The sequence below is a fragment of the Crocinitomix catalasitica ATCC 23190 genome, from assembly GCF_000621625.1.
GTDB classification, from domain to species: domain Bacteria; phylum Bacteroidota; class Bacteroidia; order Flavobacteriales_D; family Crocinitomicaceae; genus Crocinitomix; species Crocinitomix catalasitica.
The window spans coordinates 1-115,343 of sequence record NZ_JHXV01000005.1 but is presented as its reverse complement, the minus strand read 5'-3'; the positions used below and the strand labels follow the sequence as shown (position 1 = coordinate 115,343).

Sequence of the window (115,343 nt, the reverse complement as noted above, 5' to 3'; positions counted from 1 at the left end):
ATATGAAATGGAACCTGATTTTTCTATATCTTTTTTTTACGATTAATGGAACCGCCCAATCTATTGAAAGAACGATCTATTTCCATATTGATAAAACAACAATAAAGGAAAAGGTTAATAACGATTCAATAGCACTTAAAAAAGTTTGGGATAATGCAATTATTTCTTTCCAATTGAACGGTTATGTAGGCATTGTTCCGCACGACACCGTAAAAAAAGCGAAGGTCACACATTATTATTTCGACTATCTAAAGCATTTTAAAAAGACCACCCTACTGTCTGTTGATGACATTAAAGCTAAACCGATTGCATCTTCGAATTATATTAATACCCTAAGTAATATCAATAAAAAACTGAATTATTTAGAGAATAATGGCTATCCCTTTGCTAGTTTAAAAATTATTAAGCAAGTCGAAACGAATCATGAATTGATTCTTCATTATAAAATTGATTCAGCAGAACTCATTATTATTGATAAAATAATTCTAAAGAGTCTCGATAAATTTAACCCCAATACTATTCTCAATCTAATCAATTTGAAAGAGGGTGATTTATACAACGAATCTAAAATTCGATCATTGTCAAAAATTATTGAGAATTCTGGTCTTTACACATTTATCAAATCTCCTGAAGTTATTTTCAAATTAAATAAAGCCGAATTGTATATCTATTTTCAGAAAAAAAAATCGAGTAACGCCGATGGATATATCGGATTTCAACAAGACAATGAAACCCAAAAATTCGTTTTAAACGGCTATGTAAATCTAAGTTTAATCAATGCTTTGAACAGGGCCGAAATTATAAATCTAAATTGGAAGAACAATCCACAGCAAACACAAGAACTGAAAACAATATTCGAATTCCCATTTCTATTTAATACCCCATTCGGTATTGGGAGCTCTATAAACCTTCAAAAACAGGATACAACCTTTATAAAATCGGATTTATTGTTCGAATTAATTTATAGAAATCCAGTTTTTAAAGTCAGTCTATTTAATCAAATTGAAAATTCATCTACTACGGGTAGTGAACCGATAGCAGGATTCAAGAATTACAACAAAAACACTATTGGTGTAAAAGCAAACTACCGCCCCATATTCAATGACCTATTAAAATTTTATCATCCTGAAATCAGTTTAATGGCTGGTGTTTTCACGTACAAATTAGATTCAATTGAAGATACCAAACAACGAATTGCAAATAATAAATATTCAGTAGGCTATTCACATACTATCGACTTTCTTAAATATTTTCATTTAAACAATGAGCTGATTTATCAAACACTTACCTCGACCCAAGGAATTTCTCAGAATGAAATGATTTATTTTGGTGGATTGCAAAGCATTAGAGGGTTTTACGAACTTGAATTATTCGGAAAAAACATTTGGACATTGAGAAATGAAGTCGAATTCAAACCAATTGATGTTTTATCCATAAAAGCATTATACGACTATAGTGTTTTTAATAATAACCAACAGAATTACACGCATAGTTTTGGTGTTGGTTTAGGTATTATCAATAACTCAAGTCAACTAGACATCATCTTTGCAAATGGAATACTCAATACAAATCCATTCCAGCTGTCAAATTCTAAAATTCATATAGGATTTATTTCTAATTTCTAAAGGGGTATGATTTCAAACGCTCCACAACTACTATTATAAGTTGAATAGCCATTATAATTAAGCTCAGCCTAGAAAACCAACCTCATACTCAATAATAGCGTTACTTAACGTGATAGGCTACTTGCGTCAATCGTTTTTTAGTAACTTTACGTAAAACTACAATAATGCGCTCAATTCTCATTTTCATTCTAATACTTTGCACAAGCTTTGCCAATGCCCAAAATAAAGCCTTTGTTAACGGTGAATTATTAGTACAAAGTTCAAGTACCAATAATTTTGATAGAGGTTTCATCAATTTTGCAGCTGAAAATAATTTAATCATAGAGCAACTCAAATTAATCGGCCCAGCATTCAATATTTATCAAGTTGTATTTAGAGACAAAGATATAGACCTCAATTGGGCGACACAAACGCTATATAGCTATCCTGGCATTACAATTATTCAAAAGAATCATTTTGTAAGCGACAGAGAAACAATTCCTGACGATCCACAAATAGGTTTACAATGGCATTTAAAAAACACTGGAGTTGATGGAGGTGTCGTAGATGCTGATATTGACGCTGTAGAAACTTGGGACATCACTACAGGTGGAGTAACAACGCATGGTGACACAATTGTTGTTTGTATTATTGAGTCAGGTGGAATTGACTATACACATGAAGATTTAGCCGGTAATATGTGGAAAAATTATGCAGAAATTCCAGATGACGGCATTGATAATGATAACAATGGCTATATCGATGATTATTTAGGTTGGGATGTTGGTACAGAAACCGATCAAATAGGTTTTGCAACACATGGTACCAAGGTTGCTGGATTGATTGGAGCAAAAGGAAATAATGGAATTGGTATTTCTGGTGTGAATTGGGATGTTAAAATGATGGTGATTAAAGGTCAAGACACAAGAAGTGAAGCCTCTATTATTGCAGCGTTTTCTTACCCATTAAGCATGCGTAAAAAATATAACGAAACTTTTGGTGCTGAAGGAGCTTTTGTAGTTGTCACAAACGGATCGTGGGGAATAGATGGTGGTAACCCCGAATCTCACCCACTTTGGTGTGCTGTATATGACAGTCTTGGTAGCGCTGGAATTTTAAATGTAGGCGCCACAACAAACGATGATGTGAATGTTGATATTGTCGGAGACATGCCAACAGGATGTTCAAGTGATTTTTTAATAGGTGTAACACGGACGGATAAATCTGACATTAGGGATGCTGGTTATGGTCCGACTTTAGTAGATCTTGCAGCTCCAGGGTTTAGTGTTCGGACAACAAACAACTTTGGAGAAACGCTTTACGGGAACTATACCGGCACATCGTTTGCATCACCCGTTGTTACGGGAGCTATAGCACTTGCCTACTCTGTTCCTTGTTCTGACTTTATCAAGCTCGTCAAACATAATCCTGAAGCTGCTGCACTAGCCATGCGCGGTTATATTTTAGATAATGTAGACCCAATTATTACTTTAGCTGATGATGTAGTTACTGGTGGAAGACTTAATATTAAAAACACTATTGATGACATGCTTATGGGTTGCGACACAGATGCATGTATCAGTCCTTATAATATTAGAAATGAAGATTTAACAGACACTTCAACAATCATTATTTGGGATGGTTTTTCGAACGATTACACTGTTACGATTAACGGTGGCGCATATATTGATTTCGAGATTGAAATTGATGATGAACAGACGCTAATTTTAGATGACTTATCTCCTTGTACGGAATATTCAATTTCTATTATTTCAATTTGCGCTTTTGACGACATAAGTTCTGCGAGCTTCACTTACGACTTCATTACAGATGGATGCTGTAACAATCCTGCTCTCTTTGTTGTTGATAAGACACAAAATTCAGTCCAAATTGGATGGGATGCAATTCTTTATGCTGATCAATATAATTTACGTTATTCGAAAGAAGGCTTAGATGATTGGACAGAAGTTATGGATGTAGATTCTGCTGTTATCATTAATGATTTAGACAGTTGTAGAACATACGATTTTCAAATCTACACATTGTGCAGTGACAGCACTAGAGGTTATAGTGAAAGTTTTAAAGTCTTAACCTTAGGTTGTGGAGCTTGTACGGAAGCGACTTATTGTGGTATCAATGATATCTCTAGCAGATTCGAATGGATAGATGAAATACGTATTAACGGCGCTACACGGACTACTGGAAATAATTTAGGCTGGTATACATCTGATATATTGTTGACTAACCTACTTCACGGAAACACATATACTTTCTATCTTGCGCCAGGTTATCTTGAGATTAATTACACTGAGGACATTTCGGTGTGGATAGATTTTAATTTAAATGGTAATTTTGAAGACGATGAAAAAGTATTGAATGTCATCAATATTACTGCGCCTTTTAGTAGACCAATTACTATTCCTTCAGATGCGCCGATAGGTGTAACCAAAATGCGCGTAGTTATGAATGGCGAACGAGAACCTGTTGCATGTCCTGAAATTGCTGTTATGGGCGAATACGAAGACTATTGTGTCTATATTAGTGATGTGCTTGCTGTAACATCGGATGAAACGATTTTCAAAGTATTCCCCAACCCTGTGAAGAATCAATTAAATATTGAAACCAATTTGAATGTGTTTAGTATAAAGATTTTTGGTTCTGATGGTAAGCTAATTTTAGAAGACAATAGCAATCAAAAAAAGATCAATACTTCAGCTTTAAGTAATGGACTTTACTTCGTTGAAATTGAGAGCAATTCAAATATTAAAAGGTTAAAATTCATTAAACATTAATGGACAATCCATTTTCTCAAAATAAACTTGAGCCAGAAGATTTTTATAAATCTCCAGAAGGCTATATCGTTTTCACTGAAACCTATCATTTAAAAAGAGGTCATTGCTGTAAAAGCGGTTGTAAACATTGTCCATATGGATTTGATCGCAGAACTGGCAGGATTAAAAAATAATTGAACTTACTCCCCCATTTCGATTCAATTTCCACTAACTTTGAATACATAAACATCAAATAATATGCTATTTCAAATTCATCAAGACAATCCCGATCTAAAAAAAATCAAGGAAGCTGCTAAGATTTTAGAAAATGGTGGCATCATTATCTATCCTACTGATACTGTTTATGCATTAGGCTGTAGTTTACATCAGAAACGAGCTATTGAAAAGCTTGCAAAAATTAAGAATCTTAAACTTAAAAAGGCAAATTTTTCAATCATTTTCCACGACTTAAGCCATCTGTCAGAATATACAAAAAGAATAGATCGAGCAACTTACAAAATTCTTAATAAAAACTTACCCGGACCATTTACGTTTATACTTGAAGCTTCATCACAGATACCTAAACTATTCGACACTAACAAGAAGACAGTGGGTATTAGAATTCCAGAAAATAAAATTGTCATGGAACTAGTTCAAGCTCTTGGACACCCATTGGTGACAACGTCATTGCATGATGATGACCAAATCTTGGAATACACTACGGATCCCCAGGTTATTGAAGGTAATTGGTTGGACAAAGTTGATGCAATAATTGATGGAGGTTATGGAAACAATGTCCCTTCAACGGTTGTTGATTTATCAGAAGGTTATATTGATATTATCCGACAAGGAATTGGGGAATTAAGAGATTAATTGACTTTATTCAACAATTATTGCTCATAACTATTTAGTGTTAACCTCCCCTACTTCGAAATTGAATAGTAATTTAGTTTAAAAATTACAGTTTGGCTTTAAATTATATTTGGATAGGATTTTTTCTCATCGCCCTGATAGTAGCAATAATCAAGTCCCTTAATGGGAATTTTGATGTTTTTTCGGCGATTGTTAACAGCACATTCGATATGGCAGATACTGCCTTCGAGATTTCAATTGGATTAACGGGGGTGCTTTGTTTGTGGCTGGGAATAATGAAGATTGGCGAACGTGGCGGCGCCGTGAATATTCTCGCTAAACTAGTAGGGCCTTTTTTCAACAAACTATTTCCTGACGTGCCTGAAGATCATCCTGCAAGAGGTGCAATGCTCATGAATTTCTCAGCCAACATGCTTGGCTTAGATAATGCTGCCACTCCTATGGGATTGAAAGCGATGAATGATTTACAATCAATCAACAAAGAAAAAGATACTGCTTCAAACGCAATGATCATGTTTCTAGTTTTGAACACATCTGGTTTGACCTTGATTCCTGTCGCAGTAATGAATTATCGGAATCAACTTGGAGCAGAAGACCCTGCAGATGTATTTATTCCAATTCTAATTGCTACATTTTGTGCCTCTCTTATTGGATTGATTACTGTTTCTATTTATCAAAAGATTAATTTATTTGACAAAGTAATCCTTGCATATTTAGGAGGATTAACCTTATTTGTGATTGGCATTATTTGGTATTTTCAAAGTTTAACACCTGCTCAATTACAAAGTCAGTCAGCCTTTATCAGTAACCTCATTTTATTTGGATTGATTTGTACTTTCATTCTGCTCGCAGTCGTTAAAAAAGTAAATGTTTACGAAGCGTTTATAGATGGGGCTAAAGATGGTTTTGGTATCGCAATTAAGATAATCCCTTACTTGGTTGCTATATTAGTTTCAATAGGTGTCTTTCGTGCTTCAGGAGCAATGGATTACCTTATAGACGGCTTAAAATGGGTATTTGCACTATTCTTTTCAGATGTTCGTTTCGTAGATGGCTTACCTACTGCATTAATGAAACCCCTAAGCGGAACAGGTGCAAGAGGCATGATGCTAGAATCCTATACAAATTTTGGTGTGGACAGCTTTGTTGCAAAATTAACTTCGACATTACAAGGTGCGACGGATACTACATTCTACATTATTGCTGTATATTTCGGTTCGGTTGGCATCAGAAAAACAAGATATGCGGTAAAAGTTGGTTTATTAGCTGACTTTGCAGGGATTATAGCAGCAATTATAATAGCAACATTGTTTTTTGGGCATATTGATAAAACAGAACCTGTATCCACCTATGCTATCAGTCAATATTTCGGAACAGAATTAACAACTAACCCCAAAAATATTGAACAATTTTTAGCCGATGATATTGTTCTTTATGATCAAGCTCTTGATACAGTAAGTATTAATCAAAATGAAACAATAAATTATTTAATTAATCGTAACTTTATAGGGAATAGTGATGAGTTAATCTCGCTAAAAGAGGTTGTAAATGAAGACAATCCTGTTTATTTAATAAAATTCAAAAATCAAAATAATGAATTCAAGAAAACATTAAAATTGGTTTATAAAAAGGATAAAATTCAATCTATTCAATATCTAGGAAATTTTTAATATGTTCTCATTCTTTAAAAAAAATAAAAACAAGGTAATTGATAAGCCTGCCGCAGCTGTTAAATTAAAGTCTTTAAATTACCCACCTAAGATTTTAGTTGGCTGGGGTGAAGCTATATCAGGAAATACAGCTTTAAGGGACTGGTTTTTACAAAGTGATCAATACAAAGAATTAGGAATGAGTGTTCATGCTTTATTGCTTAAAGATGATGCAAGAGACTGGTTAATGGCAAATGGATATGCTCATTTAATGGCTATGATAAATGGTGTTGAAGGAAATATGGATGCTATTAGGTGGTTAGAAAAATCGAACTTTATTGTTTTAAAGCATGTTGCACTAGCTGGTGATGGTGATGAAAAAGCATTTGCTTGGTTACAAAGGAATGGTCATATCGAATTCGCTATGATTTCCCAAAAAATTATGACTTTAAAAGATCAAATAGAAGATAGTCATAACGACGTTCATACATTCGGTCGAGATTAGATTATTTATCTACGAACTAAAACATATTCGTAAAAAATAGTATCATCTCTCGTAAATTCGAGTGTTAACTCTTCTCCGATTTGCGAAAATTTCATAATTGTATCCAAAATCAATAAATCATCATAGAAAAACTCATTCAAATAGGCATCATTTATAAAAAGAATACTGTCGACATCTTTAATAAAATATCGTCCGTAACAATTTAAAGGCGCAGAACTGCTCACATCTGGAACAAGCGTAAAAGTATTGTTATCTTCGGATATAGCTAAATTTGCGACTCCTTGATATACAGTATCCTTTCCGTTATCTAATCTATAATAAACACCTCTAAAAATCCCGCTATCTAGTTCTAGATTCGTATTCTTATTACAACTGATAATTAAGCCTGATATTAGAATTAAATGGATGATTTTTTTCATTATAATATAATGTAATTTGTATTAAACTAAACGTAAAAATAATCGAATTGTTACACATATTTAGCTATTCTCTTCAATTATTCTAATCAGCAGACGAATAAAATAATCAATGGCTAAAATCTGAAGATAAAATTATTATCTTGTACCTTTAATAAACTAAAGAATAATTATGGCAAACAAAGTCCTTTCTGATATAGAAATTGCACAAGCTGCAACACTTCAACACATTAATAAAATTGCTAGTAAACTTCAAATTGATGAAGATGATATTGAATTATATGGTAGAAACAAGGCGAAACTTCCTATTCGATTGATTGATGAAGAAAAAATTAAGCGTAGTAATTTAATTTTAGTAACAGCACTAACTCCTACTCCGGCAGGTGAAGGGAAAACAACAACATCAATTGGTTTAACGGAAGGATTGAATAAAATCGGTAAAAAAACAACTGTTGTTTTGCGCGAACCTTCATTAGGGCCAGTATTTGGCATGAAAGGCGGTGCAGCTGGAGGAGGATATTCTCAAGTCGTTCCAATGGAAGATATTAACTTACATTTTACAGGTGACTTTTCTGCAATAGAAAAAGCGAACAACTTATTATCAGCCCTAATAGATAACAATATTCAAAGCAAGACTAAAAGTATAGGTATTGATCCTAGAACTATTGAATGGAAACGTGTAATGGATATGAATGACAGATCTCTTAGAGATATAGTTATTGGATTAGGAGGAACAGCTAATGGAATTCCAAGACAAGATGGCTTTAATATCACACCAGCTTCGGAAGTAATGGCTATTTTATGTATGGCTGAAAATTTTGAAGATTTAAAGAAAAGACTCGGTAATATTTATATCGGTTTAAATATGAACAAAGAACCTGTTTATGCTAAAGATCTGAAAGCTCAAGATGCCATGGCTATTCTATTGAAAGATGCTATTAATCCAAATTTAGTCCAAACTTTAGAAGGAAATCCAGCAATTATTCACGGTGGACCTTTCGCGAACATTGCACAAGGTACAAATACAATCCTAGCAACTAAAATGGGGCTAACATTAAGCGACTATGTTGTAACTGAAGCTGGGTTTGGAGCAGATTTAGGAGCAGAAAAATTTCTTGATATTAAATGTGTAAGTGGCGGTTTAAAACCTAAAGGTTTAGTACTTGTTGCAACTATTCGTGCGTTGCGTCATCATGGAGGCGCGTTAAAAGAAGAATATAATACTGCAAGTGTAAGTCGTGTTGAAAAAGGTTTTGAAAATTTAGCTAAACACATTGAAAACATGCAGAAATTCGGTTTAAATCCGGTTGTTGCAATCAATGCTTTCCCTACCGATACGGAGGAGGAGATTGAATTGATAAAAAAAATGTGTACAGCTAAAAATGTTAAAGCTGTTGTTGCAAAAGGATGGGCTGAAGGCGGTAATGGCATGACGGAATTAGCGCAAGCTGTAGTTGATGAAATTGATGCGAACACAAATAATTTTGTTCCATTATATGATTGGAATAAATCAATTAAAGAAAAAATTGAAATTATTGCAAAAGAAATTTACGGCGCTGACGGTGTTGATTATTCTAAAGAAGCTTTAACCGGATTGAATAAAATAGAAAAGTTAGGTTTAAATCATTTGCCTGTTTGTATGGCGAAGACTCAAAAATCTTTTTCTGATGACGATACTTTATTAGGTCGTCCAACAGGATTTAGAGTAACAGTTCGTGAATTCGAATTTGCTGCAGGTGCTGGTTTTATTATTCCTATATTAGGAAAAATGATGCGGATGCCTGGTTTACCAGCTACACCCGCTTCTGAGGGGATGACCATTGATAATGAAGGTCGTATTTCAGGTTTGTCATAATGACCGGGACACACACATATAATGCTATTAAAATTGAAAACGGGTCTGACACAAAAGTGTCGGACCCGTTGACCGTTGAACAGGCTTTAGAAATTAGCATTAATAATGAACCATTCACTGTGGTAATGCAAACCCCTGGAAATGAAGTTCAATTAGCTAGAGGTTTATTATTTGCTGAGGATGTCATTGCAAAGGATGTTGATTTAATCTTTGAAACAAGAGAAAATTCAGATAATGAAATAGATAAAGTAAATATTAATATATCACCTAAAGATTTAGGCGATGGTTACCAAAGTTCACGTAGTCTAATCTCAATGTCGTCATGCGGAATATGCGGCAAACGTTCTCTTGAAGACTTACAAATTGCAAATGGCTCCATTCAAAAGAATAACTTAACCTTTACTACTGAAGAATTGTTTACAATGCAATCAAAAATGGTTGAACTCCAAGAAAATTTCAAATTAACGGGAGGATGTCATGGTGTTGCAGGCTTTGATAAACATGGAAATTTATTAGCTATTAAAGAAGATATAGGTAGACACAACGCCTTCGACAAAGTTGTTGGACAATGCATAAATGATAAAAATATCTCTGACCTTAAAGTGATCATGTTCTCTGGAAGAATCTCATATGAAATAATCGCTAAGGCGTTTCGAGCTAAAACGCCTATATTAATGGCCGTATCAGCTCCCTCATCACTAGCTGTAGATTTCGCGAAAGAGTTCGGTATCACATTATTAGCTTTTGCACGTAAGAACAAAGTGACATGTTATGCAAACTGTGAACGCATAAAATTAAATTAGATCGTTCATTAACTTACACTCTAAGGAAAAAGGAAATTATAATCGAATTTAGGTTGGTTATCGAACTTTAAACACTTTCAATCGAGATTTTTAGCTAATTAAGTGAATTTAATATACATTTGGAAAAAATAAAACTAAAATATGAAAAGAATAATTCTTGGTGCGAGTATCGCTTTTACAATGTTCGCATGTGGATCAGCTGAAGAAACTGAGACACCAGTAGTAGAAACAGTTGATACTGAATCAGTTCAAGCTATCGAATCGGCAACAGATAAAGTTGAAGAAGGCTTAACAAATTTAGAAAATGATTTGAATGAAATGTCTGGTGATATTGATTCTCTTTTAAACGGTATTTAATTTTATAAAATTTAAAACATGAAAAAAGTAATATTAGGATTATTTGCACTAGGATTAATTAGCACAGCAACAGCTCAACTCACGACAAAGGTAGACCAAAATGGTACTGAGACTAAATCGAAGTTGATGAAAGAATCTAATACTGTTAATACTACAGTAACTAAAGGTGCTGAAGCAAAAAAGTCTGAACTAACTAAAGAGTCGAATAGAGTTGAAACGACTATTAAAAAAGAAGCTAAAACTGTAACTGCAACTATCGATAAAAAGGTAGATAATGCAAAGAAAGAAGTTAAAGCTAAAGCAGGAGCTGTTGAAGAAGAAGTTGTTGAAATTATTGAAGGACCTAAAAAAGCTATTTACGAGCAAAAAGTAAGAGGTGAAATGGGCGCTGAAAGAGCTGCTCAATCTGCTGCTGACGCAAAAACTACTGCAAGTAATGCAGCAAACAGAATTGCTAATTTAGAGACTGGTATCGCTGATAACCAAGCTAAAATTGATGCTGCAAGAGAAAAAGTTGCAAGTGCATTGGCTTCAAAAAAGATTACAAAAGCTGCTGCTGATGAAAAAACAGCTGCAATTGATCAAGCACAATCAAAAGTAGATGCTGCAAAAGCAAAATTAGAAGAGCAAAAAGGAAACTTAAGTTCTTTAAATGGGCTTTTGACTAAATAATTTTTAAAGATAATTAAGAAAAGGGTTGCCCAATGGCAGCCCTTTTTTTTTGTTCTAAATCAAGACTGTTTTTCTTTTAATAACTAACTTCAAAGTCTCATATTAAAAACAAAAAACATGGCGATTAGAATAGCAATAAATGGATTTGGTAGAATTGGTAGATACTTTCTAAGAATGGCTGCTGAAAACCCTGAAATTGAGGTTGTCGCTATTAACGATTTAAGTGATGCTGCTACCCTCGCCCACCTTTTTAAATACGATTCCGTTCATGGCAGGTTCAATGGCACTATCAAAAATGACTCAAATCATTTATATATAAATGATTCAAAAATTAGTATGATCAGTGAAAAGGATCCTGAAAGTTTACCTTGGGCAACATTAAAAATTGACGTAGTAATCGAGTCTACAGGTTTCTTTAGAATTTTTGAGGATGCTAATAAACACATTATAGCTGGAGCTAAAAAAGTAATCATTAGTGCACCACCAAATTCGAATGACATTAAATCTGTAGTTATGGGCGTTAATGAAAGTATTCTTGATGGTTCAGAAAAAATTATTTCTAATGCCTCTTGTACTACCAACTCAGCAGCGCCGTTAGTCAAAGTCATGAAAACATTAGGACAGATTGAAAGTTGCTATATTACAACTGTCCATTCTTACACTTCTGATCAGCGATTGCACGATGCACCACATAAGGACTTAAGAAGAGCTAGAGCAGCAGCAGAATCTATAGTTCCAACGACTACTGGAGCTGCAAAAGCTATTACAAAAATTTTTCCTGAATTAGATGGACATATGGGTGGGTGCGGAATTCGCGTTCCTGTTCCTGATGGTTCTTTAACCGACATGACTTTTATCATGGATCATGAGATTTCAGTCCAAGAAATTAATGAGGCCTTTAAAAAAGCTTCTACAAGCGATTTACAAGGGGTTTTAGACTACACTGAAGATCCTATTGTATCAGTTGATATCATTGGTTGTCCATTCTCTGCTACTTTTGATGCGCAGTTGACCAGTGTGGTTGGTAGAATGATTAAAGTTGTATCGTGGTATGACAATGAAGCTGGGTATTCAAATCGTTTGATAGACTTAGTCAAATTCATTCATGCCTAGCCGCATTTCTAAGGCGGATAAATAATTCACGTCCTTTTCTTGGAGGGATTGAATTATATGCTGTTTCAAGTTTCTCTATTTCAAAGATATCTTTGAAATGATTCGTATACTCTTCTGTACTGCCTCCAAATGGTGGACCATCTTTTAAGGGGAAGTCAAATAACAATCCAACTAACTTGCCGTCGACCTTTAGTAAATCTTTCATTTTATAGACATAACGACTTCGGAGCTCAGGATTTATTGCACAAAAAAATGTTTGCTCAATTATAAGATCAAAATCTTGCATCGTTAAATCAAAAAAATCTCCATTGATAATATGGTCAGAGGGAAAGTTGGGACATCTTTTTTTAAATGACTCCACTGCTATATCACTTATATCAATTACAAAAACATTTGAGAATCCAAGATTTAATAAATATTCGGCTTCATATGCATTTCCTGCCCCAGGGATTAATACTTTCACTGACTTATCAGCTAGCTGATCAAAATAGGATTTAAGCGGTTCTGAAATTTCACCAATATCCCACCCTATTTCATTTTTTAGCCAACGATCAGTCCAATATTTCACTTCAGATGCCATAAGGTAATTGTATTTTTATTTTTAAAACTATGAATAAATACTTAATTTGTAAACCTTAATTGATATAATTCGTATCATATAAATACATTAAGATTTGAAAACTAGACTACTATAATTAAATTAGATTTTAACAATAGATATTTTTATATTTGGTCTATTATTCAGTGCGCATTGTTACATAACAAATGAGGACGTATATACTAGAGGAAATTTTTAAACAAGACCGTTTTGTCATGCTTTACATGTCAGAATTTAATGATGACTTGACCGAAATTATTCTAGGAATTCAAAGCATTCGTTCGGATGAGAATAATAATATCAGAAAACGAATTTCATATTTAGCCACTGAGTCTTTTCAAAATGTCATTCGACACTCTTCTGAAATTAGTAAAAGTGAAGCGGAATCAAATCCCAGCTTTTTCCTGACAAGAAGTATTCAGAGCAATCATTTTATCGTTACTGCTAACCCTATTAAATTAGATGTAAAAAATAGGCTGAGTAGCAAGCTCGAATTAATACATAGCTTAAACAGAGAAGAACTTAGAGAGTATTATTTAAGTGTATTAAGTAACCAAGAGATTAGTCTAAAAGGAGGCGCAGGACTCGGATTAATCGAAATGTCCCGTAAATCAAAGAATCCAATTCAATATCATTTTGAAAAAATTAATGATTGGTATAGTTTCTTTTTACAATTAAAAATTGATAATCCTGTCGTTGAACAAGTGATTGATCTTTCTTTAACTGATGCAAGGAACTTGTATAAAATCTGTAAGAAAAAACAAATCTTATTCCTCTTAAAAGGAGACTTTTCATTATCAGCAATTGATGAAACTTTTAATTTAATCCGATCAAATATCGAAGAAGGGAATGGTATTTTACATTTTGATATTTACCAGTTTAACTTGATTGCTGATATGCTACATGTTTTAAATCATACGAGTAGTATTGTAAATGGAATTAAAGCTGGAATGCTTGTCATCGCAATTGAGAATGAAAGGTATGCTTTTAGTTCTTCTAATTATATTACGGAAGAAAAATACGATTGCATTGATAAGATATTCAAAAAGGCGAGTAGCATGAATATGCAAGAATTAAAAACATTCTACAAGGAATTACCAGATGACAAACGTAAAATATTCAGTATTGATCTATTGAACTTCTTTACTTTAGAAGAAGAATTAATCAGTTACACTGTTCACAAAGTAGCAAAAACAGATTTGTTATTCTTTACAATAAAAATTCTTTTTTAGTCTTTAATAAAAAGTGCCACCGCTTCAATATGACTTGTATGCGGGAATTGATCCACCAACGACAGTTTTTTAATTTTATACCCAAACGTTTCAAGTTCTTTAGCATCTCTAGCTTGAGTTGCTGGATTACAAGAGATATAAACGATTTGTTTAGCTCCTAACTTCATAATCTTAATTAACGTTTTTGGAGCAATACCAGCTCTAGGTGGATCAAGCATTATGGTATGAATAGTACCTTCATAATTAGGATACTCTATTAAAAACTTACCTACATCAGCTGCATAAAACTGAATATTACCTATCCCATTTCGGTCAGCGTTTCTCTTCGCATCAGCTATTGCTTCAGCAACTATATCTACTCCAATAATTTTGACGTTTTCTATTTGATTCGCTATGATTTGACCAATTGTTCCAGTACCACAGAATAAATCCATTACAACCTCACCACTTAAATCAAAATTTAGCTGAGCGTATTCAATTGCCTTTAGATAAAGTTTTTCTGCACTTTGAGGATTGGTTTGAAAGAAACTTTCCATACTGATTTCAAAATTCAATCCCAATAAACGTTCTAAGACAATTGGCTCACCATAAAGCAATCCATTCGATCCATTCTCTATTTTAGCTCTATCGGCTACATCATCATTAATCGTGTGCTGTAAACCAGCTAAACGATCTCCCAATAGGTCAACCATGAATTTTGTGAACTCCACCGTATCGAAATTCTCTATTCCTTGAGATGATGTCACCAAATTAATAAGCAATTTATTTAAATGGAATGATTTTCTTACAACTAAATGTCTGAAAAAACCAGTTTTTTGGGGAGGATGCCAAGCAGCTAATTTTGTTGCTTCTAAAAACAATCTAATTTCTTTTAACTGGGTTTCAAATTCTTCGTCAAATAACCCGTCAGGTCCATCTAAGTTTTCAACTTTCCACCAGGTACCTCTGGTTTTAAATCCTAATGCAAAAGCATCATCTAATTCTTCCCCTGTAACTAAATCTTTTCGAATAGATGAAAATGAATATTCCATCTTGTTTCTATAATTAAAGGTTTCTGGCGAACCTATATATGTATCGAAAATATCAAATACTTCTTTTATATTTCCAATCTTATCATATTGAATTAAGGTCGAATCCTTTTTGTATTCTTGCTGTTTACTTATTGGTAAAGTAATAAAAGGAGCTCCTGAAATCGGTTGATATGGCAAAGTTATTTCTTCAGAAGACTTTTCAAGTACCTCTAAAAGTTTACAAACCGCAAACCGCTTTTTCTTTTTATAAATCTTAGCCTTTACAGTTTGTCCAGGAATACCATTTTCAACAAACACTATAAATTGACCATCTTCTATATCAATCTTCGCCAACCCTCTTCCACCAAAGGCATAGTCAGTTAGCTTTACTTCTATTATTTCTCCTCTTTTCAAAATAAATATTTTTGCCAAATTTACTTATATTATTTTCTATTCTCTATTAGTTTCTTGTTTTCAAAGAAAAAAATTATGGCAATTCAATTTTCTCCTTTTTTTTGTCAGTAAAACGCAGCTTTCCTTATTATATTCACAGACTTTATAAAGATTATTCATTTTACAGGACTATTTATGCGTGTTTTTATTCGAATTTTCATCATACTAATTAGTTTCCTATTTACTTGTACTGACGATGATAAAGTCAAAACGAATGAGATAAATATAGGATTCACAAATAAAGATTACGAGAAACGAGAATTCTACATTACAATGCGTGATGGTGTACGTCTTTTTACTTCTATCTATGCACCAAAAGATAAAAATCAAAAATATCCAGTCATCTTAAAACGTACACCTTATGGCTGCACCCCTTATGGCATTGACACAATTCCAGCTGTAATCAATAAAAATGAAAATCTCGTTAAGTCTGGTTATATTTTTGTGCAACAAGATATCAGAGGTCGTTGGATGAGTGAAGACCATTTTGAAAACACAAAACCTCCCTACTCTTTATGGGATAAAGATAAAGTCGATGAATTAACAGATACTTGGGATACTTTTGAATGGTTGTTGGATAGCTTAGACAACTACAATGGAAGAGCTGGCATGATGGGAAATTCTTATTTAGGTTGGACTTCATTAGTTGGTGCTAGATGTAACCATCCTTCACTGAAAGCTGTCATTGCTATGGCTCCTGTTACTAATTTTTATTTTGAAGATTTCAATAGATATGGGTTATTTGCTTTAAACTATTTGCCTGTAATAAGTGTTTTTGGAACAGATAAAAACGAGCCAGTTGATACAGCATGGTGGGTTGACAAAAGTGAATTTTATGGAATAAATAAAGAAACTGGAATAACACCTGATTATTATGATTTTTTTCTCGACCGCTTAATACTTTCAAATTATACTGACATATTAGATAGTACTGATTTCTTCTGGAAATTCATTAAAGATCATCCAAATTATGATGAAGAAAGACAAAAACGTGATTGGATTCAATATTTAGATAAAATTGATTGTAATATCATGGTTGTCGGAGGCTGGAATGATGAACAAAATCTATATGGTATTCTAAATTCTTATAAAAAAATTGAAGCCTCGCCGAATAAGAAAAATACTAAATTTATAATGGGACCATGGTCTCATGGTCATCCAACAGCGCTTGATAGTGCTTATTATTTAGGAGATGTTTTTTACGGTTATAATTTATCAAAGAATTATTTATACAATGATGAATTTGCTTATTATGAACACCATCTAAAACAAGTTGGAAAAGATTTAGACTTTAAAGTTAAACTTTATGATACAGGTCTAAATAAGTGGTCTTATTTTGATGAATACCCTAAAACAATGGCATTGGATACTTTTTTCTTAGCGAACGAAAGACTTTTGAGAACAATTGCTGCAGACAATACGCTATCCTCAACTAAATTCATTTCAGATCCCTTTAGTCCAGTGCCATTTATTGAAGGTGATAAATTTTATCGTTTAGCCCCAAAAAGTTATTTCACGGCTGATCAACGATTCGTTTCCAAGAGACCTGATGTAATAAGTTTTGAAACAGAAATTTTAACGGAAGATTTAACTGTTTTAGGTGAAGTTTTAGCGGAATTAGCTTTTCAAACAAATAAAACTGATGCCGATATATATGTTAAAATAATAGATGTTTATCCAATGGATAGAGAAGGTCTAACTACTGACCCAGAAGGCGTCAAAATGAATGGTTACCAGCAATTAGTTCGATGCGGTTACATAAGGGGTAGATATCGCGATAGTTTTGAAACACCGACACCAATTGTGGCAAATACGAAAACCGCAGTTAACGTTCCGCTATTAGATATATACCATACTTTCAAGAAAGGACATAAAGTAATGATCCAGATTCAAAGTACTATGTTTCCCCTATTCGACTTAAATCCACAAAATTATATTGAAGATATTTATAATGCTAAACGCAGTGATTTTACAAAAGCAGAGCATCAAATATTTAGTGATAGCCGAATCATTCTACCAGTAGTATCATCAACTGGAATTAAAGACTGAATTGGTCCTTAAATTTAATTGTTTGTCTTCTAGATATTTCAATTTTAGTACCACAAGACATTTCAATCTGCAAACCTCCATTGAACCAATTTTCAATATTTACGAGGTGATTTAAATTCACCATGAATTTTCTATTTGCTCGAAAGAATAAATGAGGATCGGTACGTTCTTCAAGACTATTTAACGATCGAAGGATTAATGGTCGATACTTATCGAAATGTACTTTAACGTAGTTACCTTCTGATTCGAAGTAACGAATTTCATTTAATTTGATAAACCAAACATTGTCACCATCCTTAATCAATACTTTGTCTTCTCCTCCTAATCTTGAGGCGTCAGAGACAGATTTAGGCATTTGATTCTCCTCCAATAGCTTTTCATAGACATCGTCCAGTCTATTGTTATCAATGGGCTTCATTAGATAATCAAAGGCATTTAACTCAAAAGCTTTGGTTGCAAACTCATCAAAAGCAGTAACGAATATAGTTCGTGGTGGATTTTGCAAGCTTTCTAATAATTTAAGTCCATTTTCTCCAGGCATATTAATATCCATAAAAACCAAATCAGGACTGTGTAATTGAATGGCCTCTCTCGCTTCAATTGCATTTTTACATTCCGCAATAACCTCAATCTCTTTATACTTACTTAATAAAGACTTTAATTCTTCTCTTGCAAGCCTCTCATCATCGACAATTATTGTTTTCATGTATATTTTATTTTAATTGTAGCTACTACTGTCCCTTCAATTTCTCTGATTTCAAAATTGGCGCGATTGGCATATATTATTCCCAATCTTTTTATTGTATTCTCAATTCCTATGCCTTTTTCTTTCCCAGGTATAAATTGGCCAGTATTCGTAACAACTAACTCCAATGTATTATTCGTTAATTTCGTACAAATACTAATAATACCGCCATAAACTTCCTTTGAAACACCATGCTTTACACCATTTTCAACGATTGTTTGGAGCATTAACGGCGGAATTTCGCAATCCGTCGCCTTTTCATCTAAATCATATTTTATCTCTAAACGTTCTTCGAACCTAATTTTTTCAAGATCTAAATAGATATTAACCAATTTCAATTCATCGCTCAAAGTGATCATTTTTTGGCGACCAAGGTTTATTGATTGTCTTAATAACTCAGATAAATGCGTGATTGATAATTTGGCTTGAGCAGGATCAATTCCAACAAGTGCTCGAATAGAATTTAATGCGTTAAATAAAAAATGAGGATTTAATTGTGCTCTTAAATTCTTCAGTTCAATTTCATTTTTTGAAGCTTGCCATTTTAAATTAAGAATTTCTTGTTCTCTTGATTTTTCTGTAATGGCAAAAACAAAATAAAACCCACACCATAATAAGAATAGAATGATCGATCGAGAAACCCCCAGAAGAAAATCTCCCCAATTAAAAAAATCTGAATTTATATCACTTAGAACGTAAAAGTCGACCACCAAGAAGTCAATAGTAATTAGGTATTGAAAAAACTCGAGCAATGTGCCGCTCAAAACGCATAACAATAGTGTCGACCAAATTTGGTGGATCAATGGTTTAGTGAGAAGACTGTGTCTAACAATAAAAAACCGAATTCCGTGTGACAGTATTATAGAAGCAATAATCGATGCGAAACCAAAAAGGTAGAGATTAGCTGTTGAAGAAAAGTTTCCAGATGTTACTAAGAAAAGTATGGAGAATAAAAAGTAAGCCCCCCACCCTGCGACTTGTACAATCCAATATAAAACCTTTTTTCTTGCCATTGAATAAAGCTACTCAAAATTAAGAAGTATGGCATCAAAATTATTTTGATGGCACAGGAATGCGGATTAGCGTTAAAATTTAATTTTAAAAGGCTTATACATTAAATCTAAAATGCATTATATCGCCATCTTCTACGACATAAGCCTTACCTTCCACTTTCATTTTTCCAGCTTCTTTCACGGCGTTTTCAGAACGAAGCTCTATAAAATCACCATATTTCATTACTTCTGCTCTAATAAATCCTTTTTCAAAATCAGTATGAATTACGCCTGCTGCTTGAGGTGCTGTAGCACCAATTGGAATAGTCCAAGCCCTAACTTCTTTTACACCTGCGGTGAAGTATGTTTGAAGATTAAGTAATTTATAAGCTGAACGAATTAATCTATTCACACCTGCCTCTTCCAAACCTAATTCTTCTAAAAACATTTCACGTTCTTCAAAAGAATCAAATTCTGCAATATCCGATTCAATTTTAGTACCAATCACTAAAACTTCAGCTTTTTCACTTGCAACTGCTTCTCTTACTTTTTCAACGTAGGCATTCCCATTCTTAGCAGAACCTTCATCTACATTACATAAATACAAAACAGGCTTTATCGTTAATAATTGCATTTCACTTGCAACTTTTTCTTCTGATTCATTTGTAATTTCTACTGTTCTTGCTGATTGACCAGCCTCTAAAGCAGCTTTTAACTTTAAACAAAAGTCATATTGTCTACCAATTTCTTTATCACCTGATTTTGCAGTTCTATGTAAGGCCTTAATTTTGCTTTCAACTGTTTCTAAATCTTTTAATTGTAATTCAAAATCAATGACCTCTTTATCACGGATTGGATCGACTGAGCCATCAACGTGGACAATATTGTCATCATCAAAACATCTCAATACATGAATAATAGCATCAGTCTCACGAATATTCGCAAGGAATTTATTTCCTAGCCCCTCTCCTTTGTGAGCGCCTTTAACTAAACCTGCAATATCAACAATCTCAATAATCGTTGGTTGAACTTTTTCGGGCTTTACAATCTCCTCTAATTCAGCAAGTCGATTATCTGGAACAGTAATCACACCTACATTCGGTTCTATAGTACAAAAAGGGAAATTTGCCGCTTGCGCTTTAGCATTCGACAAACAATTAAATAACGTTGATTTTCCAACATTAGGTAATCCAACAATTCCACATTTTAAAGCCATGATATATATTTTGCAGCAAAGATAATTTCTTTATTAGAATTGTCTAATAGTTATGCGGAAAAAAAGTGTTTAAAAACAGAAAAGGCACATCTTTCGATATACCTTTTCTGCTATTTAAATATTTTATTGGTTTTTATTTAGGTCCGTCTACTAAAGTAATTGTTCCTTGACCTATTTCTTCTTTTCCATTGGTATAAAGAATCTCGTAATTGTAAAAGTAAACACCATCAGAACAGAATGCACCACTTTTTGTTGTTCCATCCCAAGCATCATTTATCGATGCAAATTCAAACATTTCTATTCCCCAACGGTCAACAATCACACATTTGAAAGTTTCAACAGCTTGCGCTCTATATTCGAAGGTAAATTTATCATTTACGTTATCGCCATTTGGAGAGAATATATTAACATTTTCAAAATCTGGTTCAGCATGCACAGTGATAATCTTACACAATGTATCTGTACAACCGTTTTTATTAATTGCAACTAAACATACTTCGAATTTATTTTCTCCGGAATAAGAGGTATCGAAAGTCTCGAAAAAGTCTTCACTTAAAACCCAGTTTGTATTATCATGATCAAAATTCCAGAAGAAAGTTGTATCAGCAAATGGATTTAAAGGATTAGCAAAATTTTCAGATGTATTCACAAAATGGGCATTTAATACTTCTGTACCTTCATGAGGTGCGTAGAACTCGTCTGAAGTAATCGTAAAGTTAGCTCTAGGATTTAACGAATCAACCTGAATTGTATCTGTTAAAGTACAACCTACATTATCCGTTACTACTATTTGATAAGCTCCAGGATTTAAACCACCCCATGTTGAATTATCACGTGTATCTCCTGTAGCTAAATTAGTCCATAAATAACCGTAATCAGCTACCCCACCTGTTGCTGCAACTTCAGTTTGACCATTACCATTTTGGTAATTAAACTTTCTACAATAAGCCGGTTCAGCACTAAATTCAACCAATACAATTGGATCGTTCTCAGTAATCGTTACATCATATTGTACATCACAAAACTCATCTTGAATAATAATCAAATACGTTCCAGCAGATAAGCCAGAAGCTAAGTTAATATCTGAAGTTGGATTAGGCACCACACCTTTTAAATCCCAGAAATAACTAACTCTACCAGCAGCATTATAAACTTCATCAACAATTATAGCTCCAGTGCTTTCACCAAAACATAAAACATCTTTCACCGTTATATCAGCATGTAACGAATCAGGCTGACCTAAATCAATTCTAATTGAATCAACACAACCTTTAGTATCTCTAACATAACCCCAATAAGTACCAGCACCAATTGTATTCAGCACATCAGTTGTTACTTCTGGAAAATCTCTCCAATAAAAATCATAACCTGGAGTTCCACCTGAAACAGCCAAATCAATTGATCCATCAGAGTAACCATAACAATTAGGTTCATTCAAAGTATTCACAGATAAAACCAATTCATTAGGTGTTAAAATTTCAATTGGTACCGTAACTATACAACCATATTCGTCTTCAAAAGTAACCAACCAAATTCCAGGCATCATTCCAGTTCTTGAAGTATTAGTTTCATCACCAGGAAAATTTGCTCCAGTTGGATCAGTCCAAATAATACGTGTAATGTCGCCATCTCGCACATCAAATTCATCAACTGGTATACCTGAAACTTCAGCAGTTCCATCATTATCATCAAAACATGTAATGTTTGTTGTAGAAATAATCTCCGTATCTATATAGTGACCGGCAGATGTAATTGTCACAACCGAATCCGTTACACAACCTTCAGCATCTACTGCGATTATTAATATCGCTGCTCCTGCTGGCCCATCAATATCAGCATTTCTTCCTGGATTTGGAGTTCCATTTAATATAACACCATAAGGAGCGCCATTTCCAGAGCCATCCATAATTGTTACATCAACATTTCCAACAGACGCATCTGGACATGAAAGTGCAGGTGTAATAACTATTGGTCGAATCACTGGTGCACGGAAAACATAAGTAAATGTATTTTCACATCCTTCTTCATCAGTAACAGTGAAGCTACAAGCATCTCCATTTTCTAAACCTGAAATAGTAACTGTGCCTCCATTCGCAACATCATCCGATAATAAAATACCGTCACCAGTACTAAAAACAGAATAAGATCCGAAACCACCATTCATATTAAAATCGACAGCGTTTCCTAAAACACCACCACAATTAATTACAGGGTCAGCTTCAATTGGACAAGCGTAATTAACAATAATAGGCTCGCCTAATTCATAACAACCATTACCATCTTTATCCCAAGTTACACTTCCATTATCATTAGCTCCGCCGTCACCTATACCGTCATCACCAGTAACAGGAACTAAATAATAAGTTCCACATCCTAAAGCATTCACTATCGGACTATCGTCATCATTAATATCCATCAAATCCTGAGAAGGTATAATTATTCCAGCATAACCAGCATCAGCAAAAGGGTTATCACCAAGTGGAGGAGCCGTATAAACCAACCACATCAATTGAGCAGTATATATCCCATCACCGATTGGCGAAGGAATCGTATCTCTTGGTAATCTATAATCTTCGTTCGATAAAATTTCAAATTCATCACCTTCACAAAGATTGATTGGTCCTTCAGTTGGAATTGCAATTCCGTTTTTCTTTAAATTAAAAGTACCTGTACTCACAACACACTCAACAACAATTCCACAATTTGTGCCACCTAAACCATCAGTCTGAGCTAAAGTTACTTCTTGCACAACTCTCGCATAATTGGTAATTAATAAGATATATACTTCACCAACTGCTGCACCTACAATTTCTGGTGTCTCATAGGCTGCTGCTGAATAACTGCAATCGACAATAGGAGAATCTCCATCACCTAAAGAACCACAATTAGATCTGGCATCAGCCAAATTGTCAAATGGTCCCCATATAATAAAATCAATATCAGAACCTGCGTATAATTCCATTATAATATCGCCAGCATCTGAAACCTCTAAATAATACCAACTTGGATTAGGCTGAGTTGCTAAACAACCGTAATCATTTCCGGGTTCCGATTCAGCTCCAACTCCAGCAGTAAAAGTAGCGCCTTCATCAGTACAAATTGGTTCCATTTCATCACAGGTATCTCCCTGTGCAAAAATTGCACCGCTAGTTATAAAAACAAGCAAGAACAAAGTGTATTTAAATATTCTATTAAAAATCATATAATTCGATTTATTTCTTCAATTCTTTTAATTCTTTCCTAATCGCAACTCTTGTTTTTTCAGCATTTTCAAACCAACCTTGATCAACCGCAATTAGCAATTCTTTTGGATTTTCACGAATCCAAGCCTCTTTTTTATCAAGCGCCAATAGTTGATTATTTAAAGATTTAATTTGATCCTCAACCGATACAGTTTTTTCTTTTGGTTTGGTATCTTCAACCTTAACGATAGTTATTCTCGCTGGCTTTTCGGTTTTCTTTTCTTGAGAAAGACCTACTGATGCCATTGTGAATAGGAATATGCTTAGTAAACTTAGCTTTTTCATATATTAAATTTTGTGTTATAAAAACGGCCTACCTTAATAGATAGTTGCACCGCAACATACAAATTTGTGAATTTTTATTCAGAAAGTCCTGTTTTTGTTAACAAAGTTTATAACTGTGTAAAACTTTCGTTTTAAAACACCCCTCCGAATTAATTAAAACACAAAATTCCACTATTTTTGCGATAAAGCAACACAAAGTACTGATGGAAACACAAGATTTAGAAAAAATTAGCTCGCAAGTTAGGAGAGATATAGTAAGAATGGTGACAGCTGTTCAATCAGGTCACCCCGGTGGTTCATTGGGATGCGCCGACTTTTTAACTGCATTATATTTTAAGGTAATGAAATTAAATCCGGACGAATTTACCATGAATGGTGAAGGCGAAGATTTATTTTTCTTGTCGAATGGTCATATATCTCCAGTTCTTTACAGTGTTTTGGCACATAAAGGATATTTTGACAAATCAGAGTTAGCAACATTTAGAAAACTTGGATCTAGATTACAAGGACACCCTAGTATTTCTAAATCTTTGCCTGGTGTCAGAATTGCATCAGGTTCTTTAGGACAGGGTCTATCTGTTGCTTTAGGTGCTGCTGCAGCCAAAAAATTAAATGGAGACAATAGTATTGTTTATACATTACATGGTGACGGTGAATTACAAGAAGGTCAAATTTGGGAAGCTGCAATGTATGCCGCTGCAAATAAGGTTGATAACTTAATTTCCACTGTTGATTATAACCATAAACAAATTGACGGAGACATTGACGATGTTCTACCAATGGGCGACCTGGTAAAAAAATGGCAAGCTTTTGGATGGGATGTATTAGAAATGGATGGTCATAATATAAATGAGATCTTAAAAACAATGGAACTTGCCAAGTCTAAAACAGGTAATGGTAAGCCAGTAATGATAATAATGACGACGATAATGGGTAACGGTGTCGATTTTATGATGGGTACACATAAATGGCATGGTTCTCCTCCTAGCAAAGAGCAAGAAGGGATAGCCTTATCACAATTGACTGAGACTTTAGGTGATTATTAATAAATGTTATAAAATAATTTTTCTATTGCTGTTCTGTATGAGCAGTCAGATTGGTAATGCGCAAGAATTAACGAGAATATTATTCATTTTCGATGCGTCGAATTCGATGAACGGTAAATGGGAAGGCGCAACAAAAATCGTTCGTGCTAGAGAGATTCTTCGTGGAACCTTGGATGAGTTAAGATCTGTTCCCAATCTAGAATTAGCGCTGCGTGTTTATGGTCACCAATCCCCTATTACACCAACTTATCAAGATTGTGATGATACTAAGTTGGAAATTCCTTTTGGTTCGAACACAATCGATAACATCACATATTTCATCAATACCGTTCAACCGAAAGGAACAACACCCATAGCCCGATCACTTGAAATGGCTGCAGACGATTTCCCTGACAGCGACGCAAGAAATATCATCATACTTATTACCGATGGTCAAGAAGCTTGTGATAAATTCCCTTGTGAAGTTGCAGCTAAATTAAAAGCTAAAGGAATTAATGTAACTCCTTTTGTAGTTGGTTTAGGTATCGATCTTAAATATTTAAATGATTTAAATTGTATTGGCCGAATTTATGAAGCGAATACTTATGAGTCGTTTAAAAAAGTAATGAAATCGGTTATTAGTGATGCATTATTGAATACGACAGTGCAAATCGATTTAAATAATATCAATAAATCACCGACTGAAACGGATGTAACTGTATTCTTATACGAAGCAGGAACGAAGAATTTGAAATATACATTCATGCATACTTTAAATTACCTTGGACAGCCTGACACAATAACAATCATAGATCCATTACTTAAATACGATTTGGTTGTAAATACATTACCACAAGTGATTAAAAGGGATGTATCCATTTATAGAAATCAACACAATATAATACCAATAGATTGCCCCCAAGGAATTGTAGTTCCTCGAATAAAAGGGCCAACTAAAAAACAAGACGTACAAATAAGAATTGCTTTGGACAATAATCCGAGAACCTTAAATGTGCAAACTACAGGTCAGTCACAACGCTATATTATCGGTAAATACGATGTAGAAATATTAACACTACCTCGAATTTACATTGACAATATGGAAGTGAATCAAAGCTTATTCAGCTATATTGATGTGCCAGGATCTGGACTTTTCAAATACAATACTCACTCTCCTTTGGTTGGACAAATATTTTATAAAAATCCAAATGGAGATTTTGAATGGGTTATTGATTTTGACGACAAGAAAGTAACTGACACTTTCTTTTTACAGCCCGGAACATATAAAGTCGTTTATCGACAAAAAACGGCTGTTTCAACAGATTATACTACGAGTAAAATATTTATTATACAATCAGGAGAAAATACATTTATAAACCTTTAGATGAAAATGAAAGATTTCGAAATACAAGATTATAAGGATACACGTTCTGGCTTTGGCGCAGGCTTATCAGAGTTAGGAAAAACCAATCCAAATGTTGTGGCTTTATGTGCCGATTTAACAGGATCTTTAAAAATGGATGCTTTTCAAAAAGAACACCCGGATCGTTTTTTTCAGGTAGGAATTGCTGAGGCGAATATGATTGGCATGGCTGCAGGATTAACAATTGGGGGTAAAATTCCATTTACGGGTACCTTTGCCAACTTCTCTACGGGTCGTGTATATGATCAAATCAGACAATCAGTTGCGTATTCTGAGAAGAATGTAAAAATTTGTGCTTCACATGCTGGCTTGACATTAGGTGAAGACGGAGCTACACACCAGATTCTAGAAGATATTGGTTTAATGAAGATGCTGCCGAATATGACAGTTATATCTCCATGTGATTATAATGAAACGAAAGCTGCAACAATTGCAATCGCTGAACATGATGGACCTGTTTATTTAAGATTCGGTCGACCAAAAGTTCCTAACTTTACTGATCCTAATAAAAAATTCGAGATTGGAAAAGGAGATGTTTTGCGTGAAGGAAAAGATGTAACTATCATTGCAACAGGACATTTAGTATGGAAAGCTATTGAAGCTGCTGAAGTTTTATTGGCAAAAGGAATCAATCCAGAAATAATAAATATCCACACGATTAAACCTTTGGACGAAAAAACAGTCTTAGATTCAATTAGCAAAACTAAATGTGTTGTTACTGCAGAGGAACATATGGTTAATGGTGGTTTAGGAGATTCAATTGCGCAAATTTTATCTAAAAAAATGCCAACACCAATGGAATATGTTGCTGTTAACGATTCTTTTGGAGAAAGTGGAACTGGTGAAGAGCTTTTAACTAAATATAATATCAATACTATAGATATTGTAAATGCAGTTGAGAAAGTAATTTCAAGAAAATAAACTCCTATGAATTGTTGATTTTTCAACTTTAATTATGTCAAAAGCAACAATTGATAAAAGTTTAATGGATGTTTACCGTTCGAACCCCGACGAAGGGTTCAAACAAATTGTTGTTACCTATCAAGAACGCATCTATTGGCAAATTCGTCGATACACAAAGAATCACGATGATACGGAAGATGTCATGCAAAACGTTTTTATTAAGGTTTGGGCAGGACTTAAAAACTTTCGTGAAGATTCGAGTTTATATACGTGGCTTTTTAGAATTGCCTATAACGAAACGCATACCTTTTTAAAGTCTGCAAGTAAAAGGGTGAATTTTGAACAAGATCCTCCCCTATTTGAAAAAGGTATTGTTGTAGAAGGAAAGGAATATTCGGGAGATGAAATTGAAAAAATTCTAAAGGATGCTTTAGATACTTTACCTGAAAAACAGCGTTTAGTATTTGAATTGAGATATTTTGAAGAAATAAAATTCACTGAAATTTCAGACATGACAGGTACTAGTGTTGGAGCGCTCAAAGCTTCATATCATTTAGCTGCAAAAAAAATTGAAGAAATTATTAAACAATATTAAACCTTTCGTGTAAAAGCATGTCTAAGAAATAGAATGAAGCCAGAAAAAAACATATTAGAACAAAATCTTATAAAATCTCCAAAACCAGAGGTTCCTGAATCGTTCTTTGCAAATTTCTACGCTAATTTATTAGACAAAATAGATTCAGAAACTTTAGTTGACAATTTGGTAAAATCAGAAAAGCCAAAGCTTGACAAAGATTACTTTTCGAACTTTGCGAACAAGATTGCATCACAAGCTCAAGATATAAACGAAGTACCTAATATTTTAGATCAGTTAAAAAAATCAACTCAACCTGCTATTCCAGAAGGTTATTTTGAGGATTTTGCAGAGAATAAATTAGAGCAACTTAAAGAAAATAAGGAAACGAAAGTAATTTCGTTAGTTTGGGTAAGACGTATTGCTGCAGTCGCAGCTGTTTTAGCAGCTCTCTTATTCTTTTATGATTGGAATGAAACGCCAACTCAAATTGCCGAACAACCAGTTGTTTCAGAACAAGAAATTGAAAGTGAATTTGAAATTGAAAGTGAACAAGAATTACCAAGTGATACTTACCTAACTTATTTGGACGAATATGATTTGATGAATTATTTGGCAGAAGAAGGAATATCAATGGACAACGATGATGCATCAGACTTGGACGATATTGATATTTATGAAATTTCTGACGAATACCTCGAAGAACTATATTATGAATTAAACTAATTGATATGAAAAAGAACATTTTAATGTTGTTTTTGATTTTTAGCATCGGTATATCCTTTGCTCAACCAAGAGAACATAATAAAAAACAATTTGAACAGATGAAGGCAGATAAAATTGCCTTTATTACAACGGAATTGGACTTAACACCTAAGGAAGCGCAAGTTTTTTGGCCGGTTTATAACGAATATGACGCGGCAGTTGAATTGTTGAGAAAGAAACGAAGAAGTTATTTTAAGGAATTAAGAAAATCTGAAACTATTTCTGACGATCGAAAATTTGAGTTAATGAAATTACTTTTTGAATCTGAAAAAAACGAGAGCTTAGTTCGTTTAAAATATTTAGAGGAATTTAATAAGGTAATTGGAAAAAAGAAGGCAGCTAACGTATTTATTGCTGAAGAGCAATTCAAACGAAAATTATTAGACAAAATAAGAGGTGAAGGTCCTCCTCCAAGATAGTTTAAAACAACTGTTTAATCGATAATTTCAATTCGAATGAATCAGAGAAAAATTGACTTCATTAACAATCAGGCTCAAACAAATCCGAGTCCTTATTTGATTGATGTTGAACGAGCTGAAGGTATTTACATTTGGGACAAATCTGGGAAATCATATATGGATATGATTGCAGGAGTTGCCGTTAACAATATCGGTCATTGCCATCCTAAAGTTACAGCAGCTATTCACCAGCAAGTTGATCAGTATTTACATGTAATGGTCTATGGCGAATTTATTCAAGATGCCCAATTGAACTTGGCTAAAAATTTACAAAGTATCCTTCCTCCTCAATTGAATTGTTCGTATACCGTGAATTCGGGTACCGAAGCAAACGAAGGCGCTTTAAAACTAGCCAAACGATATACAGGTCGATCTGAAATCATTGCCTTTAATGGATCTTATCATGGTGGAACACATGGATCGTTGAGTGTTTCTGGGAACGAAATGAAAAAAGCTCCTTTCCGTCCTCTTTTACCCCATGTAAAATTCTTAGATTTTAATAAAACTGAAGGACTAGAAAATATTACAGCTAAAACTGCAGCAGTGATTATTGAACCTGTGCAAGGTGATGCTGGTGTTCGAATTCCAACACAAGACTTTTTAGTAGCATTAAGAAATAGATGTACAGAAACAGGTACATTATTAATTTTTGATGAAGTTCAGACAGGTTTTGGCAGAACTGGAAGTTTTTTCGCTTTTCAAAAATTCAATGTCATTCCAGATATTTTAACCTTGGGTAAAGCTTTAGGTGGAGGAATGCCAATTGGCGCATTTGTTTCTTCACAAGAAATCATGCATAATTTGACTTTTAACCCGATGTTAGGGCATATTACCACATTCGGTGGACATCCTGTGGTTTGCGCAGCTGCCAAAGCTACAATTGACGTTTTAAAAGAAGAGATTTGGATTCAAGAAGCCGATCAAAAAGGGCAGTTATTAGAAGATTTATTAATTCAAGACCCTGAAATATTCGAGATTAGACGTATTGGATTGATGTTTGCGATTGATATGCTCGATTTTGACCGGGTTAAAAAAGTAGTTGACGAATGCCTTGATAAAGGTTTGATTAGTTTTTGGTTCCTCTCACATCCTAATAGTTTTAGGTTATCTCCTCCACTTTCAATTACAGCGGAAGAAATGAAAAAAGCCGGAGAGATTATTCTTGCAGCGATTGCAGTGACTCGGCGTTGATTACATTGGATTTGAGTTTTTCAAATCAATTTTTACTAATATTTACCGACTCGTTAAACGACAAGAACCACAGTAGCCAAGCTATCTGCGGAATAGAGATTATAAATTTATACATTTTGTTATTTTTTTTTCTTCGTTTATCAACTAACATTTATACCACATAATACTCTTCCTATCAGTTTTTAGTCAAAGCGATCATTACTAATCACTAAACTAGTCAAAAATAATATGATCTCATTTTTATTATTACCGTATGTAGTATCTATAATTAATTCAATTAATGAATCAAATACTGAATGATTATCAATTGTAAATCCTATAAACACATGATTATAATACTTGAAATAAAGAATCTTTATATCTGCGTGATAATTTGTTTCTGAGTATTTTGTTTCAAATAATATATTTCCGTCCGTCATCAAAAACATTTTGGCTTGGTTCGTTAAAGCTAAATCAGTAGAATTCGATTTTTCACGCAAACTGGTTGTCACAAAATCTTTAATACAAACATTCTTTGCCTCATTTGAGATAGAAATGACAACTTGTTTAAGACAGATTGCTGAAGTATCATTATAGATAGTATTTAAATCAAAAACTTTTTCAACATTAATTATAGAACGAACAACTTCGTATTTTTTTTCCTGTCCATACAAAATTGATGAACTAAATTGTATTAAAATTATCGTTCCAATATACTTTAACACCATAGACTTTTACTTTATTGTTCAAGATTTAATAGTCACAGCAGCACAGCTAAATACATATATAGCTTTCTAAATATACCAAATTTATCCTATTCATTTTTAATTTTTGTATCTTTAAAATATGAAGCAAATCACTGTGAATATAATGGATGGTTAATGTTCGGTATTGATATGAAAGATTATGACCGCTTTAAAAAAGTAGTTGACGAATGCCTTGACAAAGATTACTGATGAAGAAATTAAAAAAGCCGGAGAGATTGTTCTTGCAGCGATTGCGTCGACACGATAGGAATATTGTTGTAAAAACAATCACAACAACACAGTAATATACGGAGTTTTTTATATTATTAGTGACACATCAAATACTAGTTGTCGAATCCCACCTATCTCCTCCTCATCCTACCAATTGCGTAACCAGCCACCATCCCGGCGAAACCAATAGCCAACATCTCTTTTAACGTATAATTGCTAGAAGGTCTATAATATTCGTAATCGTAATCAATTGGGGCTTCTTTTTTAACCGTTGGTCGTTCTTTTATGCCAACCAAATAATCATAATGCAATCTAGTAACAGGATCAAGTAAAATTGTTTTGGCCTCGTTGATATACCTGAACATCTCTGTGGCAACGGGTAAACCATTGTTCTTGTCAGGATGGTAAAGCATTGCTTTTTGTTTATAAGCTTTGCTTATTTCAGGAATAGTAGCATTTGTTGGAATGCCAAGAATGGAATAATAACTTAGTATTTTGTTCATTTAATTTTAGATATAAAACTAATATTATTAGCAATATACTAAAATTATTAGTTAAATACTATTTATTCTGTTGAAAAATATCAAATCGACTTGGTACCGCCTGTCTTGGCCAATAATTATCGAAAACTTCACAATCAGCAGTTTCTAGGAAAGGATCCATTTGCACTGCCACTACTTTCTTTTTGAAATAGAAAACTTTAGAAACATTTTCGCTGTCAAACCTCCAAATCTCTGCTGGAATTTTGATCAATTCTTTTGTTCCATCCTCAAAAGCAAACTCAAGAATTATAGGCATAACCAAACCACCTTTATTTTTAAAATCTAATTGGTAAAACTCATATCCAGAAGCCAATAAATCTTTGTCCTTTTGAGATAAACCTTCCGAAAATTTTTGATATGCTGCTTTCTCTTCCGGTGTTACAGCATAAGGATCAGAAATGATATAAAGATCATTCAAAGACGGATCTTTTTCGTTAACCGTTTCTTTAATAGATTCCTTATTACGAATTGAACTGATTCCTGCCCCTGCTTCTTTACTAAACTCTTTGTCTTGCGCTTTTTCTTTTTCAGGATCGTGCGTATCTAGTCTAAACCACTGCATATTCTCAATAGACATATCCACATGATCATTAGTATAGAACCAACCTCTCCAGAACCAATCTAAATCTACCCCACTTGCATCTTCCATCGTTCTAAAGAAGTCTGCTGGTGTTGGATGTTTAAATTTCCATCTATTCGCATATACCTTGAATGCATAATCAAATAATTCTCTACCTAAAATTGTTTCTCTTAAAATATTCAATGCAGTTGCTGGTTTGCCATAAGCGTTGTTTCCAAATTGCCAAATAGATTCAGAATTCGTCATAATCGGAGAAATATTAGATTTATCCCCTTTCATGTAATCAACGATTAAATGAGCTGGTCCTCTTCTAGAAGGGTAATTACGTTGCCATTCTTGCTCCGTAACGAATTGTAGGAATGTATTCAAACCTTCATCCATCCATGTCCATTGACGTTCATCAGAATTAATAATCATTGGGAAATAATTATGACCAACTTCATGTATAATTACCGAGTGCATCCCATATTTTGTTCTTTCACTATATGTTCCGTCCGCATTAGGTCGACCTCCATTAAAACAAATCATTGGATATTCCATACCAATAGAATTTGCATGAACAGAAATTGCAACAGGATATGGATAATCAAAAGTATGTTTAGAAAAAGTTTTTAAAGTTTGAGCAATAACACGTGTAGAGTATCGCTCCCAAAGCGGATTCCCCTCTTTTGGGTAGAAAGACATTGCCATTACTGATTTTGTCTCCAATTGAACACTTTGAGCATCCCAAATGAATTTTCTAGACGATGCAAAAGCAAAATCTCTTACATTTTCAGCTTCAAAATTCCAGGTTTTAGTTCCTGTGCTTTTCTTTTTTTCCGCTTCTTCCGCTTCATCTTGCGTTACAATAAAAACTGGTTGATCCGACTTTTTAGCTTCCGCTAAGCGATTCAATTGTTTCTTTGTTAATACTTTCGATTCGTTAGTCAAAACTCCAGTAGAAGCCACAACATGATCTTCAGGAACAGTAATACTTACAGAATAATCACCAAAAGGCAATGCAAATTCTCCTCGACCTAGAAACTGTTTATTTTGCCAACCTTCAACATCGTTATAAACACACATTCTAGGGAAGTACTGCGCAATTGTATATAGATAGTTATCTTCCTCTGCAAAATACTCATAACCTGATCTACCTCCAATTTCCATTCGGTTGTTGATATTATACCACCAATCGACATTAAAAGAGAAAGATGCACCATTTACTAGCGCTTTTTTCAAATCGATTCTCATCATTGTGCCGACAATCGTATATTTCAATTCAGAACCATCAGCATTCGTTACTTTTTGAATCTTAAAACCGCCATCAAAATTGGCAACATTCATTGCTCTATTTAAAGCCCAAGACGAAGAAAAGTCATCAATTGTACTAGTATTTGTTAACTGACCATCAGAACCAGGGATTCGAATATTCTGGTCTAATTGCAACCATAAATAACTTAATGGATCTGGAGAATTATTGGTATAGGTAATTGTTTCTTTCCCGTCAATTCTTTGTTTTGCGTCATCCAAAACAATGTTCATTTTATAATCGGCTTGTTGCTGATAATAGCTTGGACCTGGTGCACCAGCAGCATTCCTAAACACATTAGGCGTTGCTAATTCTTCTTTTAATTGTTTGAACTTGTTCTCATTCGTATTTTGAGCGAATGCCATGTTCGAACAAAACAATACTATTAGTAAGCGTTTAATAATACCCATATAAATAATGCCAGTTGTTAATTTTCAAATCGTAATATTCCGCGGTTCTTTGCAGCTGATAAAGTTACACTTTTCGTTTGTTTTTTGTACTTGTAGTGCACGATATTTTGCTGTGCTTTGAAGTACTCATAAAGTAAACTATTGTGTATTTCAATATTTGAAGGATCTTTAATTCCAGTGAAAGTAAAGTAGATAAAAAGTTCATCTCTCAATGTAACTTCCTTACCAACATAAGTTTGTTTCGCTTGTACGCCATTCGAATAAATCTTTAAATTTTCATTCAAATACTGCTGAATATGTAAACCGATGATAGATGTATCACTCACATTTTCCAATTCAACTTCTTCCAAAAAAGCTTTACTCAGTATCATTTCTAAATCATGCGCTGTTACTTTAACATAACCTTCAATTGTTTCAGTTTCTGCGTTGTATTTCAAATCAGAAATCGAAACATAATACTTATGCGCATAGGATTGAGCAGAAAAAATAAATAAGATAGATAAAATGAAATACTTCATATATGATTAATAAATGTTTTCTAATTTGATATAGTGAAATTTGCGGTATTGCAGAACAGGAATAGTGCCGTCATACTTCGGTCCTTGTTCCTTTACCACTTCTTTAACAAAAATAATTCGATTAGGGTCGATTAACATTTCAGCCATTGCTTCTCGAATTCTCAATTCACTTTCTACAATGCGACTGTAAGCTACAAAATTATTCGATAATTTATCATCAATTTTAATCTGAGAAACACTTGATTCTATTGCAATTTTCACATAGCCATTCAGTTCAACAATATCAACCAATGATTTTGAGAATCGTTTAAATCCCCATGCCTTGGTATCAATTCCTTTGAAAAAATAATCAAAATTCACCTGGTAAGGCTTGATGATAGGATTGGAAAGCTGTTGATCGCTAATCTTTATATTTTGCACCAATGGCACTAGATTAATATAATTGAGTTGGTCCAAATCCAGCTTTTCTCGCTTAGACAATTTAAATTCAGGTCCTCGAACTTGAGATTCAAATTGCACGTTAAGTTTAACCCCTGTTTCATTTATAAACCTTTGCTTTAAATATTTCGAAACATCCCTACCCCATTCCTGTGCAAAATCATTATTCGATACATCAAACGCAATTTGTTGGGTTGATAGATTACTTTCAATTAAAATCGTAATCTCATTTCCAGCTTTATTATTTAAGATCAGATTACTCCAGAATTGTTGAAATTTATAATTATTTGTATCCAATAAAAAACCGGCACTCAAAAACTGCTTATAAGTCGGTAGTTTCGGGGCTTTAATTAAATCTTCTTTTACTTCATAAATCAATGAATCAAATCCACTATTATCAGCAACATCCCATAATTTGAATTGGTATTTATCTTGATCGTGAATACCTAACGAATCAAAGGACAACTTAATATTAGACTTTTTTCCTCCTGTTGCAATCTTTATAGCTTCAGCCATTTCAGCAGTAAGTGATTTAGCAGCTTTACGTCGATAAGTTTTACTCTTCTTCCAAGGCATGAGAATCATTCCTTCCAATTCAATTTTTTGATTCAAGAAGTATTTGCTTTCAATCAAATCCATATTTAGCGCATCGATGATTTCCTTATTCGTTGGCATTGCGAACCGCTCATAATTCAAAATATACTTCTGTATCTCCTCCTTATTTACACCTGCGACTTCAATTTGACTTTCTTGAATATCGTTATCATTAAAATTTACAGAATAAACATTCACTCGTGCAGCGGCCCATTTTGGTAAATTTTCTAGGATCATAAAATGTGGTTCTTCAAAGAAAACGGTTAATGCAGAATAGCCACGTCGTTTAAACTCATTGACTATTTTTTTCTTGGTAAATTCCAATAATTTTTCAAGCTCTTCTATTTGATGAATCGACTTAATCTGAACATCGAAACCAACTGATGCAAATTGATGATAATCAATTTCGTAGCTTAAATCATCTACAAAACCACTTAAATGATTAAAACCTAAATATGAGGTGTCAAAATGTGTGATTGGATAAAACGAAAACGGCGCTACATGATAGTTTAATAATTCTCCTAAATCACCCTTTTTCTCGAATTTATCAGCCACTACATTCCCAGCAATTTTGAGGTATAATTTATTGCGTTCGAACTGTCCCGTTGTTGTATGGATTTCTATTGTTTTAACGAAGAGACCTAGTCGACCTGCAGGATCATAAGAAAAATCCAATTCGATCGTTGACATTGGTAAAATCATCGTGTCCTTTGAAAGAATAGCAGTACATCCACATGAAGTTTCAATATGGTTAATTCGAATCGTATCGTTTGCATAAGGATTCGATAAAACAAATTTGCTTGTGATTATACCATTCCCCTCGAATACCTCCCCTAATTCTTGCACAGGATTCTTTACCCGAATTTGAGCGGATAAAGAAAATGTTGCCAACAAAAATATGATCAATAAGATTCTATTCATTTTACCCAACTGATAAAGCTTGCATTAAGATCGTACAAATAATCGCACCGAAAGTTCCTACAGCATAGCCTAAAACCGCTAATAACACTCCAACAGGTGCCAATGATGGACTAAAAGCACTTGCTACGATTGGTGCAGAAGCTGCGCCACCGATATTTGCTTGACTTCCAACAGCGACATAAAAGAAAGGTGCCTTAATTATTTTCGCAACGACAAATAAGAAGATTGCATGAATAAGAATCCATATTAAGCCAATTGACAATAAGAATTTGAATACCCCCCAATTGGCTATTAATTCGAATATATCCATCTTCATACCAATGGTTGCAACCAATACATACAAGAATAAACTACCCATTTTTGAAGCACCAACACCTTCTAAGTTTCTGAATTTCGTAAAAGAAAGTACAACACCAAAAATGGTTGAAAATACGACTAGCCAGAAGAATCCGCTTCCGAAAGAAACCATCAAATCAGCTGCAATATCACTTCCTGTTTGAACTTCAGAAAAAGGAATACCTAAACAAGGATCAAAAGGAGTTTTCATACTTTCTAATCCCCCACTTACTATTGGCGCAATTATATCTGAAAGAAAATGTGCCATTCCAACAGCAAAGAAAGTAATCCCCATCATTTTAACAAGATCGTTAAACGTTGGAACCTTTGCGATACTCGCTTGAAAATTCTCCATTTTCTTCGTCAGAGCTTCAATCGCAGAATCGTCAGCTTTAAAGAAACGATTAATTTTTTTATTCATTCCCGTTCCAAACAAAAGAATAGACATGAAGATATTCGCTACAAATACATCCACAACAATCATTGCTGAGAACAATTGATCAGGCGCACTGTAAATCTCTTTCATTGCAGTTTGATTCGCCCCGCCACCAATCCAAGAACCAGCAACAGTTGAAAGTCCTCTCCATATATTATCATCCAAAACTTCGGGCGCAATAAGCGATACAGTCCACAATGCTATCGGACCACCAACAACAATACCTATCGTTGCTGCAAAGAACATTATAATTGCTTTAGACCCTAATTTTTTAATAGCCGGAATATCAATACTTAAACACAACAATACAAGACTGGCAGGCAGCAAATATCGCGAAGCAATAAAATACAAGTCCGATTCCTCACTTGAAACAATCCCTAATGAATTTAAACCTGCAGGAATAAAATAACACAATAGTAGCGCTGGCACAATTCTATAAAACCTTACGAAAAAAGTCCGTTGACTTGCAGCAGTTTTAAACACCAAAAATAAGACAAACATCAACAAACCGAAAACGACAGCGTCATTGGTTATTAAAGGTAAATCCTTCTTCAGTTTAAATGATTTGTTTACTTCAGTTGGAACTGCACATGTCGCTTCTTTTTTATATAAAGTTAAAGTATGGTCCCCCCTTTTCAAGTTGGTTACTAGAATTGGACTATTTGTATAAAATTCAGTCGTATCACCATCAAGATAAATTTGATAATTATCATAATTCTCAAAATAGATTTTAAAATCTTCCGTTTGAGAGAGATAGTAGAGACTATTTAAATCGTCAAAATTAATTGTAGTGAACAAACTATCATGATCTGCATCCGTTGCATATTGAATAGTTGGTGTTGCAGTTCCAATTAACAGGCAAGAAAAAGAAAATAGTAAAAATAAATACTTCATAATTTTTAATATGGCCCTACAATACAGGCAATTATTGAATTCGATAAATAATTGTCGCCACCGACAGTGAATAATAAATCATTAGGAAAAGTTGAATCTCCCATGTAAATTTTATCCTCATCGATTGTTAAAATACAATTTGATGAAAAAGTTGAATTTCCTCTATAAACCTTCCCCTCTTCGATGGTATAGATGATATCAGACGAAAAATTTGAGTCGCCTAAATATACTTTATTATCCTTAATCGTATAAAGACAATCGAATGATGAATTTGATTGTCCTAAATATATTCTATTATCTGAAATCGTCAAAACAGCCTTATTCATTCTTGATCCATCTCCATGATAGACCCTACCATTCTCAATGGTAAATGCAACATCAGCATTAAACTTAGCATCACCTCTATATAATGTGATTTGAGACATTACCGGCAAAACCGAAACGAAAAGCAGAAAAATGAATAATTTATTTTTTAGCATGAAGAGCGTTTTACTTAGTCTTTCAGATTGGATTTTAAATTAAAATTGAGTTGTCCAAAACTAACAATAATTAAGCCAATAAAGGAAAATAGTTTTTCACATATAGTCGTCAAAAAAGTTGTTTCAAACATTTATTGGTACATAAACATCCATAAATGGTCGATTCATTTATGCCAAGATGTTTATATTTGCAAAAAAAACTTATCATGGAAAAAATTATCTGCGGTATTCAACAAATGGGCATTGGCGTTCCTGATGTACAAACTATATGGAAATGGTACCGAAAAATGTTCGGTATTGACATTCGTTTATTTGAAGATGCCGCGGAAGCTCCGTTAATGACACGTTATACAGGTGATGAAGTGCAAAGTAGAACTGCAACGCTTGCATTAAGTATGGAAAGTGGTGGTGGATTTGAGATTTGGCAATATACCAGTCGACCAACTGAAAAGGCGAACTTTGCAATTCAATTAGGAGATTTAGGATTATATGCTTGTCGTATAAAGTCTAGAGATGTAAAAGCTAGTTTTGAATTTCACAAGAGCAACGGCGTAACATTATTAAGTGAACTTAGTCAAACACCATCAGGGGAATTGAATTATTTTTTAGAAGATCCTAATGGTAATATATTTAATATAGTAGAAGGTTCGGGTTGGTTTTCAGACACAAAACATCCAGCAAGAACAGGTGCAGTAGCAGGTGTTTTGATCGGAGTTTCAGATATTGAAGCCTCATTAAAGCTTTACCGTGATGTTTTAGATTATGAGACTGTAGAGTATGATGAAACTGGAGCATTTGATTGCTTTAGTGGATTATTAGCCGGTGATCAAGAGTTCAGACGTGTACTATTATCACATAAATCTGAAAGAAAAGGACCTTTTTCTAAACTATTAGGACCTACAAAAATCGAACTTGTTCAGGCAATTGACAGAAAGCCAAAGAAAATATTTGCCGATAGATTTTGGGGTGATTGGGGATTCATACATTTATGTTTCGATATTCAAGGAATGGAAACTTTAAAAAAAGAATGTGAGACAGCTGGATTTCCTTTTACAGTAGATAGTGGCAATACTTTTGACATGGGTGAAGCAGGTGGTCGTTTTTCTTATATTGAAGACCCTGATGGGACATGGATTGAGTTTGTTGAAACGCACAAGGTACCAGTCATGAAAAATATTGGTTGGTATATCAATTTGAAAAAAAGAGACCCTAAAAAGAGATTACCGAACTGGATGTTAAAAGCGATGTCTTTTAACAGAGTTAAGTAGTTCCGTAAGCCTATTTGATAGTAAGTTTAGTTTGGTATATTTCATCTTCACTTTGAAATACGACTATATACACCCCACTCTTTTCATTTATCGATAATTGACCTGAACGTTCAAATGTCTCGTTTAACTCATATGCTATAGTTTTTCCATCAAGCGAATAGATTTGTATTGTGAATTGTGTAAGATTTTCAGGTAAGATATAATTAAAAACGCCGGTTGACGGATTAGGATATATGGCAAACTGATCATGCTGTTCCTTCTTTTTAATTCCTAAATCTATTAACAATAACTCTACAGTATATAAATTAGGTAAACCAAGTCTACTTGTTCTCCCCAATAAATCAACTGCATCTTGCTCATAATTACAAGCCGCGCCTATTCTTTCTGGATTATTAATTGCAGCCAAGAACCCATTTTCCATCTTAGCTTGATAAATCTTTAGGTCAGGTCCTATCTGCAAGGCACCACTTTTTGGCAAAACACGACTTATAATTTCTCTTCGTTCATTAATCAAACCTTCATCCATTAATGTTAAATTGTATTGATATAGATTGGAAACAGACTCATTATTCGCTTCACTAACATATAGTAAATTAGCTGACGGTGAAAACTCAACTCCGTATGGTTGACCTAAGTAAAAATCATTCAACTCAATTAGATTCGATAATACACCTGTTTCATTATTAAAATCAAGCACCTCTACCAGATCATTATCCCAAATTGCGGCGGCAACTTTTGTCCCGTCCAATGATGCTTTTAAACAACCTATGGTTTTTGATTTTATCCCACCAATTAATTTACCAACCGGACTAATTATGGGTATTTCTGTGACTCCAGATTCAGTCAATAAAAAACTACAATAATTAGCAGTCTCAAATTCTCTAGTTAGAATCCAGTAATCATTCGAATTTCGATGCTTAACTACAGTAATTTTTTCACAAATATTGTTTTTTAACATCCTGTTTTTTACAACAGTCACATCTCCCCTTCCATCCTCAAGACTCATATCTATTATTGAATACTTAAATCCATTCACACCTCCAAAACCATCAGTCGTAAACAAATAATATAACTTTGAAGATCCCGGTTTGGGTACAATTAGCGCTGATTGTGTAGATGAAAAGTGACCTTTTAAAGAATGTCCATTCGGCATTAATTCATGTAAACTATTCCAAACTGACAATCCATCAGTATAAAATAAAACATTCCCATTTACATCAGAAACTGCTGAACACCCTTCTTGCGTATGCATGGCGCCATCTGTCAGAACCTCAGGAACACCAGAATTAAAGTTAATTCCGGCACCCGCTCCAAAATACCATGTATTTCCTTGGTTCTGCGCAAAACAGGTAATAGATAAAAAGATAGGTATAAGTAATTTCTTAAACACTCAACTAGCATTGGTTATTCCAACAATATACAAAAATTACAATACTTTGCCATTTGTCTTTATAACACAAAAAAAGGCAACCAAAGAATTGATTGCCTTTTAACTTAAATAAATTTTTTATTAATTATTTAGATTTAGGTTATTTACGTTTTCACCGATTTTATACCCTTGATCTAGTCCAACAAAGATCGCTTCATGATAATGAATCCCACCATACAATCTTGACATTGCAGCTTCTTCAGCCATTTCATAAAAACTACTATACGTTCTCGGACTTCCATCAATATCTGTACGTCCTTCGTGTGTATGATCTACAAATGTTTGATTATCTCCAAAAATATTCGTCATAATCTCAGCAAGCGCACCTGACTGAACTGAATGTCCTGAAGTATATTCTGGAAATGGAGGAGTTGGTAAAATTGTTGTCCACGCCGCATCAATATTATCGTTAATATAAGTAATGGGTCTTAAATAGTTTGTTTCATATTTTGTTTTCCAACAACAAATGAAAGCATCAGAAACGCCTATTCCCAATTTCGCAAAGGCCTCTACTGATTCAGCTAAATTCAATCCGTTCTTCTTAATCAATTGATTTAAAACTGAAATAGAGTGACCTGGAGGCGTAGCAGTTGTAACTGGATCGTCTGACCAAAATTCAGCTATTACTACTTGCTCTGGAGTAATTTCATTTACTGTATTATAAACTTCCATCGCTCTTTCATAGAACATTGATTCTGGATCAGTAGAATAAACTGGAGGTAATTCCGGAATAGAAGTTTCTACATTTATTGCTAAAAACGGTCTATTATTCCCCCAATATGGTTGAAGTGCCGGTGAAAAATCAGGAGCTGTAGGTCTCCAATATTGATCCCCAACCATAGGTGTATATGATGCAGGGAAATTATTTAAGTGACAATTTAAACCACCATCTGTCTCAGACCATGCAATTATTTTTTCCGTCACTTCTTTTGCTAATAATATGGAAGCGACATATACTTCAGCGTTATCAATCTCATCTTGAAATTGATTTGCATATTTTGCTTCCAAGGCAATAATTTCATTATATTTTTCGACAGATGTATGCTTATAGAAGTATTTAGTCATCTCTGCCAAAGCAACATTCGCTACTGTTGGCCAGTGATACTCCTTATACTCTTCGAATTCTACTGATACATTTAGTTCAGACAATTTCCCAGATAACGAAACCTTATCGCTTATTCCATATTGAACAGCCTCATACAAAGCTACACCTGTATAACCGAATGCTCTAGCAGCAACTGGAGGCGTATACCCAGGGGTTTCAGTTGTCAATGTCTTAATCAACGCATACCATTCTGTAACAACTTCCGAATCATATTCTTTTGCCGATGTAAAATCTTCTTGCGTTTTATTCTTTTTACATGCCGTCATAATAATTAGCGACATCACTAGAAAAGAATATATTACATTTCGTTTCATAATTTTCATTTTTGGTTTAATCAAATACATTTTTTTTAGATAAATACTAAAACCGGCGTAAAACTAATTCAAATATTTCTATTAAACACAAAAAAAACAATATTTTTTTTCTACGAACCGATGTTTTTATTCGATTAAACTCTATTTATCTTCGATTAACATTTATACCGACATCAAACAGACAAGCATGTTAAAAAGATTATAACAAGAGATCTTGTCATGAACTAGGACTAATTTTTATTAAGAAATTATGATTTAAAATAGAATTACAAATAAAATATTCGGTTTAGATAATACCTAATATTTATGACTCATATTCATATAGAGATATAGAACTATTGAGGCCGATTGGTATACTTTTGGATTAACAGGATTTATTCTAAGACCTGTATCGAAATTATCTTTGAATAACTTACCTTCTTCAGACCAATACATAAAAACATTTGATCCATTATGCATTTTACCTTCCTCATCTATAATAACAAGCGTTTGTCCTTTATCATCTAGTAATTTACCTTCATCAGAACAAGTCGATAAGATCTTACCGTCTTTATCTATTAAAACACCTTCTTCAGATATAGTTGCAATAAAATTACCCCCTATTCGAATTTCTCCATTTTCATCAACCTTTAAGCCTACATTACCAATCTCATCAGAAATTTCATAAGGGGCAAGTTCTATTTTAGTTTTTGATGTACAAGCAAATAGAAATAGACCAAGAAAAAAAATTGGTAGACTTGTTTTCATTTTAGGTTAACTTATCATTTTAGACTCCCTAATAAAGATGATTAGGCTTTAACTAAAATATCAAAAATTATTTATTATTCGTTACGCTAAAACGTATTCTTTCTGAATTTATTTCAATAAACAACGTAGAAGATTGTTATAAAGCACGTTAAAAGGGGAGAGAATTTTAGATAAATTTTTATTCTATCCGTCTAAAAGTAAATAAAGTCCGTAAAACAAAATTTATAAAATGAAGATTGCCGCTATAGCAAAAATAACTATGATAACTATATATTGCCAAAAGTCGGCAAAATACGGTAAATTTTTATTAAAAAACTTAGTTACTTTATTGCGCATACAATTCTTCTACTTGACTTTGAATTTTCTCATCTTGCAAATACTCATCATAACTCATTAACTTATCCGTAAATCCGTTAGGTGTCAACTCTATAATTCTATTTGCAACTGTCTGCACAAATTCATGATCATGAGATGCAAAAAGGATTGATCCAGGGAAATTAATTAGTGCATTATTAAAAGCAGTAATCGACTCCAAGTCTAAGTGATTTGTTGGCTCATCCAAAATCAATAAATTACCTTTACCGAATAACATACGAGAAATCATACATCTTACTTTCTCACCACCAGATAATACCTTTGCACTTTTTAAAGCTTCTTCACCTGAGAACAACATTCTACCTAAGAATCCCCTCAAGTAGACTTCATCTTTCTCTTCGTCCGTAGTTGCATATTGTCTTAACCAATCAATCAGGCTCTGATCTTCTTTAAAGAATTCAGTATTGTCACTTGGTAAATAAGTAGTTTTTATAGTCGTTCCGTAATGATATTCTCCAGTTGCAGGTTCTTCTTCCCCAGCAACGATATTAAAGAATTTAGAAATCGCGACACTATTCTTAGATAGGAAAGCAATTTTATCGCCTTTACTAACATTAAGATCGAAATTTTTAAATAATGTCTCCCCTTCATGCACCGCAGAAAGATTTTCGATATGTAATATTTGATCACCAGCTTCACGCTCTTGTTCGTAAATAATACCTGGATATTTTCTTGTAGAAGGTTTTAAATCCTCTAATTGTAATTTATCTAATAATTTACGTCTAGAAGTTGCTTGTTTAGATTTCGAAGCATTTGCACTAAACCTTGAGATAAATTCTTGTAATTCTTTTCTCTTCTCTTCTAGTTTTTTATTCTTATCACTATTCTGACGAGATACTAATTGTGAGGATTTATACCAGAAAGTATAGTTACCAGTGAATAGATTAATCTTTCCATAATCAATATCACAAACATGTGTACAAACTGTATCTAAAAAGTGTCTATCGTGCGATACAACTATTACAGTATTCTTAAAATCCAAAATAAAGTCCTCTAGCCATCCGATTGTCTTAATATCTAAATCATTCGTTGGCTCATCTAATACTAAAATATCAGGATTACCAAAAAGTGCTTGCGCTAAAAGAATTCGAACTTTAAGTTCGGCAGGCACGTCCTCCATTATAGTATAATGGTAATCTTCAGAAATCCCTAAATTACTTAACATAGTTGCTGCATCAGTTTCTGCATTCCAACCATCCATCTCAGCAAATTCGCCTTCTAATTCTGATGCTCGAATTCCGTCAGCTTCAGAAAAATCTTCCTTCGCGTAAACCTTATTCTTTTCGTCCATAATGCGCCACAATTCTTTATGCCCCATTAAAACTGCATTCAGAACAGTATATTCATCAAACTTATAATGATCTTGACTCAAAACAGCCATCCGTTTACCAGGTTCAATCGAAATATTACCTTTATTAGGATCTTGGTCGCCTGTTAAAATTTTTAAAAACGTGGATTTCCCTGCGCCATTAGCACCAATAACTCCGTAACAGTTTCCATCAACAAACTTTAAGTTTACATCTTCAAATAAAACTTTTTTACCAAATTGGAGGGACAAATTATTAACTTGAATCATGATAAATCTACTTTCTTTTTTTTTGCAAAGTTACAATGAATAAGGGAATTCATGGCTAAATAAAATAATTATTTTGATTTACTTAAATCTGTATATATTTGTAATCAACCAAACCAAAGTAAAAAACAATGAAAATTCAATTTCTTAGTTTAGCTGTAATAATGTCGATTACATTTATATCCTGCAGCTCCCCAATGACACCGGAAGAGGTAACTAGAACATTTATTAATGCAATTGCAGATGGTAATTGTGAGGACGCATTGGAACTATCAATTGAAACTGCAAAAGAGGGTGTTGAAACGAGAATAGAAACAGGCTGTCAAAAAGATTATGTTGAGATAAAATCTATTGATTGCCCTGAGTTGTCTGATAACAGTAAAACAATTGAATGTAACTGTGTGGAAATAAGAACAAGCAAGGACCATAAATTGAAGTACACTTTAACTAAGGTTGACGGTGAATGGAAAGTCTCTAATTGGTCAAAAGATTTTGATCCGAGAAATTTCAGAATAGGCAATAACAACTAATTATTAAATGGATAGACTTAACCCTAGTCCTTTCATTCTTCTATACACAATCTTGGTTTTAGCTGTTTTAAACGCATGCAATACTGACCGTTTAAGACATATTGAAACGATTAATCTTGTTGCTATCCCTTCTGCCATTAAAAATTCATTTAAAAGTGGTGATATTATTGTGAGAAAAGGTGGTGGAGCACTCTCTTATGCCATAATGAACACAACTAAGGAACCTTATTCGCATTGTGGTATAATTGTTCGTAATCACGATTCTCTTACCGTTATTCATGCAATCGCGGACATTTTGAGTGAATCAAACGAAGACGGTGTTCAAGCTATAAGTCTAAATAATTTCGTTCGACTCACAACCGATTCGATGTTATTTGTTTGCAGGCCAATTTTTGAGGATTCCTTAGGTATTAAATTGGCGAATGAAGCAATAATTATGCTCAATAAAAAACTACCTTATGATCATCGATATAACCTAAGTAGCGAGAATAAAATATATTGTTCTGAGTTGATTTATCGCGCATTTTTAAATGCAACGGGACAGAATGTATTCAAAATTAAAAAAGTTGGAAAACTCGACATTCTACTTTTTGAAACATTCAATGACACCACGAAGTTTAAAATGCTTTACAACTTAAATGGATCAAAACTTAAGTCAGTTAAAATGGAATTTAAACCTTGAATCCCTCCTGTGTGCAACAAAACAACTTCGCTCCCCTTCTCTATTTTTCCTTTTTTTATTAGATCAATAAAAGCGTAATACATTTTTGCGGTGTAAACCTGGTCAAAAATTAAATTTGATTCGTGATAAACCTCATTAATAAAATTGATTAACTCAGGTGTTGTTCGACCATATCCGCCAAAACCATAATCAGTCGCTAACACCAATCGATTCATCTTATCAACGATGTCCTCATTCATTAAACCTGCATTCAACATATGCTGCTCTATTTCCACCGATATAAATCCACCATTCTTAAATACTGGTACGCCAATTACTTTTGTTCTTTCAGTTCCGAATAATAAGCCTGCAGCTGTCGTACCTGTTCCAATAGCTGTTACAAGATAATCAGGTTCGTGTTCGAGTTCTGAAATAACCTCACTAACCCCAAGCATTCCATAATAATTTGCTCCACCTTCCTCAACTATCAAAACATTTCCGTATTGATTTCTCAATAGATTATGGTAGTATTTTTCATATCGCGCATCATAATCTTGTCTTGACACAAATATCAACTCCATCCCCATTTCGGCAGCACGTTTCAAAGTATCGTTCGAGTTCGGATTAAGTTCTTCTCCTCTAATAATTCCGATTGAGGGAATATTGAGCTGTTGGCATAATTTTGCTGTAGCAATTATATGATTAGAATAAGCTCCACCAAAGGTTAAGAGTTTTTCATATTTACCTTGCACAAAACGTTCAATATTAAGTTTTAATTTCCTCCATTTATTCCCTGATATTTCAGGATGAATAAGATCATCTCTTTTAATCAATACATTTAAGTTGAACGATTTAAATAATTCGTTTTCAATAACATGCAAAGGTGAAGGTGTATTTATAATATTCATCATTTATTAATCTACTGAAGAACCTTGTGGTGTGTACATTGTTACACCATTTGTTTCATACTCCTGTATCATTGTATTGAAAAAACCTTCAGCTTCAACCAATAAAACATCTGCTTTTCCTAGGGTTTGTTTAGTAAGAACACCATGCTTTTCAAAAAGAGGAATTAAGCCATCACATTTCCTTTTTTTAGACTGTTCTGGATCGTGAACTTTTGTTTTTACTCGAATTTTATTCCCACTATAATCAATGACATCTATCTCAAATATTTCATTGTAATAAACTTGGAATTTGAAATCTACAGCATCTTCTAAAGTATGCAAACTAGTTCCTGCATTGTCAAGTGTTACACCAACGTATAATATTTTTCCTTTTTTCAATCCTAATTTATAAAAAGGACTGTTTTGATTATAAGGTGTTAGTTGATTAAGATGATCTTCCGTAAAATACGTTGCTAATGGTCCAATCGCAGAAACAGGCTCAGTTGGATGTAAACTTCTTTTAGCTTCAGGGAGTTTTCTGAAATATTCAGTAATTGCTCCTGTTTTAGATGGAGAATTGACCACGTCAAAAAAGGGAGTCTCTCTTATATAATTCAATTGATAAACAGCATTAGGAGATGTAGGCATTAAAATATTCCCATTTTCGCCAACCGCTTTTTTGAGCGCATCCACAAAAGTTTTAGGACCTTCTTTAAGATAACCAATTTTACTTAAGCTTGAATGGACTAAAACACTATCACCTTCCTTTATCCCCATTTTTAATAGGGAATTATATATATCATTACAATCAATTATATCACCGTTCTTTCTGGCTTCTTCAAGATTATTATTGACTAGCTGTTTTTTTCGACCTCTATTCCACTCTAATAAAAAATTCGGAGTTAACTTTCTTATTATATCGACAACTGCCATTATTGACCAATGAATTTATAGGTTATTGTTCCAGATTGAGATAATCCTCCTTCACTATTAAAACTAAACCTTGCAATTGACGCGTAGCTTTTAGCTTTATCAATCATACAATCAGTAGCACCTGAAGACATATTTGAATTATAAGACGCATCTTTTACATAGCCACTCTTATCAACCTTAATATCCATCACAACGGTACCACTCCCATTACACGTATAACCTGGTATTTCTAAAGAATGTGCCTTTCTATTTGTCAAACTAAAAGACACCATTACCCTTCCAGCAAATGCATTTTCTCCGTTATTATTCACTGCTGATTTATCTGAAAATTTTTGTTTTGTTTTTGCCTCTGGTTTAATATTTTGTTCTTGTTTGTTTGCAGCATTACTGGCTTCTCCTCCTTCAGATCTTTGACTTGCCAATTCTTCAAAATACTTAGCTTCCAATGCCTTCGCGTCATCCATAACCTGGTTATCAATATCTTGTGAAGAGAAGTTTTCATAAGACTTCTCCCTTTTATCATTTTGATCTTTTATTAACGCACTAATTTCTTCTGGTGTCATTTGCTCTTGCATTTCGAGCATCTTCATTAATTCTTCATCAATTTCAAACTCATCCATTTCCAATTCAACATCAACAATTTCTTCTACAGGGTTATATGGTCGTTGAATCGTCACAAAATTCGAACTTAAAAAAAAGATGAAATGAAACAATACTGTACCAAGTATTGCAAACTTATAACGTTCAATATAGGTGAATAATTTTTCCACTAATCTTCTTTACGAATGAGTTTTAAATCCGTCAGGTGAAAATAATATACACCAGATTTATTTACTAATTGTACCAATTCTACAGAAAAAGGTTCTATCGAAGTATATTTAAAAGGTACAATGGTATCTCCTTTACTGTTCATTATCCCATATGAGCCTCTAGTTTTCACCAATAATAAGTCATCATTCAACCAACTCAAATCCTCAAAATAGGCTTCAATAATATACTTCCCTCGTTTATCAATCATTCCCCATAATGGCGCCCCACCAGCGAAAGCATAATGCCCTTGGAATGATTTAGCATGTGAAAATTTGTTTTTGATAACTGCACTTCCTTGAGGACTTAAATATCCCCATTCATCATTGTTTTTAAAGGCAATTAAGTCACTATAATCGCCAAGATCCTCTTTGCTAGATTTGAAAAGTAGTAAGCCATTGGTATCAATTAAGTTAAATCCATCCTCGTATTGAACTTTAGCGTAATTATTCTTAAATATAGCCAGTTGTCGACTTTCGGAATATGTTGGTATCCATTCCTTTCGAATTTCTTCACCTTTCGCATTGATATAATTGAATTGGTCATTCAATTCAACCAATGAGATTCCACCATATTTATCTCCAATATAATCATATTTAATACTTGTTAAAGTATCACCTTCTGTCTTTAATAGTCCCCATTTATTAAAAATCTTTACGGCAAAAACACCTTCATCATAAGGTACTATTTTTTCGTATTTAAACGGAATTAATGTTGTGCCAAATTCGTCAATAACACCATAATTCCCTTGATATGAAACGATTGCTTTTTTATTGATAAAATCTGAAGCACTTGAATACTGTGCTTTTAGACGAATCATTCCTTTAGCATCAAAATATCCGTATAATTCTGAATTGGTAAAATAAGTGAATCCACCTTTTAAGTCACCTAGATCATCATATTCTGGAAGAATCACGAACTCTCCGCTCCTATTAATCATTCCAAGTTTATTTTCGTACTCGACAATAGCATGACCTTCGTGAAATCTGAAAGCATCAGTATAAATTGGATCAATAATAACTTCTCCTGCTTTATTGATATATCCATATTTACCCGCTTTATTTATAATAGAAAGTCCTTCTGTAAAAGGAACAACGCCGTCAAACTCTGCAGGAATGATTGCTTCACCATTTTCATCCATGAAACCCCATTTATTCCCATCATTAAATGGCAATATGACCAGGTCTGCTAATCTCAACTCCTCTTCTAAACGCTCTTTAAAGGGGTAGTCTTCGAATTTTTCCATAAAAGCACGGATAGAGTTTTGCGAATATTCCTTTTGCAAGTATGTATTCAGCATTTTACGCCAAGCTCCAGACACATTCCTGTTCTCAGGGTATTCTTCAATAAATTTATGATAAGATTCGAGACTGCCAGTTTTGGTATAAATTTTATAAATCGCATCTTCAGCATCAGGTCTATAAGGACTTAAAGGAAATTTATTTACAAACTGTACATAATCGATAAAATTATTGTCAAGCGTAGATTCTTGATAAATTGCCTTGTCATATAAAGCTGTTGCTCTCTCTAAAAGTGAACTTTTTGGATAATCTTGAATAAAATTCTGCAATGCTTCTGCCGTGCCTATAGCTTTTGCTTCAGAAAAAGCCAAGTTGTCACGTAAAATTATAACCGAATCAACATGTTCACTCCAAGGATTTTTTTCAATAAAAGCATTGTAGCTAATAACTGAATGATTCATTTTAGCATTTTTGAATAAAGCTGACGAAATTCGATCCCGATGTTCAAAAATATTTTTATTCGTAATATTTAATTCGTTGTATTCATTAATTTTTTTTGGCGGTAATTTATCATATTCATCAGTCGCCTGTTTAATCATGATTAAAGCCTCATTTAAATTATAAAAAGGATTGTCATTCCGACTATAAATAATACTCAATCCATAAGAGGCCGCAACGTAATTTTTCTTCATTGCCTTCTGAAATAGATTTTTAGCCTCAAAATAATTGTAAATATCGAGTGCTTCAAAACCTTTTTCAATATTTCCCGCTAATATATTTTGAGAAAAAGTTGAAAGAAAAATCAATAGTATAGAACCTGTTTTTATCATAAATCAATACAAAATTACATTTTTAACTGCAAGTAGTATGCCTTAAAAACCAACTTTAAACAATTTATTATAATAAAAAAAGTTTAATCATAGTAGCCAATTACAGTATCCTTTTAACTTTGCAAACTATTTTTTATTTTGAATGATAAAAATTGCTGACCGCATATTATTTTACTTCATACTGAAACCGCTATCATACTTCCCGTTGGGGGTATTATACTTTTTTTCAGATATCGTCTATTTCTTGACGTATAATTTTGTGCGCTATCGTAGGAAAGTTGTACGACAAAACTTATTGAATGCTTTTCCAGATAAATCGACTCAAGAAATTATCAAAATAGAGAAAGGTTTTTACCGTTATTTTATCGATTTTATTTTTGAAAGCATTAAAGCTGTAAGTATTTCAAAAAAAGAAGTTACTCGTCGGACAGTTATTAAGAATCCAGAACTCTTAAACAGTTTATACGCGCAGAACAAAAATATTATTGTCACTGCTGGTCATTATAACAATTGGGAATTTTACGCATTAAGCTTACCAAACTTGATTCAGTTCGAGACTTATTCAATCTATCAGCCACTTAAAAATAATTTTTACGATAATATTCTTTTCAGGTCTCGAACAAGAAATGGAATGAAATTAATTGCAACGAAAGATATCATACCTTTCTTTAGCAGTACAATTGAAGATAAAAAATTGGTAGTAATAGTTAATGATCAATCACCTTCTCATCCAAAGCAAGCTCATTGGAATAAATTCCTTAACCAGGATACTGGCTGGAATACTGGGCCAGAAAAATTGGCAAGAAAATTTGACTATGTTGTTTTATTCGGTAATTGCAGAAGACTTAAAAGAGGTTATTACGAAGTAGAATTCTCGAGTATCTCAGACGATCCTAGAAAAACTGCTGAAGGCGAGATCACAGACAAGTATTCAATTTTATTAGAATCATTAATCAACGAGAAGCCACAATATTGGTTATGGTCTCATAAACGTTGGAAACATCAACAGCACGTTGAACAATAATCATTAACTTTCCATTCAGATGTCTAAAATACCTTTGGCTGAAAGAATGCGACCTACATCTTTAGCCGACTACATAGGTCAATCACATATACTTGGTAAAGAATCAGGCTTGAGAAGAGCTATTGAATCTGGACACATTCCTTCAATGATTTTTTGGGGGCCACCAGGTGTTGGTAAAACAACCTTGGCAAAAATTATTTCTACCACTGTCAATCGTCCATTTCACGCGTTAAGCGCGATCAATTCAGGCGTAAAAGACATTCGTGAGATCATCCAAAAAGTTGAAAAAAGTGGTTTGTTTGGCGGTGATAATGCAATTTTATTTATTGATGAAATTCATAGGTTCAGTAAATCTCAGCAAGATTCATTATTAGGCGCTGTTGAAAAAGGAACAATAACGCTGATTGGTGCAACAACAGAAAACCCATCTTTCGAAGTAATCTCTGCCCTCCTATCAAGAGCGCAAGTTTATGTTCTTAAATCGCATAGTTCAGATGAATTAATTCAATTGATGGACAGAGCGATTAAAAATGATACGATTCTCAAACAAAAGAATATAACGCTCAAAGAGACACATGCCTTGTTAAAGATATCTGGAGGCGATGCACGAAAGCTATTGAATGCACTAGAAATGGTTATTGAACAGAGTGCTAACAATAATCAAATAGTTGTTACAGATGAATTAGTTACAACTACCATTCAAGCTAATATTGCGAATTATGATAAGGATGGTGAACAACATTACGATATCATTTCAGCTTTTATTAAATCTATAAGAGGAAGTGATCCAAATGCTGCGATCTATTGGTTAGCCAGAATGATTGAAGGTGGTGAAGACCCTAAATTCATTGCGAGACGATTAATCATCTCCGCTGTTGAAGATATTGGGCTTGCTAATCCAAATGCTCTTATAATGGCTAATAATGCCTTTCAAGCTGTCAATATTATTGGTTGGCCAGAAGGTCGATTAGTATTATCTCAGTGTGTTATATATCTTGCCACTTCACCAAAGGGTAATGGATCATATATGGCCATTAATCAAGCCCAAGAACTAGTTAAAAAATCTGGAAACCTTAGTGTTCCCCTTCCTTTAAGAAATGCACCAACCCAATTAATGAAAGATTTAGGTTATGGAAAGGATTATCAATACTCACATAATGGCGCTAATAACTTTATTGAACAAGAGTTTATGCCTGAAGAAATAAAAGGAACTGTTTTTTTTCAATCAGGAAGTTCGACTAGAGAAAAGGATATTGATAAGACCATTGAGAACCTTTGGGGAAATAAATATAAACAATAGGCAGCATGAAACATTGGATAAAAGCTTTTCGATTACGAACACTGCCCTTATCATTTAGCAATATTTTATTGGGGAGTGGCTTGGCTTATTTAATTGGAACTACTGCAATTACCAATGGCCCAAATTATTCACATCAATTTAGTTGGTCTATTTTTATCCTCACTTTAATTACAACTTTATTATTGCAAATATTATCGAATCTTGCGAACGATTATGGCGACTCAAAAAAAGGAGCCGATAACGATGGCCGTATAGGACCTGAAAGATCGATACAAAGCGGTAAAATCAGTCAAAAGGCGATGTTAACAGCTATCATTATCTTCTCTATATTAAGTTTAATATCAGGTATCCTACTTCTAATTACGGCATTTGGTGGAGTAATCGACTTGAAATTTATGAGTTTCATACTTGTTGGTCTCGCTTCAATCGCCGCAGCGATAAAATATACAGTTGGTAAAAGGGCATATGGTTACTCAGGTCTCGGTGATATATTCGTATTCTTATTCTTTGGTATTGTTGGTGTAATAGGTCCATTTTATTTACAAAATCATCAAATCAATTGGTTTTTATTACTTCCCGCAACAGCAATGGGTTGTTTTAGTGTGGCTGTATTAAACTTGAACAATATGCGAGATCAGGAGAACGATCAGAAAGTTGGTAAAATTACGTTAGCGGTTAAATTGGGTTTTGAAAAAAGTAAAATTTATCATTACACCCTTTTTGCTGTGGCTTATTTAGCATTTATATTACCTCTTATCATTTTTAGCATACGCAATGATTATCGATTAATGATTTGTTGTTTGCCAATTATTTTAATTCATTTCATTCACTTAAAAAAAGTTCGTTCGATTAAAGATCCAAGAGATTTTGATCCAGAATTAAAGAAAGTTGCACTTTCAGCACTACTCTTTTCATTATTGTTTTTCGTTACAATACTTTACATTTTATAAATTTGTCTTATGATGCGAATAGATATTCTTACAGTCTTACCTCAATTATTAGAGAGTCCTTTTAATGATTCTATTATGAAAAGAGCAAAAGAAAAAGGCCAGGTAGAAATACACTTACATAATATCAGGAGTTATTCAACCCATCGACAAAAAAGTGTTGACGATTATCAATACGGCGGTGGAGCGGGAATGGTAATGACTATTCAACCTATTGCCGATTGTATTGAAAAACTAAAATCAGAACGAGATTACGATGAGATTGTTTATATGACACCAGATGGCAGTTTACTAGACCAAGCAACATGTAATGAAATGTCCCTAATGAAGAACATCATTATTTTAGCTGGGCATTATAAAGGAGTTGATCAACGTGTTAGAGACATTTTTATCACAAGAGAAATCTCAATAGGATCTTATGTTCTTTCAGGTGGCGAACTTGGTGCTGCTGTTTTAACTGATGCCATTGTAAGATTATTGCCTGGTGTATTAAATGATGAAACATCTGCATTAACAGATTCATTTCAGGATGGACTTTTAGCGCCTCCTATATATACGAGACCTGAGAATTATAATGGCCATATAGTACCTGACGTTTTATTATCCGGTCATCCTATTAAAATTGAAGAATGGCGGAATGAACAAAGTTATGCTTTAACAAAAAAGAGACGCCCAGATTTATTAAGTTAACCTAGGTTGTAACAAAAACAATTGGTATAGTTTGTTTAACACGAACCGATTTACCTCTCATTTTTCCAGGCAACCAATTTGGCATCTTCTTTACAATATCTAATGCTGCACTGTCTAATTTAGAATTCGAGCTTCTACGTATTGCAAAATTTGTCAGAGTTCCATCTTTCTCAACAATAAACTCAACGTAAATCTTACCTGATCGCTCAGCTCCTGATAAATTTGCGGGCACTTGCATGTTTCTGCGGATAAAATCGTCCATATCATCTGGACCTCCTGGAAATTGGGCCATCTGCTCAGGAAAGTCATAGACCATACTTGTATCTTGAAGGGATTTAATGGAGACATTATGACCCATCGAATTAATATTTATTCCTAAAAAAAGGATCAATACAGTTAATAATTTCATTTTTTTATTCTGTTAGTGGCAAACCAAAGTAAGAAAAATACTCTAAAGTATACACGAACCGTCGCTAATTTTTTCATTAGTACTTTAGATAGTCTCAGGATGAATTCTTTATAAGAATTCAGTCACTTCGTTTGTAATTCTTAGTTAATCACTGTAAATTTGAGATCAATTACTTATTTGGATGTTAAAAATCATATCAATCTTATTCACTTCTGCTTTTCTACTTGTAGCTTGTAAAAAAAATGAGCCAATTCAATATACATTTCTAGGAAATGTAACAGATGAGTTTACGGGTGAACAAATTCCTGATGCTGAAATTAATTTTTCACAATTACTTATTGCTAACAGTTTTAATTTCGTAGAGATTGGAGGAGTAAATACTGATCAGTTTGGCGTTTATGAAATGGCGTTCAATCGCGATAAATCAACAGAGATTCATATAGAAGTAAAAAAAGACAACCATTTCCCGCATATCGAAAATGTTTTCACTTCAGAACTTTCGACAGAAAATACAAATTTCAAAAACTTTGCACTAGAAACAAAATCATTTGTCCAGTTCAAAATAAAAAATCTATATCCAGAAGATGACGATAGCTTTAATTTAGTTCTTAAACACTTTAAAGAAGATTGTGATGAATGTGCAACCAACGGATCTCAGTCCTATTTTGGTGAATTAGATACGGTTTTAAACTATGTAACTACTGGAAATCGATACGTTGAATTCGTTTATGTCAATTTAAAAACAGGAATAGCCAAAGTCGATTCGATTTATACGACACCATTTGACACGAGTTATTATAGTATAGTGTATTAACTCGTATTTATACTTTCTCAACCGATTTGGATTGCAAAATAAAAAAAAACAAAGCCCCAACGAAATAAGCAATAACATCATAATAATCACGCGTATACAGATAACTTCGGCTTGGTAAATACCATTCAAATAATATGGCATAAAATAAAGTCATACCAAATATTTGATAAACAGTTAATCTATAATTTGGAATGTTTTTGATTTTTTGAACTCCAATTAAACTTAAATAGAGAATAATTGGAAGACACAAAAAATCTGTTAAATAACTGTTGATGATAGCTGGAATTTTCACACCATTAAATCTTGACAATATTACCAGAAGGTAAAGAACTATACTGATAAAGAAGAGTAAACGGATGTGTTTCATATTTGGTTTTAGCCATTTACCATTGCCAACATCCACGCGAAAAATGCACCTATCGCTGCGAATACCATCGATATAGAGTATACTATTTTATAGATTATACGGACCAATAAATAATGGTGATTTTTAGTCGCTAAGACAAATAAATCAAATTTTGATTTTGGTTTATTCTTCTCCGCATCAATTTGGGACTGATAAGCAATATCTCGAATTAATGAAGGCTTAATCGGGTTATTACAATTTTTACAATAATCTTCATCATTATTCCAGGTCCCACAACTTAAACACTTTCTTTCAATCATTTTTGAATGTAAAAAAAGCCATGCAAAACATTGCATGGCTTAGAAATAAATTTTTATTCGATAAAACTAGGAAACTTTGACGTTAACAGCATTTAAGCCTTTTTTTCCTTCTTGTAATTCGAAAGAAACTTCATCGTTTTCTCTAACTTCGTCGATCAATCCTGAGATGTGTACGAAATATTCTTTTCCTGATTCATCATCAATAATAAATCCAAAACCTTTTGATTCATTAAAGAATTTAACTTTTCCTTTATTCATTATAATATATTTTTAACCAAATGTAAAAAATATTATCGATTTCCTATAATATTCTAATATAAATCTATTCTATTCGACTCAACGAGCTGTCAGTCAGACAAAAAAAGAGAGCATTACAAATGCTCTCCTTAACCCTTATAGTCTGTAATCTAGATAAAAATCTATTACAATTAATGTAAACGGAACCTAATGAGAAAGGTTTCATTCGTTGAAATAGAAATAAATGATTTAATTTTTTTTGAAAGATTTTTTTTCGTTTTGCTCAAATGTTTTCAGTACAAACCCATTCTTATCCAATACACCATATGTAAAATAAGAGATCCACTCCCCTATATTAATATATTTAGAATTTTCATTTAAATCAAATTCAATTGGCAAGTGTCGATGTCCAAAGATAAAGTAATCATAGTGTTGTTCTTTTAATTTTGTTTTACAAAACTGAATCAACATCTCCTTGTCTTCTCCATAATAGATCGCATCGGTATCCCCCGTAGACACCCTACTCTTCTTAGAAAACATATTTGCTAAAGCAATGCCAAAGTTAGGATGTAATCGCGCAAACAGCCATTGACAGATGCGGTTTCGGAACACTTTCTTAATAAACTTATAACCGTGGTCGCCTGGACCTAAACCGTCTCCATGCCCTATGAATAAAGATTTACCAAAATACTCCTTTATTATTTCTGTTCGAATCATTTGAACACCTAATTCCTTTGGAATATAATCAAAGATCCACATATCGTGATTACCTATGAACCAATATACGGGAATTCCGCTATCTGTAATTTCCGCTATTTTACCTTGAATTCGAACAAACCCCTTAGGTATTGCATGTTTGTACTCGAACCAAAAATCGAAAACATCGCCGAGTAAGTATATTTCGCTGGCATCCGACTTAATTTCATCTAACCAACGAATAATCTTTTTTTCACGTTCAAGACTTTTTTCTGGGTTTGGGGCTCCAAGATGAAAATCTGAGGCAAAGTAAATCTTTTTTTGCCCCATTAAAAGCCGAATATACTTTTGAGTTCATTCTCTAATGCTGCACCTCTTAAGTTCGATTTGATAACTTTTCCTTCAGCATCAATCAATAAAGTAAATGGAATACTTCGCACACCATAATCTGCGGCTGCAGCAGAATTCCAACCTTTTAAATCACTTACATGAGCGTCCCATATCAATCCATCCTGCTCTATTGCTGCAAGCCATTTACCTTTAGCTGAAGCCTTATCTAAAGAAACGCTATAAATTTCAAATCCTGCCTCATTGTATTTTTTATACGCCTTTACAACGTTTGGATTTTCTTTTCTACAAGGACCACACCAAGATGCCCAAAAGTCAATCAAAACAACCTTACCTCTTAAATCGGATAATTTTATAATTTCTCCGTCAACATTTGGTAATGCAATTTCTTTCGCTAATACTCCTGGCGCAAACATTTCAGCTTCTGCTTTTGCTTGTTTTTGTTGTTGTTGAATTTTTACATCGTTCTGAGCAACAAATGCCTCCATTTTTTGAACGGTTGGTGAGACTGAGAATGATTGGTTTAGTAAATTAATCACTCTTTTATATGCATCCCATTCCTTTTCTTGATTAAACGATGCCAAACTACCAATTATAGCCGGAGAATTCTGATGTTGTGTTAAATAATTATTTCGATAACCATAAAACTCCTTTGCTAATGGTTCAAAATAGGTATTGACTTCTTCCTGCTTAGCTGGATTTCTTCTTAACACTTGCATCAACGAATCCTGAACCATTTTAAATGCGTTATACTTTACAGAAAATTCATTTAGTAATTCAGAATCCTTTGATCCAATAATGTTTGATATTAATGACAAATCTTTAGCGTCTCCATAAATCTTAATAGAGTCCCCTTGATGAAGGACTAAATTAAGAAATTGGTTATTCTCTAATATGAAAAAATAGTAATCTGAAAAAGGAATAAAAGTATCAATTGAAAAGACTCCTGCTTCATCAGTTACTGCCGTATAAACAGGTTGTTCAATGCTCCCTAAATTTTGATTAATTAATTTTATTGTTTGGGATTTCGCTCCAACTATCTGCCCAGTGATGTAAATATTATTTACCCCCGTTTGCAGATTAGGACTCTTTTGAGAAAAACCTATAGATTGAAAAAAAAATAGAATTAATATAAAAAATTGTGATCGCATAATTGATTTATTCTTTTTGATATTATTAGCCAAGTATTTCTTTTAATTTTTGTTCTAACGCTGGTCCACGAAGATCTTTTGCAATGATATTACCTTCAGCATCCAATAAAAAAGTTGCAGGAATAGAATTAACGCCATATTGCAAAGCCGCTGCCGATTGCCAACCTTTCAAATCAGAGACGTGATTAGGCCAAATAAGGTTGTCTTGTTGAATAGCAGCCAACCAAGCATCTTTTTTCTCATCTAATGAAACACTGTAAACCGTAAAACCTTTGTCTTTATATTCATTATAAACAGCCACTACATTTGGGTTTTCCTTTCTGCAAGGAACACACCATGAAGCCCAAAAATCAACCAGTACAACTTTTCCTTTTAACGATGACAGTGCTAATAATTCTCCATTAGCATTATTTAACTGAATATCTGGCGCCTGTCCAACTTGATTTTCTTGTGTACGAATTAACTCTAATTGAGAATTTATTTGTTGGATATCTTTTTCAATTAATGCCGAATATTCAGAATATGGGTATTTCTCTTTAATAGCATCTGCTACTTTTTGAAAATAATCTAAATCAGAATCATCAAAATTATTCAAACCTCCACTTGGAAGTAAATCACGTAACATTAACCAACTTACAGGAGATGAATAATCTGCCTCTATATATTTGATAGCATGCGCTTTCTTTTCTGCGGTTAACTCATCAAATTCGTTCATGATTGCCTGAATAGCAACAGTATCCATTGGATTTGTTTTTTGATACTTTCCAGACAGTTCTTGCTGCGTTTCATAAATAGGCTTCAAGTAAACCAAATAATCCTTGATATCTTGACTATATTTTGATCCAGTAACCGAATAATTTTCAGCTAAATTTGGATAAGTCCCCTTAATTTCAACATTCTTAGATTCCTCATCAAGAAATAAGACAATTGGCATTTCTTGTTCTCCCAAAAGGAAAATATATTCACGTAATTCTTTAGTTTCAGTCTCTAATGAAAATTTACCATCTTTAATTGTAATTGTATCCAAAGGAATTTCTTCTCCATTTTGAAAAACATTTACAATAATTTCCGATCCATCAGCATTTTCTATTTCACCTGTTATTAAATGTCCAGGTATATTTGCAGAGCGATCTCCACCAGCACAACTCCCTAAAAGGCCTAAAGCCAAAATTGGAAAAATTAATTTTTTCATTCTTAAATCATTTCATTAATTAGTTTACTTGCTGATTTAGGGTCAGCTTTCCCTTTACTTTTTTTCATTATTTGGCCCATTAAAAAGCCTATTAATTTCTTTTCTCCAGCTTTATATCGATCAGCTTCCTCTTTATTCTCTGCTAGCACTTCTGCTATTATCGCTTTGATTTCACTCTCATCATTGTTTTGAATCCAATCATTTGATTCAGCAACTATCAAGGCGGACTTACCCGTTTTTAGCATTTCAGGAAACACCTTTTGTGTTGCTAAGTTATGAGATATTTTTTGTTCGTCAATCAATCCTATTAATCCCGCAATCTCTTTTGGCTCAATTGGAAATTCTGTGATCTTACTTGCATTGGTATTTAAATAAGACTTTATATCTCCCATTAACCAGTTTGCCGCTGCTTTATAGTTTTTTGTATGTCGAATAATTTCTTCAAAGTATAATGCAATTTCTTTCTGATCAGTTAAGATCAATGCATCATATTCCGATAACTTTAAATCATTAACATACTTATTAATCAACTCATTAGGTAAAGGTGGCATCTCAGCTTTCAAACTTTCAATTTTAGCTGGCGTAACTTCTATAGGCTGCAAATCTGGTTCAGGAAAGAAACGGTAATCATTCGCGGCTTCTTTAGATCGCATTGCACTTGTCGTTCCTTTTAAAGCATTAAAGTTTCTTGTTTCTTGATACAGCTTCTCACCGTTCTCAATAGCAATAATATGTCGAGTAATTTCATGTTCAATTGCTCTTTGAACGTTACGAATTGAGTTCATATTCTTAACCTCTACACGCACACCATAAGTGTCAGAACCTTTTAACATGACAGAAATATTCGCATCACATCTCAAACTTCCTTCCTCCATATTCCCATCACAAATCTCTAGATATCGTACTAATTTTCTAATTTCAGTAACATAATTATAAGCTTCTTGAGAACTTCTAATATCTGGTTCAGAAACGATTTCGATTAAAGGTACACCTGCTCTATTTAAATCAATCAAAGTATTGAAAGGATCGATATCATGTATACTTTTACCAGCATCTTCTTCCATGTGGATTCGTGTCAACTGAATCGTCTTATCTTTTCCATTATCATCTTTTATCAAAACAGTTCCACCTGTACATATAGGTGTGTCATCTTGTGTTATCTGATACCCTTTTGGTAGATCGGGATAAAAATAATTTTTTCGTGCAAAATGCTGAATTGGTGTAATATTACTACCACATGCTATTCCCATTTTTATTGCATAATCTATCGTTTTAGTATTCATCATTGGCAATGTACCTGGATGACCTAAAGTGATTGCACTAACATTAGAATTCGGCATCGAACCATATTCGTTTTTATCATTCGAATAAGCTTTCGATTTTGTAAGCATTTGTGCATGCACTTCCAACCCTATTACTGGTTGATATTTATCGCGTATTTCTTGACTTAACTCCATCTAAATTCAATCTTCTCTGTTATAATTATATCGTAGCAATTAATTCTTTCATGACAGCTGTCATTTTAGGTTCTTGCTTTTTAGCAACAGCAATAATTTCTGCTACATTCACTTTTTTAATTTTTCCTGGTACTCCTAAATCTGTAATTATAGAAATGGCAAAAACTGGAATTGACATATGTCTTGCAACAATAACTTCAGGCACTGTTGACATTCCAACAGTATCAGCACCTATGGTTCGCATATACTTATATTCTGCAGGTGTTTCTAAAGATGGTCCAGTTAGTCCTGCATAAACACCTTGACTTACTTTTATTCCCAATTTATCAGCGATTTCTTGAGCTTTTTTAATCATTTCACTGTCATAAGGATCACTCATATCTGGAAATCGTGGACCAAGTTCATCTATATTCTTCCCGGTTAAGGGGTTGTCTGGAAATAAATCAATATGATCATTCACAATCATTATTTCGCCTACTTCAAAATCAGGATTCACACCACCAGAAGCATTACTTAAAAATAATTTCTTAACACCTAACATCTTCATTACGCGAATAGGAAAGGTTACTTCTTTCAATGTATATCCTTCATAATAATGAAATCGCCCTTGCATTGCTACGACTAACTTACCGCCTAATTCACCAAAAATTAATTTTCCACTATGACTTTCAACTGTCGAAACTGGAAAATGTGGTATATCTGTATATGAAATAGACTTTAACACTTTAATTTCATCAACCAATCCACCTAATCCAGTTCCAAGTACTATACCTATTTCTGGTTGTAAATTAAATTCCTGATTGATATATTCTGTTGCTTCAACTATTTTTTTCCACATAATCTAAAATAATATTGTCAAATGCTTTAGCATTATCTATCTCTACTTCAATAGATTGATAAGCCCAAGGATAATCTTTCATTAACCCAAATAACTCATCATTCTTCAATCGCATCGCGTCTTTTTCAGTCGTAATGATAATTCGATTCTTTTCTGCAAATTTATTAAATAAATCGTGAATTTCTTTGATCTCTTCCACCTTAAAATTATGATGATCTTTAAATTTAAAATGATGCAATATGTGATGCTCCTTTTTTAAAAAATCAACCAAGAATTCAGGCTTTGCTATTCCCGTTACCAAAATCACATTCATTGCCGTTTGATTTTGCAGCTTTGTTTGATTGTCTAGTAAAAAAATATCACCGTATTTAATACGGGAAAAGAATAAATGCTGATGAGATTTAAGATGTAAACTTCTTTTCACCTTCTCTTTATTAACCTTTTTAAAATCAGGACATTTAGACATGACAATAACATCAGCACGCTTAGCTCCAAACCTAGATTCTCTTAAATTACCAACAGGCAGAATAAAGTCATTGTAATAAGGTTCATTATATGTAGTCAAAAGTATATTCAATCCAGCATGAATGGCACGGTGTTGAAAAGCATCATCCAATAAAACCAATTCCGTTGTTGGCTTCTCTCTATAAAGTTCTACAACTCCAGCTACGCGATCAGCATCTACAACTACGTCTATTTCGTTCCCGAATTTAGTGAAATACTGCAAAGGTTCATCTCCTATTTCAGAGACAGCAACCCCTTCCTCTGCAATTTTAAACCCTCTAACCTTACGACCGAATCCACGACTTAATGTCGCCAATTTGTATTTACTCTTCAATAATTTGATTAAATACTCAGTATGAGGCGTTTTTCCCGTACCACCTACACTTAAATTACCAACATTTATAATAGGTAAACTAAATTTAGCAGATTTAAAAAAACGAATAGCATATAAGCCGTTTCTAAGGCTAGTTATCAACCAATAAATCAAGCCAAACGGTAAAAAGATAAATCGCAGTAATTTCATTCAGTACAAAAGTAAGCAAGTATTCATGAAACCACTATATAGTATCGCAAAAATATGTTAAACGAGTAGATAAAAACATGTTATAGTTCTTTAATTTTATCAATTAAATTTAATAAATTACGCTTTAAGAATACTTGCATTTTTGCTGCTCGGATTGGATCATAGGATATTTCAGTATCATCCATGTACAAGTTTTTATTCCGTTCTAACTGCAAAGCATGAATATGATTCTTTGGTTTTCCAAAATATCGTGTAATATGTCCCCCTTTAAAAGGGTCGTTGTGTTGAATATTATATCCATTTGCTAATTCAGATAAGGCTGATGTAATTAATGATTTGTCAGCAGAACTTTCATCAGCACTTCCTAAAATCATTTCTGGAAATTTTTCTACACGAATACTTGGCACTGATTCTCTAATTGAATGTGCGTCCCAAAGCAGAGCATTTCCAAATTCAGCCTTGCGCTCTTCTAATAATTCAGTCAGTTTTAGATAATAAGGCCAATAATATTTTTCTTTTCGTCGCTCAATTTCTTTTTCATCTGGGGATTTACCTTTTTTGTAAATATCATTCCCTAGAAAATCAGTGCTCGTTGTGAGTCCCGTTATAACACGCCCATCATTGTATAGCGGAATACTGTCTGGATCTCTATTTAAGTCAATTACCCATCTACTGTATTTTGCTTTTACAATTGTTATTCCTAAATCCGAAGCAAAATCATACAAATTATCTAAATACCAGTCTGTATCGTCTATTCTATCAATCTTATTTTCTAAATAATTAGATTTTAAATCTTCTGGAATTTCTGTTCCAACATGAGGGATACTAATAATGATTGGGACCTTTTTTACTTTGGTTTCTTTTACAATAAATGGTTGTGACATGCAAGCTTTTTCAACTAAATTAAGTGTTTTCCTTGAACGAGGAATATTTTGATGTTTATTTTGGTCAATTTAGTCGAATAATGCCCCTTTCAATAAGTATCATGAAAAATTTTTCGGGGTTTCTAAATTTATTTTCGCATATTGTTTAAAATTTAAACCAATAAAAACACCTTATGAAATTAGCGATTACCTTTTTAAGCTTAAGCCTACTTTTCACTATTCAAGCGAATGCAAAAGCCAAAATCCCAGTTTGTTTTCCTTGTGAATACATTGAAACAACAACCGTTTTGCCTGAAGATTCAGAATTCATTGGTGAATATGATGATCAATTAAATGTTGGTTACAAATACGATCAAATTAATCTATTATGGATACCTATTTGGAATTATGAAGGTCAATATTGCTTAGTGAATGCAGCTGAGGATACGTATTATGATATCACAGATGAAGATAAAGCAATTTTAACGGAAACTTATGGAGCCAACCTTGAAGGTAACCCATTATCAATTTGGAGTAAAATCGGAGGAAAACTAATCATCCTTATTATATTAGGATTAGTAGTAAAAGGCATGTTATCATCAAAAGACGATGAAGACGAAAATGTTGCTACTGAACCATCTTCAACACAAGCATAAATTAAAACTAAACTTACTACGGTTATCTTTTCCAAACTAAATCAGGGATTACCTGATCTTTTGGAATGATTTCCGCTGTTTGTAAGTGATAGATAACACTTTTCATCATCTTTTCGCTTACCCAACCGTGAATTGCCCATTCAGTACTATTGTACCAACGTTCAACATCTTTTAGTTTTTGATCATAACGTTCACTCACCAATTTCGACATTTTATCGTCGTGCATGAAATTATCACAAGCGTCATGAATGGTTCTCAACATTCTAACAATTGAATCTGGTTCAGCACTTAAAATCTTATCTGTGGCTGCTATAACAAAACATGGCCATGGTGTATGGTACTCGCCTACTCTGCGTAACAGCCCTTTATCAACATAAGGTTTTGTTGTATATTTTTCCCAATAAAACACATCTGTTTTTTGGTCCGCTAAAGATTCAAGCGCCCCATCGATATCTTTTATTATCGAAAACTGTTCTTTATTTAATTTATGTCCTTTACTATCAGCATCTACAATTGCCATCAAATGCGAACCTGAACCAAAACGACTGATGGCATAGTTCTTATTGAAAATATCACGGTAATTCACAAGATCATTATCTACACCGGTATGAATTCCCCAAGTTAGAGGTGTAGTAACATATTCACTTATTATCTTACTCGGATTACCATTGATAATGTCAGCAATCATGCCTTCTGTCAATAATATACAAGCATCAATTTCATTGTTTCGAAGCGCTTTGGTCATTTGACCGGTTCCGCCACCAAAATCTACCCATTCTATCTCTACTCCACGCCCTAAAAACGATCCGTCTTCAATCGCCAAATGGATTGGTAAATTAAAATGTTCTGGAACTCCACCTAAGCGTATTTTTATATTCTCCATGAGTGCAAAGTTATTAATTTATCAATTATAGGTAGTTCTAATAAATGGTTATTTCTAAAATAACAAAACATAAAAAGTTTTTTCAGATATATGTTAAATTTGAATAGAAACAATTTGAATGACGAATCGTAAATAATCTAGCACGATTTGTGTTACCTTTGTAAGAAGAATACTTATAGCATTATGTGGAGAATCATTTTTATTCTAATTCTAATTTCTAACTTGTCTTTTGCCAAGAAGGTTGAAATCGATACTTTTCTCGTTCAAAAAGAACTTGAAATAAACGAACAATTACTAAAATTGAGAAGTGCCACGAATGATGCATTGCAACTTTCAGAAAATGAAAGTTTAATTCAATTGATTGAATCAATCCTTGAACACCCAGGAACGATGACTTACGACTTTACGAAATTTGAAACAATTTCAACAATTAAATCTCCAGACGATGCTTTTAGGTTGTTTAATTGGAATATTGAAAATTCGGAAGGTGTTCACCAACATTTTTGTTACGCTTTGTTGCCTAACAGAGGAAACAAGCCAAATACGGTAATTAAATTCAAGGAAGATAAAATAACTATACCAAGTAAACCTAGTAATACTTTATCCCCTAATACATGGTATGGCGCGCTATATTATAAAATTCTTCCTATTAAATACGGTAACAAAAGTTTATATACTGTTATAGGTTTTAATGGAGGAACAAGAAGTTCGAATAAAAAAATGATAGATATTTTTTATTTTAAAGGTAAAAAGTTGAGATTAGGATACCCATTATTTCAAGAGGAATCAGAAAGCAAGCAATTATCTCGCCGTGTCTTTTTTGAATATGCAGAGAAAGCAATAGTAGGTGTAAATTTGAATGAAGAATTAGAAGCAATTGTTTTTGATCACCTTGTTCCTGAATCTGAAAATCTAAGAGGATTATACTCATATTATATTCCTGACATGACTTATGATGGGTACACTTGGAATGGTGAAATATGGGAATATAAAACTGACTTTATTGCTGTAAACAGTCAAAATACTAAAACAAAACAATATAAACCAACAGCAAATGGTGAAGCTCCAGAATTTGTTGAAGTTGATGATGTTTGGGTCAACCCTGTAGATAGTAAAAGTCCTGCTGGTGCTGGAAAATCGGCAATTGCTCCAGTTCCAGAGTCTGCTAACAATAAGAAAAAAAGCAAGCGAAATAAAAATAGAAGTCCTAAGAAAACTAAGGCAAGCAAGCGAACAAAGAAAGGAAATACACCTCGATCAGCGATCGGTAATAAATAACATTGTTATAATCGCTCTTTGTATAAATATTTCTTTTGGATTGATTCGTAAGGTCTATATATATAATACACCTCTCCTCCTTTAATTTGAATATTTTCTACGTATTTGTAGAAAAGCCTCATTGGTTTTTCTAATCTTCCAGTTTCAAGGTTCAATTCGCTCAGGTATGTAAATCCGTTTCGGAAAAATACTCCGTATATTTTTTTTGTTATCTCATCCTGAATCAAAGGCTGCTCCCATCCAGACTTTTTTGCTCTGAGATGATAATCTATTGAGACACTGTCAACAAATCCATCTGTAGGAGAATATCGGAACATGACGTTTTTATAATGATCAAAAATTAATACGGTAGAATCATTTGTCTTAAATAATGGGGCGTATAGCGGATGATAATAAGCTGAATTAGCAAAAACATTTGCTCCAACCCAAATCTCTTTATCAATACCTGTACTGAGCTCTTTATTGTGTGCCCATAACTTTGTTCGGACATCTACATATTTAAATTCCGCCCTATAAAACTCCATTAATTCAACATCTTCAACCTTCATCATTGTTTTATATATAGAGTCTTTTCTATCGAACTCATAATAATTAAAAGCTGGATATTGTTCTAAATAATTAGAGAAGTATATCTTCTCACCAATTGTGTCGATGATAGGCTGAATCTTAGTATAAAAAACATCTTGATTTTCGGGCACTACATGGATATTTTTATTCATTAACCCGACGGAATAAACAGACTGATTCGCTATTAAATGAATTTTATTTCTAAAATCTCTTTTAATTTCGTCAACTTCTCGATCAATGTATTTAATGGCTTTTTCCGTTTTATCTTGTCGTACCCAACGAAGAATAGGATCCTTATTTAATTTCTTACTATAAGTGAGTAATAATAACTCACCATTTTCAAGTAATTCAAAATCAGCAACACTATAATAGCTACTTCCGATCACTGTATCTGGCTTACTGGCAAATACATCGAACTCTTTTAGGAACAAATCAGATAAGGCTACCGTAAGATTCAAACTTCTATTTTTTATTTTTTTCTCAAGCTCCTTGTTTATTGCAATGATTTGCTTTTGAAATCCTACATGCACAAAAATTAAACTGTCATATTCACCAATTGTGTACTTAATATTAAATTTTCCACTTTCAGTTGAATAAAATGTGTTCTCTTGGTCATTTTTAAAAAAATATCTCACATCTTTAACGGGCGAACCATTTTCATCCACAACTGTACCTTCAATTACTATATTTTGTCCAATAACGAAATTAGCCAATTGAAAAAATAATATGAAGAATAGATATTTATGCATTATGTACGGGGCTTTTAATATAGATGCAAAAATAATTTTATTCCATAAAAACGAATCGTATTCATCATAAATACATCACTAACGCTAAATAAATATGCTTTTTTTTGTCAGAACGATTATTGATTATTTTAAATCAGATTTTAATGTTAGAACACATATAATAGCAGGCATAATCTTGACCATTTGCATTAGTTTAAATTACAATTTAGACTTTTATAAAGATTATCTCAATGCGAACCAATACAAAGAAATAGGTGTTTTATATCTCTTTATTTTTTACAGTTTACCATTTTTAGTCATCACTTTTCTATCGATACCTAAAACCTCCAATCGCGCAAAATATATTTTCTATGGTCTTATTGGGATGTTTCTTATTTCTATTGACAGTAATTATTATTTAATGAAGTTTGTTGATTTAGATTTTATCAACGACCGCGCTATAAAAAATTGGAGTCGTTATTTGATTAGTAATTGTAGTAGCTTTTTGGCAGTGCTATTCCCTTTACTTATCATCTATATTTCAACAACAACTTTTAAACCTGAACGGTTTGGAACAAGACTTAATGGTGCCAAAGCACTCCCTTATTTTTGGCTCATCCTATTTATGATTCCGTTACTCTATTTGGCTTCATTCAGTACAGATTTTTTAAATACTTACCCAACCTATAGAGATTATCAAGAGTATAATTATTTCAATGTTGACCAATGGGTTACAGTGGCTATTTATGAATTTTGTTATGGAATAGACTTTATTTCAGTTGAAGTTTTTTATAGAGGATTTATGGTCATAGCATTAAGCAAACTTGTTGGAAAAGAAGCTATCTTACCAATGGTTGTAATATATTGTTTCCTACATTTCGGTAAACCTATGGGAGAAGCAATCAGCTCTATCTTTGGTGGATATATTCTTGGCATACTCGCTTATAGAACGAGGAATATTTATGGGGGGTTGATCGTTCATCTTGGAGTAGCTTGGGGAATGGAATTCTTTGCTTATTTGCAAATAAGTTGAGCTTATACCCAACTTTAACCTGTGAATTCACGTAAGTATAATTAAGAAATTAGGAATTTTACTAGATTTTTGTATATTTGAGTATGATGATTACCGGTTTAACATGTGGTATAAAAATTAGCGTTGAAAGTCTTTATAGAAAAGACCTTTCGAATATTGAGAATGGAATGTATTTTTTCAATTATCGAATTGTCATCGAAAACCTAAATACATATGAGGTTCAATTAAAGTCAAGATACTGGTATATTTTTGATTCCTTACACCCTGTTAAGGAAATCAGTGGAGATGGTGTTGTAGGAGAACAGCCTATACTTGTACCTGGTCAAAAGCATGTTTATGTTAGTGGTTGCGACCTACATAGTGAGATTGGATATATGCGCGGCCATTATGTATTTGAAAGAGTCGGTGTACATGAACAATTCAAAGTAGTTGTTCCCAAATTTAGTCTTTTCGCACTTCCAAAACTGAATTAGTTTTAAAAAATCACTTCAGTCGACACCATATTATTTGACTGTTTAAATTTCAATTCTAAATTTCCAACATCCTTTTTTTCGGATTTGTAATCAACTTCATTCTCTTTTCTAGTCATTACAAAATTGAATTCATAATTATCCTTAGCGTCCATTTCATTCGGCAAATAATGTGACGATGCTCCACTAGGAAACCCAATAATTAAGAGTAAAATAAGCTTTAAATTCTTCACATTTAACTTGTTTAGCATGAATCAACAATCTTGATTCCTATTGCTAAACAAATTTATAGCGCACTCATTTCTAGCTAAATACTATTTGTAACATAATGTATACTATTTGTAACAAACGTAATTTCAACTCGGAATAACACTCTTTTTTCCGTTGAATTTGTTTTTATTTATTCATAAATTCAGTCGGGGTTAAATTGAACTCCTTTTTGAAGGCACGTGAAAATGCAGACGAATTACTGAAGCCGGTTGCATCAGCAACCTCAATAATTCTGCAATCTTTTTGTTTTAATAGTTTTTTAGCCAGTTTCATTCGTTGTTCATTCAAAATTACACCCACTGTTTTCCCCGTTATACCTTTTATTTTCCGATGCAATTGCATCCGACTAATAAATAAGGCATTTGCTAATTCTGTTGCAGAAAGTGTCGGCTCCCCTATTCTATTATTAATTTCATTTATAAAAGAATTCCAAAATTCAATATCTTGAGGACTGGTAATATTCGCTCTGTCTTGAATTTCGTTATTTGCGTCTTTGAATTTTTCGAATAATTTTTGTCGAGTTTGAATTAAATTATTCACATGTGCCTTAATTTCTAGGGTATTAAATGGTTTAGAGAAATAAGCATCGGCTCCGGTAGAATATCCTTGTATTTTATTCTGAACATCTCCTTTTGCTGTCAACAATACAAACGGGATATGATTGGTTAAATTATTATTTTTAACAGCATGGCAAAAATCAATACCACTCAATTTTGGCATCATCCAATCTGAAATAATTATGTCAGGAATATGTTCAACGGCTAGTTTCAGTCCTTCTTCACCATTTAGTGCAGTGTAAACTTTAAAATCATCTTTAAATTCAGCATGCAAATACTTTAGTAAATCTGGATTGTCTTCAACGATCAATACTTGCGGTTTATCGGCATTAATTATCGCTAACTCCTCTTCAATTTCAGTTCGTTCCAATTTCTGAGTCAACGTTGTCTCAACATCATTCGTAACACTTGTTGCTTCTGAAATATTCAGCGGAAGAGTTACTATAAATTTAGCACCTTTTTCAATTGCACTCTCTACAATTATATTCCCACCATTTAAATGAATGAGTTCTTTAACCAATGTTAAACCAATACCTGTACCATTTACATTGTTATCATTTGAATTCACTTGATAAAAACGATCAAATATTTTGGATTGATCTATTGGTGAAAGCCCCCTACCTTGATCCTCTATTATAAATGTAAAATGCTTCTCTTTCCAACCTGAAGAGATGAAAACCTTATGGTCAATCGGGCTAAATTTTATGGCATTTGAAATTAAATTCGAAATAATTTTATACATCGAATTTCGATCGTATAAAGCATAAATTCCAGTATCAGTGATTTTTCTTTCAATTTTAATTCCTTTTGAATTTGCCAAATTCTCGAATTCATTCGCAATACTAACGATCTGCACGACAGGATCTTGAATAGTTTTATTCTCTTTAATATTTTCCATTTCTAATTTCGCAATCGTCATAAGATCATCAATCAAAGATTGTAACCGATTCGTATTTTCAAGAATCAATTCTTTACTCTCTTTACTCAACGATGTTCCATCACTCACGGAATCTACGATAGGTAACTTAATTAAAGTCAACGGTGTTCTGAACTCATGCGAAATATTCTCAAAGAATTTAGTTTTTTGAATATCCAGTTCAATCAATTTATCAGTTACTTTTTTTCTACTTCGAATAATAACATATACCAAAAGGCCAATCAGAATAAATAAAATTACCCCAGCAATAATAAAGTAAAACTGAATTCTTTTTTCATGCTCAATTATTTTATTCTTTGCTGTTAAAAGCTCTATTTCTTGAGCTTTTTTATCAGCATCGTATTTAATTAAAAGGTCATTAATAATTTCTTTATTTTCGTGATCATTTGTTACTAAGAATGCTTCATGAGCCTTTACCAAATAATCATAAGCTTTTATCTTTTGATCGTTTCCTGCATAAGCATAAGCAAGGTTTTTATAAATTGAATATTTAGTATCATCTGTCCCTTGCTCAATACTCCCAGCTAGAGCCTCTTCACCATATTTGATGGCATTAATAAAGTCTCCTTGTGCTACATATGCATTCAATAAAGACGTTTTTGCAATTAAAATGTACGGTTTTTGATAATACTGTTCACTTAAAACCAGTGATTTATGGATGTTTTCTATAGCCTGATCCAATTGATTCGTCAATAAATAATACTCTCCTAAACTGAAATAACCAATCATAAATCCTAATTGATCATTTGTTAATTCAGACAATCGAATACTTTCGTCAGCTAAGAATTTACCTTCCTTCAATCTTTTCACTTTAATTGCTGATATGGCACTTACCGCGGTGATGGATGCTAAATAAGGATTATCAGTATTTTTTAGCAAATCATAAGCTTTTGAGCTGTGTTTATAAGCAGATTCATAATCACGGGAAGAGAAAAAGATATTGGCAATATTATTATTCATCAATGCTACGCGTTCAAGATTACCCTCATTATCAGCCAATTCAAGTGCCTTTTTATAAGCTTGAATCGCACCTAAATTATCGTTCTTATATCCAAGTACTGCGCCTTTTAAACTATAGAACTGAATTAAAATTGGATCCTTAGCATCCACATCAAAACCGTCGAGCCCTTGTTGAACTGTCGCTGCAGATTTGTCTAATGATTGCGTTAAATAATAAAACTTAGCGAGGTGATAAAAGTAAATAGGCGCTAAGTTTTCTCGACCTACTATTTTCGATTCAGCTATAGTTTTAAGCGAATCAATTTTTGAAGGGTTTGCAATTGCATTGTCAAACAATTTAATAATAGCAGTAGAATCTTCTTTAAAATCATGTTGAGCTTGACCAAAGGCAAGAACGTTAGTATTCAATAATATAAAGCATTGAAAAAACCAATTTTTAAAACTAATCATACTACGAAACTAAAGAATTGAATAGAATTTAGGTTAAAAAAAATATAAGGAATAATTATTTTTTACTTTTTGTTTATTTAAATCATCTTAACGATTCATTTCTTTTCATGATTCAATTATGTCGGGCATTTACAACAGACTTTCAAAAGTGAAACTTCAATCCTTTTAAAATCGTCAAATAAACCCTATTTTTGTCTTTTAAAAATTAAAAACATTGAATATGCCAGAAGCAATATATCAAGTACCAATGCCTTACAATGAGCCAGTAAACAGTTATGCTCCGAATTCTCCGGAAACAGCGGCTTTATTAGCAAAATATAAAGAGATGTACAATCAAACACCTATAGATGTACCTATGTACATTGGTGACAAAGAAGTGCGTACAGAAAATAAAAAAACATTATCACCTCCGCATGATCATAAACATATATTAGGTCACTTTAACGAAGGAGATGCTTCTCATGTTCAGGCTGCAATTGATGCTGCTTTAGCTGCTCGTCCAGCATGGGCGAACTTATCTTGGGAGCATAGAGCTGCAATATTCTTAAAAGCTGCTGATTTATTAGCTGGTCCGTTTAGAGATAAAATGAATGCAGCAACCATGCTTGCACAATCAAAAAATGCGATGCAAGCTGAAATTGATGCTGCTTGTGAGTTGATCGATTTTTTAAAGTTCAACGTCGCATATATGACACAAATTTATGCTGAACAACCAGAATCTGCTGAAGGAGTCTGGAATAGATTAGAATATCGTCCATTAGAAGGATTTGTATTTGCTATCACGCCATTTAACTTTACTGCTATTTGTGGTAACCTATGTGCTGCTCCCGCAATGATGGGGAATGTGGTTGTATGGAAACCAGCTGAGTCTCAAATTTATTCAGCTCAAGTTATTATGGAATTGTTTAAAGCTGCAGGTTTACCTGATGGCGTTATCAATATGGTTACCGTAGATGGTCCGACTGCTGGAGACGTTGTATTCAAACATAAAGATTTAGCAGGACTTCACTTTACAGGTTCTTCAGCTGTTTTTAAACATCTTTGGAAAGAGATTGCTTTAAACTTAGATGGTTACAGAACTTATCCAAGAATTGTTGGCGAAACTGGCGGAAAAGATTTCATTGTTGCTCATAAATCAGCAATACCTAAGGAAGTTGCAACTGGTATTTCAAGAGGAGCATTTGAATTCCAAGGTCAAAAATGTTCAGCAGCATCTAGAGCATATTTACCATCAAACATGTCTGAAGAAGTTTTAGCTTATGTTAAAGCTGATGTAGAATCATTTAAAATGGGTTCTCCTGAAGACTTTGGTAACTTTATCAATGCAGTAATTGATGAAAAATCATTCGACAAAATTGCAAGTTATATTGATTATGCAAAGAGTCAATCTGATGCAGAAATTCTTGTTGGTGGAAATTATGATAAATCAAAAGGTTACTTTATTGAACCTACAGTTATTGTAACTTCGAATAGCAAATTTAAAACGCTATGTGAAGAAATTTTTGGGCCAGTGATTACAATCTATGTTTATGACGAAAATAAATTCGAAGAAACATTAGATCTTGTTGACTCTACTTCTATCTATGCATTAACTGGATCAATTTTCTCTCAAGATCGATACATCATTGATTATACAAGTAAGAAATTACAGAATGCAGCAGGAAACTTCTACATCAACGATAAATGTACTGGTGCAGTAGTTGGTCAACAACCTTTCGGTGGTGCTAGAGCATCTGGAACGAATGATAAAGCTGGATCATACTTGAACATGGTGCGTTGGGTTTCTCCAAGAACAATTAAAGAAACTTTTGTTCCTGCTACAGACTATAGATATCCATTTTTAGGATAAAAAATAATCACATTTATTTAAGGGTGGACATTTTGTTCACCCTTTTTTGTTCTTAAATATTTTTGAATACTCTTACATAGTTTCTTAAATTTGTAGGTATACTAAACGACCGCAAATTGGAAGACAAATTCATCGATATAGATCAATTAATAAAAAGTAAGAATCCAAAATTATATAGATGGATGCCTAACTTTGTTTTGCGCTACTTGAAAAAGAAAATCCATCAAGATGATTCAAATCAAGTTTTAGCTGATAATAAAGATGCCAACGGTTACGAGTTCTCTAAAGCTGTATTAAAGGAACTAAACATAAAAGTCAATATTCAAGGGCTTGAAAATGTTCCAAAAGAAGGCGGTGTTATTTTCGCTGTCAATCACCCATTGGGAGGAATTGATGCTTTGGCGATAATTGACGAAGTTTACCCTTTAAGAAATGATTTAAAATTTGTAGTGAATGATTTACTCTTACAGCTACCTAATTTAAAAGATCTATTTATAGGGGTTAACAAACACGGTTCAAATTCAAAAGCTTCTCTTCAAGTTTTAAACGAAATATTCGCTTCAGATCAAGCGATCTTTGTATTCCCTGCTGGACTAGTAAGTCGCAAGAAGAAAGGGAAAATAGAAGATTTAGAATGGAAAAAAACATTCATCACACGCGCTAAAAAATTCAAAAAAAATATAGTACCTATTCATATTGAAGGCGAACTTTCCAATTTTTTCTATAGACTGTCGAATTTTAGAACAACTGTAGGTATTAAGGCAAATATTGAAATGTTTTATCTCGTAGATGAACTTTTTAATCAGAAAAATAAAACTTTAAATATTACGATTCATCCAGAAGTAGATTATAAAACATTCACCAATGATAAAACTGATTTAGAATGGGCACAATCAGTGAAAGAAATAGTTTATAGTTTACCTCAAAAATGATTATATTAACTGCACTAACGCAATTAAATGTCAACAATTAACACAAATTATATAATCCCTCCTGTAGATAGAGCTCTAATTAAAAAAGAGTTAACGCAAGACAGATTCCTAAGAAAAACGAATAAAGCAGGTAACTTGATTTATAGTATTAATCATGAGAATGCTCCCAATGTCATGAAAGAAATTGGAAGGTTAAGAGAATTAACTTTTGCTCTAGCTGGAGGTGGTACTGGTTTACCAATAGATATTGACGATCATGATACGGCAAAAATTTCATACGATCAATTGATTGTATATTCTCCTGAAGACAATGAAATAACCGGTGGGTATCGGTATATAGATTGTGCGAAAGCAATTAGTAAGGACAAAACAGAATTATCTACCTCTCATTATTTTAATTTTTCGGAAAAATTCACTCAATCATACTTACCTAATTGTATAGAATTAGGTAGATCTTGGGTTAATCCATTATTCCAGCCAGCAAATAATCCCAGAAAAGGTTTATTTGCACTTGACAACTTATGGGATGGTTTAGGAGCAATTGTACTTTTGCACCCACACATGAAATACTTTTTTGGTAAAGTAACGATGTATGACAGGTATAATGATGAAGCAAAAAGGGCGGTATTAGGCTTTCTCAACGCATATTTCCCTGATCCTGAAAAATTAGTAACACCGATACACCCACTGTACACAAGCGTTAAACAACACGAAATAAACTCATTGATTAAAGGTCTGGATTTCAAAGATGGCTTAAAAGTATTACAAAAATATTGTCGTGACCGCAATGAAAATATTCCGCCGTTAATTAATAATTATATGCAACTTTCCACGACTATGAAATCATTTGGAACAGCTGCAAATCCTGACTTTGGAGGTGTTGAAGAAACAGGCATCTTAATAAAAGTAGATGACATTTTACCTGAGAAGAAAAATAGACATCTAGAAGGCATAGAATTATAGTTATCTAATAAATGGTAGTATCGGTTGATTATAGAGCAGTTGAAAGCTAAATAAATTGACTAGTTTTGTAATAGACAATATTAAATATGATCAAAAGAATTTTAGTAATTTTTACTGTAGTAGCAGGAATTGGTTTTACATCATGTGAAACTGAATTTAGTTTAAATGGTGAATATGTAGAAACACCTGTTATTTTTGGTTTACTTGATCATCTAGACAGTATCCACTATATCAAAATCACAAAGGCATTCTTAGGAGATGGAGATAATTTAGTTTACGCAAAAACTCCAGACTCGAACTATTTCAAACAGGTAGATGCGCAAATTGTTGAATTTGATGATGGTGAAGAGACTGGTAGATATTGGGATTTAAGAGATACAATAATTAAAACGAAATCGACTGACGGTTTATTTTATGCGCCAGAACAAAAAGTGTATATCTTTAGGGCTGCTGATTTAGATCCTGAACTTGAATACAGATTAACTGGTGATATAAATGAAGGTAAATTGAAAATTAATTCAACAACAACTTTGATCTCCGGATTTGATATTTCAAACACAGTTAAATTGCCAACATACAAATTTAGATTTGCGAATAATTCTGATGATCCCGATGACCGTTACAATAGAGCTGTAAAATTTGATGTTTACGAAGGTATGAATGCTAAAGAATATGAAGTTGGTTATACAATCGCATGGTCGGAGTTCTATACAGACGGATCTTCTTCTACTTTCTCAGCATATCGAAAAGATGATATCTATCAACAAACACGACCAGAATCTCCGAGCGTATTTTTCGCACTATTCAATGGTGAAGAGTTTTATAAATGGGTTGGTGAAACTGTTCCTGATGATCCAAAAGTAGAGCGTAGAACACTCGATCGAATAGACATCAATATCTCAGTAGCGCATGCTAATTTAAGTCAATATATAGCTGTTACAAAGCCAGTTTCAAGTATTGCTCAAGTTAAACCAGAATTTACCAATATTGAAAATGGCTATGGATTGTTCTCAAGCCGAATTAGATTTGTAAAATCTGCAATTGAGCTTGATCTAAATTCATTAGAAGAATTATGTTCAGGTAGATATACTGCTACTAAATTATTCTGTGAATAATAACAAAAATTAAAAGTTAGGTCGCAACGGATGTGATTCGTAAAACGAATTAATTAAGCTCACTGCTTCTGCTGGATCGTCAGTTATTTTAATTAAATCCATATCCTCTTTAGAGATATTCCCTTCTTTTTCTAGCATGGTTGATTTAATCCAATCCACCATACCGTTCCAGTACTCACTTCCGAATAGAATGATTGGTTTACGATCAATTTTCTTAGTTTGAATAAGGGTAATCGCTTCAAATAATTCATCCAAAGTTCCAAAGCCACCTGGAAAGGTAATAAAACCTTGTGTGTATTTAACGAACATAACTTTTCTAACAAAGAAATAATCAAAATTCACTGGATGTGTTACATACTGATTACTTGATTGTTCAAAAGGCAAATCAATATTCAAACCTACAGAAACACCTTTACCTTCGACAGCCCCTTTGTTGCCTGCCTCCATAATTCCTGGCCCACCTCCTGTTATCACACCAAAACCAGCTTCAACTAATAACTTAGATGTTTCTACTGCCTTTAAATAATATGGATTATTAACATCAGTTCTGGCCGAACCAAAAACAGATACACAAGGTCCTATTGACCCCATTTTATCGTACCCTTCTACAAACTCTGCCATTATTTTAAAAATAGCCCAACTGTCGTTTGCTTTTAATTCATTCCAATCTTTATTTGTCATTTAAGTATTTTCTTTAAAAATGAAATTTCACACCAATATCCAGTGAAACACCACTGTATTGTTTAAGCGTATTAGCCAATAAACCTTCTATATTGTCTAAATATCTACCTTCCGTATAATCTATACTTTTTGGATTATAAATTAGATAAACACCTCTTGAATCACCGAAATTAAAATATCTCAAAAACGGAACTGAAAAATTTGTTGTGATTATTAAGTTATCTGTTATTGGATAATTCCGACCAAAGCCAAATCGCAAATTAAAAGAGCTAACGGATTTATCATACAAAGTGTTTGCTGTGTCATAGATTTGAACAGAAGCTGTTTCTGTTAAACTAAAACTATCAAAAGAACCACTATATTCATTATTTCTACCGACGATAATATCTGTATAAGTATCGACTGTAGTTTTAAGATAATTAACTCCAAAAAAGAGAAACTTACCAATAGGTGCTAAACTACCTTTCCTAAAAATTCTATACCCCAAATTAAAACCATGTGATGTCAGTTTTGGGCTCTCTAAAATTTTCAAATAACTGTTATCGACTAAGTTGTCAACTGTTATATCTTTCAAATTTCCTTTCATAGGTATGAATTGGTATCCAATAAATAATTCTGAATTCCGATTTATAGTACGCGAATAGTTCAATTCATATTTCAGATTGACAATCCTTAAACGTGCCGTTTGTTTTGTAGGCGTCGTCAACACTTCTGAACGCGTAATTGATGGCGCTAAACCTATTTTAAATTCAAAGGCATTCAACGACCCTAAATAACCAGATTGACTGAATGCTAACGGTGCTGTTAAAAGCAAAAATATTATACTTATAAATTTCATGCTGTCTATTTTGCTTTATTTAGTTGATAAAGAATATCGTATACATAAGCATTTATCACTTTATTCGATTCTTTTAAATTGATTTCAGTCGCTTGAATAAACTCGATTTTATCCGTATCTGAATTTATAGATATCGCGAGAAGCTCGATATAATTATGAATGATTAACAAATCAGCAAGTACAAAAGGAATTCCATAAACAGAAATAATACCTAATAAATGAGATGCCGTAAATTGATTTCGGTCTTTATATGTATAGAATCCTGTAAATACAAAATGATTCGTCCCAAACTTCTCTTTAACCCCCATCATCTCTTCACTCTTTGAGCTTATCATATCAATATCTTCATGAGAGATTACTTCTGAAATCCATTGAAAGATCAATCCGATTTCATTATAAGTACTAACTTCTTTGGCTTTCAGATTTTTCGAACTGATTAAAGTTGTTTCAAGGTCCAATTTAGGATAGTCCTTTTCAAACATCTCATTTAGGTTCAGCTTTTTATCTTCCGAGTCTTTATGTTTCCTTTTCGATTTTAAATCGTATTTCTCAAAAACAGGATCAATTAAAACAATTTTCTTAGCGCCTACAGGCTCGAATTCTTTTCTTTGTCGCCAATTATTGGTCGAATTCTTTGCCAATAGCTCAGATTCATATACCTCTTTCAATTCAAATAATTCGTCTTGAAAATTTTTGTTGCCCGTTAAAACATCAGTCAGTCCATAATAGTGAAATTCTGAATCTAACTTTGCCTCTTCACCACCATCCTTTATTTCACCGAAATCTCGTAATTTCTTTTTCAATCGAATCTTTTCATATTTTGAAAGGTCAGACTCCTCTACCCTTTTAATTGAATCTTCAACATCAAAATCAATTTGTGTTAGCACCTCTTCTTCTTGTTCTTCAAAACTTTTAGACTTAAATTTTTTGATATCAATTTTAGATTTAGTCGCTAGTTCTTTTTTCATATCAGCCTCGTACGCTGCTATTGTCTTATCATTAGGGTATTTCACGTTAATATCATAAACCCATCTGTATGCTAAAACGGCAAGCTGTTGCTTTGATAATTGCTTAAAGAAGTGGTGTAAAGCATAACTCTCCCCTTCTACTTTACTAAGAGTTGTTGTAACTTCATTGAATCTAGAACTGTTTTTGTATTTACTTAAACCATATAAAGATCTAACCAACGATAAGTCCAAAAAACGATTGTTATCAAACTCTTTTTGCATTAAACTAATCGCATAAATAGCATTTACATAATTCCTATTTGTAACCATTTGATTAATGGTTTCAAAACGTGCTAAATTTCTAACATTGTTAAACTCATCCTCACCTACAACAAATTTCTTATCCCCTTTAAACGTTTTATCCTCTGTATAGTCTAATGCAGCATCTATTCGTTTTTTGATATTTGGATGCGTACTGTTTTTATCATCATAATCCACTTCTCTTTTAATTTCAGAAACTGAATCAGGGAATAAATTACCTGGAATGATTAATGAAGAGGCGTTAAAAAAAGTACTGTCAAATTTAACGTCATCGAATGGTAAATATGAGTACAACAACATTTCAAACGAACTAAAGATCTCATCAATGGCATATTCTGTCTGCATATAGATATCAATACCTTTTTGATCAGCTTCTAACTCCGTATCTTTTTCATAGATACTTAACTCACTAATTCTAGATTCATAAGTCAATCTTTCATAACGACCTTTTTTCTTAGAGAAGCTCTTCCGTTCAACATAACTATTACGAACATGATGTTCAGTATAATGTGAAACTTCGTGAGCGATAATATAAGCGAGCTGCGCCTCATTTTCTAATTGAGCCATTAAACCAGTCGTAAAAACAATGATGCCTTGATCTGTAGAAAATGCATTAACCGTGTTTGTTTTTAAAACGTAGAACCTTAATTCCTTCAATAATTTAGGTTCATTTTTTAAGGTATATTTTGCGACTTTATTGAGATAGATACTTAATGGTTCATTAAAAAGTATTTTCCCACTCAATAATAATTCGTCAATAAAAAATCGGGTAGATAAGAAGAACTCTTTATCGAGTTCTTTATCAGAATTGTTTTTTAAATCAGTTTCATATTTTTCGGATGTTAGGGTTGTAAAATCGTCAGGAATTTGTCCTTTAGATCTTAATCCATCAAAATTTTCTAATGATTGAGCGTTTCCAACAACTGCAGCAATCAATAATACAATGGGCAATAAAATTCTTTTCATTCAGTAGTTTTAGATGAAAGTATGTCATCAGAGATCATAAAATCATGGATCTGGGTTTATATTACATAACGTATATTTGCAAAAAAGGTACAATTTAAATAATCAATTTAACTTAAGTTCCATTTTCCGGATATAATATTTACAACAAGTCAATTTATTGGAGATTATTTTCAAATTTCCAACAACATTTATTAATGCGCTGCTACTTAAACGAAAAGAGATTAATAAGTTATTTATACTTATTTTTTTCGGCTTTTATACTATCAATAAGTGTTTGGTCTTTTGATTTATGAATTATGGCATTTCCTTTCTTCTCAAACGCTTCAGTTGGCTTCTTCTCCTTTATTGGAGCTGAAGATTCAATAACATCAGCTGAAACAGTTAAAGTATCAACCTTAATAGAATCCTTATCAACTATTGGCTCCACTATTAATTCAGTTGCTGTAGCATCCTCTTGCATCACCTCTATAGGTACCTCCATGTCGACACCCTTTTCAGTCGGCGCATTACATGAAATGTTAAAAATAACTACAGTACCTAAAATGAAATTATATTTAGTTGATAACGATTTTTTCATTTGCGTAATTAATTGAAGGTGATTTAATCTCAAGAATATAAGTTCCAGAAGACAAATTAGATTTATTAAATTTAAAAGTATTTATCCCTTGATATGCGGTACCGTTATAAAACTCCTTTACCAGTTTACCCTCAATGCTAAATAACTGAATCGTTAAAGGTGTATTTTCCTCAAGTTCGAATTGTAAAGTGAATGACTCTTTAACAGGATTAGGAGCAAGATTTAAATTTACTTTATCCTCTACTTCAGAAATTCCTACATCACTAACATCTGTAATTTCAGCAATTCTTGTAAACCAAGTATTCGCCAATGTCCCATAAGCACCGCTCATCCAAATTGTAGGTTCTAAAGCATTATGTTTTCTTGAAATACCTGAATAATCACCCCATCTTTCTCTTGATGGTGCTGTATAACAAACATAATCAAAACTCTCATAAACAAGTGTCGCTCTAGACCATTCAAAATCTGTATTACAACTTACAACTCTTATTTCTGGAAAAACATCAGAACTGGCAGATCCAAATCCTATCATAACAGTCTTATCACCTGCTCCATCCCCAAAATAAGCAACCGCAGGATACGAATAATCCATATTCCCAACATCTCCGAATAAACTTGTTTCATTTTCAAGATCAACCACATCTAGCCTGTTGTAATTAATACCATTCCAACCTGAACCAACATCTGAGTGGTGTACAAAATGAATAATGCCATCCAAATAAAAACCACTCAACAAACGGCAGTCTCCATTATTCAATCTACATGCGGTACCATCTTGTCTACTATCTCCAGCTACCTCATACGGATCGGTATCTACCGTGTAAAAATTCATCGAGGGTCCATCTGCGATATCAGAAGTAATATCATAAAAATTATAATCGTTTCCTGAGAATGATTCTGATGACACAGCATAAATACCAGGACCATAATTCACTTCTGTTCCTGAAGAAACGGGTAAAATGGTAAAAGGGTCACCTGGTATATCTGACCAAAATTGCCATGTTAAAGAAATCCCTGCATAACCGTCACTTTTGTCTATTTGGTAAACAACAGCCTCTCTAAATACACCTGAGTTTGAAAATAGATTTCCAGAAATAAATAATTCATTTTCAGATATAGCCATTTTAGGGTAATCAAACCAACTATTATTATCCAAAGGATTCCCTGTAATTTTATAATAATTCCAACCATCTCTAGGATCATTTGTTTCAGAAAAAAGTACTAATAAGTACGAATTAGCAGAATTACCTGAACATTCTTGCGCAAAAAATATAAATCGATCCGCTTCTGAATCATACAGAATTACAGGATCACAAACGGCTACTATTTCCGCATCATCAACTAAGTCAGCTATAGAATTCGAATAAAGTTCATCTCCATCTTCGTCATAATATTCAATATTTGAATTAATAACACTAACAATTATTCCATCATCTGAAATGGCGATAGAATTATCAAGAGGAGAACTGCCATCATTACTATTACCTCTGAATTCAATATTCACATTCGGCACCATTGGATTGTTATGATTTGTTGGCGATTCAATTTCAGATTCTATTTCATATTTCGTTTCTGATTTTATGGCTTTTAATGAATCAGTCGAAATTTCAGAAGCTGTTCCATGTTTAATTTTTCGTTTCTTTAATATTAGCGCAGATTGCCAATCTAAATCCGCTGAGGATGTTTGAATAAAACCAGCTTTCTCCGTTTCGAAAATTTCTGATTTGGTCGCTTGACCGATTATTCTATGATTTGAAATATCTGGTTTTGTTTGTTGTCCAAACAATGCTGAACAAAAGAATAAAAATGAATATGAAAAAATTAGCGTTTTTTTCATATTAGAATAGATGTTTAATGTCATGTTTTTAGTTAAATTGAGTAATCTTATAAGTAAGCCTAGCAAAAATAGCCTTTTTTTCTTAATTTTTCATTTGGATTTTTCTCAATTCTTGGAGTTTCAAAAGTGTTATCTGAAATTAATAGCTGAAATAAACAGCTTTAGCCAAAACTAAATTCATAAATTTGCACTGACAAAAACAACAACATGAACAATCCTCTTTTAAATCCATTTTCTGGCGCAAATTCTTCAATTCCATTCGACCAAATAAAATTAGAACATTTTAAACCAGCGATTGAAAAAGCAATTCATATTGCTAAAGAAGAAGTCGAGAAAATTAAATTGAATAACGACGAATCTAGCTTTTCAAATACAATTGAAGCTTTTGAAAGAGGTGGTGAATTGATTAATAGTATCGCGGGCATTTTCTTTAATTTGAATAGCGCTAATACGAATAGTGATATGCAAGTATTGGCGCAAGATTTATCAGCGATGTTAACAGAACATTCGAATGATATTATGTTGGATGAAGCTTTATTCAATAAAATAAAAGCGGCCTATAATAATAGTGAAAAGGAAATCCTGAACACTGAACAGGCTTATTTAAGAGAAAAGATATATAAAAGCTTTATCCGAAACGGTGCGAACTTAACGGAGAGTAAAAAGGACGAACTTAAATTGATAACCAATAAATTAGCAAGTATTCAGTTAAAATTCGGTGAAAACGTCTTAAACGACACCAATAATTTTGAGATTTTAATCGATGACATTGCACAGCTTGATGGTCTACCCGCTTCTGAAATAGAAGCAGCTAAAATGTTGGCAGAAGGCAAAGGACATACAGATAAATGGATAGTGAATTTAGATTTCCCTTCTTATTTACCATTCATGAAATTCGCTAAGGATAGAAACCTTAGGAAAAAGTTATACCATGCATATGGTGCTAGAGGCTTTAATACTAACGATTTTAACAATGAGTCTATTCTAAAAGAAATAGCGGAGTTAAGAAAAACGAAAGCCAATATACTAGGATATAAAACATATGCTGACTTCGTTTTAGAGGAACGAATGGCAAAATCAGTTGATAAAATTCAAAGTTTATGGGATGAATTGGTTGAAATCGCATATCCTAAAGCCCTTGAAGAGGTTGCCGAAGTGCAGTCAATAGCTGACGAATTAGAAGGACCTAATCCAATTAAACCATGGGATTTTTCATATTATTCAGAAATTCTTAGAAACCGTAAGTTTAATATCAGTGATGAATTATTGAAACCTTATTTTAAATTAGAAAATGTCATTGACGGCGCTTTTCAAACTGCTGAGAAATTATTCGATATTAAATTCAAGGCAATTGATAATATTGACAAATACCATAAAGAGGTATTAACTTACGAAGTGGTGAATAGTAAGAATGAACATATTGCTTTATTTTACGCTGATTTCTTCCCAAGAGAAAGTAAAAGAGGTGGTGCTTGGATGACCTCTTATCGTGGTCAAAACAAATATGACAATAAAAATCAACGGCCAATAATTTCTATCGTTTGCAATTTCACGAAACCAACTACTACAGCGCCATCTTTGTTAACCTTTGGCGAAGTGACAACGCTATTTCACGAATTTGGACACGCATTACACGGTATTCTTTCTGATGGATATTACGAAAGCTTAAGCGGAACTTCAGTCTTCTGGGATTTTGTTGAACTACCATCTCAATTGATGGAAAACTGGTGTTACGAGCCCGAATGCCTTAACTTATTCGCTAAACATTATGAAACTAGTGAATTAATTCCTTTAGAATTGATTGAGAAGATTAAAGCAAGTATGAATTTTTTAAGCGCATACCAAACAGTTAGACAAGTATCACTTGGACAATTGGATATGGCTTGGCACAATATTCAAGAAATCCCGACCATGTCTGTTGTCGATTATGAAAAAGAATCAGGTGCGAAAACTCGAATTTTTGAAAGTTCATCTGAAGTTTGTACTTCAACTGCCTTTTCACATATTTTTGCAGGCGGATATGCAGCAGGATACTATAGTTATAAATGGGCTGAAGTATTAGAAGCTGATGCATTTGAACTGTTTCAAGAAAAAGGAATTTTTAATAAAGAAGTTGCTAAGCGTTATCGTGAAAATATTCTTTCAAAAGGTGGCACAGCAAATCCTTCATCACTTTACTTAAAATTTAGAGGAAAAGAGCCAGATTCAAAAGCATTACTGAAAAAAAGTGGCCTGCTTTTACAGAATTAGTTCTATAAATGTCGATGTTAAATGAAATATGGAATGAGTTTGAGCGTATTTTTACGACCCCTTTTACCTATATTTTTACTGATGCCAACAAACGCGTCTATTATGTTTATTTAATATCATCGATCATATTGGCTTATTATGTGTACACTCGAGCCAAGTTGAATTACTCCTTTTTTAGATATGTTTTCAATAAAAAAATTTGGCTAAATAAATCCGCATTTATTGATTATGGATTTATCTTCTTTAATAGTTTGGTCAAAATATTATTGATATTTCCATTATTAAATTCTTGGCGTTATCTAGGTGTTCATACCAATGATTTTCTAGAGGAATCATTTGGACTTGCAACAATACAGTTTTCAACGGGATCCATTCTATTGGTATACACCTTCACTCTGATGCTCGCCAAGGATTTCATTTTCTACCTTGTCCATCTGGCATTACATAAAATTCCATTTCTATGGGAGTTTCACAAAATTCATCATTCGGCTGTTACGTTAAACCCTGTTACACAATATCGAATTCATCCCGTTGAATTGTTTATCAATAACGCGAGTTATGTATTTATCTCGGCGATTACAACAGGTGTCTTTGATTATTTTTCACGTGATCAAATTTCGCCAGTATTGTACCTTGGTGCAAATGTATTTAGTTTTGCATTTCTTCTTTGGGGTGCAAATTTACGCCATTCACACGTCAAATTAAAATATTTCAGTTTCATTGAAAAGATTTTTATAAGTCCATATCAACATCAAATACACCATAGTACTAACCCAAAACATTTTAATAAGAATATGGGGGCAAGATTAGCCATTTGGGATACGCTCTTTGGAACTTTAGTCAAATCAAAAGAGACCAATTATTTAAAATTTGGCTTGGGTAAGGATGAGAATGCCAAGTACGCTTCATTTTGGCAAAATTTAAGTCGCCCATTTGTTAACATATTTAGGATGTTCTCGAAAAGGTTTAAATAAATACATCCTGTTGAATAAGCAATGAAACGCTTTATCTATTAATTGATTCCTCTTTTCAATATTATTACCTCAGCATCGTATAATACTTGCCATTCAGAAGCATCTTTTAACTTATTTGTCAAAGCAATAAATTCTTCGTCTTTTAAAGGATAAGTATTCTCCATTTCCGAGTAGATAATGTACTCAGCGTCCTTAATCATTGGGAATTGATAAATATTATCTCGCAATGAAAGATGCGGTAAAAACGATGATTGCGCACTTACAACTGCATCGGCGGGGATCTTTGAAAGCTCCTGATGAACCTCAGCCACGTTATAATCTCTTTGATAATGACTTTTTTGGTAAAATCTAATTTGGGATTTATTTGTAAAATAAACCGTATTGTCCATCGTTCTGAATGTTGATCCGATAGCTAAACAAACGATTATTACTCCAATAGGTTTAATTAAATTCTGTTTTTTAAACTCGGCAACCACCATAAATATTCCAATAGCTAAAATCGGTGCAAATTCAATACTATATTGCCCACCTATGCCCCACATCGAATAATTATCATGAAATAATTTTTGAAAATAGATAGGTACTAACATTAGCAAGTAATGTGGTTTTTTTATCAAAAAAAGTAATCCCGAAAATAATAGTAAAACGTGTAATTCCATTTTTACAAAATCTCCACCTAGACTATTATTATGGTTGGTAAACAACATTGAGATAGACTCTACAGGATGCGTAATTAAATGTATTAAGGCCTCTGACGAACTATTACCAAGATAACTATAATGAAAATGTGGATATTGATTATTATTGGCCAATGCCGGCATCAAAACAGATGTAATTATCACAAAACAAATCCCACTAAAAACTGAAGCAATGAGCAAGTAATTCCGTCGATACACATCTTTACGATACTCTATTCCCAAGCCCAAACAAACAAAAACCAACCATAAAGAAATATTCTCCTTAGATAAGATAAGCAATAACAGTAAAAACGAAGATGCTAATATTTTTTTGTATCGAACTAAATAGAAGAACCAAGGAATTAATGATGCTGCGATGACATTACTGTGATAATCATTTGCGACTGCACCAAATACACCAAAGAAACTGTAAAAAAATACGGCAGCCATTAAGGCGATTGGCGCCGTCTTTTCAGAAGATTTGAAATATGCGTAAACACCTGCTCCTCCGAATAATAAAAACACAATCTGTACAATTAATAAAGTATATGTTCCAAATATTAAAGACAAAGGAGCAAATAAAATCAAGTAGATATCAAAATGATCAGCCAATAAATTCTCACTTGTTTCTTTGAACACAGTACTATCATTCAATTGGAAATGAACATAGTCGAAAAGGGCATTATTGTAAGCCCCTAAATCCAAAGCATAGGTCCTAAAAAAATAATGATTAACCAATGAGATTAATGCGTATAAAACACCGAAAAAGACCAAAGTCAATACAAAATACTTATGCTTTTTTAATATTTCCATTATTTATGCAGCTAATAGCTTAAATGCAAATAGCGCGACCTCTTTAATAAAAAAAACGAAATCCTCGTTTCTTACTAGTATGCGTTATTTATCTATAATAGTCTACTGTATTAGACAATTAAATCGAAGCTAAATATAATAATTATCTGCTCCACAATTCCACGATGAAAACCATCCCTCCACTTTATAAATTTAACATTGGAACCCAAATGGATTATAACCAACCTAAAACAGTATTTTATTTGATTGATCGGATAATAAAACTTTTAATTCTCCAAACTTATAACAATCTCCCAAATAGCCAATTACTCGCCCTCCGCTACTTCTTTTAATTTTATATTCATTAAATCAAATCCTTTTTTAGTATTGTAATCAATCATTTTATTAAAAAATGGAACGAGTATTCCTTGAAATTTTTCACTTTGAAGAAATGTTATAGTGCCATTACCATTATCAATTAATTGGAATTTATGTTCCCCATCAAATAACCCTGGCATTAATAAATGTCCCAGCCAACTTAACTCCTTATTCTTCTCTATTTTCGTAATTCGTGGTTTGAAATTCATTCCATTTGTTTCATGAGGTTCAATACGTGCTGAAATTTTCTTACCTAATTCTAAGGGACCAACAATTGATTTTATAAAAGGGTTCCAGTTTGGATAGTTTTTAAAATCAGTTAAAATTTTCCAAACTTTTTCAGTACTTGCTTCAATGATAATCTCCGTTTTAATTTCTTTTGCCATTATTTTAGTTTTTTATATCCGACAAAGGTCATAAAGAACTATTATCTGCCACTTGACAAAAATCAAGAAATACGATTATTGAACTTGCTTTTTTCTAATTCGACTGAATGTTTCTGGAGTCATTCCCAACATTGACGCAATATATTGTAGAGGAACCTTGTTAAATAGCGCTTTATTATTTTCAAAGAAAGCATGATAACGTTCCTCTGCAGTCATTGATAAATGCGTCCAAATGCGCTGTTCTAACATAATGAAACAACGCAGGATAAAAGTTTTTTCCAACGCATGCCAATTTGGAACCAATTCGCCAATAATTAAGTAATCCTTTTTTGAAATACTATAAACCTCAGTATCTTCAATTGCCTGAATTGATAAACGAGAAGGTGTTTCGAATAGAAAGCTCGACAAATCCGCTGAAAAATAACCTTGCGCAGAAATCCATTGTGTGATTTCTTTGTCCTTGGTCATTTCGAACATACGTAATAACCCTGTTTCGACAAAACTAAGCTGACCACAAATTTTACCAGATTCAACCAGATAATCGCCTTTTCTAATCGAGGATTTTTTAAATAAATCAGCAATTACAGCTAATTCATCTGGATCTATAATTCCAAAAAATGAATTGATATATTCTTCTAACGCTGTCATAGTTTAAGTGATATAATTCTTATTTCCCTGTTATTGCTTTGCCAATGCTCTTATATTCTTCCATTACAGCTGCTGGCAAATGACGCGCACCTACAGAATTATATAAATCAAATCCGCTTGGCCAAAAATATCCGATAATACCAACAATAGAAATATCTCCATTTGCAAACTCATAATAATCACGAGCAATCCCAGCCATATCTAGCTTATTGATTCCATAGACTCCATGAATCTCTTCAATCCAATGTGCATCCATTATCAACATAATATTCTGATGTGCCTTCAATTTTGATTTTACGGTATTGAACTCACTTAAAAAGTCCATATTTATAGATGGGTCTTTTAAGAAATAATGGTCAAATCCAACCAGATCCACACTTGTTGGAGTAAATATATTATCGACATCAGGATAAGCTTCAATATTCATGATTTTTACAGCTGGGATTGTTTCTTTGGCATAATCACAAGCCAATTCAAATTCTTCCGCAGTAATCCCATTCCATGAAGGTTCTTCCCCTATATAAAAGCATTTTATTTTACTTTGATTGGCAAGTAAATCATTCGTTGAAATAAAGTCATCCCATCGACTTTGATAATCATCTCTTAGTCCATAAATATATCCACTCTTCTCTCCTCCTTCACTTTTTAGTTCGAAAAATATTTCATTTAAATGCAGAAAGGCCTGTACACCATTTGCTTCAAATACATTTAAACGGTCAACAATATTCTCCATTGGATCGTAAACAAGAATATCAGCAATATTCGTGAACGCTGCCACCTCATCAATATAGTTCGTTTTAATTTCTTCGTCCGACGGATCATCCCAACTCACATCAATCAATGTAAAACCGAAGTATTCTAAATTTGTGTTGGACTTTGCTGGAAACGATTCTTCACTTGTTTCCTTTTTACAAGCAATAATAAGTATTAAGACTAATAATTGAAAAAAACGCTTCATCTTTTAATTTACATTTCTTAAATGTACAAAATTAAGACTTAATGATTTCGGTATTTTCTAGTTCTTTTATGTAGCGCGAATTAAACATCTAGTTCCTCTTAATACTAAAAAAGTGCATACCTGTAAATTTGAATTTGCAAGTATACACTAATATAAACACAAGATTTTCTTACTCTATGACCCCTACAATCTCATAAGCCCTTGTACCGTTTTGCTGTATTTTTTCATATAGAACATCATTATATTCATACAATTGCATACCATCAACAGTTACCTTCTCCGTACCTTCTGGTAATTCAAATACAACAGTCCCAATTTCTGGTTGAACAACTTCATAGTAATTATCATTTTGTGTATAATAAACACCATCATATGAGTAGAAATTTCTATTATTTATAATCACCGTACGATAACCAATCGGTAATGAATTAACACGTAATCCAACCCCTGGTAGAACAGGAAAGTATGAACCACCATTCAGTCTATAAAATTTGTGATTGTCATAATAAACAGAAACCCCTTTATGTTGAATCATTACTTTATTCCCAGGTATATTCCTAACCGCTACAACTTTTCGTTTCGGGGTTTTATAAACAACTGTTTTTCGCGCTACGTGATGCGTTTTATGCTGTGTATTGTGTTTTGAATGTTGTTGCACTTTGTGTTGCGCAGGTTGTTTTGATTTATTTTTCTGCTGTGCTATTCCTTCGAATGAGTTTCCCGCAATTAAAATTGCAAGTGTAATAATTTTTAATCCGGTTTTCATGTCCTTTAGTTTTATGTATTCAACTATTGGACTGTTATAAACTAGATTGGTTTAATTGAATTTCAAGAATTGTTTACAGAACGATTCTCTTTGAACACCCTAAATAACATATACAAAACCGCAATAATCATAATTAAAATGCCCACTTGATGAAGGTAAGCATCATCGGCAGGTTTCACTCGACTATAAAATGTAATACTGATAAAATAGGTAACATTAATAAGATTTAAAATAATAAGACTATAGATCAACTTGTTCAATTTATCGTATGCTAAAAGTAGAATTGGCAATCCTATAAGAAAAATGAAAGTAATAAATCCATGGAGGTTTTCTAAGATACTTAATTCCATGACTTGATCTTTAAAAAACTGAGAAACAAAGAATAGATGGATGATATGATTTACAGCAAATGATGTTATCAAAATGTGAAAGATATTCTTTTTTACTTCGGATTTATAGATTGATTTTAAACCATAGTAACCTATCATGAAAAGCAAAATTAGATTTATTAAGGCTGATGTTCTTCCAGAATTTCTTGCACATTCAGCAAATATTAAATCAGTTGGTTAAATAGAATAATATGCTATTAAGTAAATCAAAACGTTTAATAATAAAATGAACGCAATAAATATTAGTAAACTTGTTTTATTCAACATTGAAATATCAGCTAGGTGGTTTTGAATAACGCAAATATTTATGATATATTTCACAACAGCAACAATATAATCAATTCAAAATGAACGCCTAACAACTTAACGAACAAGAATAGTTATTTTAAAAGAATAATCTTATTTAAAAACAACTTCTCTTATGGGGTGTAATAAAGAATGAAAATCACTTCATACTATTCTTCTATTATCTTTTGATATTCTTCAAAGTACCGTTTTGCCAATTCAATTTGTCCTTTTGCGTCATAATGAATCGGATCAATCTCTTTGTTTACTTTTTCGATAATAAATGGAATTTCAGGATTAACATATCCGCAATGTTCATGTCTAAAGACAGAAGTAGCAATTATACTTTGTATTTGCTCTCTAAAAGAGTTTCCCCTCACCCAATATGGTACCATTCCTCCTAAAATAAACGGAACATCGACTGCGTTTAGATCTGCTCTAATATCTTTAATAAAATTATCTAAATTTTCTTGATAATTTTCGTTTACAAAATAAGCATCAGTTTCACCTTGATGCCATAGTATTGTTGTTAATTTACTATCAGGAAAATTAGACATAATAAATTCTACTCGCTCAATGGCATCTTGATATAATCCATCTCCTTTATTCCAGTCATTTTTTATAAAACAACTACCCGTTGCGCCGCATGGAATAATTACAATTTGATTCGTGTCTGTTAAGATGTTCTGAAGTTCCTTCGCGAAAAACAGACCAAAACCTATTCGATTTTCTGATGCAGAATGATGCTGTAGTTGAACTGTTGCGTCGATCAATTGATAATCATCTTCTTTAAATCTACCCAATTGTAAGATATTGTCAGAGGTTGTATGTACAACAGTGTCCGTTTGTTTCCCATAATGACTATTAGATTGGCCTGCAATTAAAATTATATTATAAGCTTTTACTTTCTCAATTACTGGTTCTTCTCTAATAAAAACAGGATCTTTCCTACAAGCATAGATTGTTATTAAAGTAAAGATGATTAATATAAATCTCATTCTAATTTAATTCTTTTAAAAAATGTACCAATTCAATCTCCTCTTTGAACCCAAACTGCTTATGAAAAGCTCGAGCATTTGTATTTGAAAGCCAAGTATCAGAACCTAATTGCATGCAATTATTTGATTTCAACCATTGCTCTCCCATTTCTAAAAATCTTTTTGATATGCCGTTATTACGAAAATCAGGTTCGATATATATTCCTTCCAAATAACCTGTTGGAGCCTTTTCTGATCCTTCAACATAATCAGTACGAATAGTGAAAATTGCAAATCCTACAGCTATACCTTTTGAATTCTTAGCTATGTAAATGCGTTGATTATTCGCTCCTGTAACTCTTTCAAGTTGCTTTTTCAAATAAGTTTCTTGATAATCTTTCCACAGCTCACGCCCCATTTTGAATAAAGCTTCAAAATCCGACTCATTGAATACATCATATTTTATAGTTGCTTTCATTTTTTTACGAAACTTTATTTTGGGCTTAATATATCCATTTTCATTTATCTAAATCTAACAAGGTTGACTTTATGGCATCACGTTGTTGCTCATTAACATTTACTGCATTCGCATATTCACCCCATTGTTGAACCTTACTATTTATCTCAGTAATTATATTATTTGCTTTTTTTATATTCATCGCTTTCGCAAAAGCAAGTAAGTCAGCTCTATCAATCCCTGTTCGTTTACCATTAATACTTAAAGCATGTTGACTGACCCATATACTGTCTGGACGATAAGCATGGCAAATATCATAAGCCGGTGCTAACTCCCATTGACCACCTTCTTTTAAACGAAAAGAAAAGTTCTTGGTGTGATCATCACAGTTTCTTGCAATCACGTTAAAAACCATTCTACGATACATTTGTTCTGCTGCAGGATAAGGTAAACGTAATATTCTCATAGTTTGGAATAACTGCTCATAACTAAAGCTTCGCACTTCGTTAAAGTCAAAATGTTGCATTGCACAAAAGGTTTGAATGTGGTGCTTAACATCACCCTTATCACGATCGAATCGTTTCGTCATGAAATGAGCCCTACCGTTCTCTTCTAGTAATTCTGACGGCATCATCTCAATCCCACAATCTATTGCCATATTGTAATAGGCCATTTCTATACGACCATAACCTTTACTTTCTCCAAATTGAGCATCACTGACACCATCTAGTTTTATCAACCAATGCTCAAATCCCTTTGGAGTGTTGGCTTGGCCTGAACGAACTTGGCCAGTACTTTTATTATACGCAATAATTGCCTTTGGACGAGCACCACCCGCTGAAGTTCCAATTTTTAAAATTTCTAATACGGCTTGCTGTTCATCCCTTTTAAGATTCGTCTCGAATTCTGATCTTTTATTCAACATTCGTTGAGCAATATCTACAAGACTTTTAATTTCAACTTGGAATGTGTTTTTCGTAGCTTTTAATTGTGTCGGTTCGAATTCTAACGCTCCCATTCCTCTGGTTCCAATAAAACACAATTGCTCAATAGGATTCATACTATTCATTGGACGTCCATTTTGAGCCAACCAAATATTAATTAATTGATTTCCGTATTTATCCGGTAGTACATCTGCCAATAGACCAGGCAATCCTTTAAAGGTATCAAATTCACTATTTTTATCAGCTCTTAACTGTGGGAATGTAAATATGTTTTGATTCGAACGAATAGGCATTTTTATTGGTGCCAAATCTATACCTTGAGCTTTGAACTTTGGTTCATACTCAAAACTCGCAACACCTCGACTTTCATCCCAAGCTACAGCACCGATTGTTTGTCCCCAAATTTTGACGAAAGCTGTTTTCACTTCTACCATTCGCTTTCGTTTTTATCATTCCCCTTATTGTCCGAACTAGCACGGTGCCTTTTCTTCTTTTCTAATTTAGCCAATTCAAGTGGACTTAATTGTGTTTTTGTTTCAAAAACATTCAGGACTTCAAGTAAATCAAGCGCTCTTAGAATTTGAATTAATGACATCAATGAAATGGGCTCGCCATTCTCAACCTTACTTATGGTCCAACGATTAATTCCTGCATCTTCTGCTATTGCTGCTTGCGTTTTATTCTGAAGTAAGCGCTGATCTTTTATATAGCTCCCTATACTTTCGACAATTGATTTATCAGACATAGAAAGCCATTCATTGTTAGTATTTGCCATCACTAGTATAATTATTAGTGCTTAATGTTAGTATTTACCAACTCAAATTTACAAAACTATACAATAAATAGCAAATAACATGTAGGCAATTACTCACATAAAGTGTGATTATTAGTATTAATGATAGTTATAACTATCATTATAACCTCCAAAATCAAATCAATTAGCAATATTGATCCACATTTCTGTGCTCCAATGACATGAACCATAACAAAGAAAAAATCTTCCTTTTATATTATTACTTAACGCAATAGCACCTCCTTCTTTATCCAAAATATAAAAAGATGAAGTTCCAGCTATTGGCTCAGTCAGTGTAGAATCAATATAAAGTCGGGCATTTGTAACAGTTCCTCCTACTGGCACCTTAATTATATTACTATCACATACCTCCGGAAAAATAATAAATAGTTCTTTTTTCGCTGTTAATTGCTCCTCCGAAATTGAAAACTCACATGTCTCTAAGACTATTGTTTCCAGTCTCGCCACTTCAACTTCATCAACAATTTTCATCACCTGGGTCTCAGTCTGACACCCAAAGCAGTATAGAAAAGTAAAAATGAATAAAATTAATCTCATAGATCTAAATTCTCTATATATATCAACGTGAATGTATAAAATAAGTTGTTTGACAATAGTTATAAATGAAACAATACGAATTGAGATAGTAAAAAACACTAATCCCATAATTCGAAAGTCTTAATTTTTTAAGTTATCATTGAACATTCAATGCAGAACCTCGAAAAAATAGAATATTTAATCTATAGATATGTACTTCGACTTGACATAGAGCAAGAATATATGCATATATATGAGACAGGAGAAACAGACCAAGCCTCCTTACGAAATGGAAAAAACTATTCGACCAATAACCTAAGCGAATTGACTCATGATGCTGTTTTGTGTGAAGCAAATTTTAAAAACTTGAGAAGAGTCGTATTGAATCCTAATGCTTTTGTTTTAAAGCATAAATCGGGACAATACAAACGATTCGACAATCAACATATAGTCGATCTGATTCATTCTGAAATGGGCAATGACCTAAAGTCTTTTGGCAATTCTTCGGGGACGCGCATCCTCAAAATATTAGTATATCGAAATGTAATGACAGAAGAAGTCATTAATTCCATAAAAGAAACGCTTAAAAATAGAATTGAAGCTGAAATAGACGGACTTAAAAGTATGTTAGATTATAACCTGTCTAATGTATTTCTTAACGAATATTTTTACCGAGCATGCGCGAAATTGGACAGTAATTATTTTGACGAGCCTTTATTAATTTTAAACAATACTGTATTAGATAAATCATCACCTTATATAAAAGAACGTTTTACAATAGCGCTGAGTGTATACAATAGCGAAAGCAATTTAATCAATCAAATATTTGCTAGAGATTATAACCAAATTCATTCCCAATATTTCAAGTCTAACAATAAAAAACAGAAATTAAAAAGCCTATTTCAAAGCAAACCAATTATTACCACATCAATGATAGTAATGTTTTTTTCAATCCTTATAAAATTGATATCCAACTCAAACTTCTTCGAATAAAATGAAACTTATCCACTCCTCCCCGAGCAACCTAATTTGACTATTTTTAAAATGCTGAGTTTGAAAAAAAAATCTATCCTCGAAAACCAGTATTTTGATACAATATCAATTTTCAAAAATTGTGACTTCATCATTGATAATACACAGTTTAAAAACTTCCCAACAGACAAAAAAAGATTTAAAGAAATTGAATTAGTCAATAACACTAATAAAGATATAATTGTCATTTGGTTTAGCGCCAATGGCACTGCTTATAGTTTTTTAAGTCATTCTAAAACTGTAAAATTAACCCCGTACGCAGGAACACTTATGCTTTACGCTGGTAGGCAACCTCAAAATTCAAGTCAAGTCAATAGTAATCCCAAATTCAGATTTAAAGAATTCACAAAGAATGATAGTTTACTGTTGCAAAAGGAAATTAATTTAAATAGTATTGAAGCTGATGGTATTCAATATGAGGTTGTAGAAGAAGAAGGTGAGGTTAAGATTAAATCTTAAAGGAAACGAGCATTGACTATAGAATCAGCCGCTATTGCTTCCTAATAATATGACCTTTCACGATTATTTCAAGCTTATTACCCCACCACCGAATCTTATTTTTAATTATTCATCTGAATGTTCTTCATATCACCATTTGGTGTAATCAATACATACTCTTTTGTTGTTGTGTTTTCCTTTTTATCTCTATTAATTACCAATTTGATTTCGTACATCACTTGAATAACAGGTTCTAGAATTGTAGGATTGATAATAAAATCGAATTCCTTATCAATTATAGGCTGATAATATAATGTTGTTCCTTTATTTGCATTGTTCACATTAGTTGATCGCTTAAGGTTAAGTGACGAACTATTATATGACGCGTATGATTTGTACATTTCTACTGGTAATACCATTTTAAAACCATCCATAATTCTCTTATCGTTACTCTCAAATGTTGCTCCTAAAATTGATTCGTAATTTTTGACTTTTTCTTGTAATGCCAATTTCGCCTTATTCATCAGCTCCTTTTTCACATTTTCAAGTGCTGAAGAGAAGTAATCGACCCTTACCAAGTCATAGATCTCTTGATTTGAAAGGATTCGAATGAAGTCATTAAGTTGAATGGGGTTGGAGTATTTGATATGAATATTCTTCTTTAATTCGAACCCTTTAGGAACTTCGTTATAGCTTTTTTTACTAAATAATTTTTTCTCGATTTCATATTCATATACAGGCACGAATGAAATCATATCTATATATACCTCGGTTCCTTTTTTGAGTTTAATTTCAGTTTCGGCCTTCGATAATCTTTCATCAATTAAACCGTTTACTTCTGATGTCGTTTTACCGACTTGTGTAACGCTGAATATGGCGACGTATGAATCTGCTTTGACATTCGCTAACCCCTTTACACTTAAATATAAATCGTTAGATGAAGGAAAGTTTATATTAATGTTTTGATCTGGAAACCTCACCTGATTTTGATAATTAATATTTCCTGAAACTTGCGCAATTATTGCTTGACTTAAGAAAGTCGTCATTATTAATGTGATTATTTTTTTCATTATTATCTTTTTAAGAGTATTATTTATAATTTGAGATTAAGACTTGTAATTATTCCTTTACATCATATTGCAAGGTCAAATTGAACACATATTGTAGTCCTACTTTTGGTTCATTACTGTTGATTATTCTATCAAAACCAGCAGCAGGCATCCCGTCATAATAAAAGCTCTTTTGCTTCCGGGACTCCTTCTGAATATAAGTTTGTGAATAATGACTATTCTGTCTGTGGATATTCAAACTAGAACTCTCAGAAGCTTGATAATTTTTGTATTGCGTTTTGGGTGAAATTGAATAAAAATTATCATTCAAAATTCTTGCTCCTTCAGCTAATTGAACATTTGTAATCTCTTGGTAAAGCTTCATTCTCTCTTGAATTAATGAAACGGCTTCTTTATAAAGTTCTGCATATGTTTTATTGACATCTTCATCAATATATTCGACTTTTATAATATCATAAATCTCTTGTTGTGATGCCATTTCTATTAGTTGGTCTATCACATCTATATCCTTTAGTTTGATAATGATGTTCTTTTTTATTTCATAGCCCGTTTCAACCTGTTGCGCTTGACTTTGACCAACCTCATAATCATAAATTTTTGTTTGAGATATAAAGTCAACATAAATATTATCCTTCTCAATTCCAAAAGTTTTTAACCCTTTAATAAATTCTGTAATGCGCAGATTTATTTTTTTATTACACGCCGATACTGTCGTCGCTTCTTGGTTGGTACCTATTGTAAGCATATACCAATCCGCCTGCTTATTTAAAAGTAAATTAACATTCAAAGTCACCGTTGTTGCTGTTGAAGTAATGCTACTTTTTTGCTGATAAATTTTAGGCGCATTATAATTCGAGTATCCTGAATTATTGCCATAAACTTGGTTACCTGAAATCTGGGAAATTAATGTTGATGGAAGGCAAATGACGAATAGAATAATTTTTATTGTTTTCATAAGATCTATAATTGTGTTTTAATTGTTTCTGAGGTATTGCCGTCAATATTTTTTAGACGATATCTCATCATGTTTAACTATTTCGTTTATTATTGAGACAATGGTATGAATTTGACCTAAAAACACTCCTGCACAAGCGCTGCATAGGTTTTGCAAATTGTTTTGCAAAGTTTAATTCAGGATTATATTACATTACTTTCTCTTGTTTACTTATTTTTGAAGTCATGGGGAAAACTAATGCTATCGTGTTTTTTTATTTATTGAAAGAAGAGGTCGCAAAAGTCTATCTCAATAAAAATCCATCGTTCAATAAAAGCATCCATGATTGGACTGGAAATGAGATTCGAAATTTTCAAGATGATTTATCCAATCAGCTAAACGAAAGAATAAGTGAACGCTGGTTTTACAGTCATTTAAAACCCCGAGAGAATGAAAAATTACCGCGTATTGATATGCTCAATATTCTTAGCCAATATACCGGCTATGAAAATTGGGATGACTTTCAAATTAAAAATGTCGATTCCCTTCCAAAGGAAAATGATAATCAAAAGGTTAAAAAACGTAGTTTCTCGTTGAGATTGATTGGAATGGTGTTTTTAGCAATTGGATTAGGTCTTATCCCCTATCTCCAGCAAAAGGATACGAATCTAAGTTATAATTTTTGTTTTTACGATAAAGATACCCACGAATCAATAATTGATTCGACCGTGGAAGTAACGCTGCTTATAGAGCATGAGTCCCCCTTAAAGTTACTTAGTAATAAACAAGGATGTATAACGATTAATAGTCATGAGCCAGTTATAAAATTCATTGCTTCTGCTCCTTATTATTTAACAGATACGATTGAAAGAAAACTAACTGGCCAGGATATTTTAGAGAAAATTGAATTACAAAGAGATGATTACGCCTTGATGATATCTTTATTTGCAACTTCAGACGTGAAAGATTGGGAAAAAAGAAGAAGGCAATTGGACCGAATGATAAGTGATGAAGCCATCATTTTTCAAATTACACGTGATAATAAAGGAATGGAAATGTTTAATAAGAATGAATTCATTGACAAGCTGACCACCCCACTTAAAAGTTTGGGAGCAATAGAAATCATTGAGACAATGTATAAAAATGACAAAATTATTAACCTCCGTTTTATTCAAGAATAAACGCATATGATATGAAAAAAATACTCATAGCACTTCTTTTAAGTAGTGTTTTTAGTTTCGGACAGTCGAATCAAAAAGAAACTTCAACATTAGAAAATGAATTTAGCAAATCAACGCTAGACGCAGAAAACATTATAGCTTTTGAGACGCGCTCAAAGCAAAAAGTCGTAGACTTTTGTAATTATATCCAATTAATATCGAATAAAGATTTGGATGATAAATTACGTTTACATTCCCAAAAATCTGCCTTAACCTTATTCAATACGAACAGTTGTGTAATTTCTGAACAGATGATCACGGGTAAAAATGACTACATCTTAATTAACGACTTTTTTAGTGCTGTTTATAAATCGAAGTACCACAAAATAGAAGGTTTAGCAAGTAATGTTGTGTTTAAAGACCAACTTACAGCTATCGATTCGAGTAATTATGCAGGAACAATTTCATATACACATACTATGAATTTTTATAATCAAGCAGGAAACATTACTAAGACAATTATAGAAAACAAATTCGTTGAAGTGACACTGACAAGAAAAGTAAAGACTTTTGGTACGACCGAAAAAATTATTTGGACGGTGAACCTATGCGATATTAAGAATGATTGATAACGTGACAATTTCGATTCTTAGAAGGATTAGTTATTTGGCTCCTTCTCTTACTTCATTTCATTACGTAAGTGAAGTTGATCCCAGAATATTATACTAGGCAAGCATAAAAACCTTCAATTCCTCTACGAGGACTTGGCGTTTTAAAACACAAAAAACCCATCAACATGTTGATGGGTTTTCTTTTGGCGGACAGTGAGGGATTCGAACCCCCGGTACCTTGCGGTACAATAGTTTTCAAGACTACCGCATTCGACCACTCTGCCAACTATCCGAGGCGGCAAAGATAATTATTTTTTCTTATTGACAAAAAATATTTGAAATAGTTTAACTATAAAAACAAAAATCAAAAAGAATAAAGTAATATCCCAAAAAAACAATAGATCTTTTTAAATCCTCAATAGTTTTGCTTGAGGATTAACTTCATTTCATTTCGTAAGGTGAAGTTGATCCCAGATTATTATCCTGGGCAAGCATAAAAACCTTCAAGTCCTCTGCGAGGACTAGTGTTTTTTTGTGTTTTTAATCGCTCAAAAGCAAGCTTTTGGCGTTTTAAAACACAAAAAAACCCATCAACATGTTGATGGGTTTTCTTTTGGCGGACAGTGAGGGATTCGAACCCCCGGTACCTTGCGGTACAATAGTTTTCAAGACTACCGCATTCGACCACTCTGCCAACTATCCGAGGCGGCAAAGATAGTTATTTTTTCTTATTGACAAATTAAAATTGAAAAAAATTAAAAAAATTATTTAAAGAAACACAACCTAATTTCCTTGACCTTTAACTCAACGATACATGCATTTAAAACAACTGATTTACTACGATTCGTAAATATTCAGTAACTTTAAATTAAAATTATAAAATGCGCAACCTTTTACTCTTTATATTTCTTTCTATCTCTTTTGCTGGTTTGAGTAAACCCAAAGTTTATTTTCAATACAAAATCTATTATACAGCTGAAAATAAACCATATATAAGTACTAGTTTGCAATTTCATGCAGGAACTTTGAAATATATTGCTGACGAAAACGGAAACTTAAGTGCAAGCATTGAAATCACACAAATATTTACACATGACGATAGTTCAATAGTTGCTGATAAATATATTTTAAATTCTCCACTAATGTCAGACTCAACTGTTGAGGATTTTTATGACATGCAAAGATATCAGTTGATACCAGGAGGTTATTCGTACGAATTATCAATTAAAGACTTAAATACAGGTGAAATTGTAACTGGGAAACAGTTATTAGAAGTTGAAACTTTAAATACAAGTGAAATTAAATTTTCTGATCTTACTTTTCTTGAGGATGTTAAAGCAAGTGACGAAAAGAATAATTTTGTAAAGAATGGGTTCTTTATGTTACCTTATCTCACCAATTATTTCCCCCCAGAAATAACAAAACTCGCATTTTATTCAGAAGTCTACAATAGTTTATCTACCATGCAAAAAGGTGATCCTTTCCTAATTACTGCATCCATTCATAAATTCAACAGTAGACAAGCACTCCCCGATTTCTTTAAATTCCAAAGACTAAAAGCAGCGGAAGTCAATCCGGCAATCATTTTTTTGCCAATTGATCAATTACCTTCAGGAGATTACGACCTTTGGCTACATGTGGTTAACAAAGATAATGATACGATCGCTTCACAATCTACGTTCTTTCAAAGAAGAAATGAGAATGACATAAAGGAAAATGTCGATATAGCCAATCTACAAATTGATCAATCATTTAAAAAGGCGATAAAGGCAGATTCCATCAAATATTATTTAGGAAGTTTAATGGCAATAAGCGAACGTTACGAATATGAGCACATTAGAAAGACTTTAAAAGGTGACGATACGACATATATGCTCAAATACTTTTATAATTATTGGTTAAAAACAAGTCCCGACCAACCCTACTTAGCTTGGTTAAAGTATAAAAAACAAGTAATATATGCCGAAAAATTATTTGGCACACATATTAAAGCTGGATATGAAACGGACCGTGGAAGAATTCACTTAAAATATGGACCGCCAAATGCAATGATCGATCGCCCAAACGAACCAAGTGCATACCCTTATCAAATATGGCATTATTACAGAATTGGTGCAAGGTCAAATGTGAAGTTTGTATTCTATAATCCTGATCTCGTTTCTAAGGATTATCCCCTGTTACATTCTGATATGCAAGGCGAATTACAAAACTATAGATGGCAAGTAGATTTACACAAAAGGAATTCATCTGCTATTAACGTTGATGATACCGAATCACAAGATCACTTCGGTGGACAGAGTGGTATTTTCTATAACGGAGGAATGTAAGCTCAACTTATCGTAATTTCGACAAGAATATTTGATATGATTCTTATATTTGCCTCCGAAATTTAAACATGGATAAAATAGCTGTAGTTATACTCAATTATAATGGTCGTTCTTTCTTAGAGAAATTCTTGCCATCTGTAATAGAATATAGTCAAAATGCTATCATTTATGTTGCTGATAATAATTCTACCGACGATTCTGTTACTTTCATAAAAGATAAATACCCTAATATTAAACTTGTCATTAACGAAAGTAATGGAGGTTTTGCTAAGGGCTATAATGATGCTTTAAAGGTAATTAAAGCTGAATATTATGTTCTATTGAACTCGGACATCGAAGTAAGTCCTAACTGGATAAGCCCATGTTTGGAATTACTTGAATCTGACAAGAAGATAGTTGCCGTTCAACCGAAAGTTTTAGCTTATCACGACAAAACGAAATTTGAACATGCAGGAGCCGCTGGAGGTTTTTTAGATAAGGATTTCTATCCTTTTTGCAGAGGACGGATATTCGGTGATACCGAAGTAGACAATGGCCAATACAATTCGAATAGAGAAGTTTTTTGGGCTACTGGCGCTTGTTTATTTATTGAAGCAGAAAAATATTGGGCAGCAGGAGGATTGGATGAGGACTTTTTTGCGCACATGGAAGAGATCGACCTTTGTTGGCGTCTAAAAGGATTAGGTTATAGTATTTATGCTTGCTGTGATTCAACTGTCTATCATGTTGGTGGAGGCACGTTAAACTACATGAATCCACGTAAAACTTATTTAAATTTTAGAAATAGTCTTTACATGATCACCAAAAATTATGATGGTTGGCTATTTGGAAAAATATTTAAACGTTTAATCTTAGATGGGTTTGCAGGTATTTTATTTATTTCAAAATTACAATTCAGACATTGTATTGCTTTGATAAAAGCCCATTTTCACTTCTACGGAAAACTATCTCACATTTTAAAGAAACGAAAGGATATTAAACAATCAAAAGGTATTTTTAATGAGAAAGGTTTGTATAAGAAAAATATTGTGTTCACCAGTTTTATTCAACGTAAACACACCTTTTCAGAATTAAAACCAAATGACTTTAAATAAAAAAACCACCTCGTTAGAAGTGGTTTTTTTTGATCAAAGATCTATATGCTTAAAGAATTGCATCTAATTTTTCAGTTAACTGCGCTTTAGGAACTGCTCCTACAGATTTATCTACAACTTCACCACCTTTTAAATATACGATAGTTGGTATGTTTCTAACACCGAATTTACCAGCTATTCCTGGGTTATTATCAACGTCAACTTTACCTATTATTGCTTTACCTTCATACTCAGTATGCATTTCATCAATTAATGGTCCAACCATTTTACAAGGTCCACACCATGCTGCCCAAAAGTCTAAAACTACTGGTTTGTCCGAATTTCCAACAATCTCGTCGTAGTTCGCTTCTGTTATCTCTACTGCCATAACTTTAATTATTATAATTTATATTCAATACTTAATTATCAATTATAAGTCCATTTTACAATTGTCTGTCAAATTGACTTAATGGTAAAACGTATTCGATTAACTTACCTTACAAAGATGCCAATTTTAATTTAAATTGTAGTTGTTTTCTTCTTCGAAATAACCCACAATAATAAAAATACTAAACCGGCATTAACACCTAATAATTCCGATCCAAATTCGAAATCTCCAAAAATCAACGCGCTATTATAGTTTAACATAAATATAAAAATTGGAACTAAAATACAGATTGGCACTGTTAATAAGTCACGTACACTTCGCTTCGTTAAAATACCAAACATAAATAAGCCTAAAAGTGGTCCATAAGTATACTGCGCGGCTTTAAACAACTCCCATACCACCGCATCACTCTTCACGTATTTAAATATTAAGATCGTTAGTAATAAGGCTATCGACATAATAACATGAGCCATCCTCCTAATTTTCTCTTGTTTCTTTTTTTCTTGTTTTTCAATATTTAAAAAATCGACAGATAAAGATGTAGCTAAAGAAGTTAATGCAGAATCAGCACTACTATATGCTGCTGCGATTAAGCCTAATAGGAAGAAAATCCCTACGCCTAACCCTAGTGATCCTTTAAGTGCTATTGTCGCAAATAACAAATCATTATCACTGCCTACATTTGCCCATGCAGTAGCAACTTCAGGATTCGCTTCTAATTCCATAAACAGTAAGCCTCCTAAAAAAACGAAGAGTATATTCACAAAAAACAAAACTATTGAGAACGAGATCATATTCTTTTTAGCTTCGCCTAAATCTTTACAGCTTAAATTTTTCTGCATCATATCTTGATCAACTCCAGTCATACCAAGTGTAATAAACATACCTGCTAGAATTCCTTTTATCCAGTAGTTAGATTTGTTAGGATCTGAAGTTTGCCAAATTTGACTTACGCCAGCTTCGTTCATTCGTTCGATTAGTTGTCCAATCGTTTGGTTTAAATCGTCGGCAATAAAATATATACTCAATCCTACTGAGATAAGCATAAATAATGTTTGGAGGGTATCAGTCCAAATTATCGTTTTAATTCCAGCTCTAAACGTATAAACCCAGATCAATAAAATACTGAATGCAACCGTAAATTCGAAAGATATTCCCATATTATCAAACACGAATGTTTGTAGCACATTAACAACTAAATACATGCGCAATGCCGCCCCAATCAATCTTGAAAGTATAAAGAATCCAGCCCCCATTTTATATGTTATTTTACCAAAACGTGTGTTGAGATAAGAATAAATAGAAGTTAAATTGAGTTTATAATATATAGGCATTAAAACAAATGAAATAATGGCATAGCCGATAATATAGCCGGTTGCCATTTGCATATAAGTGAATTGACTATTCGCAATTGTTCCAGGAATGGATATGAAGGTAACGCCAGATAAGGATGCTCCTATCATTCCAAAAGCGACTAAATACCATTTATTGTTTCTATTACCTGTAAAGAAAGTTTCATTATCAGCCTTTCGACTGGTGAAATAAGAAATGATAATTAGGACAACAAAATATCCCAACAGAAGGGCTAAAATAAATTCTTTGCTCATATTTTCAGTGTAGTAGCTAAAATTAAGCGAAATAATATGGTGAATTCGAAATATTTCGAATTTAGACTAACAGGTAAAAGTTAATACTTAATGTGACCAATTGGCAGTGATCGTTTTAATCGCTTTTTTATTCTGAGGTGTGAAATCAGTATCCCCTTCTCCTCCTTGCTCTTCATGTTGCGCATACCATTTCCACAAAAACATACCTGCTAACCAATCCTTTTTCCAAATACTAGCAAAAAAAGCTTGGTACGCAATATCTTGAACGTCTTGGTCAAATTTTCCATCTTGATGATGTTCCCATGGTCGAACAGTTGCACCTTCAATACTACGAAAACCAATTTCTGTAAAAATTATTTTTTTATTATGTTCTTCAGAATATAATTTTAGAGCATAAGCCTGCTTCTCCCAACCATGAATCAATTCATTTAATTTAGGATTTGTACTTGTTGATAAAGGAAAATACGCATCAATACCAATAAAATCTAACTCATCCCAAAATGGACATTTTTTATAATCGTCCCAATTGGCTGCATAAGTCAATTTACCTTTGTATTTAACTTTAATTGCTTTAATAAGACGAGACCAATAAGCCGGTCTAGCAGCAACAAATTCACGCCATTCTGTCCCAATACAAAACATCTCAGCATTCGATAATACAGCCAGGTCCACAAATGTCATGATGTACGTTGTATAAGACGATTCAAAACGTTTCCATTCTTCATCTGTATCTAACTTAAAATCTCCTGTATAGGCTCCTCTATGCCAAACATGAGGCTTTATCATGATTTTAAGACCTTTCGCTTTAGCTAAATCTATCGTATGCTGAATTCCTTCAGCTTTCTCTCCATGCCATTGCCATTTCGAATTAAAAGCAATTGTACTATCCTTGCCAATAAAAGCATAAGGCATCAAAGCCACCCAATTGGCATTTACTTCAATTATAGGTAAAATATCCTTGCCTGTGATTTGATGTTTCGCTGCGACAAAACAAACACCTTTAATTTTTTCATCCTGAGCTGAAATTTTGAATGACAAGATTATCAATAAAGAAAAAGTTAATATTTTTTTCATTCGAATTGATTTGTCCGGAGCATAACAAGTGTACAAGCCTGAATGGTTTCAATATTCGATTTTTCAAGTAAATTTTCAAAAACCGAATTCTCTGTTCCTGGATTAAAAATTACTCGTCTTGGTTTTAGACTTAGAATATAATCATAGAAACCAGTTTGATTTTGAGGTCCAACATACATGGTTACCGTGTCAATTTCTTCAAACGCAACATGTTCAGTTTCTATATTCACCCCTTCGACATTCCCTTTCCTGCTCCCTATTGCAAAGACATCATGTTTATAGGTTAAAAGGTCATTGATTGCCATATTAGCATATCTATCCTTCTTTTCACTTGCTCCAATTACCAATACTCTCATATTCAAAATTAGGTATATAATTTGAAATTAAATTGTTATAATGAATGAAAAATTGGATCTTTAAAAACTATATGTTAATCTTCAATTATTTCTACCTTTGTTAACTAAGCGAATATAATTATGTCAATTCATAAAGAAGTAAAAAAAGTAACAACACATGTCTTACAAGAGATGAAGTTGAAAGGTGAGAAAATTGCTATGTTAACTGGCTACGATTTCACAATGGCTAAAATTTTAGATCAAGCAGGTGTTGATATTATTTTGGTTGGTGACTCTGCGTCAAATGTCATGGCAGGTCATGAAACAACCTTACCGATAACATTGGATCAAATGATTTACCACGCATCTTCTGTGATTCGTGGTATTAATCGAGCATTAGTTGTTGTTGATTTACCTTTTGGGTCTTACCAAGGTGATTCTAAACAAGCATTGACTAGTTCAATTCGAATTATGAAAGAATCAGGTGGACATGCAGTAAAATTAGAAGGTGGAGCTGAAGTTGTCGAATCTGTTCGAAGAATATTAAGTGCTGGAATTCCTGTGATGGGTCATTTAGGGCTTACTCCTCAGTCTATCTATAAATTTGGAACATATACTGTTCGAGCGAAAGAAGACGAAGAAGCGGAACAATTAATAAGTGATGCTAAATTATTGGAAGCAACAGGATGTTTTGCATTAGTAGTTGAAAAAATTCCAGCAGCTTTAGCAAAAAAGGTGGCTGAAAGTATTAATATACCTGTAATCGGTATAGGTGCTGGAAACGGTGTAGATGGACAGGTTTTAGTAAGTCATGATATGCTCGGAATTAACAATGAATTCAACCCGCGTTTCTTAAGAAAATATCATAATCTTTATGAGGAAATGTTAGGTGCATTTAATATGTATATTAAAGATGTGCGTTCAGGTGATTTCCCTAATGATAAAGAGCAATATTAATGGCGTTAAAAGTCGTTTACGAAGACAATCATTTAATTGTAATCAATAAAGATTCTGGAGACCTCGTTCAAGGAGATATTACAGGAGATGCTCCTATTAGTGATGCTGTAAAAGATTATATTAAAGTAAAATATAATAAACCTGGAGACGTTTTCTTAGGCACAGTGCATCGATTGGATAGACCTACTACTGGAATTGTTTTATTTGCTAGAACAAGTAAGGCCTTAAGTCGAATGAATTTAATGTTCAAAGAGAAGACCATTAAAAAGACGTATTGGGCAGTGACAGAAGGAAAACCAGAGGTAAATTCAGCTCGACTAGTGAATTTTCTATTAAAAAATCCTACAAAAAATAAAAGTTTTGTTGTCAACGAAAAAAAGACTGGCGCTAAAATGGCTGAGCTGAGTTATAAGTTAATTGGCAGTGGGTCAAATTACCATTATATTGAAGTATTGCCTGAGACAGGACGACATCATCAAATTAGAGTACAATTATCTAATATTAAATGTATCATTAAAGGCGACTTAAAATATGGCGCTAAACGATCCAATAAAGATGGATCAATTCATCTTCATGCAAGAAAACTAGAATTTATTCATCCTGTAACCAAAGAATCAATGCTTATTGAAGCAGATCCTCCGGAACATGATAATTTATGGTTAGATTTTTTAAAAACCGCTAAAAAGTAGAATTAAGAGCGTTTATTTCTCTTTGGTTCACGACGTTGATTTTGTTCACCATATTTATGCTCAACTAAACTACCTTCAAAAATTTCGTATTTTCTAAAGTCACAACTTAAAGAACCGTTATATACTTGAATTTTCTTCGCTGGTTTTAGTTCAATATTCTTAAAGGCATCAAAGTTGGAACTAATTACCCAACAATCATATCCTTTCATTTTTCGTTTGAAGAAATTACCTAAATCTCTATATAAATCAAATAAAGCTTCATCTTGAAGACGCTCGCCATAAGGAGGGTTACATATCAATATACCCTTTCCTTCAGGACAAACTTGATCGTTAAATTCTTTTACTTCAAAACTTATTGTTTTACCTAATGGCAAAGCTTTTATATTTTCTCTAGCTTTTAGAATTACGTCGCCGTCTGTATCCGAACCAATGATTTTAAAATCTAAATCTCTCTTCGGTACGTTAGGTGCTTTTGAATAAATATCCTCCCACAGTTGCTGATCATAATCATACCAATATTGAAAAGAATATGATTTACGGGCAATATTCGGAGGAATTCCATTGGCCATTAATGCAGCTTCAATTGGAATTGTTCCTGAACCACATGTAACGTCAATAAAATTCGATTTTTGATCCCATCCCGACAAGTAAATTAGACCAGCTGCAACAACTTCATTAATCGGCGCCTCACCTGTTCCTTGTCTATAACCTCTTTGAAAAAGTGGCGCACCAGAACTATTCAATGATACTGTACATTGATTTTCTTCAATATGAATATCGAATAATATTTGTGGTTTCTCAAGATCTACTGAAGGTCTTTTATCAAATTTATCTCTAAAGTGATCTGCTATTGCATCTTTTAGAACTAATCTCGGATAACCTGTATGATTAAAAAGTTTAGAATTTACAGCACCTTTAACAGCGAAGGTTTGATTCACCTTCATATATTCAGAAAAATTGATTTTAGCGAACTGTGCATAAAGATCTTTTTCATCTCTGAATCTAAAATTCTGAATCGGTAATAAAACTGAAATAGCAGTTCTCAACCAAAGATTTGAAGCATATAATAAACGTTTGTCACCTACATAAGTCACAACTCTATTACCCTTTTCAATATTCTTTGCACCCAATTCAGTTAATTCCTTAATCAGGACATCCTCCATTCCGTACAACGTTTTCGCAACCAACTTCATAAATATATTTTTTTTGCAAAGATACATTATTTACGGCACTAAAACTTAGACTTATTGCGTTATAAAGAAAGTTGCTGAAAAAAAGTCACTACATTTGAAATAAAAACTCTTGAAAAAGATCATTTTATTTATAATTTTTAGTCTTGCGACACTGCAAATACAAGCGCAAAAAGTTGGTCTTGTTTTTAGTGGTGGTGGAGCAACTGGCTTTGCCCATATTGGGGTTTTAAAAGCATTAGAAGAAAATAACATTCCGATAGATTATATAACTGGAACATCAGCAGGAGCCTTAATTGGCGGCATGTATGCTTCCGGATTATCACCTCTAGAAATTGAGGCAATAGTGATGAGTAGTAAATTCCAGCTAATGGCAAATGCTGAGATTGAAAATGAATTTGAGTCTGCTATCTACAGACAAAATAAAGATGCTGAAATCGTTTCTTTGCGACTTTCAAAAGATTCTATATTACATAAATCTTTACCAACAAATTTATTGAACCCAACTTTTCTAGATTTAGAAGTATTAAATGTAATTGGCCGTAATTTATACGCGAGAAACACCTCATTTGATAGTTTATTTATTCCTTTTAGATGTATTGGTTCAAATATTAGTACTAAAAAATCAATCCTATTTGATCATGGAAATTTGAATGCTGCCGTTAGAGGGTCTATGACCTACCCTTTCTTTATCAGCCCAATTATTATAGATGATATTTTAGTTTTTGATGGTGGCTTATACAATAACTTCCCTGCTTTTGATATGTATCAAGAATTTAGTCCTGACTATATAATTGGAAGTAATGTAAGTTATAATGAAGAAGCACCAACTGCTGATGACTTAATGTCTCAAATCAAAAACATGTTCTCTACACATTCTAATTATACATTGCCTTGTAAAGAAGGTATAGTAATTGAACCCAATTTAGGAGATGTTGGAACTTTTGACTTTGATGAAATTGAAGCAGCCATAGAAACAGGATACCAGGCCACAATACTAAAAATGGATTCGATAAAAGAAGCTGTCCAACGGAGAGTTTCTCATGAAGAAATTGAAAAATCTCGCGCCGCTTTTAATTCTAAAAAAGCTGAAATAAAAATTACAAATATTAAAGTTTTAGGGGTTGATGAAGATGAACGAATTTTTATTTCAAGAAAGTTATTACAACGTAAAGAAAATGAAGATTTAGACTATAACACTTTAAAAAAGAGATACTTGAATCTGTATCAAAGTGAGCATATACTATCCATTTTCCCTACAATTAATCATCTTACAGATTCAACACAACAATTAGTTTTAGATGTTAGAAAAGAAAAGCCTTTTAAGATTGCCGTTGGAGGACATTATTCATCCAGACCAGTAAATACAGGATTCTTAAGTGTAAGTTATTCTCATTTTAAAATATCACCTTTAACTGCTTACGCCAATAGTTATTTTGGTAAATTTTATGGTTCAATAAAACTAGGCCTAAAGTTTTATTTACCTACTCGTACAACATCATATTTCGAACCACAATTTGTAAAGAATAGATGGGATTATTTTAGAAGTTTGGCTACATTCTTTGAGCCATCTAAACCATCTTATAAAGTTCAAAATGAGACCTATTGGAGGCTTGCTTATCACGTAGAAACCAGTTCAAAAAGCTCATTCACGATTGACTTTACAAATGGGACGAATATTGACGAATATAACCAGACAGAAAATTTCGCACTGGGTGATACTGCAGATCAAACGAGCTTTCTCTACTATTCCCCAGGTATAAAATTCGAGATTGACAATTTAAATAGAAAACAGTTTGCTTCGGCAGGAACCTATTTCAGTTTCTACTCAAGATTCATTCATGGAATTGAAACTACTCAAACAGGATCCCAAGGGATAGATAATGATGTAAAATCATACCGAAATTGGATGTTTATTAAGATGAATTATACTAATTATTTAATTCAAAGAGGATTATATAGGCTTGGTTTTTTATTAGAAGGCGTGTATTCAATACAACCTTTTTTCGATAATTACACCGCCAGCGTTCTTTCAGCTCATGCATTCCAACCTTTTCCTGATGTTAGTACTGGATTTTACAATGATTTCCGTGCTAACAAATATCTATCAGGTGGATTAATGAATGTTTTTACATTAAAAGATAAATTAGATTTACGGGTTGAAGCATATATATTCCAACCTATTCAACGAATTATTAATATTGATGGAAAAGCGAATGAGGATGACCTTTTCAAAAGTAGATTTGGATTAGCAAGCGCCTCTCTAATTTATCATACGATGATTGGTCCTCTTCGCGCAACACTAAATTATTATGATAGTCAGAGTGAAACACAAGCTGAACCTTGGTCATTCCAACTCAGTTTTGGGTATATTATTTTTAACGAAAAAGGAATTCAATAGATATTTCACTTCTCCCTGAGAATTAAATATTCCCTTCCCACAGTCCAACTAAAAAATTCTGTACGATTCTCAGCTCGATATAAAACCGATTATTTTTCGTTTCATTATCTAATTAATATGTCAATTCAACTTTATAGAACGGAATAATTATAATGGTACATAAAAGATTCGTTTTCCAGCGGGTTGTTATTTGGACAAATAGTGATTGTATTAATCTAGAATCGTGGTTATGTTATAAAGGTACACGAGGGATTCGTGTACTAGCGGGGTGTTATTAGGAAATCAAAATAGAAAATTACGGATTGTTGTAAACGAAAAAAACCTCACTCCATCAAAGGAATGAGGTTTTTAAAAGTGGCATCAGCCAAAGGCAGACACAGTCAACATACTCTCACACTCCGCCTTAGGCGGACAGTGCCATCATGTGCAATTACGGATTGTTGTAAACGAAAAAAACCTCATTCCAATTAAGGAATGAGGTTTTTAAAAGTGGCATCA

At 33.0% G+C, this 115,343-nt stretch carries 108 protein-coding genes and 2 tRNA genes; 47 read left to right on the top strand and 63 right to left on the bottom strand.

Features of this window, described 5'->3' with window-relative positions; translation table 11 throughout:
- Positions 1–2 precede the first annotated feature (2 nt).
- The 6 genes from T367_RS0102855 (at position 3) to T367_RS0102830 (ending at position 7,402) form a co-directional block, all read left to right on the top strand.
- Positions 3–1,625: a ShlB/FhaC/HecB family hemolysin secretion/activation protein gene (locus T367_RS0102855; RefSeq protein ID WP_027418496.1), complete on the top strand. Its 1,623-nt coding sequence runs from the start codon at positions 3–5 to the stop codon at positions 1,623–1,625.
- Positions 1,626–1,789: 164 nt separating this feature from the next.
- Positions 1,790–4,396: a S8/S53 family peptidase gene (locus T367_RS23600; protein ID WP_051568306.1), complete on the top strand. Its 2,607-nt coding sequence runs from the start codon at positions 1,790–1,792 to the stop codon at positions 4,394–4,396.
- A complete protein-coding gene (locus T367_RS25010; RefSeq protein ID WP_169736013.1) occupies positions 4,396–4,569 on the top strand; it encodes a DUF5522 domain-containing protein in 174 nt (57 codons plus the stop codon). Before T367_RS23600 ends, T367_RS25010 begins: the two co-directional genes overlap by 1 nt.
- A 64-nt stretch (positions 4,570–4,633) precedes the next feature.
- Positions 4,634–5,248, top strand: a complete 615-nt coding sequence (locus tag T367_RS0102840) for an L-threonylcarbamoyladenylate synthase (RefSeq protein WP_027418495.1) — start codon at positions 4,634–4,636, stop codon at positions 5,246–5,248.
- A 92-nt stretch (positions 5,249–5,340) separates the two neighbouring features.
- Complete coding sequence (locus tag T367_RS21150; RefSeq protein ID WP_072032150.1) at positions 5,341–6,918, top strand: nucleoside recognition domain-containing protein; 1,578 nt, start codon at positions 5,341–5,343, stop codon at positions 6,916–6,918.
- Between the two features lies 1 nt (position 6,919).
- A complete protein-coding gene (locus tag T367_RS0102830) occupies positions 6,920–7,402 on the top strand; it encodes a hypothetical protein (protein ID WP_027418494.1) in 483 nt (160 codons plus the stop codon).
- A 5-nt stretch (positions 7,403–7,407) separates the two neighbouring features.
- On the opposite strand, the gene T367_RS0102825 is transcribed toward T367_RS0102830, so the two are convergent.
- Positions 7,408–7,821 (bottom strand): hypothetical protein, encoded by a 414-nt coding sequence (locus T367_RS0102825; RefSeq protein WP_027418493.1) that lies wholly within the window; start codon positions 7,819–7,821, stop codon positions 7,408–7,410.
- Positions 7,822–7,990: 169 nt separating this feature from the next.
- Between T367_RS0102825 and T367_RS0102820 the strand changes: the two genes are divergently transcribed.
- From T367_RS0102820 to gap, 5 genes are all read left to right on the top strand, one after another.
- Positions 7,991–9,673, top strand: a complete 1,683-nt coding sequence (locus T367_RS0102820) for a formate--tetrahydrofolate ligase (protein ID WP_035842233.1) — start codon at positions 7,991–7,993, stop codon at positions 9,671–9,673.
- Positions 9,673–10,476 (top strand): formate dehydrogenase accessory sulfurtransferase FdhD, encoded by an 804-nt coding sequence (fdhD, locus tag T367_RS0102815; RefSeq protein ID WP_027418491.1) that lies wholly within the window; start codon positions 9,673–9,675, stop codon positions 10,474–10,476. The genes T367_RS0102820 and fdhD overlap by 1 nt, the downstream gene beginning before the upstream one ends.
- Positions 10,477–10,617: 141 nt before the next feature.
- The gene (locus T367_RS0102810) at positions 10,618–10,833 is read left to right on the top strand and encodes a hypothetical protein (RefSeq protein ID WP_027418490.1); all 216 of its coding nucleotides are present in this window, start codon (positions 10,618–10,620) and stop codon (positions 10,831–10,833) included.
- Positions 10,834–10,851: 18 nt separating this feature from the next.
- The gene (locus tag T367_RS23595) at positions 10,852–11,505 is read left to right on the top strand and encodes a hypothetical protein (RefSeq protein WP_027418489.1); all 654 of its coding nucleotides are present in this window, start codon (positions 10,852–10,854) and stop codon (positions 11,503–11,505) included.
- A 117-nt stretch (positions 11,506–11,622) separates the two neighbouring features.
- Positions 11,623–12,618, top strand: a complete 996-nt coding sequence (gap, locus tag T367_RS0102800; RefSeq protein ID WP_027418488.1) for a type I glyceraldehyde-3-phosphate dehydrogenase — start codon at positions 11,623–11,625, stop codon at positions 12,616–12,618.
- Here the strand turns inward: gap and T367_RS0102795 are convergent.
- The gene (locus tag T367_RS0102795) at positions 12,605–13,198 is read right to left on the bottom strand and encodes a methyltransferase domain-containing protein (protein ID WP_027418487.1); all 594 of its coding nucleotides are present in this window, start codon (positions 13,196–13,198) and stop codon (positions 12,605–12,607) included. The genes gap and T367_RS0102795 overlap by 14 nt on opposite strands.
- A gap of 185 nt (positions 13,199–13,383) precedes the next feature.
- On the opposite strand from T367_RS0102795, the gene T367_RS0102790 reads away from it, so the two are divergent.
- Complete coding sequence (locus T367_RS0102790; protein ID WP_157454103.1) at positions 13,384–14,448, top strand: DUF6272 family protein; 1,065 nt, start codon at positions 13,384–13,386, stop codon at positions 14,446–14,448.
- On the opposite strand, the gene rlmD is transcribed toward T367_RS0102790, so the two are convergent.
- On the bottom strand, positions 14,445–15,872 hold the full coding sequence (gene rlmD, locus T367_RS0102785) for a 23S rRNA (uracil(1939)-C(5))-methyltransferase RlmD (protein WP_316930844.1): 1,428 nt from the start codon (positions 15,870–15,872) through the stop codon (positions 14,445–14,447). The two genes, T367_RS0102790 and rlmD, sit on opposite strands and share 4 nt — an antisense overlap.
- A gap of 174 nt (positions 15,873–16,046) precedes the next feature.
- Between rlmD and T367_RS0102780 the strand changes: the two genes are divergently transcribed.
- Entirely contained in the window at positions 16,047–17,960 is a 1,914-nt protein-coding gene (locus tag T367_RS0102780) for a CocE/NonD family hydrolase (protein ID WP_027418484.1), read from the top strand.
- Here the strand turns inward: T367_RS0102780 and T367_RS0102775 are convergent.
- The 5 genes from T367_RS0102775 to T367_RS0102755 all read right to left on the bottom strand — a co-directional run bounded on the left by T367_RS0102775 (position 17,950) and on the right by T367_RS0102755 (position 24,440).
- The gene (locus tag T367_RS0102775; RefSeq protein WP_027418483.1) at positions 17,950–18,666 is read right to left on the bottom strand and encodes a LytR/AlgR family response regulator transcription factor; all 717 of its coding nucleotides are present in this window, start codon (positions 18,664–18,666) and stop codon (positions 17,950–17,952) included. The genes T367_RS0102780 and T367_RS0102775 overlap by 11 nt on opposite strands.
- On the bottom strand, positions 18,663–19,718 hold the full coding sequence (locus T367_RS0102770; protein WP_027418482.1) for a sensor histidine kinase: 1,056 nt from the start codon (positions 19,716–19,718) through the stop codon (positions 18,663–18,665). Before T367_RS0102770 ends, T367_RS0102775 begins: the two co-directional genes overlap by 4 nt.
- Positions 19,719–19,812: 94 nt before the next feature.
- Positions 19,813–20,913 (bottom strand): redox-regulated ATPase YchF, encoded by a 1,101-nt coding sequence (gene ychF, locus T367_RS0102765; protein ID WP_027418481.1) that lies wholly within the window; start codon positions 20,911–20,913, stop codon positions 19,813–19,815.
- Positions 20,914–21,046: 133 nt separating this feature from the next.
- A complete protein-coding gene (locus tag T367_RS0102760) occupies positions 21,047–24,115 on the bottom strand; it encodes a T9SS type B sorting domain-containing protein (RefSeq protein WP_027418480.1) in 3,069 nt (1,022 codons plus the stop codon).
- Positions 24,116–24,125: 10 nt separating this feature from the next.
- Entirely contained in the window at positions 24,126–24,440 is a 315-nt protein-coding gene (locus T367_RS0102755) for a hypothetical protein (protein WP_157454102.1), read from the bottom strand.
- Between the two features lie 200 nt (positions 24,441–24,640).
- On the opposite strand from T367_RS0102755, the gene T367_RS0102750 reads away from it, so the two are divergent.
- Genes T367_RS0102750 through T367_RS0102720 form a run of 7 tightly spaced genes read left to right on the top strand, consistent with a single transcriptional unit; the run spans position 24,641 to position 30,779 of the window.
- The gene (locus T367_RS0102750; RefSeq protein WP_394331569.1) at positions 24,641–25,486 is read left to right on the top strand and encodes a transketolase; all 846 of its coding nucleotides are present in this window, start codon (positions 24,641–24,643) and stop codon (positions 25,484–25,486) included.
- 37 nt (positions 25,487–25,523) lie between these two features.
- Entirely contained in the window at positions 25,524–26,849 is a 1,326-nt protein-coding gene (locus tag T367_RS0102745) for a vWA domain-containing protein (protein WP_027418477.1), read from the top strand.
- Between the two features lie 6 nt (positions 26,850–26,855).
- Positions 26,856–27,809, top strand: a complete 954-nt coding sequence (locus T367_RS0102740; protein ID WP_027418476.1) for a transketolase family protein — start codon at positions 26,856–26,858, stop codon at positions 27,807–27,809.
- 34 nt (positions 27,810–27,843) lie between these two features.
- Positions 27,844–28,386, top strand: coding sequence for an RNA polymerase sigma factor (locus tag T367_RS0102735; RefSeq protein WP_051568305.1), 543 nt, complete (start codon positions 27,844–27,846; stop codon positions 28,384–28,386).
- A 33-nt stretch (positions 28,387–28,419) separates the two neighbouring features.
- Entirely contained in the window at positions 28,420–29,091 is a 672-nt protein-coding gene (locus T367_RS0102730; RefSeq protein ID WP_027418474.1) for a hypothetical protein, read from the top strand.
- A gap of 5 nt (positions 29,092–29,096) precedes the next feature.
- The gene (locus T367_RS0102725; RefSeq protein WP_027418473.1) at positions 29,097–29,549 is read left to right on the top strand and encodes a hypothetical protein; all 453 of its coding nucleotides are present in this window, start codon (positions 29,097–29,099) and stop codon (positions 29,547–29,549) included.
- A gap of 36 nt (positions 29,550–29,585) precedes the next feature.
- A complete protein-coding gene (locus T367_RS0102720; protein ID WP_027418472.1) occupies positions 29,586–30,779 on the top strand; it encodes an aspartate aminotransferase family protein in 1,194 nt (397 codons plus the stop codon).
- Positions 30,780–30,961: 182 nt separating this feature from the next.
- On the opposite strand, the gene T367_RS0102715 is transcribed toward T367_RS0102720, so the two are convergent.
- The 7 genes from T367_RS0102715 to T367_RS0102685 form a co-directional block, all read right to left on the bottom strand.
- On the bottom strand, positions 30,962–31,486 hold the full coding sequence (locus T367_RS0102715) for a hypothetical protein (protein WP_027418471.1): 525 nt from the start codon (positions 31,484–31,486) through the stop codon (positions 30,962–30,964).
- Between the two features lie 380 nt (positions 31,487–31,866).
- Positions 31,867–32,238: a J domain-containing protein gene (locus tag T367_RS23590; RefSeq protein ID WP_027418470.1), complete on the bottom strand. Its 372-nt coding sequence runs from the start codon at positions 32,236–32,238 to the stop codon at positions 31,867–31,869.
- Positions 32,239–32,296: 58 nt separating this feature from the next.
- Positions 32,297–34,513, bottom strand: coding sequence for a M1 family metallopeptidase (locus T367_RS21135; protein WP_245593015.1), 2,217 nt, complete (start codon positions 34,511–34,513; stop codon positions 32,297–32,299).
- A 62-nt stretch (positions 34,514–34,575) separates the two neighbouring features.
- Positions 34,576–35,076, bottom strand: coding sequence for a DUF6702 family protein (locus T367_RS0102700; protein ID WP_027418469.1), 501 nt, complete (start codon positions 35,074–35,076; stop codon positions 34,576–34,578).
- A gap of 6 nt (positions 35,077–35,082) precedes the next feature.
- A complete protein-coding gene (locus tag T367_RS23585; protein ID WP_051568303.1) occupies positions 35,083–37,029 on the bottom strand; it encodes a DUF1573 domain-containing protein in 1,947 nt (648 codons plus the stop codon).
- 1 nt (position 37,030) lies between these two features.
- The gene (locus tag T367_RS0102690) at positions 37,031–38,695 is read right to left on the bottom strand and encodes a DUF819 family protein (protein ID WP_316930843.1); all 1,665 of its coding nucleotides are present in this window, start codon (positions 38,693–38,695) and stop codon (positions 37,031–37,033) included.
- Positions 38,696–38,700: 5 nt separating this feature from the next.
- On the bottom strand, positions 38,701–39,174 hold the full coding sequence (locus T367_RS0102685; RefSeq protein WP_035842227.1) for a hypothetical protein: 474 nt from the start codon (positions 39,172–39,174) through the stop codon (positions 38,701–38,703).
- Positions 39,175–39,380: 206 nt separating this feature from the next.
- On the opposite strand from T367_RS0102685, the gene T367_RS0102680 reads away from it, so the two are divergent.
- Complete coding sequence (locus T367_RS0102680) at positions 39,381–40,442, top strand: VOC family protein (RefSeq protein ID WP_027418466.1); 1,062 nt, start codon at positions 39,381–39,383, stop codon at positions 40,440–40,442.
- A 10-nt stretch (positions 40,443–40,452) separates the two neighbouring features.
- Here T367_RS0102680 and T367_RS21125 read toward each other — a convergent pair whose 3' ends face one another.
- From T367_RS21125 to T367_RS0102660, 4 genes are all read right to left on the bottom strand, one after another.
- Complete coding sequence (locus T367_RS21125; protein WP_051568302.1) at positions 40,453–41,832, bottom strand: T9SS type A sorting domain-containing protein; 1,380 nt, start codon at positions 41,830–41,832, stop codon at positions 40,453–40,455.
- Positions 41,833–41,952: 120 nt separating this feature from the next.
- Positions 41,953–43,290 (bottom strand): vanadium-dependent haloperoxidase, encoded by a 1,338-nt coding sequence (locus T367_RS0102670; protein WP_035842337.1) that lies wholly within the window; start codon positions 43,288–43,290, stop codon positions 41,953–41,955.
- A gap of 297 nt (positions 43,291–43,587) precedes the next feature.
- Positions 43,588–44,037, bottom strand: coding sequence for a hypothetical protein (locus T367_RS0102665; protein WP_027418464.1), 450 nt, complete (start codon positions 44,035–44,037; stop codon positions 43,588–43,590).
- Positions 44,038–44,362: 325 nt separating this feature from the next.
- Positions 44,363–45,988: an ABC-F family ATP-binding cassette domain-containing protein gene (locus tag T367_RS0102660; RefSeq protein ID WP_027418463.1), complete on the bottom strand. Its 1,626-nt coding sequence runs from the start codon at positions 45,986–45,988 to the stop codon at positions 44,363–44,365.
- 128 nt (positions 45,989–46,116) lie between these two features.
- Here T367_RS0102660 and T367_RS0102655 point away from each other — a divergent pair, with 128 nt between their 5' ends.
- Positions 46,117–46,515, top strand: coding sequence for a nuclear transport factor 2 family protein (locus T367_RS0102655; protein WP_084274286.1), 399 nt, complete (start codon positions 46,117–46,119; stop codon positions 46,513–46,515).
- Between the two features lie 7 nt (positions 46,516–46,522).
- On the top strand, positions 46,523–47,197 hold the full coding sequence (locus tag T367_RS0102650; protein ID WP_027418461.1) for a YiiX/YebB-like N1pC/P60 family cysteine hydrolase: 675 nt from the start codon (positions 46,523–46,525) through the stop codon (positions 47,195–47,197).
- Here T367_RS0102650 and T367_RS21120 read toward each other — a convergent pair.
- From T367_RS21120 to T367_RS0102630, 4 genes are read right to left on the bottom strand one after another with little or no spacing between them, the layout of a single operon-like run.
- Positions 47,143–48,087 carry a 1-aminocyclopropane-1-carboxylate deaminase/D-cysteine desulfhydrase gene (locus T367_RS21120; protein ID WP_084274285.1) on the bottom strand — a complete coding sequence of 315 codons (945 nt, stop codon included), beginning with the start codon at positions 48,085–48,087 and terminating at the stop codon, positions 47,143–47,145. The two genes, T367_RS0102650 and T367_RS21120, sit on opposite strands and share 55 nt — an antisense overlap.
- 3 nt (positions 48,088–48,090) lie before the next feature.
- A complete protein-coding gene (locus tag T367_RS23580) occupies positions 48,091–48,996 on the bottom strand; it encodes an AAC(3) family N-acetyltransferase (RefSeq protein WP_051568299.1) in 906 nt (301 codons plus the stop codon).
- Positions 48,996–49,766 (bottom strand): hypothetical protein, encoded by a 771-nt coding sequence (locus T367_RS23575; RefSeq protein WP_051568298.1) that lies wholly within the window; start codon positions 49,764–49,766, stop codon positions 48,996–48,998. The genes T367_RS23580 and T367_RS23575 overlap by 1 nt, the downstream gene beginning before the upstream one ends.
- Positions 49,766–51,874 (bottom strand): WG repeat-containing protein, encoded by a 2,109-nt coding sequence (locus T367_RS0102630; protein ID WP_027418460.1) that lies wholly within the window; start codon positions 51,872–51,874, stop codon positions 49,766–49,768. The genes T367_RS23575 and T367_RS0102630 overlap by 1 nt, the downstream gene beginning before the upstream one ends.
- Positions 51,875–52,016: 142 nt before the next feature.
- On the opposite strand from T367_RS0102630, the gene T367_RS0102625 reads away from it, so the two are divergent.
- The 4 genes from T367_RS0102625 to trmD are packed head-to-tail and all read left to right on the top strand — an operon-like array spanning position 52,017 to position 55,835.
- Positions 52,017–52,898 (top strand): lysophospholipid acyltransferase family protein, encoded by an 882-nt coding sequence (locus T367_RS0102625; RefSeq protein ID WP_084274284.1) that lies wholly within the window; start codon positions 52,017–52,019, stop codon positions 52,896–52,898.
- Positions 52,899–52,917: 19 nt separating this feature from the next.
- Positions 52,918–54,198, top strand: coding sequence for a replication-associated recombination protein A (locus tag T367_RS0102620; protein ID WP_035842225.1), 1,281 nt, complete (start codon positions 52,918–52,920; stop codon positions 54,196–54,198).
- A gap of 5 nt (positions 54,199–54,203) precedes the next feature.
- Positions 54,204–55,148, top strand: coding sequence for a 1,4-dihydroxy-2-naphthoate octaprenyltransferase (gene menA / locus T367_RS0102615; protein WP_027418457.1), 945 nt, complete (start codon positions 54,204–54,206; stop codon positions 55,146–55,148).
- A 12-nt stretch (positions 55,149–55,160) separates the two neighbouring features.
- On the top strand, positions 55,161–55,835 hold the full coding sequence (gene trmD / locus T367_RS0102610; RefSeq protein ID WP_027418456.1) for a tRNA (guanosine(37)-N1)-methyltransferase TrmD: 675 nt from the start codon (positions 55,161–55,163) through the stop codon (positions 55,833–55,835).
- A gap of 1 nt (position 55,836) precedes the next feature.
- Here the strand turns inward: trmD and T367_RS21105 are convergent, their stop codons facing one another.
- On the bottom strand, positions 55,837–56,244 hold the full coding sequence (locus tag T367_RS21105; RefSeq protein WP_051568296.1) for an energy transducer TonB: 408 nt from the start codon (positions 56,242–56,244) through the stop codon (positions 55,837–55,839).
- A gap of 181 nt (positions 56,245–56,425) precedes the next feature.
- On the opposite strand from T367_RS21105, the gene T367_RS0102600 reads away from it, so the two are divergent.
- A complete protein-coding gene (locus tag T367_RS0102600; protein WP_027418455.1) occupies positions 56,426–57,058 on the top strand; it encodes a hypothetical protein in 633 nt (210 codons plus the stop codon).
- A 7-nt stretch (positions 57,059–57,065) separates the two neighbouring features.
- On the opposite strand, the gene T367_RS0102595 is transcribed toward T367_RS0102600, so the two are convergent.
- The 10 genes from T367_RS0102595 to T367_RS0102550 form a co-directional block, all read right to left on the bottom strand.
- Positions 57,066–57,425 (bottom strand): hypothetical protein, encoded by a 360-nt coding sequence (locus tag T367_RS0102595; RefSeq protein WP_157454101.1) that lies wholly within the window; start codon positions 57,423–57,425, stop codon positions 57,066–57,068.
- A gap of 8 nt (positions 57,426–57,433) precedes the next feature.
- Positions 57,434–57,724, bottom strand: a complete 291-nt coding sequence (locus T367_RS0102590) for a hypothetical protein (protein WP_027418453.1) — start codon at positions 57,722–57,724, stop codon at positions 57,434–57,436.
- A 66-nt stretch (positions 57,725–57,790) separates the two neighbouring features.
- Positions 57,791–57,982, bottom strand: coding sequence for a cold-shock protein (locus T367_RS0102585; protein WP_027418452.1), 192 nt, complete (start codon positions 57,980–57,982; stop codon positions 57,791–57,793).
- A 228-nt stretch (positions 57,983–58,210) separates the two neighbouring features.
- The gene (locus T367_RS21100; protein WP_035842222.1) at positions 58,211–58,987 is read right to left on the bottom strand and encodes a UDP-2,3-diacylglucosamine diphosphatase; all 777 of its coding nucleotides are present in this window, start codon (positions 58,985–58,987) and stop codon (positions 58,211–58,213) included.
- Positions 58,987–60,156 carry a TlpA family protein disulfide reductase gene (locus tag T367_RS23570; protein ID WP_084274299.1) on the bottom strand — a complete coding sequence of 390 codons (1,170 nt, stop codon included), beginning with the start codon at positions 60,154–60,156 and terminating at the stop codon, positions 58,987–58,989. The genes T367_RS21100 and T367_RS23570 overlap by 1 nt, the downstream gene beginning before the upstream one ends.
- 25 nt (positions 60,157–60,181) lie before the next feature.
- Positions 60,182–61,348: a TlpA disulfide reductase family protein gene (locus tag T367_RS24625; protein ID WP_084274283.1), complete on the bottom strand. Its 1,167-nt coding sequence runs from the start codon at positions 61,346–61,348 to the stop codon at positions 60,182–60,184.
- A gap of 2 nt (positions 61,349–61,350) precedes the next feature.
- Positions 61,351–62,805, bottom strand: a complete 1,455-nt coding sequence (gene gatB, locus T367_RS0102565) for an Asp-tRNA(Asn)/Glu-tRNA(Gln) amidotransferase subunit GatB (RefSeq protein WP_027418451.1) — start codon at positions 62,803–62,805, stop codon at positions 61,351–61,353.
- 25 nt (positions 62,806–62,830) lie between these two features.
- Positions 62,831–63,643, bottom strand: a complete 813-nt coding sequence (locus T367_RS0102560; RefSeq protein ID WP_035842218.1) for a purine-nucleoside phosphorylase — start codon at positions 63,641–63,643, stop codon at positions 62,831–62,833.
- Positions 63,624–64,670, bottom strand: a complete 1,047-nt coding sequence (gene lpxK, locus T367_RS0102555; RefSeq protein ID WP_027418449.1) for a tetraacyldisaccharide 4'-kinase — start codon at positions 64,668–64,670, stop codon at positions 63,624–63,626. Before lpxK ends, T367_RS0102560 begins: the two co-directional genes overlap by 20 nt.
- 80 nt (positions 64,671–64,750) lie before the next feature.
- On the bottom strand, positions 64,751–65,554 hold the full coding sequence (locus tag T367_RS0102550; protein ID WP_051568294.1) for an N-formylglutamate amidohydrolase: 804 nt from the start codon (positions 65,552–65,554) through the stop codon (positions 64,751–64,753).
- Positions 65,555–65,727: 173 nt separating this feature from the next.
- Here T367_RS0102550 and T367_RS0102545 point away from each other — a divergent pair, with 173 nt between their 5' ends.
- Positions 65,728–66,189, top strand: coding sequence for a hypothetical protein (locus tag T367_RS0102545; protein ID WP_027418447.1), 462 nt, complete (start codon positions 65,728–65,730; stop codon positions 66,187–66,189).
- A 22-nt stretch (positions 66,190–66,211) separates the two neighbouring features.
- Here the strand turns inward: T367_RS0102545 and T367_RS0102540 are convergent, their stop codons facing one another.
- On the bottom strand, positions 66,212–67,072 hold the full coding sequence (locus T367_RS0102540) for a substrate-binding domain-containing protein (protein WP_027418446.1): 861 nt from the start codon (positions 67,070–67,072) through the stop codon (positions 66,212–66,214).
- 183 nt (positions 67,073–67,255) lie between these two features.
- Here T367_RS0102540 and T367_RS0102535 point away from each other — a divergent pair, with 183 nt between their 5' ends.
- Positions 67,256–68,350: a hypothetical protein gene (locus tag T367_RS0102535; RefSeq protein WP_027418445.1), complete on the top strand. Its 1,095-nt coding sequence runs from the start codon at positions 67,256–67,258 to the stop codon at positions 68,348–68,350.
- Between the two features lie 5 nt (positions 68,351–68,355).
- On the opposite strand, the gene T367_RS0102530 is transcribed toward T367_RS0102535, so the two are convergent.
- Positions 68,356–69,666: a carboxypeptidase-like regulatory domain-containing protein gene (locus T367_RS0102530; RefSeq protein WP_027418444.1), complete on the bottom strand. Its 1,311-nt coding sequence runs from the start codon at positions 69,664–69,666 to the stop codon at positions 68,356–68,358.
- Between the two features lie 94 nt (positions 69,667–69,760).
- Between T367_RS0102530 and T367_RS23565 the strand changes: the two genes are divergently transcribed.
- Together T367_RS23565 and apaG are read left to right on the top strand one after the other, a co-directional pair.
- On the top strand, positions 69,761–70,678 hold the full coding sequence (locus T367_RS23565; RefSeq protein ID WP_051568293.1) for a CPBP family intramembrane glutamic endopeptidase: 918 nt from the start codon (positions 69,761–69,763) through the stop codon (positions 70,676–70,678).
- Positions 70,679–70,761: 83 nt separating this feature from the next.
- Positions 70,762–71,151 carry a Co2+/Mg2+ efflux protein ApaG gene (apaG, locus tag T367_RS0102520; protein WP_211252679.1) on the top strand — a complete coding sequence of 130 codons (390 nt, stop codon included), beginning with the start codon at positions 70,762–70,764 and terminating at the stop codon, positions 71,149–71,151.
- 2 nt (positions 71,152–71,153) lie between these two features.
- Here the strand turns inward: apaG and T367_RS0102515 are convergent, their stop codons facing one another.
- Both T367_RS0102515 and T367_RS0102510 read right to left on the bottom strand, forming a co-directional pair.
- Positions 71,154–71,381, bottom strand: a complete 228-nt coding sequence (locus T367_RS0102515; protein WP_157454100.1) for a hypothetical protein — start codon at positions 71,379–71,381, stop codon at positions 71,154–71,156.
- Positions 71,382–71,544: 163 nt separating this feature from the next.
- Complete coding sequence (locus tag T367_RS0102510) at positions 71,545–74,280, bottom strand: hybrid sensor histidine kinase/response regulator transcription factor (RefSeq protein ID WP_169736012.1); 2,736 nt, start codon at positions 74,278–74,280, stop codon at positions 71,545–71,547.
- A 262-nt stretch (positions 74,281–74,542) separates the two neighbouring features.
- Between T367_RS0102510 and pruA the strand changes: the two genes are divergently transcribed.
- From pruA to T367_RS0102490, 4 genes are all read left to right on the top strand, one after another.
- Complete coding sequence (gene pruA / locus T367_RS0102505; protein WP_027418440.1) at positions 74,543–76,171, top strand: L-glutamate gamma-semialdehyde dehydrogenase; 1,629 nt, start codon at positions 74,543–74,545, stop codon at positions 76,169–76,171.
- Between the two features lie 116 nt (positions 76,172–76,287).
- Positions 76,288–77,103: a 1-acyl-sn-glycerol-3-phosphate acyltransferase gene (locus T367_RS0102500; protein ID WP_027418439.1), complete on the top strand. Its 816-nt coding sequence runs from the start codon at positions 76,288–76,290 to the stop codon at positions 77,101–77,103.
- A 27-nt stretch (positions 77,104–77,130) separates the two neighbouring features.
- The gene (locus tag T367_RS0102495) at positions 77,131–78,066 is read left to right on the top strand and encodes a GNAT family N-acetyltransferase (protein ID WP_027418438.1); all 936 of its coding nucleotides are present in this window, start codon (positions 77,131–77,133) and stop codon (positions 78,064–78,066) included.
- An 86-nt stretch (positions 78,067–78,152) separates the two neighbouring features.
- A complete protein-coding gene (locus T367_RS0102490; protein WP_027418437.1) occupies positions 78,153–79,181 on the top strand; it encodes a DUF4249 family protein in 1,029 nt (342 codons plus the stop codon).
- Positions 79,182–79,190: 9 nt separating this feature from the next.
- On the opposite strand, the gene T367_RS0102485 is transcribed toward T367_RS0102490, so the two are convergent.
- The 5 genes from T367_RS0102485 to T367_RS0102465 form a co-directional block, all read right to left on the bottom strand.
- Positions 79,191–79,862 (bottom strand): LOG family protein, encoded by a 672-nt coding sequence (locus T367_RS0102485; RefSeq protein WP_027418436.1) that lies wholly within the window; start codon positions 79,860–79,862, stop codon positions 79,191–79,193.
- A gap of 13 nt (positions 79,863–79,875) precedes the next feature.
- A complete protein-coding gene (locus T367_RS0102480; RefSeq protein ID WP_027418435.1) occupies positions 79,876–80,700 on the bottom strand; it encodes a hypothetical protein in 825 nt (274 codons plus the stop codon).
- A 5-nt stretch (positions 80,701–80,705) separates the two neighbouring features.
- On the bottom strand, positions 80,706–82,934 hold the full coding sequence (locus T367_RS0102475; protein WP_027418434.1) for a M48 family metallopeptidase: 2,229 nt from the start codon (positions 82,932–82,934) through the stop codon (positions 80,706–80,708).
- A 229-nt stretch (positions 82,935–83,163) separates the two neighbouring features.
- Entirely contained in the window at positions 83,164–83,511 is a 348-nt protein-coding gene (locus tag T367_RS0102470) for a hypothetical protein (protein WP_027418433.1), read from the bottom strand.
- A complete protein-coding gene (locus T367_RS0102465) occupies positions 83,489–85,348 on the bottom strand; it encodes a T9SS type A sorting domain-containing protein (protein ID WP_027418432.1) in 1,860 nt (619 codons plus the stop codon). Before T367_RS0102465 ends, T367_RS0102470 begins: the two co-directional genes overlap by 23 nt.
- Positions 85,349–85,555: 207 nt before the next feature.
- On the opposite strand from T367_RS0102465, the gene T367_RS0102460 reads away from it, so the two are divergent.
- Together T367_RS0102460 and T367_RS0102455 are read left to right on the top strand one after the other, a co-directional pair.
- Complete coding sequence (locus tag T367_RS0102460) at positions 85,556–87,598, top strand: M3 family metallopeptidase (RefSeq protein ID WP_027418431.1); 2,043 nt, start codon at positions 85,556–85,558, stop codon at positions 87,596–87,598.
- A gap of 14 nt (positions 87,599–87,612) precedes the next feature.
- Positions 87,613–88,572 (top strand): sterol desaturase family protein, encoded by a 960-nt coding sequence (locus T367_RS0102455; protein ID WP_169736011.1) that lies wholly within the window; start codon positions 87,613–87,615, stop codon positions 88,570–88,572.
- Positions 88,573–88,610: 38 nt separating this feature from the next.
- Here T367_RS0102455 and T367_RS0102450 read toward each other — a convergent pair whose 3' ends face one another.
- The 11 genes from T367_RS0102450 to T367_RS0102395 form a co-directional block, all read right to left on the bottom strand.
- Positions 88,611–90,062: a DUF2079 domain-containing protein gene (locus T367_RS0102450; protein ID WP_027418429.1), complete on the bottom strand. Its 1,452-nt coding sequence runs from the start codon at positions 90,060–90,062 to the stop codon at positions 88,611–88,613.
- A 305-nt stretch (positions 90,063–90,367) separates the two neighbouring features.
- Entirely contained in the window at positions 90,368–90,805 is a 438-nt protein-coding gene (locus T367_RS0102445) for an SRPBCC domain-containing protein (protein WP_027418428.1), read from the bottom strand.
- 75 nt (positions 90,806–90,880) lie between these two features.
- Positions 90,881–91,453: a Crp/Fnr family transcriptional regulator gene (locus T367_RS0102440; RefSeq protein ID WP_027418427.1), complete on the bottom strand. Its 573-nt coding sequence runs from the start codon at positions 91,451–91,453 to the stop codon at positions 90,881–90,883.
- 19 nt (positions 91,454–91,472) lie between these two features.
- Positions 91,473–92,411, bottom strand: a complete 939-nt coding sequence (locus tag T367_RS0102435) for a hypothetical protein (protein WP_027418426.1) — start codon at positions 92,409–92,411, stop codon at positions 91,473–91,475.
- A gap of 169 nt (positions 92,412–92,580) precedes the next feature.
- Positions 92,581–93,177 (bottom strand): DUF6515 family protein, encoded by a 597-nt coding sequence (locus T367_RS0102430; protein ID WP_027418425.1) that lies wholly within the window; start codon positions 93,175–93,177, stop codon positions 92,581–92,583.
- 62 nt (positions 93,178–93,239) lie between these two features.
- Entirely contained in the window at positions 93,240–93,665 is a 426-nt protein-coding gene (locus tag T367_RS0102425) for a hypothetical protein (RefSeq protein ID WP_027418424.1), read from the bottom strand.
- Positions 93,666–94,021: 356 nt separating this feature from the next.
- On the bottom strand, positions 94,022–94,849 hold the full coding sequence (locus T367_RS0102415) for a sialate O-acetylesterase (protein WP_027418423.1): 828 nt from the start codon (positions 94,847–94,849) through the stop codon (positions 94,022–94,024).
- A 1-nt stretch (position 94,850) separates the two neighbouring features.
- The gene (locus tag T367_RS21080) at positions 94,851–95,306 is read right to left on the bottom strand and encodes a GNAT family N-acetyltransferase (protein WP_051568292.1); all 456 of its coding nucleotides are present in this window, start codon (positions 95,304–95,306) and stop codon (positions 94,851–94,853) included.
- 40 nt (positions 95,307–95,346) lie between these two features.
- Positions 95,347–96,663 carry a type II toxin-antitoxin system HipA family toxin gene (locus tag T367_RS0102405; RefSeq protein ID WP_027418422.1) on the bottom strand — a complete coding sequence of 439 codons (1,317 nt, stop codon included), beginning with the start codon at positions 96,661–96,663 and terminating at the stop codon, positions 95,347–95,349.
- Positions 96,657–97,004, bottom strand: a complete 348-nt coding sequence (locus T367_RS0102400; RefSeq protein ID WP_027418421.1) for a helix-turn-helix domain-containing protein — start codon at positions 97,002–97,004, stop codon at positions 96,657–96,659. Before T367_RS0102400 ends, T367_RS0102405 begins: the two co-directional genes overlap by 7 nt.
- A gap of 159 nt (positions 97,005–97,163) precedes the next feature.
- On the bottom strand, positions 97,164–97,517 hold the full coding sequence (locus T367_RS0102395) for a hypothetical protein (protein WP_211252678.1): 354 nt from the start codon (positions 97,515–97,517) through the stop codon (positions 97,164–97,166).
- A gap of 213 nt (positions 97,518–97,730) precedes the next feature.
- Here T367_RS0102395 and T367_RS0102390 point away from each other — a divergent pair, with 213 nt between their 5' ends.
- Positions 97,731–98,552, top strand: a complete 822-nt coding sequence (locus T367_RS0102390) for a hypothetical protein (RefSeq protein WP_027418419.1) — start codon at positions 97,731–97,733, stop codon at positions 98,550–98,552.
- A 60-nt stretch (positions 98,553–98,612) separates the two neighbouring features.
- Positions 98,613–99,050: a hypothetical protein gene (locus tag T367_RS0102385; protein WP_157454098.1), complete on the top strand. Its 438-nt coding sequence runs from the start codon at positions 98,613–98,615 to the stop codon at positions 99,048–99,050.
- A gap of 101 nt (positions 99,051–99,151) precedes the next feature.
- Here T367_RS0102385 and T367_RS0102380 read toward each other — a convergent pair whose 3' ends face one another.
- Together T367_RS0102380 and T367_RS0102375 are read right to left on the bottom strand one after the other, a co-directional pair.
- Positions 99,152–100,099 (bottom strand): SIMPL domain-containing protein, encoded by a 948-nt coding sequence (locus T367_RS0102380; protein ID WP_245593014.1) that lies wholly within the window; start codon positions 100,097–100,099, stop codon positions 99,152–99,154.
- A 49-nt stretch (positions 100,100–100,148) separates the two neighbouring features.
- Positions 100,149–101,054 carry an SIMPL domain-containing protein gene (locus tag T367_RS0102375; RefSeq protein WP_027418416.1) on the bottom strand — a complete coding sequence of 302 codons (906 nt, stop codon included), beginning with the start codon at positions 101,052–101,054 and terminating at the stop codon, positions 100,149–100,151.
- Positions 101,055–101,278: 224 nt separating this feature from the next.
- On the opposite strand from T367_RS0102375, the gene T367_RS0102370 reads away from it, so the two are divergent.
- Both T367_RS0102370 and T367_RS0102365 read left to right on the top strand, forming a co-directional pair.
- Positions 101,279–102,214, top strand: a complete 936-nt coding sequence (locus T367_RS0102370) for a hypothetical protein (RefSeq protein WP_027418415.1) — start codon at positions 101,279–101,281, stop codon at positions 102,212–102,214.
- A gap of 11 nt (positions 102,215–102,225) precedes the next feature.
- Positions 102,226–102,822: a hypothetical protein gene (locus T367_RS0102365; protein ID WP_027418414.1), complete on the top strand. Its 597-nt coding sequence runs from the start codon at positions 102,226–102,228 to the stop codon at positions 102,820–102,822.
- Between the two features lie 186 nt (positions 102,823–103,008).
- Here T367_RS0102365 and T367_RS0102360 read toward each other — a convergent pair.
- Together T367_RS0102360 and T367_RS0102355 are read right to left on the bottom strand one after the other, a co-directional pair.
- A tRNA-Ser gene (locus tag T367_RS0102360) sits at positions 103,009–103,096 on the bottom strand.
- Between the two features lie 322 nt (positions 103,097–103,418).
- Positions 103,419–103,506, bottom strand: a tRNA-Ser gene (locus T367_RS0102355).
- A gap of 179 nt (positions 103,507–103,685) precedes the next feature.
- Here T367_RS0102355 and T367_RS0102350 point away from each other — a divergent pair.
- Both T367_RS0102350 and T367_RS0102345 read left to right on the top strand, forming a co-directional pair.
- Positions 103,686–105,131 (top strand): GWxTD domain-containing protein, encoded by a 1,446-nt coding sequence (locus tag T367_RS0102350; protein ID WP_027418413.1) that lies wholly within the window; start codon positions 103,686–103,688, stop codon positions 105,129–105,131.
- Positions 105,132–105,199: 68 nt separating this feature from the next.
- Positions 105,200–106,225 (top strand): glycosyltransferase family 2 protein, encoded by a 1,026-nt coding sequence (locus T367_RS0102345; RefSeq protein WP_027418412.1) that lies wholly within the window; start codon positions 105,200–105,202, stop codon positions 106,223–106,225.
- A 49-nt stretch (positions 106,226–106,274) separates the two neighbouring features.
- On the opposite strand, the gene trxA is transcribed toward T367_RS0102345, so the two are convergent.
- The 4 genes from trxA to T367_RS0102325 all read right to left on the bottom strand — a co-directional run bounded on the left by trxA (position 106,275) and on the right by T367_RS0102325 (position 109,629).
- Positions 106,275–106,592, bottom strand: a complete 318-nt coding sequence (gene trxA, locus T367_RS0102340; protein WP_027418411.1) for a thioredoxin — start codon at positions 106,590–106,592, stop codon at positions 106,275–106,277.
- Positions 106,593–106,723: 131 nt separating this feature from the next.
- Entirely contained in the window at positions 106,724–108,199 is a 1,476-nt protein-coding gene (locus T367_RS0102335) for a sodium:solute symporter (RefSeq protein ID WP_027418410.1), read from the bottom strand.
- 87 nt (positions 108,200–108,286) lie between these two features.
- Complete coding sequence (locus T367_RS0102330) at positions 108,287–109,273, bottom strand: glycoside hydrolase family 113 (protein WP_027418409.1); 987 nt, start codon at positions 109,271–109,273, stop codon at positions 108,287–108,289.
- Positions 109,270–109,629, bottom strand: a complete 360-nt coding sequence (locus T367_RS0102325; protein ID WP_027418408.1) for a CoA-binding protein — start codon at positions 109,627–109,629, stop codon at positions 109,270–109,272. The genes T367_RS0102330 and T367_RS0102325 overlap by 4 nt, the downstream gene beginning before the upstream one ends.
- A 120-nt stretch (positions 109,630–109,749) precedes the next feature.
- Between T367_RS0102325 and panB the strand changes: the two genes are divergently transcribed.
- Together panB and T367_RS0102315 are read left to right on the top strand one after the other, a co-directional pair.
- The gene (panB, locus tag T367_RS0102320) at positions 109,750–110,565 is read left to right on the top strand and encodes a 3-methyl-2-oxobutanoate hydroxymethyltransferase (protein WP_027418407.1); all 816 of its coding nucleotides are present in this window, start codon (positions 109,750–109,752) and stop codon (positions 110,563–110,565) included.
- Entirely contained in the window at positions 110,565–111,254 is a 690-nt protein-coding gene (locus T367_RS0102315; protein ID WP_027418406.1) for an RluA family pseudouridine synthase, read from the top strand. The genes panB and T367_RS0102315 overlap by 1 nt, the downstream gene beginning before the upstream one ends.
- 2 nt (positions 111,255–111,256) lie before the next feature.
- On the opposite strand, the gene T367_RS21075 is transcribed toward T367_RS0102315, so the two are convergent.
- A complete protein-coding gene (locus tag T367_RS21075) occupies positions 111,257–112,447 on the bottom strand; it encodes a THUMP domain-containing class I SAM-dependent RNA methyltransferase (protein WP_051568291.1) in 1,191 nt (396 codons plus the stop codon).
- Positions 112,448–112,556: 109 nt separating this feature from the next.
- Here T367_RS21075 and T367_RS0102305 point away from each other — a divergent pair, with 109 nt between their 5' ends.
- Positions 112,557–114,845 (top strand): patatin-like phospholipase family protein, encoded by a 2,289-nt coding sequence (locus T367_RS0102305; protein ID WP_027418405.1) that lies wholly within the window; start codon positions 112,557–112,559, stop codon positions 114,843–114,845.
- Positions 114,846–115,343 lie beyond the last annotated feature (498 nt).

Bases quoted from the DNA above. Each gene is read 5' to 3' on its own strand.
- T367_RS0102855 (WP_027418496.1), top strand. From the start codon at position 3: ATGAAATGGAACCTGATTTTTCTATATCTTTTTTTTACGATTAATGGA.
- T367_RS23600 (WP_051568306.1), top strand. From the start codon at position 1,790: ATGCGCTCAATTCTCATTTTCATTCTAATACTTTGCACAAGCTTTGCC.
- T367_RS25010 (WP_169736013.1), top strand. From the start codon at position 4,396: ATGGACAATCCATTTTCTCAAAATAAACTTGAGCCAGAAGATTTTTAT.
- T367_RS0102840 (WP_027418495.1), top strand. From the start codon at position 4,634: ATGCTATTTCAAATTCATCAAGACAATCCCGATCTAAAAAAAATCAAG.
- T367_RS0102830 (WP_027418494.1), top strand. From the start codon at position 6,920: ATGTTCTCATTCTTTAAAAAAAATAAAAACAAGGTAATTGATAAGCCT.
- T367_RS0102825 (WP_027418493.1), bottom strand. From the start codon at position 7,821: ATGAAAAAAATCATCCATTTAATTCTAATATCAGGCTTAATTATCAGT.
- T367_RS0102820 (WP_035842233.1), top strand. From the start codon at position 7,991: ATGGCAAACAAAGTCCTTTCTGATATAGAAATTGCACAAGCTGCAACA.
- fdhD (WP_027418491.1), top strand. From the start codon at position 9,673: ATGACCGGGACACACACATATAATGCTATTAAAATTGAAAACGGGTCT.
- T367_RS0102810 (WP_027418490.1), top strand. From the start codon at position 10,618: ATGAAAAGAATAATTCTTGGTGCGAGTATCGCTTTTACAATGTTCGCA.
- T367_RS23595 (WP_027418489.1), top strand. From the start codon at position 10,852: ATGAAAAAAGTAATATTAGGATTATTTGCACTAGGATTAATTAGCACA.
- gap (WP_027418488.1), top strand. From the start codon at position 11,623: ATGGCGATTAGAATAGCAATAAATGGATTTGGTAGAATTGGTAGATAC.
- T367_RS0102795 (WP_027418487.1), bottom strand. From the start codon at position 13,198: ATGGCATCTGAAGTGAAATATTGGACTGATCGTTGGCTAAAAAATGAA.
- T367_RS0102790 (WP_157454103.1), top strand. From the start codon at position 13,384: ATGAGGACGTATATACTAGAGGAAATTTTTAAACAAGACCGTTTTGTC.
- T367_RS0102780 (WP_027418484.1), top strand. From the start codon at position 16,047: ATGCGTGTTTTTATTCGAATTTTCATCATACTAATTAGTTTCCTATTT.
- T367_RS0102775 (WP_027418483.1), bottom strand. From the start codon at position 18,666: ATGAAAACAATAATTGTCGATGATGAGAGGCTTGCAAGAGAAGAATTA.
- T367_RS0102770 (WP_027418482.1), bottom strand. From the start codon at position 19,718: ATGGCAAGAAAAAAGGTTTTATATTGGATTGTACAAGTCGCAGGGTGG.
- ychF (WP_027418481.1), bottom strand. From the start codon at position 20,913: ATGGCTTTAAAATGTGGAATTGTTGGATTACCTAATGTTGGAAAATCA.
- T367_RS0102760 (WP_027418480.1), bottom strand. From the start codon at position 24,115: ATGATTTTTAATAGAATATTTAAATACACTTTGTTCTTGCTTGTTTTT.
- T367_RS0102755 (WP_157454102.1), bottom strand. From the start codon at position 24,440: ATGAAAAAGCTAAGTTTACTAAGCATATTCCTATTCACAATGGCATCA.
- T367_RS0102745 (WP_027418477.1), top strand. From the start codon at position 25,524: ATGAGCAGTCAGATTGGTAATGCGCAAGAATTAACGAGAATATTATTC.
- T367_RS0102740 (WP_027418476.1), top strand. From the start codon at position 26,856: ATGAAAGATTTCGAAATACAAGATTATAAGGATACACGTTCTGGCTTT.
- T367_RS0102735 (WP_051568305.1), top strand. From the start codon at position 27,844: ATGTCAAAAGCAACAATTGATAAAAGTTTAATGGATGTTTACCGTTCG.
- T367_RS0102730 (WP_027418474.1), top strand. From the start codon at position 28,420: ATGAAGCCAGAAAAAAACATATTAGAACAAAATCTTATAAAATCTCCA.
- T367_RS0102725 (WP_027418473.1), top strand. From the start codon at position 29,097: ATGAAAAAGAACATTTTAATGTTGTTTTTGATTTTTAGCATCGGTATA.
- T367_RS0102720 (WP_027418472.1), top strand. From the start codon at position 29,586: ATGAATCAGAGAAAAATTGACTTCATTAACAATCAGGCTCAAACAAAT.
- T367_RS0102715 (WP_027418471.1), bottom strand. From the start codon at position 31,486: ATGGTGTTAAAGTATATTGGAACGATAATTTTAATACAATTTAGTTCA.
- T367_RS23590 (WP_027418470.1), bottom strand. From the start codon at position 32,238: ATGAACAAAATACTAAGTTATTATTCCATTCTTGGCATTCCAACAAAT.
- T367_RS21135 (WP_245593015.1), bottom strand. From the start codon at position 34,513: ATGGCATTCGCTCAAAATACGAATGAGAACAAGTTCAAACAATTAAAA.
- T367_RS0102700 (WP_027418469.1), bottom strand. From the start codon at position 35,076: ATGAAGTATTTCATTTTATCTATCTTATTTATTTTTTCTGCTCAATCC.
- T367_RS23585 (WP_051568303.1), bottom strand. From the start codon at position 37,029: ATGAATAGAATCTTATTGATCATATTTTTGTTGGCAACATTTTCTTTA.
- T367_RS0102690 (WP_316930843.1), bottom strand. From the start codon at position 38,695: ATGAAGTATTTATTTTTACTATTTTCTTTTTCTTGCCTGTTAATTGGA.
- T367_RS0102685 (WP_035842227.1), bottom strand. From the start codon at position 39,174: ATGCTAAAAAATAAATTATTCATTTTTCTGCTTTTCGTTTCGGTTTTG.
- T367_RS0102680 (WP_027418466.1), top strand. From the start codon at position 39,381: ATGGAAAAAATTATCTGCGGTATTCAACAAATGGGCATTGGCGTTCCT.
- T367_RS0102670 (WP_035842337.1), bottom strand. From the start codon at position 43,290: ATGAAACGAAATGTAATATATTCTTTTCTAGTGATGTCGCTAATTATT.
- T367_RS0102665 (WP_027418464.1), bottom strand. From the start codon at position 44,037: ATGAAAACAAGTCTACCAATTTTTTTTCTTGGTCTATTTCTATTTGCT.
- T367_RS0102660 (WP_027418463.1), bottom strand. From the start codon at position 45,988: ATGATTCAAGTTAATAATTTGTCCCTCCAATTTGGTAAAAAAGTTTTA.
- T367_RS0102655 (WP_084274286.1), top strand. From the start codon at position 46,117: ATGAAAATTCAATTTCTTAGTTTAGCTGTAATAATGTCGATTACATTT.
- T367_RS0102650 (WP_027418461.1), top strand. From the start codon at position 46,523: ATGGATAGACTTAACCCTAGTCCTTTCATTCTTCTATACACAATCTTG.
- T367_RS21120 (WP_084274285.1), bottom strand. From the start codon at position 48,087: ATGATGAATATTATAAATACACCTTCACCTTTGCATGTTATTGAAAAC.
- T367_RS23580 (WP_051568299.1), bottom strand. From the start codon at position 48,996: ATGGCAGTTGTCGATATAATAAGAAAGTTAACTCCGAATTTTTTATTA.
- T367_RS0102630 (WP_027418460.1), bottom strand. From the start codon at position 51,874: ATGATAAAAACAGGTTCTATACTATTGATTTTTCTTTCAACTTTTTCT.
- T367_RS0102625 (WP_084274284.1), top strand. From the start codon at position 52,017: ATGATAAAAATTGCTGACCGCATATTATTTTACTTCATACTGAAACCG.
- T367_RS0102620 (WP_035842225.1), top strand. From the start codon at position 52,918: ATGTCTAAAATACCTTTGGCTGAAAGAATGCGACCTACATCTTTAGCC.
- menA (WP_027418457.1), top strand. From the start codon at position 54,204: ATGAAACATTGGATAAAAGCTTTTCGATTACGAACACTGCCCTTATCA.
- trmD (WP_027418456.1), top strand. From the start codon at position 55,161: ATGCGAATAGATATTCTTACAGTCTTACCTCAATTATTAGAGAGTCCT.
- T367_RS21105 (WP_051568296.1), bottom strand. From the start codon at position 56,244: ATGAAATTATTAACTGTATTGATCCTTTTTTTAGGAATAAATATTAAT.
- T367_RS0102600 (WP_027418455.1), top strand. From the start codon at position 56,426: ATGTTAAAAATCATATCAATCTTATTCACTTCTGCTTTTCTACTTGTA.
- T367_RS0102595 (WP_157454101.1), bottom strand. From the start codon at position 57,425: ATGAAACACATCCGTTTACTCTTCTTTATCAGTATAGTTCTTTACCTT.
- T367_RS0102590 (WP_027418453.1), bottom strand. From the start codon at position 57,724: ATGATTGAAAGAAAGTGTTTAAGTTGTGGGACCTGGAATAATGATGAA.
- T367_RS0102585 (WP_027418452.1), bottom strand. From the start codon at position 57,982: ATGAATAAAGGAAAAGTTAAATTCTTTAATGAATCAAAAGGTTTTGGA.
- T367_RS21100 (WP_035842222.1), bottom strand. From the start codon at position 58,987: ATGGGGCAAAAAAAGATTTACTTTGCCTCAGATTTTCATCTTGGAGCC.
- T367_RS23570 (WP_084274299.1), bottom strand. From the start codon at position 60,156: ATGCGATCACAATTTTTTATATTAATTCTATTTTTTTTTCAATCTATA.
- T367_RS24625 (WP_084274283.1), bottom strand. From the start codon at position 61,348: ATGAAAAAATTAATTTTTCCAATTTTGGCTTTAGGCCTTTTAGGGAGT.
- gatB (WP_027418451.1), bottom strand. From the start codon at position 62,805: ATGGAGTTAAGTCAAGAAATACGCGATAAATATCAACCAGTAATAGGG.
- T367_RS0102560 (WP_035842218.1), bottom strand. From the start codon at position 63,643: ATGTGGAAAAAAATAGTTGAAGCAACAGAATATATCAATCAGGAATTT.
- lpxK (WP_027418449.1), bottom strand. From the start codon at position 64,670: ATGAAATTACTGCGATTTATCTTTTTACCGTTTGGCTTGATTTATTGG.
- T367_RS0102550 (WP_051568294.1), bottom strand. From the start codon at position 65,554: ATGTCACAACCATTTATTGTAAAAGAAACCAAAGTAAAAAAGGTCCCA.
- T367_RS0102545 (WP_027418447.1), top strand. From the start codon at position 65,728: ATGAAATTAGCGATTACCTTTTTAAGCTTAAGCCTACTTTTCACTATT.
- T367_RS0102540 (WP_027418446.1), bottom strand. From the start codon at position 67,072: ATGGAGAATATAAAAATACGCTTAGGTGGAGTTCCAGAACATTTTAAT.
- T367_RS0102535 (WP_027418445.1), top strand. From the start codon at position 67,256: ATGTGGAGAATCATTTTTATTCTAATTCTAATTTCTAACTTGTCTTTT.
- T367_RS0102530 (WP_027418444.1), bottom strand. From the start codon at position 69,666: ATGCATAAATATCTATTCTTCATATTATTTTTTCAATTGGCTAATTTC.
- T367_RS23565 (WP_051568293.1), top strand. From the start codon at position 69,761: ATGCTTTTTTTTGTCAGAACGATTATTGATTATTTTAAATCAGATTTT.
- apaG (WP_211252679.1), top strand. From the start codon at position 70,762: ATGATGATTACCGGTTTAACATGTGGTATAAAAATTAGCGTTGAAAGT.
- pruA (WP_027418440.1), top strand. From the start codon at position 74,543: ATGCCAGAAGCAATATATCAAGTACCAATGCCTTACAATGAGCCAGTA.
- T367_RS0102495 (WP_027418438.1), top strand. From the start codon at position 77,131: ATGTCAACAATTAACACAAATTATATAATCCCTCCTGTAGATAGAGCT.
- T367_RS0102490 (WP_027418437.1), top strand. From the start codon at position 78,153: ATGATCAAAAGAATTTTAGTAATTTTTACTGTAGTAGCAGGAATTGGT.
- T367_RS0102485 (WP_027418436.1), bottom strand. From the start codon at position 79,862: ATGACAAATAAAGATTGGAATGAATTAAAAGCAAACGACAGTTGGGCT.
- T367_RS0102480 (WP_027418435.1), bottom strand. From the start codon at position 80,700: ATGAAATTTATAAGTATAATATTTTTGCTTTTAACAGCACCGTTAGCA.
- T367_RS0102475 (WP_027418434.1), bottom strand. From the start codon at position 82,934: ATGAAAAGAATTTTATTGCCCATTGTATTATTGATTGCTGCAGTTGTT.
- T367_RS0102470 (WP_027418433.1), bottom strand. From the start codon at position 83,511: ATGAAAAAATCGTTATCAACTAAATATAATTTCATTTTAGGTACTGTA.
- T367_RS0102465 (WP_027418432.1), bottom strand. From the start codon at position 85,348: ATGAAAAAAACGCTAATTTTTTCATATTCATTTTTATTCTTTTGTTCA.
- T367_RS0102460 (WP_027418431.1), top strand. From the start codon at position 85,556: ATGAACAATCCTCTTTTAAATCCATTTTCTGGCGCAAATTCTTCAATT.
- T367_RS0102455 (WP_169736011.1), top strand. From the start codon at position 87,613: ATGTTAAATGAAATATGGAATGAGTTTGAGCGTATTTTTACGACCCCT.
- T367_RS0102450 (WP_027418429.1), bottom strand. From the start codon at position 90,062: ATGGAAATATTAAAAAAGCATAAGTATTTTGTATTGACTTTGGTCTTT.
- T367_RS0102445 (WP_027418428.1), bottom strand. From the start codon at position 90,805: ATGGCAAAAGAAATTAAAACGGAGATTATCATTGAAGCAAGTACTGAA.
- T367_RS0102440 (WP_027418427.1), bottom strand. From the start codon at position 91,453: ATGACAGCGTTAGAAGAATATATCAATTCATTTTTTGGAATTATAGAT.
- T367_RS0102435 (WP_027418426.1), bottom strand. From the start codon at position 92,411: ATGAAGCGTTTTTTTCAATTATTAGTCTTAATACTTATTATTGCTTGT.
- T367_RS0102430 (WP_027418425.1), bottom strand. From the start codon at position 93,177: ATGAAAACCGGATTAAAAATTATTACACTTGCAATTTTAATTGCGGGA.
- T367_RS0102425 (WP_027418424.1), bottom strand. From the start codon at position 93,665: ATGATAGGTTACTATGGTTTAAAATCAATCTATAAATCCGAAGTAAAA.
- T367_RS0102415 (WP_027418423.1), bottom strand. From the start codon at position 94,849: ATGAGATTTATATTAATCATCTTTACTTTAATAACAATCTATGCTTGT.
- T367_RS21080 (WP_051568292.1), bottom strand. From the start codon at position 95,306: ATGAAAGCAACTATAAAATATGATGTATTCAATGAGTCGGATTTTGAA.
- T367_RS0102405 (WP_027418422.1), bottom strand. From the start codon at position 96,663: ATGGTAGAAGTGAAAACAGCTTTCGTCAAAATTTGGGGACAAACAATC.
- T367_RS0102400 (WP_027418421.1), bottom strand. From the start codon at position 97,004: ATGGCAAATACTAACAATGAATGGCTTTCTATGTCTGATAAATCAATT.
- T367_RS0102390 (WP_027418419.1), top strand. From the start codon at position 97,731: ATGCAGAACCTCGAAAAAATAGAATATTTAATCTATAGATATGTACTT.
- T367_RS0102380 (WP_245593014.1), bottom strand. From the start codon at position 100,099: ATGAAAAAAATAATCACATTAATAATGACGACTTTCTTAAGTCAAGCA.
- T367_RS0102375 (WP_027418416.1), bottom strand. From the start codon at position 101,054: ATGAAAACAATAAAAATTATTCTATTCGTCATTTGCCTTCCATCAACA.
- T367_RS0102370 (WP_027418415.1), top strand. From the start codon at position 101,279: ATGGGGAAAACTAATGCTATCGTGTTTTTTTATTTATTGAAAGAAGAG.
- T367_RS0102365 (WP_027418414.1), top strand. From the start codon at position 102,226: ATGAAAAAAATACTCATAGCACTTCTTTTAAGTAGTGTTTTTAGTTTC.
- T367_RS0102350 (WP_027418413.1), top strand. From the start codon at position 103,686: ATGCGCAACCTTTTACTCTTTATATTTCTTTCTATCTCTTTTGCTGGT.
- T367_RS0102345 (WP_027418412.1), top strand. From the start codon at position 105,200: ATGGATAAAATAGCTGTAGTTATACTCAATTATAATGGTCGTTCTTTC.
- trxA (WP_027418411.1), bottom strand. From the start codon at position 106,592: ATGGCAGTAGAGATAACAGAAGCGAACTACGACGAGATTGTTGGAAAT.
- T367_RS0102335 (WP_027418410.1), bottom strand. From the start codon at position 108,199: ATGAGCAAAGAATTTATTTTAGCCCTTCTGTTGGGATATTTTGTTGTC.
- T367_RS0102330 (WP_027418409.1), bottom strand. From the start codon at position 109,273: ATGAAAAAAATATTAACTTTTTCTTTATTGATAATCTTGTCATTCAAA.
- T367_RS0102325 (WP_027418408.1), bottom strand. From the start codon at position 109,629: ATGAGAGTATTGGTAATTGGAGCAAGTGAAAAGAAGGATAGATATGCT.
- panB (WP_027418407.1), top strand. From the start codon at position 109,750: ATGTCAATTCATAAAGAAGTAAAAAAAGTAACAACACATGTCTTACAA.
- T367_RS0102315 (WP_027418406.1), top strand. From the start codon at position 110,565: ATGGCGTTAAAAGTCGTTTACGAAGACAATCATTTAATTGTAATCAAT.
- T367_RS21075 (WP_051568291.1), bottom strand. From the start codon at position 112,447: ATGAAGTTGGTTGCGAAAACGTTGTACGGAATGGAGGATGTCCTGATT.